The sequence below is a fragment of the Paenibacillus sp. FSL F4-0097 genome, from assembly GCF_038593125.1.
GTDB lineage: Bacteria > Bacillota > Bacilli > Paenibacillales > Paenibacillaceae > Paenibacillus_AQ > Paenibacillus_AQ odorifer.
The window spans coordinates 5,935,280-6,050,622 of record NZ_CP151965.1; the positions used below are offsets into that span (position 1 = coordinate 5,935,280).

At 41.4% G+C, this 115,343-nt stretch carries 96 protein-coding genes, 16 tRNA genes, 2 rRNA genes and 3 pseudogenes (2 of these 117 running past the window's edge); 26 read left to right on the top strand and 91 right to left on the bottom strand.

Annotated features, from left to right (window positions below):
- Both MHH86_RS26595 and MHH86_RS26600 read right to left on the bottom strand, forming a co-directional pair.
- Window positions 1–794: the 5' portion of an extracellular solute-binding protein gene (locus MHH86_RS26595; protein ID WP_036685421.1), read on the bottom strand. Its footprint begins 763 nt before the window's first position; 794 of the gene's 1,557 nt are visible here — the first part of the coding sequence; its start codon is at window positions 792–794; its stop codon lies beyond the left edge, outside the window.
- An 89-nt stretch (window positions 795–883) separates the two neighbouring features.
- Window positions 884–1,849 carry an ABC transporter permease subunit gene (locus MHH86_RS26600; protein WP_038573247.1) on the bottom strand — a complete coding sequence of 322 codons (966 nt, stop codon included), beginning with the start codon at window positions 1,847–1,849 and terminating at the stop codon, window positions 884–886.
- A gap of 275 nt (window positions 1,850–2,124) precedes the next feature.
- Here MHH86_RS26600 and MHH86_RS26605 point away from each other — a divergent pair, with 275 nt between their 5' ends.
- On the top strand, window positions 2,125–3,009 hold the full coding sequence (locus MHH86_RS26605) for a carbohydrate ABC transporter permease (protein ID WP_036685426.1): 885 nt from the start codon (window positions 2,125–2,127) through the stop codon (window positions 3,007–3,009).
- A gap of 65 nt (window positions 3,010–3,074) precedes the next feature.
- Here the strand turns inward: MHH86_RS26605 and MHH86_RS26610 are convergent, their stop codons facing one another.
- The 8 genes from MHH86_RS26610 to ascB form a co-directional block, all read right to left on the bottom strand.
- Window positions 3,075–5,321: a helix-turn-helix domain-containing protein gene (locus MHH86_RS26610; protein WP_038573249.1), complete on the bottom strand. Its 2,247-nt coding sequence runs from the start codon at window positions 5,319–5,321 to the stop codon at window positions 3,075–3,077.
- Window positions 5,322–5,519: 198 nt separating this feature from the next.
- A complete protein-coding gene (locus tag MHH86_RS26615; RefSeq protein WP_076223506.1) occupies window positions 5,520–8,189 on the bottom strand; it encodes a copper amine oxidase N-terminal domain-containing protein in 2,670 nt (889 codons plus the stop codon).
- A gap of 177 nt (window positions 8,190–8,366) precedes the next feature.
- Window positions 8,367–10,394, bottom strand: a complete 2,028-nt coding sequence (locus MHH86_RS26620; protein WP_256717046.1) for a penicillin-binding transpeptidase domain-containing protein — start codon at window positions 10,392–10,394, stop codon at window positions 8,367–8,369.
- A gap of 587 nt (window positions 10,395–10,981) precedes the next feature.
- Window positions 10,982–13,039 carry an iron ABC transporter permease gene (locus MHH86_RS26625; RefSeq protein ID WP_342479549.1) on the bottom strand — a complete coding sequence of 686 codons (2,058 nt, stop codon included), beginning with the start codon at window positions 13,037–13,039 and terminating at the stop codon, window positions 10,982–10,984.
- Window positions 13,040–13,047: 8 nt separating this feature from the next.
- Window positions 13,048–14,070, bottom strand: coding sequence for an iron-siderophore ABC transporter substrate-binding protein (locus MHH86_RS26630; RefSeq protein ID WP_076104875.1), 1,023 nt, complete (start codon window positions 14,068–14,070; stop codon window positions 13,048–13,050).
- 149 nt (window positions 14,071–14,219) lie between these two features.
- A complete protein-coding gene (locus MHH86_RS26635; RefSeq protein WP_076104874.1) occupies window positions 14,220–15,059 on the bottom strand; it encodes a PRD domain-containing protein in 840 nt (279 codons plus the stop codon).
- Between the two features lie 130 nt (window positions 15,060–15,189).
- Window positions 15,190–17,034: a beta-glucoside-specific PTS transporter subunit IIABC gene (locus MHH86_RS26640; protein WP_342479550.1), complete on the bottom strand. Its 1,845-nt coding sequence runs from the start codon at window positions 17,032–17,034 to the stop codon at window positions 15,190–15,192.
- A gap of 282 nt (window positions 17,035–17,316) precedes the next feature.
- Entirely contained in the window at window positions 17,317–18,729 is a 1,413-nt protein-coding gene (gene ascB, locus MHH86_RS26645; RefSeq protein WP_038573257.1) for a 6-phospho-beta-glucosidase, read from the bottom strand.
- Between the two features lie 112 nt (window positions 18,730–18,841).
- Here ascB and MHH86_RS26650 point away from each other — a divergent pair, with 112 nt between their 5' ends.
- On the top strand, window positions 18,842–19,810 hold the full coding sequence (locus tag MHH86_RS26650) for a LacI family DNA-binding transcriptional regulator (protein ID WP_340892898.1): 969 nt from the start codon (window positions 18,842–18,844) through the stop codon (window positions 19,808–19,810).
- A gap of 87 nt (window positions 19,811–19,897) precedes the next feature.
- Window positions 19,898–20,491: a YdeI family protein gene (locus MHH86_RS26655; protein ID WP_342479551.1), complete on the top strand. Its 594-nt coding sequence runs from the start codon at window positions 19,898–19,900 to the stop codon at window positions 20,489–20,491.
- A 20-nt stretch (window positions 20,492–20,511) separates the two neighbouring features.
- Here MHH86_RS26655 and MHH86_RS26660 read toward each other — a convergent pair whose 3' ends face one another.
- Complete coding sequence (locus MHH86_RS26660) at window positions 20,512–21,423, bottom strand: LysR family transcriptional regulator (protein ID WP_342479552.1); 912 nt, start codon at window positions 21,421–21,423, stop codon at window positions 20,512–20,514.
- Between the two features lie 135 nt (window positions 21,424–21,558).
- Between MHH86_RS26660 and MHH86_RS26665 the strand changes: the two genes are divergently transcribed.
- The 7 genes from MHH86_RS26665 (at window position 21,559) to MHH86_RS26695 (ending at window position 27,665) form a co-directional block, all read left to right on the top strand.
- The gene (locus MHH86_RS26665; protein WP_342479553.1) at window positions 21,559–23,172 is read left to right on the top strand and encodes a carboxylesterase family protein; all 1,614 of its coding nucleotides are present in this window, start codon (window positions 21,559–21,561) and stop codon (window positions 23,170–23,172) included.
- A 44-nt stretch (window positions 23,173–23,216) separates the two neighbouring features.
- Window positions 23,217–24,014, top strand: a complete 798-nt coding sequence (locus tag MHH86_RS26670; RefSeq protein WP_076098819.1) for a sulfite exporter TauE/SafE family protein — start codon at window positions 23,217–23,219, stop codon at window positions 24,012–24,014.
- A 196-nt stretch (window positions 24,015–24,210) separates the two neighbouring features.
- The gene (locus tag MHH86_RS26675) at window positions 24,211–24,708 is read left to right on the top strand and encodes a DedA family protein (protein WP_076098820.1); all 498 of its coding nucleotides are present in this window, start codon (window positions 24,211–24,213) and stop codon (window positions 24,706–24,708) included.
- Window positions 24,709–24,738: 30 nt separating this feature from the next.
- Entirely contained in the window at window positions 24,739–25,302 is a 564-nt protein-coding gene (locus MHH86_RS26680) for a methyltransferase domain-containing protein (protein WP_076098821.1), read from the top strand.
- Between the two features lie 31 nt (window positions 25,303–25,333).
- A complete protein-coding gene (locus MHH86_RS26685; RefSeq protein WP_036685458.1) occupies window positions 25,334–26,014 on the top strand; it encodes a response regulator transcription factor in 681 nt (226 codons plus the stop codon).
- 55 nt (window positions 26,015–26,069) lie between these two features.
- A complete protein-coding gene (locus tag MHH86_RS26690) occupies window positions 26,070–27,104 on the top strand; it encodes a HAMP domain-containing sensor histidine kinase (protein ID WP_141118554.1) in 1,035 nt (344 codons plus the stop codon).
- A 6-nt stretch (window positions 27,105–27,110) separates the two neighbouring features.
- Entirely contained in the window at window positions 27,111–27,665 is a 555-nt protein-coding gene (locus MHH86_RS26695) for a methyltransferase domain-containing protein (RefSeq protein ID WP_051491402.1), read from the top strand.
- A 604-nt stretch (window positions 27,666–28,269) separates the two neighbouring features.
- On the opposite strand, the pseudogene MHH86_RS26700 reads toward MHH86_RS26695, so the two are convergent.
- Window positions 28,270–29,074: pseudogene (locus tag MHH86_RS26700) on the bottom strand (helix-hairpin-helix domain-containing protein); the annotation flags it as partial.
- Window positions 29,075–29,884: 810 nt separating this feature from the next.
- Here MHH86_RS26700 and MHH86_RS26705 point away from each other — a divergent pair.
- The 4 genes from MHH86_RS26705 (at window position 29,885) to MHH86_RS26720 (ending at window position 34,120) form a co-directional block, all read left to right on the top strand.
- On the top strand, window positions 29,885–30,292 hold the full coding sequence (locus MHH86_RS26705) for a hypothetical protein (RefSeq protein WP_036685463.1): 408 nt from the start codon (window positions 29,885–29,887) through the stop codon (window positions 30,290–30,292).
- Window positions 30,285–30,758, top strand: coding sequence for a hypothetical protein (locus MHH86_RS26710; protein ID WP_036685465.1), 474 nt, complete (start codon window positions 30,285–30,287; stop codon window positions 30,756–30,758). Before MHH86_RS26705 ends, MHH86_RS26710 begins: the two co-directional genes overlap by 8 nt.
- Before the next feature lie 4 nt (window positions 30,759–30,762).
- Window positions 30,763–31,179 (top strand): hypothetical protein, encoded by a 417-nt coding sequence (locus MHH86_RS26715; protein WP_051491387.1) that lies wholly within the window; start codon window positions 30,763–30,765, stop codon window positions 31,177–31,179.
- Between the two features lie 1,315 nt (window positions 31,180–32,494).
- Window positions 32,495–34,120, top strand: coding sequence for a polysaccharide biosynthesis protein (locus MHH86_RS26720; protein WP_036685467.1), 1,626 nt, complete (start codon window positions 32,495–32,497; stop codon window positions 34,118–34,120).
- Window positions 34,121–36,069: 1,949 nt separating this feature from the next.
- On the opposite strand, the gene MHH86_RS26725 is transcribed toward MHH86_RS26720, so the two are convergent.
- The 5 genes from MHH86_RS26725 to MHH86_RS26745 form a co-directional block, all read right to left on the bottom strand.
- Entirely contained in the window at window positions 36,070–36,327 is a 258-nt protein-coding gene (locus MHH86_RS26725) for a hypothetical protein (RefSeq protein WP_051491388.1), read from the bottom strand.
- A gap of 261 nt (window positions 36,328–36,588) precedes the next feature.
- The gene (locus MHH86_RS26730; RefSeq protein WP_155986599.1) at window positions 36,589–36,735 is read right to left on the bottom strand and encodes a hypothetical protein; all 147 of its coding nucleotides are present in this window, start codon (window positions 36,733–36,735) and stop codon (window positions 36,589–36,591) included.
- An 87-nt stretch (window positions 36,736–36,822) separates the two neighbouring features.
- Complete coding sequence (locus tag MHH86_RS26735; protein WP_036685468.1) at window positions 36,823–38,646, bottom strand: ABC transporter ATP-binding protein; 1,824 nt, start codon at window positions 38,644–38,646, stop codon at window positions 36,823–36,825.
- Between the two features lie 417 nt (window positions 38,647–39,063).
- Complete coding sequence (locus tag MHH86_RS26740; protein WP_036685470.1) at window positions 39,064–39,471, bottom strand: hypothetical protein; 408 nt, start codon at window positions 39,469–39,471, stop codon at window positions 39,064–39,066.
- Between the two features lie 13 nt (window positions 39,472–39,484).
- Complete coding sequence (locus MHH86_RS26745; RefSeq protein ID WP_036685473.1) at window positions 39,485–40,645, bottom strand: cysteine desulfurase family protein; 1,161 nt, start codon at window positions 40,643–40,645, stop codon at window positions 39,485–39,487.
- Between the two features lie 421 nt (window positions 40,646–41,066).
- On the opposite strand from MHH86_RS26745, the gene MHH86_RS26750 reads away from it, so the two are divergent.
- The 4 genes and pseudogenes from MHH86_RS26750 (at window position 41,067) to MHH86_RS26765 (ending at window position 42,792) form a co-directional block, all read left to right on the top strand.
- Complete coding sequence (locus MHH86_RS26750; RefSeq protein ID WP_051491389.1) at window positions 41,067–41,426, top strand: helix-turn-helix domain-containing protein; 360 nt, start codon at window positions 41,067–41,069, stop codon at window positions 41,424–41,426.
- A 317-nt stretch (window positions 41,427–41,743) separates the two neighbouring features.
- Window positions 41,744–42,160 (top strand): hypothetical protein, encoded by a 417-nt coding sequence (locus MHH86_RS26755; RefSeq protein WP_036685477.1) that lies wholly within the window; start codon window positions 41,744–41,746, stop codon window positions 42,158–42,160.
- 417 nt (window positions 42,161–42,577) lie between these two features.
- Window positions 42,578–42,660: pseudogene (locus MHH86_RS26760) on the top strand (IS5/IS1182 family transposase); the annotation flags it as partial.
- The gene (locus MHH86_RS26765) at window positions 42,661–42,792 is read left to right on the top strand and encodes a hypothetical protein (protein WP_256715883.1); all 132 of its coding nucleotides are present in this window, start codon (window positions 42,661–42,663) and stop codon (window positions 42,790–42,792) included.
- A 322-nt stretch (window positions 42,793–43,114) separates the two neighbouring features.
- Here the strand turns inward: MHH86_RS26765 and MHH86_RS26770 are convergent, their stop codons facing one another.
- From MHH86_RS26770 to MHH86_RS26800, 7 genes are all read right to left on the bottom strand, one after another.
- Window positions 43,115–43,531 carry an IS3 family transposase gene (locus MHH86_RS26770; RefSeq protein WP_327196844.1) on the bottom strand — a complete coding sequence of 139 codons (417 nt, stop codon included), beginning with the start codon at window positions 43,529–43,531 and terminating at the stop codon, window positions 43,115–43,117.
- Window positions 43,532–44,143: 612 nt separating this feature from the next.
- Window positions 44,144–44,548 (bottom strand): transposase, encoded by a 405-nt coding sequence (locus MHH86_RS26775; RefSeq protein WP_249267742.1) that lies wholly within the window; start codon window positions 44,546–44,548, stop codon window positions 44,144–44,146.
- Window positions 44,512–44,805, bottom strand: coding sequence for a hypothetical protein (locus MHH86_RS26780; RefSeq protein ID WP_051491392.1), 294 nt, complete (start codon window positions 44,803–44,805; stop codon window positions 44,512–44,514). Before MHH86_RS26780 ends, MHH86_RS26775 begins: the two co-directional genes overlap by 37 nt.
- Window positions 44,806–45,679: 874 nt before the next feature.
- Window positions 45,680–46,135 carry a hypothetical protein gene (locus tag MHH86_RS26785; protein ID WP_141118548.1) on the bottom strand — a complete coding sequence of 152 codons (456 nt, stop codon included), beginning with the start codon at window positions 46,133–46,135 and terminating at the stop codon, window positions 45,680–45,682.
- 462 nt (window positions 46,136–46,597) lie between these two features.
- Window positions 46,598–47,050 (bottom strand): redoxin domain-containing protein, encoded by a 453-nt coding sequence (locus MHH86_RS26790; RefSeq protein WP_051491393.1) that lies wholly within the window; start codon window positions 47,048–47,050, stop codon window positions 46,598–46,600.
- Window positions 46,989–48,833 (bottom strand): ABC transporter ATP-binding protein, encoded by a 1,845-nt coding sequence (locus MHH86_RS26795; protein ID WP_036685482.1) that lies wholly within the window; start codon window positions 48,831–48,833, stop codon window positions 46,989–46,991. The genes MHH86_RS26790 and MHH86_RS26795 overlap by 62 nt, the downstream gene beginning before the upstream one ends.
- 677 nt (window positions 48,834–49,510) lie before the next feature.
- On the bottom strand, window positions 49,511–49,960 hold the full coding sequence (locus MHH86_RS26800; RefSeq protein WP_051491394.1) for a hypothetical protein: 450 nt from the start codon (window positions 49,958–49,960) through the stop codon (window positions 49,511–49,513).
- 848 nt (window positions 49,961–50,808) lie between these two features.
- On the opposite strand from MHH86_RS26800, the pseudogene MHH86_RS26805 reads away from it, so the two are divergent.
- Window positions 50,809–51,951, top strand: a pseudogene (locus MHH86_RS26805) (transposase).
- 916 nt (window positions 51,952–52,867) lie between these two features.
- On the opposite strand, the gene MHH86_RS26810 reads toward MHH86_RS26805, so the two are convergent.
- The 14 genes from MHH86_RS26810 to MHH86_RS26875 all read right to left on the bottom strand — a co-directional run bounded on the left by MHH86_RS26810 (window position 52,868) and on the right by MHH86_RS26875 (window position 66,891).
- Window positions 52,868–53,080: a hypothetical protein gene (locus tag MHH86_RS26810; RefSeq protein ID WP_036685490.1), complete on the bottom strand. Its 213-nt coding sequence runs from the start codon at window positions 53,078–53,080 to the stop codon at window positions 52,868–52,870.
- Window positions 53,081–53,926: 846 nt separating this feature from the next.
- On the bottom strand, window positions 53,927–55,666 hold the full coding sequence (locus MHH86_RS26815; RefSeq protein ID WP_036685493.1) for a DUF2326 domain-containing protein: 1,740 nt from the start codon (window positions 55,664–55,666) through the stop codon (window positions 53,927–53,929).
- Window positions 55,659–55,910: an ABC-three component system middle component 6 gene (locus MHH86_RS26820; protein ID WP_141118549.1), complete on the bottom strand. Its 252-nt coding sequence runs from the start codon at window positions 55,908–55,910 to the stop codon at window positions 55,659–55,661. Before MHH86_RS26820 ends, MHH86_RS26815 begins: the two co-directional genes overlap by 8 nt.
- Before the next feature lie 99 nt (window positions 55,911–56,009).
- Window positions 56,010–56,912 carry an ABC-three component system protein gene (locus MHH86_RS26825; protein WP_141118550.1) on the bottom strand — a complete coding sequence of 301 codons (903 nt, stop codon included), beginning with the start codon at window positions 56,910–56,912 and terminating at the stop codon, window positions 56,010–56,012.
- 552 nt (window positions 56,913–57,464) lie between these two features.
- Window positions 57,465–57,845 (bottom strand): hypothetical protein, encoded by a 381-nt coding sequence (locus MHH86_RS26830; protein WP_036685500.1) that lies wholly within the window; start codon window positions 57,843–57,845, stop codon window positions 57,465–57,467.
- Window positions 57,846–57,923: 78 nt separating this feature from the next.
- Entirely contained in the window at window positions 57,924–59,267 is a 1,344-nt protein-coding gene (locus tag MHH86_RS26835; protein WP_036685502.1) for a TniQ family protein, read from the bottom strand.
- A 96-nt stretch (window positions 59,268–59,363) separates the two neighbouring features.
- Window positions 59,364–59,576, bottom strand: coding sequence for a hypothetical protein (locus tag MHH86_RS26840; protein ID WP_076141813.1), 213 nt, complete (start codon window positions 59,574–59,576; stop codon window positions 59,364–59,366).
- On the bottom strand, window positions 59,573–61,381 hold the full coding sequence (locus MHH86_RS26845) for a TniQ family protein (RefSeq protein ID WP_036685506.1): 1,809 nt from the start codon (window positions 61,379–61,381) through the stop codon (window positions 59,573–59,575). Before MHH86_RS26845 ends, MHH86_RS26840 begins: the two co-directional genes overlap by 4 nt.
- A gap of 29 nt (window positions 61,382–61,410) precedes the next feature.
- Window positions 61,411–61,542, bottom strand: a complete 132-nt coding sequence (locus MHH86_RS26850; protein ID WP_256715882.1) for a hypothetical protein — start codon at window positions 61,540–61,542, stop codon at window positions 61,411–61,413.
- A 98-nt stretch (window positions 61,543–61,640) separates the two neighbouring features.
- Window positions 61,641–62,339, bottom strand: a complete 699-nt coding sequence (locus MHH86_RS26855; protein ID WP_036685508.1) for a TniB family NTP-binding protein — start codon at window positions 62,337–62,339, stop codon at window positions 61,641–61,643.
- 165 nt (window positions 62,340–62,504) lie between these two features.
- Window positions 62,505–64,427: a Mu transposase C-terminal domain-containing protein gene (locus MHH86_RS26860; RefSeq protein ID WP_036685509.1), complete on the bottom strand. Its 1,923-nt coding sequence runs from the start codon at window positions 64,425–64,427 to the stop codon at window positions 62,505–62,507.
- The gene (locus MHH86_RS26865; protein WP_036685511.1) at window positions 64,417–65,157 is read right to left on the bottom strand and encodes a hypothetical protein; all 741 of its coding nucleotides are present in this window, start codon (window positions 65,155–65,157) and stop codon (window positions 64,417–64,419) included. The genes MHH86_RS26860 and MHH86_RS26865 overlap by 11 nt, the downstream gene beginning before the upstream one ends.
- A 247-nt stretch (window positions 65,158–65,404) precedes the next feature.
- Window positions 65,405–66,190, bottom strand: a complete 786-nt coding sequence (locus MHH86_RS26870) for an RNA methyltransferase (protein ID WP_036685514.1) — start codon at window positions 66,188–66,190, stop codon at window positions 65,405–65,407.
- A gap of 41 nt (window positions 66,191–66,231) precedes the next feature.
- The gene (locus MHH86_RS26875; RefSeq protein WP_036685517.1) at window positions 66,232–66,891 is read right to left on the bottom strand and encodes a TrkA family potassium uptake protein; all 660 of its coding nucleotides are present in this window, start codon (window positions 66,889–66,891) and stop codon (window positions 66,232–66,234) included.
- A gap of 234 nt (window positions 66,892–67,125) precedes the next feature.
- Here MHH86_RS26875 and MHH86_RS26880 point away from each other — a divergent pair, with 234 nt between their 5' ends.
- Window positions 67,126–67,362 (top strand): small acid-soluble spore protein SspI, encoded by a 237-nt coding sequence (locus MHH86_RS26880; protein ID WP_076130310.1) that lies wholly within the window; start codon window positions 67,126–67,128, stop codon window positions 67,360–67,362.
- Window positions 67,363–67,462: 100 nt separating this feature from the next.
- On the opposite strand, the gene MHH86_RS26885 is transcribed toward MHH86_RS26880, so the two are convergent.
- The 10 genes from MHH86_RS26885 to MHH86_RS26930 all read right to left on the bottom strand — a co-directional run bounded on the left by MHH86_RS26885 (window position 67,463) and on the right by MHH86_RS26930 (window position 77,165).
- A complete protein-coding gene (locus MHH86_RS26885; protein WP_076130309.1) occupies window positions 67,463–69,061 on the bottom strand; it encodes a peptide chain release factor 3 in 1,599 nt (532 codons plus the stop codon).
- 556 nt (window positions 69,062–69,617) lie between these two features.
- Entirely contained in the window at window positions 69,618–71,168 is a 1,551-nt protein-coding gene (gene zwf, locus MHH86_RS26890; RefSeq protein ID WP_036685526.1) for a glucose-6-phosphate dehydrogenase, read from the bottom strand.
- Window positions 71,169–71,373: 205 nt separating this feature from the next.
- A complete protein-coding gene (locus MHH86_RS26895; protein WP_076144593.1) occupies window positions 71,374–72,189 on the bottom strand; it encodes a YwmB family TATA-box binding protein in 816 nt (271 codons plus the stop codon).
- 192 nt (window positions 72,190–72,381) lie between these two features.
- The gene (locus MHH86_RS26900) at window positions 72,382–73,035 is read right to left on the bottom strand and encodes a response regulator transcription factor (protein WP_036685532.1); all 654 of its coding nucleotides are present in this window, start codon (window positions 73,033–73,035) and stop codon (window positions 72,382–72,384) included.
- Between the two features lie 18 nt (window positions 73,036–73,053).
- Window positions 73,054–74,088 carry a sensor histidine kinase gene (locus tag MHH86_RS26905; RefSeq protein ID WP_038573283.1) on the bottom strand — a complete coding sequence of 345 codons (1,035 nt, stop codon included), beginning with the start codon at window positions 74,086–74,088 and terminating at the stop codon, window positions 73,054–73,056.
- Window positions 74,089–74,118: 30 nt separating this feature from the next.
- Window positions 74,119–74,766 (bottom strand): cell wall-active antibiotics response protein LiaF, encoded by a 648-nt coding sequence (gene liaF / locus MHH86_RS26910; protein ID WP_036685537.1) that lies wholly within the window; start codon window positions 74,764–74,766, stop codon window positions 74,119–74,121.
- Between the two features lie 191 nt (window positions 74,767–74,957).
- Window positions 74,958–75,662, bottom strand: a complete 705-nt coding sequence (locus MHH86_RS26915) for a PspA/IM30 family protein (protein ID WP_036685540.1) — start codon at window positions 75,660–75,662, stop codon at window positions 74,958–74,960.
- Window positions 75,663–75,665: 3 nt separating this feature from the next.
- On the bottom strand, window positions 75,666–76,133 hold the full coding sequence (locus tag MHH86_RS26920; RefSeq protein WP_036685653.1) for a PspC domain-containing protein: 468 nt from the start codon (window positions 76,131–76,133) through the stop codon (window positions 75,666–75,668).
- Window positions 76,134–76,137: 4 nt separating this feature from the next.
- Window positions 76,138–76,815 carry a PspA/IM30 family protein gene (locus MHH86_RS26925; protein ID WP_036685541.1) on the bottom strand — a complete coding sequence of 226 codons (678 nt, stop codon included), beginning with the start codon at window positions 76,813–76,815 and terminating at the stop codon, window positions 76,138–76,140.
- Window positions 76,816–76,859: 44 nt separating this feature from the next.
- Window positions 76,860–77,165, bottom strand: coding sequence for a hypothetical protein (locus tag MHH86_RS26930; RefSeq protein WP_036685544.1), 306 nt, complete (start codon window positions 77,163–77,165; stop codon window positions 76,860–76,862).
- Window positions 77,166–77,581: 416 nt separating this feature from the next.
- Between MHH86_RS26930 and MHH86_RS26935 the strand changes: the two genes are divergently transcribed.
- The 4 genes from MHH86_RS26935 (at window position 77,582) to MHH86_RS26950 (ending at window position 82,631) form a co-directional block, all read left to right on the top strand.
- Complete coding sequence (locus tag MHH86_RS26935) at window positions 77,582–78,265, top strand: response regulator transcription factor (protein WP_036685547.1); 684 nt, start codon at window positions 77,582–77,584, stop codon at window positions 78,263–78,265.
- A complete protein-coding gene (locus tag MHH86_RS26940; protein WP_051491395.1) occupies window positions 78,262–79,299 on the top strand; it encodes a HAMP domain-containing sensor histidine kinase in 1,038 nt (345 codons plus the stop codon). The genes MHH86_RS26935 and MHH86_RS26940 overlap by 4 nt, the downstream gene beginning before the upstream one ends.
- A gap of 102 nt (window positions 79,300–79,401) precedes the next feature.
- Window positions 79,402–80,100, top strand: a complete 699-nt coding sequence (locus tag MHH86_RS26945) for an ABC transporter ATP-binding protein (RefSeq protein WP_036685550.1) — start codon at window positions 79,402–79,404, stop codon at window positions 80,098–80,100.
- Complete coding sequence (locus MHH86_RS26950; RefSeq protein WP_036685553.1) at window positions 80,097–82,631, top strand: FtsX-like permease family protein; 2,535 nt, start codon at window positions 80,097–80,099, stop codon at window positions 82,629–82,631. The genes MHH86_RS26945 and MHH86_RS26950 overlap by 4 nt, the downstream gene beginning before the upstream one ends.
- An 89-nt stretch (window positions 82,632–82,720) precedes the next feature.
- Here MHH86_RS26950 and MHH86_RS26955 read toward each other — a convergent pair whose 3' ends face one another.
- From MHH86_RS26955 to MHH86_RS26995, 9 genes are all read right to left on the bottom strand, one after another.
- A complete protein-coding gene (locus tag MHH86_RS26955; RefSeq protein WP_036685556.1) occupies window positions 82,721–83,551 on the bottom strand; it encodes a MetQ/NlpA family ABC transporter substrate-binding protein in 831 nt (276 codons plus the stop codon).
- A gap of 42 nt (window positions 83,552–83,593) precedes the next feature.
- Window positions 83,594–84,256 carry a methionine ABC transporter permease gene (locus tag MHH86_RS26960; RefSeq protein WP_036685560.1) on the bottom strand — a complete coding sequence of 221 codons (663 nt, stop codon included), beginning with the start codon at window positions 84,254–84,256 and terminating at the stop codon, window positions 83,594–83,596.
- Window positions 84,249–85,010 (bottom strand): ATP-binding cassette domain-containing protein, encoded by a 762-nt coding sequence (locus MHH86_RS26965; RefSeq protein WP_081383537.1) that lies wholly within the window; start codon window positions 85,008–85,010, stop codon window positions 84,249–84,251. Before MHH86_RS26965 ends, MHH86_RS26960 begins: the two co-directional genes overlap by 8 nt.
- Before the next feature lie 485 nt (window positions 85,011–85,495).
- Entirely contained in the window at window positions 85,496–86,893 is a 1,398-nt protein-coding gene (locus MHH86_RS26970) for an ADP-ribosylglycohydrolase family protein (RefSeq protein WP_036685562.1), read from the bottom strand.
- A 3-nt stretch (window positions 86,894–86,896) separates the two neighbouring features.
- The gene (locus MHH86_RS26975) at window positions 86,897–87,853 is read right to left on the bottom strand and encodes a nucleoside hydrolase (protein WP_036685565.1); all 957 of its coding nucleotides are present in this window, start codon (window positions 87,851–87,853) and stop codon (window positions 86,897–86,899) included.
- 40 nt (window positions 87,854–87,893) lie between these two features.
- Window positions 87,894–88,832 (bottom strand): ABC transporter permease, encoded by a 939-nt coding sequence (locus MHH86_RS26980; RefSeq protein WP_036685567.1) that lies wholly within the window; start codon window positions 88,830–88,832, stop codon window positions 87,894–87,896.
- Complete coding sequence (locus tag MHH86_RS26985) at window positions 88,829–89,875, bottom strand: ABC transporter permease (RefSeq protein ID WP_036685569.1); 1,047 nt, start codon at window positions 89,873–89,875, stop codon at window positions 88,829–88,831. The genes MHH86_RS26980 and MHH86_RS26985 overlap by 4 nt, the downstream gene beginning before the upstream one ends.
- Window positions 89,868–91,430 (bottom strand): ABC transporter ATP-binding protein, encoded by a 1,563-nt coding sequence (locus MHH86_RS26990; RefSeq protein ID WP_076144595.1) that lies wholly within the window; start codon window positions 91,428–91,430, stop codon window positions 89,868–89,870. Before MHH86_RS26990 ends, MHH86_RS26985 begins: the two co-directional genes overlap by 8 nt.
- A 117-nt stretch (window positions 91,431–91,547) precedes the next feature.
- Window positions 91,548–92,687: a BMP family ABC transporter substrate-binding protein gene (locus tag MHH86_RS26995; protein WP_036685574.1), complete on the bottom strand. Its 1,140-nt coding sequence runs from the start codon at window positions 92,685–92,687 to the stop codon at window positions 91,548–91,550.
- A 329-nt stretch (window positions 92,688–93,016) separates the two neighbouring features.
- Between MHH86_RS26995 and MHH86_RS27000 the strand changes: the two genes are divergently transcribed.
- A complete protein-coding gene (locus MHH86_RS27000) occupies window positions 93,017–93,772 on the top strand; it encodes an AraC family transcriptional regulator (RefSeq protein ID WP_038573295.1) in 756 nt (251 codons plus the stop codon).
- Between the two features lie 137 nt (window positions 93,773–93,909).
- On the opposite strand, the gene MHH86_RS27005 is transcribed toward MHH86_RS27000, so the two are convergent.
- The 19 genes from MHH86_RS27005 to MHH86_RS27095 all read right to left on the bottom strand — a co-directional run bounded on the left by MHH86_RS27005 (window position 93,910) and on the right by MHH86_RS27095 (window position 101,546).
- Window positions 93,910–93,988, bottom strand: a tRNA-Leu gene (locus tag MHH86_RS27005).
- Window positions 93,989–94,002: 14 nt separating this feature from the next.
- Window positions 94,003–94,076, bottom strand: a tRNA-Cys gene (locus MHH86_RS27010).
- Window positions 94,077–94,086: 10 nt separating this feature from the next.
- Window positions 94,087–94,161, bottom strand: a tRNA-Gly gene (locus MHH86_RS27015).
- A 6-nt stretch (window positions 94,162–94,167) separates the two neighbouring features.
- A tRNA-Gln gene (locus tag MHH86_RS27020) sits at window positions 94,168–94,242 on the bottom strand.
- Between the two features lie 19 nt (window positions 94,243–94,261).
- Window positions 94,262–94,337: transfer RNA gene (locus MHH86_RS27025), tRNA-His, on the bottom strand.
- Window positions 94,338–94,380: 43 nt separating this feature from the next.
- Window positions 94,381–94,456: transfer RNA gene (locus tag MHH86_RS27030), tRNA-His, on the bottom strand.
- 23 nt (window positions 94,457–94,479) lie between these two features.
- Window positions 94,480–94,553, bottom strand: a tRNA-Trp gene (locus tag MHH86_RS27035).
- A 6-nt stretch (window positions 94,554–94,559) separates the two neighbouring features.
- Window positions 94,560–94,645: transfer RNA gene (locus MHH86_RS27040), tRNA-Tyr, on the bottom strand.
- 5 nt (window positions 94,646–94,650) lie between these two features.
- A tRNA-Thr gene (locus MHH86_RS27045) sits at window positions 94,651–94,726 on the bottom strand.
- A 28-nt stretch (window positions 94,727–94,754) separates the two neighbouring features.
- Window positions 94,755–94,830: transfer RNA gene (locus MHH86_RS27050), tRNA-Phe, on the bottom strand.
- A 10-nt stretch (window positions 94,831–94,840) separates the two neighbouring features.
- Window positions 94,841–94,918, bottom strand: a tRNA-Asp gene (locus MHH86_RS27055).
- A gap of 25 nt (window positions 94,919–94,943) precedes the next feature.
- A tRNA-Met gene (locus tag MHH86_RS27060) sits at window positions 94,944–95,020 on the bottom strand.
- A 17-nt stretch (window positions 95,021–95,037) separates the two neighbouring features.
- Window positions 95,038–95,113, bottom strand: a tRNA-Val gene (locus tag MHH86_RS27065).
- A 55-nt stretch (window positions 95,114–95,168) separates the two neighbouring features.
- Window positions 95,169–95,243, bottom strand: a tRNA-Glu gene (locus MHH86_RS27070).
- Window positions 95,244–95,261: 18 nt separating this feature from the next.
- Window positions 95,262–95,354 (bottom strand) — tRNA-Ser (locus tag MHH86_RS27075).
- Window positions 95,355–95,357: 3 nt separating this feature from the next.
- Window positions 95,358–95,433: transfer RNA gene (locus tag MHH86_RS27080), tRNA-Asn, on the bottom strand.
- Window positions 95,434–95,494: 61 nt separating this feature from the next.
- Window positions 95,495–98,421 (bottom strand): 23S ribosomal RNA (locus MHH86_RS27085).
- Window positions 98,422–98,683: 262 nt separating this feature from the next.
- Window positions 98,684–100,241: ribosomal RNA gene (locus tag MHH86_RS27090) — 16S ribosomal RNA — on the bottom strand.
- Together the 16S and 23S rRNA genes with 16 tRNA genes alongside form the textbook arrangement of a ribosomal RNA operon.
- 426 nt (window positions 100,242–100,667) lie before the next feature.
- Window positions 100,668–101,546, bottom strand: coding sequence for a nucleotidyltransferase-like protein (locus tag MHH86_RS27095; RefSeq protein WP_036680149.1), 879 nt, complete (start codon window positions 101,544–101,546; stop codon window positions 100,668–100,670).
- A 127-nt stretch (window positions 101,547–101,673) separates the two neighbouring features.
- Between MHH86_RS27095 and MHH86_RS27100 the strand changes: the two genes are divergently transcribed.
- Entirely contained in the window at window positions 101,674–102,039 is a 366-nt protein-coding gene (locus tag MHH86_RS27100) for a DUF2614 family zinc ribbon-containing protein (protein WP_036680151.1), read from the top strand.
- 117 nt (window positions 102,040–102,156) lie between these two features.
- Here the strand turns inward: MHH86_RS27100 and MHH86_RS27105 are convergent, their stop codons facing one another.
- From MHH86_RS27105 to MHH86_RS27175, 15 genes are all read right to left on the bottom strand, one after another.
- Window positions 102,157–103,878, bottom strand: coding sequence for a glycosyl hydrolase family 18 protein (locus MHH86_RS27105; protein WP_036680156.1), 1,722 nt, complete (start codon window positions 103,876–103,878; stop codon window positions 102,157–102,159).
- Window positions 103,879–104,088: 210 nt separating this feature from the next.
- Window positions 104,089–104,520, bottom strand: coding sequence for a peroxide-responsive transcriptional repressor PerR (gene perR, locus MHH86_RS27110; RefSeq protein WP_036680160.1), 432 nt, complete (start codon window positions 104,518–104,520; stop codon window positions 104,089–104,091).
- A 126-nt stretch (window positions 104,521–104,646) separates the two neighbouring features.
- Complete coding sequence (locus MHH86_RS27115) at window positions 104,647–106,548, bottom strand: DUF4097 family beta strand repeat-containing protein (RefSeq protein WP_235219439.1); 1,902 nt, start codon at window positions 106,546–106,548, stop codon at window positions 104,647–104,649.
- Between the two features lie 45 nt (window positions 106,549–106,593).
- The gene (locus MHH86_RS27120; RefSeq protein ID WP_076146333.1) at window positions 106,594–107,064 is read right to left on the bottom strand and encodes a GNAT family N-acetyltransferase; all 471 of its coding nucleotides are present in this window, start codon (window positions 107,062–107,064) and stop codon (window positions 106,594–106,596) included.
- Between the two features lie 122 nt (window positions 107,065–107,186).
- A complete protein-coding gene (gatB, locus tag MHH86_RS27125; RefSeq protein ID WP_179088423.1) occupies window positions 107,187–108,620 on the bottom strand; it encodes an Asp-tRNA(Asn)/Glu-tRNA(Gln) amidotransferase subunit GatB in 1,434 nt (477 codons plus the stop codon).
- Window positions 108,621–108,643: 23 nt separating this feature from the next.
- Window positions 108,644–110,101: an Asp-tRNA(Asn)/Glu-tRNA(Gln) amidotransferase subunit GatA gene (gene gatA, locus MHH86_RS27130; RefSeq protein ID WP_076100955.1), complete on the bottom strand. Its 1,458-nt coding sequence runs from the start codon at window positions 110,099–110,101 to the stop codon at window positions 108,644–108,646.
- 27 nt (window positions 110,102–110,128) lie between these two features.
- The gene (gene gatC, locus MHH86_RS27135) at window positions 110,129–110,416 is read right to left on the bottom strand and encodes an Asp-tRNA(Asn)/Glu-tRNA(Gln) amidotransferase subunit GatC (RefSeq protein WP_036680166.1); all 288 of its coding nucleotides are present in this window, start codon (window positions 110,414–110,416) and stop codon (window positions 110,129–110,131) included.
- Between the two features lie 156 nt (window positions 110,417–110,572).
- The gene (locus MHH86_RS27140; protein WP_076100954.1) at window positions 110,573–111,745 is read right to left on the bottom strand and encodes a DUF4179 domain-containing protein; all 1,173 of its coding nucleotides are present in this window, start codon (window positions 111,743–111,745) and stop codon (window positions 110,573–110,575) included.
- A gap of 24 nt (window positions 111,746–111,769) precedes the next feature.
- Entirely contained in the window at window positions 111,770–112,267 is a 498-nt protein-coding gene (locus MHH86_RS27145; protein WP_036680329.1) for a sigma-70 family RNA polymerase sigma factor, read from the bottom strand.
- Between the two features lie 256 nt (window positions 112,268–112,523).
- Window positions 112,524–112,907: a hypothetical protein gene (locus tag MHH86_RS27150; RefSeq protein WP_036680170.1), complete on the bottom strand. Its 384-nt coding sequence runs from the start codon at window positions 112,905–112,907 to the stop codon at window positions 112,524–112,526.
- Window positions 112,908–113,054: 147 nt separating this feature from the next.
- Window positions 113,055–113,825, bottom strand: a complete 771-nt coding sequence (locus tag MHH86_RS27155) for an ABC transporter permease subunit (protein WP_076100952.1) — start codon at window positions 113,823–113,825, stop codon at window positions 113,055–113,057.
- Complete coding sequence (locus tag MHH86_RS27160) at window positions 113,822–114,718, bottom strand: ABC transporter ATP-binding protein (protein WP_244886395.1); 897 nt, start codon at window positions 114,716–114,718, stop codon at window positions 113,822–113,824. The genes MHH86_RS27155 and MHH86_RS27160 overlap by 4 nt, the downstream gene beginning before the upstream one ends.
- Window positions 114,719–114,735: 17 nt before the next feature.
- Complete coding sequence (locus MHH86_RS27165) at window positions 114,736–114,927, bottom strand: PLDc N-terminal domain-containing protein (RefSeq protein WP_036680175.1); 192 nt, start codon at window positions 114,925–114,927, stop codon at window positions 114,736–114,738.
- Window positions 114,928–114,979: 52 nt separating this feature from the next.
- Entirely contained in the window at window positions 114,980–115,195 is a 216-nt protein-coding gene (locus MHH86_RS27170; RefSeq protein WP_036680176.1) for a hypothetical protein, read from the bottom strand.
- Window positions 115,192–115,343, bottom strand: the final stretch of a protein-coding gene (locus MHH86_RS27175) for a YxlC family protein (protein ID WP_036680177.1). It continues 178 nt past the right edge of the window; only the last 152 of its 330 coding nucleotides appear in the window; its start codon lies off the right edge, out of view; its stop codon occupies window positions 115,192–115,194. The genes MHH86_RS27170 and MHH86_RS27175 overlap by 4 nt, the downstream gene beginning before the upstream one ends.

Below are 115,343 nucleotides of genomic sequence, written 5' to 3' on the forward strand. Positions count from 1 at the left end.
ATGGTTTTAACATAAGCCTCTGTATCGAACTCAGGTGTCATTTTACCCGCATCGTCAACGCTCCAATAGTTCGGTGTTCCAAAGTATGAGCCCAATGTCTTAAATGCTCCATATACAAGATCGCTGCGGTCCATGAAGCCTGTGGTATCCTTCTTGCCATTACCATCAGGGTCTTTTTCGGTAAACGCTTTCGCAACTTCCATCAACTCATCTGTTGTTTTTGGAACCTGCAGTCCAAGCTTATCCAGCCAATCTTTACGGAGAACAACGCCGTTTCTAGCCAAGGACTTCTGGAAAGGAACCCCGTACAGCTTACCTGCAATCGATGCCGATGTACGTGTATCCTGTGAAATTTTAGCCAAATTCGGGAACTCATCAAGATAAGGACTTACTTCCCAGAACATACCAGCCTTCAGGGCATTACGTACAGAAGAGTTATCAAGAATAGTCAGGGTAACGATGTCTGCTAGGGAATTCGATGCTAATGAAGTATTAATACGTTCTTCTTTGGAAGGATCCGGAATCCATGAGAATTCAATCTCTGTATTCGTTAATTCTTCAATTTTTTCCAGAATAGGACCCGTTGGTGTTGTAGACGTTTGTAAAATGTTCAGCCAGCTAATCTTTGCTTTAGCATCTAGCACATCTGCAGGTGCAGCAGTTGTTTTAGCCGTTGAATTCGTTCCCCCATTTGAAGAATTTGACTCCTTCGCGTTATTGCCTCCTCCGCATGCAGTGAGTACTAACCCGCTACACAACATTAAGGCTGCAATTTTTTTGTAATTGCGATTCATCAACATTACCCCTTTTACTAATGTATTTGTTGTTGTATCTTCCACCTCTGCCCTTAAGGCAGAGGTAAGAATTCAGCATACTGTGAAGCCTAGTAAACACCATCTTCGCCGATTTTTTTAGCTAACTTGTTCGACAGCATTACGAGAATCAAGCCAACCACACCCTTGAACAGACCTACTGTGGTACTGAAACTCAATTGTCCGTTCTTTAAACCAGCTGTATAGATATAGGTATCGAAAATTTCTCCAACTTCGCGGTTCAAGGAATTGATCAGCAAGTACATATGCTCAAAGCCCAGATCCAGCGTGTGGCCAATCTTCAGAATAAGCAAGGTAATAATGATTGGACGAATCGCCGGCAGGGTGATATGCCATGTTTTGCGCAATCTTGCCGCTCCATCCATCTCAGCTGCTTCATATAACTGCGTATCCACTACGGTAATGGCTGCCAAATAAATAATGGTTGACCAACCAATTTCTTTCCAAATGATCTGTCCGATATACACGGTACGCAACCACTCGGGAGAAGTCAAAAAGCTGATCTTCTGCATCCCAAAGGCCGCTAACATCTCATTCAGCACCCCTCCATCCACATTCATAAATACATAGGAAATGGAGACGATGATAACCCATGACATGAAATGGGGGATATAAATAATCGTTTGAATGGTGCTCTTAAATAACTTGTGCTGAACTTCGTTAAGCATCAGCGCCACTATAATAGGTAGCGGGAAGAAAATAACAATGTTTAATGCAAACAAGATAAGTGTATTACTCAATAGCATAAAGAAGGTAGGTTCTGTAAACAATCGGACGAAATGCTTAAACCCAACCCACGGGCTATCCGCTATACCCAGAAACGGCTGATAGTCCTGAAATGCAATGATAAGACCGCCCATAGGCAGGTACTTAAAAATAACAAAATACAAAAATCCCGGGAGTATCATTAAATACAATAACTTGTTTCTTTTTAAACTCAGCCAGCTAGGCCCCGTTCGCTTTTTTCTTACTGGATTAACTTTCGTGTTCAGCATGGTGACGTTTGCCTCTTTCACCTGATCGGCCTCCTTGATCGCGTTTCTTTACGATTCCCAGATTACGATCATTCGTCCATTACGTATATAATCATCAGATACTGATACTCCAAGAACCCTACAGCTATAAGGTTTTCCAGACCCGTGCATCTTATAGTGATTACTACAATACATAAAGATCATCTATGCCTTATCACGCTTTTTCCTCCCAAAACAAAGCCCAAGCTAATGATTATATACGGAATAACAGACCCCTGTTAAAGTTTCAATGAAACGATTACAAGGAGGATATCTGCATGTCGCAATCATCTTTTAAAAAAGAAACTATGGGTAGCCGGCTGTTTACTATTGTAAATACCACACTGCTTACACTCATTGCCCTAGCCTGTCTTTTACCCTTTGTCAATGTGTTTGCCAGTTCCTTTGCTTCAACACAGGAGGTAGTAGAAAAAAGCTTCATCCTGTTCCCGACGACATTCTCTTTGGATGCTTACCGTTATATACTGTCAACGCCTACTATCTTTAAAGGGCTTGGCGTATCCATCGGTGTAACCTTAGTGGGTACAGTTGTTAGTATGGTTCTTACCTCTTTAATGGCTTATGGATTATCTAGAAAATATCTGTACGGAAGAGATTTTATCAATTTCGTAATCGTGTTCTCCATGCTCTTCAGCGGAGGGATGATCCCTACTTTCCTAGTAGTTAAATATTTCGGGTTAATCGATTCCTACTGGTCCATGATCATGCCTGTTGCGATCAATGCTTTTAACCTGATCATTATGCGCAACTTCTTCCAGGCGCTGCCGGAAGGGCTAGAGGAATCAGCCAAGATTGACGGCTCTAATGATTTTGGTGTATTTTTCAAAATCATGCTTCCGCTGGCGATGCCATCTATCGCGACCCTCTCCTTGTTCTACGGGGTAGCTTACTGGAATACTTATATGAGTGCAGTTTTATATATGACGGACTCCACAAAGTGGCCTATACAAGTCCTGCTGCGCCAAATTGTTATCGTCGCCAGCGGGATGCAGGGAGATAATGCTTCTGTTGATATTATCCCACCTGCTCAAACCATCAAGATGGCGGTTATCGTAGTCGCAACCGTTCCAATGCTGCTCGCCTATCCTTTCGTACAAAAACACTTCACCAAAGGAGCCCTGCTGGGTTCTGTAAAAGGCTAAAACATTGCAGCTATACAAAACAGCCAGCCCCGGTCTCCCGGGGCTGGCTGTTTGTGTTCAGCGCCTTACTTCTCCTGTTTCTGGGTTCGGTATGCACCTGGTGTTACATGTTCTTTTTTACGGAAGGATCGAATAAAGTTCTGCGGATTATGGTACTGCAGCCTTTCAGCAATTTCTTTAATGGTCATATCCGTTTCTACAAGCCACTTCTTAGCCATTTCCAGGCGATAGTTCATTAGATATTCGCTAAACGTCATCCCGTACTCTTTTTTGAAAATACTGCTTAAATAGTTCGGACTGTAATGAAGGCGATCACCGATTAATTCTAACGTTAAGTCCTGATCAAATTCTGAGCGGACAATCACCGCAATTTTATCAGATAAAAGGCGGAACTGACGGTCTGTCTTCTCCTTAACGCTGGTCACCATCGGATGAATAACTTCTTTGACCAAAATGCGTTCGATCTCTTCCGGATTACGGATGTCTAACAATCGGTGGTACAACGTAGAATTGTCCTCTGTCAGCAGAACCTCTACACCCAGCAGCTGCTCCAGCTGAATCAGATTGTTGACGAAACGTATTAATGTGACTTCGAAATTCAAAGGATTCTTACTGTGCTTCATCATTTCCCCGAGTAATGGATACAGAGAACAGGAGACTTGTTCTTCATCTCCAATCCGAATCGCGTCAAATAACTGGGACTCAAACTCAGACGGATAATGCAGTAGAACTGGACCCGAGATTACCTTCGATATATCCTCATAGAAAATGATGGACTCTTTGCCCAGATTTAAACGATGGTGCAGCGCCTGCTTACTCATCTCACAAGCTTCCTTACTAAATAATAAATTATCGTAAAAATTGCTTATTCCAACACTAACGGATAGTTTCAGGATTTCTCTAGCTGTTCGAATAATTGTCTTCGCATAGTCCAGTGCTATTCTCCGGTTCTCCTGTTCATTCGCTCCCTCAAAAATCAGGATGGTCGCTTGTGTACGGTCATTTAATAGGATAGGAATCATCCGCTTCTCCTGCGGAATCAGCTCTTCCACCAGTTTGTTGACCGCCACAAGCAGAAGGTCCTTGTCGCTAGCCTGCCGTTCCCCATAGTTATCCAGCTGTATCAGCAGCGTTGCATACACCGAATTCTGTGACAGCTCATAACCGAAACGAGGCAAACCTTGATTCAGCTCTTCTTGAGATATCCGGCTACGAAATAGATTTAGAATAAACTGAGTTTCCAACTTAGGCATCTCAGACTCAATGAGACCCTCTAGGCTTTCTTTCTCCGATAAGATGGTATCAATCGAATTAATAATCCAGTCTACCTCATTCTTGGGCTCTAGCTCTGCATTGGCAGGTAATAATCGGCGCTGAATCTGCCGGAATGGCTTGGTGAAATACAAAGAGATCACATAAGCGACTACCGCAATCAACAATGTAATAAGCAGTACCATCATCACAATCCCGAATCGGGTTGTCTTTAGTGCATCTGAAATTTCCGATTTATCCAAAAGAGTTACGTAAATCCAATTATTATAAGAAGATTTAGCATAAATAGCTTTTATCGATTGGTGATCAGCCCGCTCCATGGCAATCGTCCCCAATTGCCCCCCGCCTCCGGCAACATTAGTAATATGGCTAAGCTGATTACTAGTCAGCAGGGACTTCCCGGTTTCCGACTCATATAAAAGCTCACCCTCCCGGTTAAGAATAAACACCGGTGTGTTTCCTTCGGTCTGAAGGGTGCTCTGCAAGGTCTGAAGTGATATATCAGATAAGGCAATCGCCTGTTTGGTCTGTGAGAATACCGGCAGGGTATTTACAAAGCGGATGCCTTTATCCGTCTTAACCCAAAATAAACCCCGGCTACGGTTATTGATATAGCTCTCATAAAGTGTCCTGCTCTCTTCTTCCGTTAAATGTGAAAGCTTCCCATTAGAAATCTGCCATTTCTGCTCCAAACTGATTAGAGAATAATTAACAAAATCCATCCCCATACTGGCAATGTAGTTAAGCTGGGAATTAATCTCGCGATACTCCTCAAAATCCTGCTCCGTGATCGGATTCTGCACAACCTCTCTGAAGGAACTGGTGGTACTGTAAGTATTAAAAGCGTATTCGATGGTCTGAATTTTCTGTTCCAGAGTGTTTTTAATTTGGGTAATTAAACTCTGTTTATCATCCGCTACTCTCTCATTTACCGAATTAATCGTTGTCAGATAAATATAGCCACCGAAGCTAATAACCAGGCCAATCCCCAGCACTAGAATAGGAACAAAAATCTTGTAGAATATCCTGCCTTTTTTCATGATAGACTCCTTAAGCATGTAATTATTTTCAATTATAGCGCTTCCAATAGGTTAAACCAAATGTTTTAAATGTGTATAATCGCAACCCTATTTTTATTAAAAATAGAAAACAAAAAAACAAGGCAAAAAACGCTTCATCAAGCCCAGTGCTCAATGAAGGTTTTTTGCCTTATATTATAATGCCTTTATTCCCTATCCTTATATTTCAATCTCTTCCGTTGAATCCGAAAGACCACCACTCTGCACGCCATTGTTATTGGCTACCGCAAGAACATATACTTTATATTTAACACCCTTAACAATTAATGCACCATTAACATCTCTTCTCGAGGCTACAATTGTAGGATTCGTTCCGTTAGGCGTTATCGACGTATAATACGAGGATTTCACCTCAATTGCTTCCGCTGATCCAAAACCTTGTTTGGACGGAACCACCAGGATTCGATATTCCGAAATGTTAGACTCGTTAGAGGAACGGTTGAAACTTACTAGTATTTTACCCTCATCCACACTGTACGTTACATTAGTGACAGAGGTTACCGGCAGCTTAGTGGATAAAGTGATGGCATTCGACTCTGAGGACAACACATTAGTGCCTGAGTACTTGCCGCTGCCAATCGTTAACACATACACTCTGTAACTGATTCCACTCTTTATTAAATTTCCGTTTACGTCTCTGGCTGAAGAATCCAAGACTTGACTGGTGTTATTTCCTGAAGTGCCTACCGCAGTGTAATTGGAGCTCGAAACAGCATTCGCCTGGGTTAAACTAAAGCTGCTGTAATAGGAAGTAGGAACAATCAGGATTCGATACTGGCTGATGTACGTTTCATCCGTGGCATGGTTAAAGGATACTTTTAAATCCCGGCCGTCTTCGTAATCATTAACGTCCCTTACATCCAAGCTCGAAATAGGAGTCAATCTGTAATCTACATTCAACGTAATTAACTGTGAACCAGAAGAAAGAATATTGCTGCCCGAGTAATTCCCGCTTCCGACCGTTAACACGTACACTCTGTAATTGATTCCACTCTTTATCAGGTTACCGCGCACGTCCCTTGATGACGAGGTTAACACTTGATTGGTGCTGGATCCTGTTGTGCTCACTGCTGTGTAGTTGGAACTGTACACATTATTGGCGTCAGATAAACTGAAGCTGTTGTAATAGGAAGTAGGTACAACCAGGATTCGATACTGGCTAATATACGTTTCATTCGTAGCGTGGTCAAAGGATACTCTTAAATCCCGGCCATCATCATAGTCATTTACGTCGCTTACATCCAAATTGTAGACAGCACTCACATTGTAGTCCACAGCCAACGTAATTAATGTTGAATCCGTTGAGAGAATGTTGGTGCCCAAATTCTTCCCGCTTCCAATCGTTAACACATACACTCTGTAAGGTGTTCCATTCTTAATCAAATTACCACGCACGTCTCTTGCAGATGAGGCTAACACTTGACTGGTGCTAGATCCTGTTGTGCTCACCGTTGTGTAGTAAGAGCTGGAGACATTATTCGCCTCAGATAAACTAAAGTTGTTGGAATAAGCTGTAGGCACAACTAGAATCCGGTACTGGCTGATATACGTTTCATCTGTAGCGTGGTTAAAGGATACTTTTAAATCCCGGCCATCTCCAAAGTCACTAACGTCGCTTACACTTAAATTAGAAACATTGACCGAGGACAGCGTAATCGCAGATGAAGCAGCAGACAATAAATTATTGGCTGTATTACTGCCACTATCTACCCCCATAACAAACACACGGTAACCAACTCCCGTCTTAATGAGGGCACCATCCACATCCCTCGCTCCAGACGATAAGATCTGGGTAATATTGGAGCCTGTTTTGTTGACCTGTGTGTAATTTGAACTGCTAACAGCATTTGCTGCCGCCAAATTAAAAGAAGAATAATTAGTAGCTTTGACTACAAATATCCGGTAAGAACTCACCTTGGATTCATCCGATACCTTATTAAAACTTACGGCTAAATCGCGGCCATCACTATAATCGCTCACATCACTTACTTGTACATTACTTGGGGCAACGACTACGGTATTAGTATTAAGCGATATAGTCGCAGAACTATACGAAAGAGCGCTGGTATTATTGCCTTTGCCCACTGCAAAAACATAAGCTACATAGGTCTGATTACCTTTAATGAGGTCACCATCAACATCCCTTGAATTTGCAGTCATTCTAATCGTAGGATTAGTGCCTCTAGCTAAAACAGTAGAATAATTGGCGGATGTAACCTTTTGTGCAGATGAGATATTAAAAGTGCTCCAAGCCTTTACAATCATTACCCGGTAATGATCCACAAGAGCTTCATTAGAAGATTGGGTGAAGCTGACCTGAAGATCACGGCCGTCACCGTTATCACTTACATCCTTCAACTGTACATTCGATGCCGGATTTACAGTTCCAGTTTTACCGCCGGAAGTCGTTATGGTCACTACTTTGGTGCTTGGGTTCCAACCCACATCATGACCCAGTGCCTCACTGACAAACCGTGTAGGAACCATCGTTCTCCCTTTCAAATTCTGACCAGGCACATCTAGAGTTACAGCTTTATTGTTAATCGTGGCTGTCTTTGAGCCAATCTTTAACATAATCGTTGTATCATCTTTAGTTGCTGTTACAGTTTGTGTTTTCTGATTCCACTTGATAGAGGCATTAAAGGCTTCAAAAATTGCCCGTAAGGGTACCATTGTCCGTCCATTCACCATCACCGGTGCTTGATCTGTGGACAATCGAACCCCGTCAATAAAAATACTGATGGGCGCAGTAGCAGCTTTCACTGAAGATTGAAACATCATCGGCAAAACTAATAAGCCCACTAAAATAGAAATCCATAACTTCTTCACAGATTCACCCTCCTGGAATGACGAATACATTTTTTTCCTACCCCTTTGACGCTCATACTAGGATAAAAGTTTCACGCTTTATGGTTACAATATTTTAATCTGGAACCCGTTCCTTTCATCCGCCACAAACCTCTCTGTAAAAAGAAAAAGAAAGCGCAGTTCGCGCTCTCCTTTTGGTTATTCGTTGATACTTTTATCCACATTTTTCTTCGGAATTCCATCCAATCCGTACTCCCAATCATAAGCATCAAAAATTTTTCTCGCTACAGGTGCTGCACTACTAGATCCAAATCCGCCTTCAGGAATAACTACAGCTACAGCAAGTTTTGGATTTTCACGTGGTGCAAAAGCTATAAACACTCCGTTATCACGGTTTATGTTTTTACTATCCGTCTGTTGTGAAGTCCCTGTTTTACGTGCAAAATCATAGGGGAAATCACCGAAGGCACTTTTAACGTCACTGTTCATCCCTTTCTTTATCTCCCGCCAATAGGATTTATCGAAAGTAGTCACTTCATCAAGCACTTCCCGTTTGAATTTTTTGATAACTTTACCTTTGGAGTCCGTGATCTTGCTTACTAGCTGTGGTTTGATTCGTTGCCCTTCATTGGCTAGTGTAGCCGCATATTGCGCCAACTGTAGAACGGTATAACGCCCCTGCTGCCCAAAAGAAGCATACACAAGCGCAGACTGAACTGAACCCGCTTTAGCTTCAGCTTTATAATTTAAATCACCCAAGTATTCCCTTGGTAAACCTATCCCTGTTGGAACACCCAGACCAAATTCTTTCATATATGTGTCCCATACCCCAATGCCCTTAGACTTGTATTTTTCGTACAATTTTTTCCCGATCATATCAACCATATATACGTTTGAAGATTTTTCAATGGCTGTATAAGGGTACAAAGAGCCGTATACATGATTGGATGAGTTCCTTACATTAGTCTCATGTCCTTCTCTACCAAATGAGGTGATCCCCTTATCTTGATAAGTAGAAGAAGTACTTATAAAGCCCTCTTTTAAGCCAATTAACACACTCAATGGTTTTATGGTCGAACCGAGCAGCACGGTAGATTCAAAATTATGCCCTGATCTTCCCGATGAGTATGGAGTTATCGTTCCATTTTGGTAATGCTTTTCAATTTTTTTATACACCTCTGGAGAGATCGAACCCGTAGCCCAGTTGTTGGTATCATAGTCAGGTATGCTTGCCATAGCAATAACATTACCTGTATCCACTTCCATGGCTACAGCGTAACCTGTTAAAGCATCAGGATGTGTTTCTCCCTGAACGGTGTGTGAATGCAACCACTGAATCTGATCTTTAATGGCTTCTTCGGTCTTTAGCTGAATTTTTTTATTAAGGGTAGTCCAGATAGTGCTTCCTTTGACCGGGGGTTCAATACTGACAATTTTTTCTGCCATATTCTGCGGATCTACGGAAACTTCCTTATAACCATTCTGTCCCCGAAGCTCCTTCTGGTATTGCAGCTCCAAGCCATCAAAGCCTACTAGCTCATCCTCTTTATAGTTAAGTCCAGGGTTCTGGTTATTTTTCATCGCCTGAAGTACATCCTTATAAAGATCTAAACTAGTAGAGGATTTGAAAAATTTCACGTAGCCAACAGCTTGTACAGCCACCGTATCGGTATCATAATGCCTGCTGCTTTCCTCTATCACTTCAAGGTTTGGATATTCGTTTTTGTGTTCTAAAAAATAAGCGATTTCTTTCTTAGTTAAACCTGATTTAATTCTTCGCGCTACATAACCAGAGAGTTTTTTTGAATATAAATCCATAGACTCAAGGATCTCTTCTGTGGTTAGTTTTTTCTCATTAGGATCACCATAAGTTTCGAAGGCTTCTGCTAACTTGCTGGCGAGTGCCTTTGATTTATTATTTGCCTCAGCAGTTAAGGTAACTTTTTTCGTAGTTTTATCTGTTTTTGTTGCGGTATATTCCTTATCCAAAGTAAGGTACAAAGATTGAACGGGCGTTGAGTATGCCAATTTCTCACCATCAGCAGCGAGGATATTCCCTCTCAGTGCCGATAATGCCACTATTTTCGTATCCCGGTTAGCCTCAGCTTCAGATAACGTAGGTCCTTCGACAAATTGCAAGACCGCAAGGCGTAGGATAATCACACAAAAAATAATAAAAGTGCTAAAGAAAAAAATATTGATTCTTAATTCGCCAGAGTTGTTAATAGTTTTGCTTCCGTCTTGTACACTTTTTCTGTCGAAAAGCCTCACATAATCCCACTCCTTATTTCCAAAATTCTACAGTATAAGATTAAAGTATAAACTAGCAAACGGAAATATACAAAATTAAGAATAATAGTTAAATAATTGTTCACAAATCGATAATATCCAATTAAAAAAGCAGCTTTCCCCGGTATGGGAGAATCGCTGCTTTTTGTTTATGGGCGTTGGTGGCCTGCACCAATAAATTGTCATCATTCGCCGAGGCTTAAGGACTCAGATGACGTTATATGCGGATTTTTAGCCTTTGGAGCTTGGTTTCGGACTCCAGCGACGTTACTCCTTAGGAAGAGGGGCAAATTAAGCACTTTTCATGCCAATTGCGACTATGCGGTCCGTTATCACTTCAAATGCGAGATAAAGCTGCGTTTAAGGTCAGCTGTGTCCGATAGCTGTAGCGTAAGCGAAAATCTTAATCGAATGGAACGAAGTTTGAGGTGTTCTAGATGGAGTAAGCTCAAATTAATCAGGGGGTGCCCCAGCAGCTATTTTTACAGCTGATGGGACACCCCCTGATTTTTCCATAGCAAAATCTACACTTTTCTAACCTGTGACCGGTACATTAAAAACAAGAAATACGGAGCCCCAATCAGCATAATAATAAGGCCTGAAGGGATTTCTTTCGGCGCCATTATGGTTCTTCCGAGCGTATCGGCAATAACGAGCATCAAGCCGCCAAGTAATCCTGACAAAACAATGGATCGTCTCGTATGATGACCAATCATCATCCGCACCGCATGCGGCGCCATGAGTCCAAGGAACCCTATTGTTCCTACACTTGCAACGGCTCCCGCTGCAAGCAAAACACCGATAATCATAGCCCAAAGCCGCGTTCCTCGAACCGGCAAGCCCAATCCTGTTGAACTCTCGTCGCCAAATGCCAACAAATCGCATTTCCGCCCCAAATAGTATGCAATCGGTACAAGTACAAGCAGGAATACAAATAGGATGTAAAATTGATTCCAGCTTCGTCCATAAGTCGAACCGGTTAACCAAATTAAGGAGCTACTGCTCCATAAACTTCCTTTGACGATCATAACCTGGATTCCCGCAGAGGCAATAGCCGAGACTGCGATTCCAAGCAAGATCAGAACCGATGGATTCAAGGACCTGCGCCAGGCCATAAAAAAGACAAAAGCAGCAGCCAGTGCCCCACCCACGATTGCGGCAAGCGGAACTGCAAATACCGTCAATGCTGGCCAAATGGTCATTACGGCCAAAGCACCAAAGCCAGCCCCTGAGGTCACACCAATAATAGAAGCATCTGCCAGTGGATTTCGAACAGCACTCTGAATCAATACACCACTGATTGCAAGTGCGATCCCTCCTGCAGCCGCTACGAGTGTACGGGGAAGCCGTAAATTCAGCAGAACGGAATAGGATTGATCCCCCCTATGGAACAGACTGCTTAGCAATTCACTGATCGGTATTTTTGTTCCCCCAAACGATAAGCTTACGAGGATAATAACAATGAGCAGCACGGTCATAACTATAGCCGTCGGCACAAAGCGCAGACGCAGCCCCGCTCCACCGATGCTCATCGATGATTGGCCAGAGCCTGAGCCCGATATATTTTTCATCTTGGTGAGTACTAGCCAAATGAGCCACGGGGCTCCAATAATCGCCATAACTGCACCAACAGGCATTTCACCCACACTGCTTCGCACTACACGCGCAAGCGTATCCGCTGCCGTGATGAGCAGTGCTCCCCACAATGCGCTTGCAGGAATGAGCAGGCGATGTTTGCGGATCCCGCTAAGCCGGACAAGATGGGGAGCCACTAAGCCGACGAAGCCAATCGGTCCAACCACGCTGACTACAACCGCAGCCATTAATACCGATAGGCCAAGACCCGTCGCCCGAATTAGCCCTACTCGCTGTCCAAGTGAACGGGCAGTTGACTCATCGAGCTCCAGCGCATCAAATTGTCTGCCGGCAAATATCGCTGCCAATAGCAGCACTACGACAAAAGGCCAGGCATATATAACACCGTCCCAATCCAACTGAATTAGGGAACCAGAACCCCATAAAAACAGATTTTGTGTTTCAGTTCTTTTAAAAATATGTATGGCCGATGTAAACGCTCCGAGCACCATGGAGACGATCATACCTGATAAAGCCAGCCGAACAGGTGTGGCTGCCTTGCCTCCACTCAGTAAATAAGCGGCTAAAGCAGCAAGCAGTCCCCCTGCAACTGCCAGCAAAAATGGAAATTCATGCTGCAAAGCAGGAAAAGCTACCATACCAAGAACGACCATAAAGTATGCCCCGGCATTAATCCCAAGTGTATCTGAGGAAGCAAGCGGGTTTTTCGTTATAGTTTGCAATAATGCGCCAGCCACAGCCAGAGCAGCCCCGGCCAGCAGACCAATAACTGTACGTGGCATGCGGATACCCCAGAGCAGATTATGTTCCATTATATCTTGGCGATTCAGCAAGCCATCTATTACAGTAGCTGCAGGGATCTTGGCTTCCCCAAAGCCTAAACTTAAAACGAACAGAATGAAGAGGACGGCAAAGCCGCCCCCAAATATTCCAATGATCCGCCAGTTCATTCCGATAGAGGCTTCTTTGCTACTCTTTTCGTTCATAACCGCACTCATTTCGTTAATGTATTTACAACTTCATCCACGATAACTTTGGAGGAGATCGGACCGCCGAACACCCAAGTAGTACTGCTCAATCCGAAGGTGCGATTCTCTTTTACAAAGTTAAGGCCATTCCAAACGGAATTATCCTTCAGTTCTTTCGTGAAAATATTATCATCCTCTTGGACGATGTAGATCAGATTTGTATCCTGAACCGCAGGTAATGCTTCAACTGTAGAGGTGCTGAATCCGTAAACCTCGAAATTTTCGGGTTTCCAGTCGTTTTTCAGACCGATCCGATCCAAAGTTTGTACCGCAAGTGAATTATCTGTAAAAAGACGCATCGTTGCTGCATTCTGGTAGCTGTATGCTTGTGTCAGTACATAGTTCAAGCCTTCCTTACCTGCATCAGCCAGCTTTGCTTTTGCGTCTGTATAATGTGCATCCAAATCAGCAAGAACCTTATCGGCTTCTGCAGTTTTGCCTACTGCCGCTGCAATCGTTTTGAAAGTATCTTCCATCAGCGTGTACTGATTGCCTTCTCCTTCATTCGGATACAAGCCGAAAATCAGTGTTGGAGCGATACTTTTAAGTTGATCATAAATTCCTTCGTGCCCACCCGTATTGGCAATAATCAGATCAGGCTTTAATGAAGCAATCGTCTCCAGATCTGGCTCGTCACGGGAACCAACATCAGTCACATTTGCATCAAGCGGTGCTTCAGAAGTCACATACAGCTTATAGTTTTCGTTATCTGCATTACCTACTGGCTGCACTCCCAGTGCAATAACATCCTCCGTAAAGGTCCATTCCAATACCACAACTCTTTGCGCAGGTTTGTCCAGCGTAATCTCACCTTTAGAATCCTTTAATACAATAGGACCGCTTGTAGATTCACTGCCCGCGTTTTCAGCAGCTGGTTTATCAGTTGCTCCCGCGTTCGATGTTGAACTGTTCTTTTGGTTAGTACCACAACCTGATACGACCAATATAATAGCAATAACCATAAATAAACTAATTAACCTTTTGTGCATTTGCTTTATCCCCCTGGATTCAACGTTCGAAGTTGATTCCATGATAACTGTTATCAATCTATTGATAATGATTATCACAGAAAACATATTAGTAATCTTATACGCGATTCTCCCGAAAGTCAAAGTTAAAATTTAATGCTTAACCGTCCCTACTCCATGATCTGGTTTGTAATTCTTTCAATGTGTATGGTCAGATACAGCATTTCATCATTTGTTAACTCACGATTGTATGTTTTATCAATATAGATTTTAATTTTCTCAACGCTTGCGAAAGCTTCCTTATACTGCTCCTTTACCAAAATAAATAAGCCATTCTCATTATCAGGAGGTGGAGTACCGTTGATGAGACGTTGTGCAAAAAATTTCAAATGAGTGATAAAACGGTAATAAGCAAGGGACTCCTCATCGTACTCTAGCCTGAAATGGCGCTTCACGATATTTAGGATGTCGTTCATGATCTTGGTGATATTCACCATGTTAGGCATCTCTTCATTTAGTTCAGCATTCACCAGATGGAGAGCAATATGTCCAGCCTCATCTTCGGGAAGTCTGACTCCGAGCTTGGAATGTATAATTTGAAGCGCAGCTTTCCCAACCTCATATTCTTCTTTATAGAATCTTTTGATTTCCCAAAGCATGGCGTTTTTAATCTTCATCCCTTTTGAGAATCTCTCCAGCGCAAAACTGATATGATCTGTCAGACTAACATAAATACTGTCATCCAGCATTTTACCGAGCTGCAGTTTGGCGAAGTTGATAATCTCTTCTGAGAGCTCCATGTGCTCGATTGGAATCTCAGAAAGCAGCGTTTTTAGCTTATCTGAAAGTTTTTGATTGCTTAAAGTGAATATCTTTTCAATTTTATCTTCTTCTAAAAAGTCTCCACGTTTTTTCTTAAAGGCCAGTCCTCTTCCCATGACTACTAGTTCAAAATTTTGGTCATCTATGACAGTAACAACATTGTTGTTTAACACTTTTTCGATCCGCATATTACAGCTCCTTACCTTTTCATTTTACAAAGCTAGCTCTTTTTTTATAGTATTCTATAATAAAAAATCGATCTCTAAGTAGCAGTACTAAGAGATCGATTCCATTCATACCTTATGACTCTTCAATAGATCACACTACAACAGTCAGCAGATCTTCACCCGGTGTAATAGCTGTTTTATTGGTACCAATCACATCACTATAATTAGCCATATTGGTAATAATTATCGGCGTTGTGCATTGATAACCTTCATTTTTTATTTGTTCAAAATCAAATTCAATCAATAGGTCACCCTGTGTAACTGTTGCTCCTTCTTGCACCTTCACATCAAAGTATTTACCTTTTAGCTTCACGGTTTCTATACCGATATGAATCAGGACCTCAACACCCTCATCCGATACTACCGCAATACAATGACCTGTTCTGAAAATAGTGGATACAACTCCACTTACCGGTGAATAAAGCTTGCCTTCTGTGGGTTCAATCGCAATCCCCTTGCCCATTGCTTCAGAAGCAAAGGCAGCATCATCTACTGAGGTTAAAGGGATTACATTACCAGCCAGAGGGCTTACAACGGTTGAACTTTTCACGGCGCGAGAAAGGATAACCTCGCTTTTTTCAGTATTCGTTTTTTCTTCTACAATATTCACTTTCTTTTTATCTTCATAACCAAATACCATGGTAATTACCATAGCCAATACAATGGTCACACCTGCTATAATCGCTTGAACGGCCAGCGGAGAGAATGCGGGAAGACTTAATACGCTCACAAATGCGAATACTTCCATCTTCACTTTGAAAAGACCACTAAGTGCTCCACCTACACCGCCCGCAATAGTTACATAAATGAAAGTCCGTTTGTAACGAGTCAGCAATCCGTAAATAATAGGTTCTGTCACACCTGAAAGCGCGCCTGGTATAAATGTACTGCCGGCCAATGTTTTCAACTGTTTGTCTTTTGTTTTCAGGAAGATCCCCAACGCTACACCCAGCTGAGCGAAGATGGCCATGCCGGCCATTGCATATATCGGATCTCCACCCTTAGCAATGTTCTCAAGAATAATTGGCACAAGTCCCCAGTGCAATCCGAGGACAGTCAAATATGTCCAAGCTATTCCCACAATTGCCCCTGTAACAATACCGCTTTTCGTACTAAGGAACAAAATAGCGTCTCCAATTAAATTCCCTACATTCACGCCAAACGGTCCGAACGCTAAAATAGTTAACGGTACAATCACAATCAAACATATCATAGGGACTAAGAACATCTGCAAATCCTTGTGTATAAACTTTCTTAGCTGCTTATCCAATAAAGCATATATACAGATGGCAATAAAAATCGGAAACACGCTTGATGAATAGTCCGAAATTACTAAAGGAATACCTAAAAAATGTGGAGATTCAACACTTGCTAATCCCGTAATATTAGGCTCAAGTAAGGCCGCGCCGATACTACCACCCACATAAGCATTCACGCCCAGCCTAATCGATAACGTAATCCCTAAGAAAATGGGTAGAAAATAAAACACGGCATTACTAGCGCCCGCTAATACTTTATAAGTTTCGCTATCCGCACTTAGAACATGTAACGAAGCCAGTACAGTTAATAGCGCTTTCAACATACCCGCACCTGCTAAAGCACCAATCAGAGGCGAGAAGCTTCTGGAAATAACATCAAAAATCAGAGTCCCTATGGGTTTCTTTACCTTGTTCTCGCCAGAGTCACTGTTAGGGGTTATGGATTTGGCAATTTCTTTATACACATCAGCAACATGGGTACCCACTATAACTTGAAACTGTCCCCCTTTGCTAACTACCCCAATAATCCCTTTCATTTTCTCCAAATTTTCTTTATCAGCTTTTTGCTCATCGTTAAGTGTGAATCTTAGTCGCGTGGCACAATGAATCACATTGTTAATATTCTTCTCCCCACCGACAGATTGGATAATGTCTTTACTTAGCTGTTCATAACTCATTTTTATACACCCCTTTGTAACAGATCAATTAATCACGGATATCAGGGAACACAAAAAAACCTAAATCACATCTATGTACGAGAGAGATTATCCCCGTAAACATAAATGAAACTTAGGTTTTGCCTGCTATGCAGTAGCAATCCTGATATCCGATTAATTTATTATTTACAAATTAACATGTTCAATTAATGATGTCAACAATAAACCAGGGTCTGTATAATATTGGATAACAAAAAAAGCCCTGATAGATCAAGAATATCTTGATTACCAGGACTCTTTTTATTAGAACAGGCTTTGTCCATTCGATTCGATTACTTCTTTGTACCAGTGGAAGGACTTCTTACGGTATCTCTCCAGTGTACCTGAACCATCATCATGACGATCTACATAAATGAAGCCATAACGTTTCTTCAGCTCGGCGCTTGTTGCGCTAACCAAGTCGATGCAGCCCCAGCTCGTATACCCCATAACTTCCACGCCATCGGCAATAGCTTCTGCTACTTGAACCAAATGATCTCGCAAATAATTGATCCGGTAATCGTCGTTTACTATCTTCTCACCGTTCCCGTCTACAACCAGCTGATCGACGGCGCCAAGGCCATTTTCCACGATAAATAGCGGTTTTTGGTATCGGTCATAGAACATATTCATCACATAACGCAAGCCCTGCGGATCGATCTGCCAACCCCATTCGCTCGCTTCCAGATATGGATTCGCTACCCCGCCCAGCAGATTTCCTTCTCCTCTGATCTGTTTCTCCGGATCGGCCGTTTCACATGTGCTCATATAGTAACTGAAAGATATGAAATCCACGGTATGCTTCAGAATTTCTTCGTCCCCTGGCTCAAAATGAATGTGGATTCCATTTTCCTTAAAGAACCGTTTCATATATCCTGGATAGTAACCTCTGCTATGAACATCCGCGAAAAACATATTTTTGTGATCGCTTTGCATCGCCTTGATCAAATCGTCCGGATGCGGAGTGAGCGGATAAATTGGCATGCTCAGCACCATACAGCCTATTTTGAAATCAGGATTGATCTCATGACCGATCTTCACCGCCAAAGCACTTGCAATGAACTCATGGTGAATGGCCTGATACAGATCCTGCTTACTCAATTTCTCCAATGGAGTATTGATTCCGCCGCTCATAAATGGGAACTCTAGGATAGAATTGATCTCGTTGAAGGTCAGCCAGTATTTAACCTTATTCTTGTAACGATTAAAGATCGTTCTCACATATCGCTCGTAAAAATCCACCATCTTACGGTTAACCCATCCATCATACTCTCGTGCCAAATGCAGCGGCGTCTCATAATGGGAGATAGTAACTAGCGGCTCAATGCCGTATTTATGACACTCATCAAATAGATCATCGTAGAACTGCAAGCCTTGTTCATTCGGCTCCGGCTCGTCCCCTTTCGGAAAAATCCGTGACCAGGCAATAGACGTCCGGAATACTTTAAAGCCCATTTCCGCAAACAGCTTAATATCTTCTTTATATCGGTGATAGAAGTCGATGCCAATCAACTTCATGTTATCGTCGGTAGGAACTTCTGTAGGCGCAGACTTAATGCCATGTGGCATGACATCTTGGGTAGACCAGCCTTTGCCATCATCCTGATATGCCCCTTCAAGCTGGTTAGCGGCTACAGCCCCACCCCATAGGAATCCTTCTGGAAATTGTAAGTTCATATTTCTTCCCGCCTTTGCTATTGTGATAGTATAGGTTTACTGCTCTAATCCGAATCCTAAACCTTGGAACGCGTTACATGTCAAGGATTAATCTTGCAAAGGAGATAAGCCGATGTCCACACTTGACGAAATTGCTAAGCTGTCGGGCTTTTCCAAAGCTACGGTATCCCGAGTCCTGAACGATTCTCCCCATGTCAGCAAGGAAACTAGGGAGAAAATTCTCGCCATTATGAAAGAGACGGACTATGTTCCCAATCGGAATGCCATATCTTTATCCAAAGGCCAAACCCAGCAAATCGGCATGATTACCTTAGACCTAAACGAGCTTATTTTGTGCTTCATGAACAGCTTCGTCGAAATCTCCGGCCGTTACGGGTATCAGACGATTATTTATACCACCGGCGGAGATAAGCAAAAGGAACTTCAGGCTTTCGAGGATCTCAAACAGAAAAGAGTCGACGCCCTGCTTATTCTGACCGCTGTTAACGATAAAAATGTCATAACTTCCTACTGCAAATACGGCCCGATTGTGTCCTGGCAACGCATGGACCATCCTGAAATACCGTCAGTTGCCATGAACCAATATGACGGATATGCACTCGCTCTAGAGCATTTGATAGAGCGGGGTTATACGCGTATCGCTAATGCTTTTGGCCGCCCAAGCAGCATAAATACCCAGAGTAGACGACTAGCTTATGAGCAAATCATGGCCAAATATAATCTTCCCATCGTTGAGAAATGGTATTACTCCACGATTTATGGAATCCCTGACGGAGAGCAATTGGTGCGAACCCTAATAGGACAACCAGATCAGCCGGATGCCATTCTGTGCTCCAATGATTTGGTGGCGGTGGGCGTTCTGAGCGAAGCACGTAGACAGCAGCTGGATGTGCCCCGTGATCTAGCCATCGTTGGTTTTGATAATTCGGAGCTGTCGCAGACGCTCGGAATTACCACTGTTCGAAATCCGATTGCGGGACAGGCGGAGAACGCCTTTCTTCTGCTGGCTCCAACCCTGCTTGGATTAGATATGGAGCTGCAGCCCCTATCGTTCCAACTGATCGAACGGGAGACAACATAGGTTGCCCATTCCCAGAAGATTACGACTGTACATTCCATAAAAAAAGTAAAATTGTATTGAAAATTATGATGAAGATGGGTGTTTTTTATGACAAATAATAAATTGAATCCTAGGGTTGATAAATTCTTAAGTAAACCGAAACAATGGAGGGAAGAATATGAGCAGTTGAGAACGATCGTGCTTGATTGCGGGCTGACCGAAGATTATAAGTGGATGCATCCATGTTACACATTTCATGATAAAAACATAGTATTAATTCATGGATTTAAAGAATATTGTGCACTTCTCTTTCACAAAGGTGCCTTGTTACAGGATCCCAATGGGATTCTAATTCAACAAACAGAAAATGTGCAGGCAGCGCGCCAAATTCGGTTTACGAATGTGCAACAAATCGTTGAAATGGAAGCTGTTCTAAAAGCCTACATTCAAAATGCCATAGAAGTTGAAAAAGCGGGTTTGGAAGTCGAATTAAAAAAGAAAGAGGATTACCTCATTCCTGAAGAGCTTCAGACTAAATTCGCTGAACTTCCTGGCTTGAAAACTGCTTTTAAAGCCCTAACGCCTGGACGGCAAAACGCATATATTTATCATTTTTCTCAAGCCAAACAATCCAAAACCCGCGTATCACGAATTGAAAAATTCATCCCGCAAATCCTTGAGGGTAAGGGATTAAATGATTAGCGTTGCTGACAATGAGTCAATTAAGCCTTAAGGTTTATTGGCTCTTTTTTTATTTTGTCTTCTTTTAACTGCTTGTAATAATCCTCAACAAAGGCCTTGAACTTTTTAGCGACATTAGTCATGTATCGGTTGGTATACCATGAGATTTCAATGGTGCGGGTACTTATGGGTTCTTCAATGGGAAGAAGTACCACTGAGGATCCTTGAGAACCACCCCAAGTTACAGCGGGGATAAAAGAAACCCCTAGTCCCGAACGGACTAGACTGCGTACCATCGAAGGCTCATCGCATTCATAAATGATACGCGGAGCAAATCCGGCGGCGTGACATAGAGAATCCGTCGTTTCGCGCAGCTGCTTGCCTATTTTCAAACTAATAAAGCCGTCTTCCGCGAGTTCATTCAGATGTATACTTTTTCGGGTTGCGAGCCTGTGCTCATTAGGAACCGCCAGCATGATTTCTTCCGTTAATACCGGTGTGGACGCTGTTCCTGGAATCTTGAGCGGAGTAGAAGAAATACACAAATCAAAAGCCGGATAACGTGAGATCTCCTGATCCTGCTGCAATAGCTTGAATTGAGCTTCCGGGTACTTCTGACGAAATAATGTGATCATATCCGGAAGCAAATAGGAACCCGCTTGGATAAAAATCACTACAGTTCCTGTCGGTCGCTCAGACAAGTCCAATAGCTCTGTTTTCCCCTCCTCTAACGTTTGTAGGGCTAAATCAACTTTCACAAGAAACCGCTTCCCATATTCATTTAATCGAATGTATTTTCCTGTGCGATCAAACAATTTGACGTTTAATTCGTCCTCAAGATTTTTGATCATTTTACTTATAGCAGGCTGTGAGATTTGGAGTATTTCGGCTGCCCGGGTCATATTCTCAAGCTTTGCAACCGTTTGAAAGTACCGAAGCGAAAGTAAATCCAACGAAACCACCCTCTTCTATAACCTTAGAGTTATGTATTTTATATATAATAATATATTTTTCATCATCATAGCAGAACACTATAATAAAGAGAATTAAAAATACATAAGAATCTGCAGGAGAAAGGGGAACTATAAATGAGCACACGAGAACCCATGGAAGAAATTATTACAGTCTCCAGCGGTCAGCTTAAGGGCATACGTCTGCCAGAACTTGGGGCGATCGCATGGTTAGGGATTCCTTATGCGGAACCCCCCATACATAAGCTCAGATGGAAGGCACCACGTGAGATAGAAGCTTGGACAGGTGTATTTCCTGCAAGCGATTTCAAGAATAACAGTGTCCAATTCATTCAAGGGGAACCTGGCGGCAGTGAAGATTGCCTCTTTTTGAATATTTGGCGACCGGATCATGCCGAGGCAGGCTTACCCGTATTCGTCTTCCTCCACGGCGGCGGAAATATTGGGGGTTCGGGACGGGATTTTCAAGGTGGAGAATTGGCGTGTAAGACAAATAGTATAGTGGTTACAGTGAACTACCGTTTAGGAGCAATGGGATTTTTCCGGCATCCCTCACTCCGAACCGGGGACCCCTTGGATGACTCAGGAAATTACGGTCTCCTCGATGTTCTTCATGCGCTAAAGTGGCTGCACAAAAACATTGTTTGCTTTGGGGGGAATCCAGGGAATATAACATTAGGGGGCCAGTCTGCAGGTGCAAGAAATGCATTAGCTGCTTACCTTTCACCGCTGGGCAGAGGGCTCTTTCATAAGCTTTTTATTATGAGTGGGGGTTTAACAACGGCTGTTACGGAGCAAAGCGAAGAAAAAGCAAATGACATTTTAACAGAGTTATTAATAAAAACAGGAATGGTCAGCAATCAGGATGAGGCACGAGTCTGGATTTCCACACAATCTGCGGATAAGATTTCCGACTTCCTATATCGTCAGAATGCCTTTCACTTTGTCGAAATCATTCGTGAGACGGGGCTTCAGATGGCTGCTTTTCCTCATTTGATCGAAGACGGCACGGTCATTCCTATTGGTGGCTTCGACAATCTAAATAACCGCGAGCACCCTTGCCTGCCGATCATCCTAGGCAGCACTGCCAGCGAATTCTCCGAGTTCACTTTATGGGATACTCATTTCTTCTCCCTAGTGCAAAATGAAGAGTTAGCCGGAAATGTGGAAGAAAAGAAGCTCTATGAAGCATCAGTCCAATATGGGAGCGATCTGTATGCAGAATTTAATGTAGAGCAGACTACAGAGATATTATTAAGTGCGATTCCGGAGATGCCCATCTATGCTTACCGCTTCGCCTGGGGGTTAAGAGACGGAGTGATCGATCCTTACATCCGTTTTCTTATGGGTGCCCCGCATGGTGCAGACATCCCCTTCTATACAGGTGACTTTTCCGGTGTCCAGGAAAGATTTCCTGCGGATGTAATTTCCGAGCATAACGAGCCTGGGCGTAACATGCTCTCTTCCCTAATGAGGGACTATTTACGGCATTTCCTATATACCGGTAATCCTAATGCTGAGGGACAACCTGCTTGGCAACGATACACCCCTAATCCCCGGTCTGCGGAAATTCTCTGGTTAGATGCTAGCCAGGATCAAACTATTGTTCAATCCGTCTGCAAACTTGTAAAAAAAGATATCCTGTCCCAAATGGACAATGATCCCCGTTTAGCAGCAGAACAGCGCAATTGGCTAAAAAACAATTTATTTGCGGGACGTTTTTTCTGGTAAGATAAATGATTGTAGAATTCACGTAGAGGAAGGAACATGCTGTTGTGCTAACTTACTTACTGCTCTTAGTCATCGGGCTAGCAGCTGGCATTTCCGGTTCATTGGTCGGACTTGGCGGCGGGTTCATCGTTGTGCCTGCGTTGGCTTTCCTTTTTCCTGATATGGAGCCTTCACATCTGGCTGGAACATCAATGGCAATGCTGCTTTTCAACTCCATTTCAAGTACTTATGTGTACGCAAAGCAGAAGAGAATCGATTATCAAGCAGCGCTCACCTTTGCCGCCGTTTCGATTCCGGGTTCAGTAATAGGTGCACTCTTTACCAAGCAAATGGGCGGGAGAATGTTTTTCGTAAGCTTCGGGATTTTTTTAATCCTTGTCGCTTTATTGCTCTTGTTCAAGCCGAACAAACCCATCCATTGGCCTTTCAAACCAACGGTGAAGCGAAGCTTTTCCGATAATAGCGGTGCTCATTTCGAATATGCTTATCATATGCCTACCGGCATAATCATCAGTTTTCTTGTTGGCTTTGTAGCAAGCCTATTTGGGATTGGCGGCGGGAGTCTTATGGTTCCGACAATGACCTTACTTCTCGGCTTTGCCCCCCATATCGCTGTTGCAACTTCTATGCTTCAAATTTTCCTGTCAGCTATCGTAAGCACCACAACACATGCCTTTTTATTGAATGTTGAATGGTTTATGGTGTTAGCCCTAGCACCTGGCGCAATTATCGGCGGTCAAATTGGCGCACGCCTGGCAAAACGCCTTCCTGCCAAGCTGCTTTTAAAGCTATTAGCCGTTTTTCTCATCATCGTTTCGCTTCGTTTGATGATGAAAGGGTAGGTCATTATGTAAAAAGTCCTGATGGATCAAGAGTTTCTTGATCCTCAGGACTTTTTTATTGTGACTGTGGGACTGATACTTGGCCAATCCTATCGAATTTTAAGTCTCTTCAGGATTTCTTTAGAATTCCCCCACCTAATTCCTCAGTTTTTTTAGTTAAGATTTCTGTATTGAAGTAAGCGAAGGAGGTGGCATATTGGCCAGTAATACCGTCTTAGAGCTAATCAATCAGTATGGATATCTGATTTTTTATCTTGCTTTCACGTTAGGCCCTTTTGGAATTCCAATCCCTAATGAAATTACAATCCTCACTGGAGCTACCCTAAGCCACATGGGGATTATCAATTCCTGGATGACTTATTTCTGCATTTTATCAGGGCTATTAACGGCCTTTACGGTTGCCTACTTTGCAGGTAAATTCTTTGGGCAAAAGCTGAAGTGCAAATTTGAAGCTAATAGACATTTTAAAAAAGCAGAGCAGATTCTAAAAAAACGTGGGCGTACAGCTACGTATATCGGCATGTTTATTCCAGTTGTACGTTACATCATTCCCATGTTGATCGGGCTCAGCGGTACAAGCTATAAACGATTTGCCCTTATTTCATATCCCAGTGCTTTAAGTTGGACCTTACTGTTCTTTTTTGTAGGAACGTACTTTGGAGATCACATCCTATCAAAATTAATAAACATCTAAATCAATTCTAAAATTATGGAGGAATTCCGAATGAGCTTCAATGAAAAACTCTTATTTTTAAAAAGTTTTATTCATGATCCAAAACAGGTAGGCAGTGTTACCCCGAGTTCCCGGTTTCTGGCACACAGCATGGTTAACCAAGCCCCTTGGCATGAAGTTAAAGCAGTCGCTGAACTTGGATCAGGTACAGGTGCAATCACCCGTGTAATCAATACTAAGGTAACTAGTACAACGAAAGTGTTACTATTTGAGATGGATAAAACCATGAGGCATAACCTGAAGACAAGCTATCCGGACTTTTCCTGTTATCAAAATGCTGCTAGTTTAGTAGAAACAATTAAAAGTTCACATATTCATCAGTTGGATTGTATTTTTAGTGGGCTGCCCTTTTTCAATTTTGATCCCCAATTAAGAAATACATTGGTTGAACAGATCTACCAATCCCTTAAACCTGAGGGATTATTTATCGCCTTTCAGTATTCACTTCAAATGAAGAAGCAACTCTCCGAATATTTTAATATTGATACAATAAAATATGTGCCATTTAATTTCCCTCCCGCTTTCGTCTACGTCTGTCGTAAAAGGGAAACATAATAAAATAAATATAGAAGAGGGGCAGCGTCCATTGAATACAATTCTTGTTGCAGATGATGATTCTGAAATTCGAGATGTGATTCATGTTTATTTAAGAAATGAAGGTTACCAAGTGCTTGAAGCTGCAGATGGTCAAGAGGCGTTGAGTACAATACAAACAACATCCATTCAACTGGTTATCCTGGATGTGATGATGCCTCAAATGGACGGTATCACAGCCTGTCTCAAAATTAGGGAAATATCAAATATCCCAATTATTATGCTCTCAGCCAAGCAAGAGGACATTGATAAAATCACAGGTCTAACTACCGGGGCAGATGATTACATGATCAAACCGTTTAATCCACTGGAACTACTGGCCCGTGTAAAAGCTCAGTTACGGCGTCAGTCCTTAATTGGAAAGGAAGAATTCAACTCTCTGCTTATAATTAAAAACCTGATCATAGATAAAAATAAACATTCCGTAAAGTTAAATGGAATTGAAGTTTCATTAACTCCACTAGAGTTTGCGATTTTAACCCTGCTTGCAAGCCGGCCTGGGCAAGTTTATAGTTCGGAGCAAATTTACGAGAGTGTATGGAAAGAGCCTTACGGATATTCTGACAATACCGTAATGGTTCATATTCGTAACTTAAGAGAAAAATTAGAGGAAAATCCAAGAGAACCTCTGTATATTAAGACAGTCTGGGGAGTTGGTTACAAAGTTGATTAAAATCATACGAAATCTACAAATAAATAAACGCATTCAATCCAATATCTTAATCAGGATGGTGTTGAGTTTCATAATTACCATTGCGATAAATACCTCACTTAGCATCTTGTTATTTCATTTTGGAAATGCAACAAAATTGGATTGGGTGTTCAATTTTCTTGCCTACCTTCTTACTCCGATGTTTTTCATTATTTTCGTTATTACATTTTTTACATTGACCCGGCGAATCGTCAAAGATTTAATTGCGCTGGAACAAGGACTTCAGATTATATCCGAAGGTAATTTGAGTTATCGGGTAAATGTTGTGCGCCAAGATGAACTAGGACTGGTGGCTTTGAACATCAACCGGATGGCAGAGCGCTTAGAGCAACAGATCATCAAGGAACGCGAAATAGAAAAATCCAAGATGGAGATGATCACGGGGATTTCACACGACTTACGTACCCCTCTTACAAGTATTATCGGGTATATTGAGCTTTTACGTACAGAATCGTACCAAGATAAAAAAGAATACACACGTTTTATTCAAAACACCTATAACAAGGCGCTTCATTTGAAGAAACTCCTTGATGATTTGTTTGAATATACCCGACTTAATTCGGTGGATTCCCGTTTAAATCTGGAGAGAATCGATTTGTCACAGCTTTTGAATCAATTATTGTTCGAATTCGAACCAATCGCTCAAGAAAACAATGTGCATCTTATAAAAGATATAGATAAGAGTCCAATCATCACCTTAATCGACAGTGAGAAAATAGCCAGAGCCATAGATAATCTACTTATGAACGCCTTAAAATATTCCATCAGCCCGGGAAGCATTAGCATACGAATTACAACCGATTCTGAACACTGTACCATTGAGATTGAAAATAAAGGAACTCCCCTCTCACAGGATCAAGAAAACCGTCTATTTGACCGATTTTATAAGGTTGACCACTCAAGAAAAAGCCAGGGAATTCAAACCGGGGCAGGACTTGGTCTTTCGATAGCTAGGAATATTGCTGAGTTGCACAAGGGTACTTTAACGCTTAAACACACTCATGACGTCTTCACATTCCAACTGAGATTGCCTTTCGGAGAGGATTGCTAATTGATTATGTCTGAATACTTACTTTTCTTACAAGGCTTCCTCAAAGATCCAAATCGGGTAGGAAATATTCTACCCAGTTCGCAATTATTAGCCAATAAAATAATCCAGTCTGTACAATGGCATAATGTAAATGCCGTTGCAGAGCTTGGAGCTGGTACAGGTGCTATTACACATCTCATGACATCACAATTAACGAATTCTACAAAAGTGCTTTTGTTTGAGCGGAATAAAAAAATGAGAGAACACTTAAAATCAATTTATCCGGAATGCATTTTCCATTCCAACGCCAGCTACTTACTCAAGAAATTGAATCAGGAAGGCATCCGTGAGTTAGATTGCATAATTTGCGGATTACCATTTTTTAATTTTTCAATTGAAATGCGTGACAAAATCCTACATCAGATTGTTAAGTCACTTAAACCAGGCGGAATTTTAGTTGCATATCAGCACTCGCTGCACATGAAAAAAAAATGGGCTAAACAACTACTTATTGAGAAAATTGAATTTATGCCTTACACTTTCCCTCCAACATTCGTATATATTTGTCGTAAAAAAGAATGACAGATGAATACTCGGAAAACAGTAATTTCTAAAGAATGTATAAGTATTGAGAATGGAAATGACCAGCCCAATATGCAGCCAATACTGTTGCAGGACTGGATTTAGTGTGAGAAAACTATGTGAGTAACGGTTATAATTGAGACTGAAAAGCAGCCAAAAGGTTGCTTTTTTCAATATATGCATGAGATATCTAACAAGTACAATTGAGATAAGTTGTTTTTCTAACGAAAATAACTGATACAATTCAAACCACCTTTGTCATTATCGTGATCTTTTAGCACTACCTTGCCTGAAATGTACTTAATCCAGAGCAACCAGTTTTATTCTACTCGTATCAACCGTTTGTCTTGGGTACAGTAGAATCAGCGGAAGAACTATTTGAGTCATCGTTAATACCTTGACTTAACCGAAGGCTCGTGTACATCCATTTGGTATACGCTAGGGAATAGCGGTCGCCTGCACAATCCGCTATATATAAAATGCTTCAATGATTATGCAATCCTGTCGATGTACCAAGACGATTTGGTACAGCAAAATCTTAATTACGTTTCAGTACATCGGAGGCTGTCATGAATAGCGTAACTTCTGCAGTGAACCGGTTAGCTACCGTTTTGCCGCTGAAGAAGGAGTTGGTATTCACCTGGCGTGGGGCCTCGGGTGCCTTTGCCTGCACACCCAATGCAAGCACACTGTTAATGCTGGTTACCACAACAGGATCGGCTAAGAAGCTTACGATGCTCTCAACTACAATGCCCCCGATGTCCGGCAGACCGGCTAATTTCTCGGCGTTTGCGTTCATCGCGGCTTCCAGACTGAAGTAGTGATCTGCCAGCATTTTGGTTGTCGCTTTGCCAGTGTTCGGAATACCAAGGGCAAACAAGAAGGAAGCAAGGTCTCTTCCTTTGCTCTCTTCCAGGACCTTGAGCAGATTATCCGCCTTTTCTCCCCGAAACGCTCCAGCTTCACAAGCTGCTCAAAGCTCAGCTCATATAAATATCTGCCGGTTCCCGTACATTCAGTTCCTCATGCAGCTGCCCTGCCGTCTTGTCGCTAAAGGTTTCGATATCCATAGCATCACGGGAAGCAAAGTGAGTAATCCGCCCTATAATCTGCGGCTTGCAATCCAGTTTATTGTTGCAGAAGAGATGCGCACCTCGCGTTTCTAATGGAGAACCACAGTCTGGACAATCCTCAGGGAAAATAATCTCCCCGCCATCACTCTCCTCGGTCACCTTGCCGAGAATTTCCGGAATCACATCATTCGAGCGGCGGATAAACACCCGCGTACCCAGGGCGTGCTTGAGATTCCTGCGTTCAATATCTCCAACGTTATTCAGCGTACAGTTCTGGACGGTAACTCCGGCCAGCTCAACCGCCTCCACACGTGCCAGAGGAGTAACTTTACCTGATAAGCATATTATTCAAAATTGACTTATGTTTATAAAACCATATTGTGTTAAGCACTATTTTCCGTTCCGTTATACATCTATAAGATTATTATTTTGAATACTTCGGAGTATTTTGAGCCACCGTTCAGTGAGAAACTCACTTACAATAACAAACCAATAGTTAATTATAAGCTACATAGAAAAAGTGTTTTAGAAGTAACTCCTCACAATAAAAATGAAAAATTGAAGCTTATAAAAGGCGAACTACATCAACGTAATTAAATAAAGTGACTTGAAGTGAATCAACAGCCAGTAACACAAAATTGCATGTTCTCTTTTTAAAGACTTATGAAGTACTAGAGTTCATCAGTAAAACCACAGCATGGATTTGGAATAATTAATAACTCAATAAATATTTTGTCGAATACCTTGCTCAAAAAAAAGGTTTTCGACAGAAAAAAAGCTTTATATTATCAATATAAGTAATAGATTGTAATAAGGTATTTAAGGGGGAGTGTGATGGGGAGCCACCTTAATTGATTAGAACAATTAATTCGGTATTGGAGTATCCCTCAAAAATCGATTTAAAATAAACTATTGAAAAGTAAGTTCTTCAGCAAATCTAGGTATTTAATCATGGGAGAATATTATTAATGAATCCTATTGAATTATTCAACATTAAAGGAATCATTATTTATTCTGGTCATATTAACATTAATAATAAAAAATAATTACTTGGAAAATTGAAATATGTTATGAAGGATCAAACAAAAAGAATTATTCGAATTTCGAACATTAAAGTCGTTATAACAAAAATGAAGAGGTGTGAATTTGAAAGGTATAATTGTAGTTTGTGAACAAATTCAGTTATTGGATCAAAACCTATTAAATTTAATTAGTATTCAGAAAATCATCAATATAAAAGCAACTCCTGCTATTTTTAATGCCAGTTTATTCGTGAAACTATTTGAACTTCCAAAAGTTCAGAGTATCGACTGTTGGATAGAAGTTTATGATGATATTAATGATATTTTACTAAGACAAACAGAACCTATTGTACTTAGAAATCAATTTAATATTTCTGAAAAGGTTTCTGGTGCGGATATTGGAGTAAGTATTCCAATACCAGTAGTCGAAGAAGAAGGAATGTTTCGATTCGATTTAATTGTTGAAAATGATGTTGTTTCTCAATATTATTTACCATTTAAGACCTATGGGGGCAAAGTGGCGAATGGATAATATTAAGCCGATTCCGGATTTCCTGAAAAGTACAGTTAAAAAGCGATTCGTAGGCACATATATTCCAAATAAAATAGTGTTGTTAGATAAAGAACAATTAGAGGTTGATTTAACTTGGATTACGCATACAGATATTGGTACGATTATCTTTTTACTTTCTCCAACTTGTACTGCCTGTGATCCGAAAATAATTAATGAATTTATAAGGCTAAACCCCTTAATGAATTATGCGATTTTCTTTCATCTCGATGACGGTCAAACTGCTGAGGACTTTTTCCAGGAAGATCACAATGTCAAATTGTACAACTGTGATATTCGCATAATTGATGATCAGATTGATTGTGGTTCAATTGTTCCGTTCATGTTAGTGGTAAATAAAATCGGCCAAATTTTTAGCGGTAATATTTATAACCATATTAAAGATGTAGAGATGTTTGCAAGGCCACTACTAAATAAAGTGATGTGATTAAATGAACTTTATCTCCACCAAAAATACAGGTTTGCAAGTCGGATCTGAGATACCTAATTTGATTCAAAGTCCTGAGCTTAAGGAAATACATATATATCAATCATTAATATTCTTTATCTCAGTGGATTGTGCTCGCTGTATAGAATTACTTCCATTTATCTCTTTAATAAGTCAGAACTATAATGACTATCATCTTTATATTTTTTCAACCGGAGATGAGGAGATCAATAAGGAAATCAGAGACTACTTTGAGTGGAAGTTCCCAGTTATAACATTATCTTCTAAAGAAATGGATGATGTTTACAAGGTGAAAATACATCCATTTGTAATTATTTCGAACAACACTGGGAAAGTAGTTAATAAAGGGGTAGTTTATAACTCTAATGATATGATGATGTTAATTAATGAAGGGAGGTGAATGAGAATGTGTATGACTTCAGCTGATTGTGCGATAACTGGTCTTATGTTTAATTCACGTACTACTACTTACTGTGAACTTAGAGGTCCATGTATTTTGGGACGCAAAATGACCAGATATGAAACTGCTTGTCAGTCATTTGTATCCCAACTTATTAACGGTTGGATTTTTGAGACATGCAGTACTTCAGACACTGGAACTTGTTGTACTTAGCAACTTAATCTTAAGAGAACTATGCGTTATATTTTCTTTTTAAAAAAATCCATAAAATAATATTTTATGGATTTTTTATTAATTTCATTTTATGTTTATGTTTAGTAGAACCTTTAAGGTTATTCAAAAGCACAATTAAGTTTATAATTTAACAAATAGGCGATCTATCGTTTCCAGCGGTAGTTATTTATTCGCTACATAAATTGATTCACATGAAGTCTAATCTTATTAATTTTTAAGAAGATGTTGTTCAACATGTCTGCTTTGAGCCACACCCATACTCTTTAACCATATTCGGGTTTGGACTATAAAGCGGAAGAGAAACCCACGTCAAGCGTGGGTTTCCTTTTTTAAAAGGCTGTAACTCTGAGCATGATGTTACTGCTGTCGTCAAAATCATGGCCATTTTCTTCAATTGGTTAGACATCCGCCTTCCTCTCGGTGATGAACCTAACCGACCACATAGTTAATCGCACCAAATAATTTTGTCACTTCATGTTTGCTTTATTTGAGTTTTTGGATTTCTTCGTTACTTGTTTCCAACGGACCTAAGATTTATTTAAATCATATTACCCTACTTGGAAATTTGAGAGGCTTTATTTATTTGGTAATTGTCCTTAAAAGATTTAAGTCAACCTTGTTCACTCTTTAGTTAGTAAACAATAGCCCTTTTTCAACCTTTACAAAAAGTCAGTAGTTTATTCATTATAAGAATATGTTACTACTAAAATGATTGATGTAATCTCTCTACTGTGTTGATAGACATAAATAATTTTAAAGATAATACTATCGTGTTACTCCCAAAAGCATATATAAGGAAATTTATGATTTTAAGACTTTTTCAATTATCTTAAATTAACTATTTACTTATTGGGTTTACACAATTACTATTTATTTCTAGGAGGAGTATAGTTGTTTATATGAACGGAATATAAAAATTCGTTTTGATCACAGGTTTATGAGGCATTCATATGAAAACTTATACAACTAAAGCAGATGTTTAGATCATGTATAATAGCATACAACGCTTAATTACTTAAAAAGGGGTTTATTGTATTTTTTTCATAATGCACAATATTAATTGTAAGGAAGGCGAAATGATTTGTCTGACAAGAAAGAATCCTTTATAAAAGGTACTTTGATTTTGGCTGCGGCCGCCCTAATAGCGCGTATACTCGGCATATTTCAGCGAGTACCATTGGAACATATGTTTGATAAAATAGGTAACGCCTCGTTCGTTCAGGCCAATAATGTCTACTTGTTGCTACTAACTCTGGCGACAGCTGGTATTCCCAGCACACTTAGCAAAAAAGTCTCCGAGCTCTATGCACTAGGTCGGCCTAATGAAGCGAAACAGGTATATAGAGCTGCACTATACTTCGCAGCGGTTGTTGGTGTCGTAATGAGTACAGCTTTATACATAGTAGCTCCAGTATATGCGCGGTCTACTGGAGTGCCGGATAGTGTTTTAGCAATAAGAGCCATTGCACCTGCACTCCTATTATTTCCATCAATTGCAATGATGCGGGGATATTTTCAAGGGCGCGGTAATATGACCTCTGGTGGCATATCACAGATTGTTGAGCAGTTCGCCCGTGTTATGACTGCAATTTTACTTGCATTCATTCTTTTACGTCAAGGCTATAGTAATGCAATTATGGCTGCTGGCGCCTCATTTGGAAGCGTGCTAGGCAGCGTTGCTGCCTTTTGCGTAATGATTTATTTTGCTATTAAGTATAGTAATGAGGATACAGCACAGGTACGGGGTCACAATGAAACAGAATTAAAACTCTCACTATGGAGAATATATAAAGATATATTTAGATTATCTATCCCAATTGTATTGGCTTCTATGACTATACAGGCGGTTTATCTGATTGATTCGTCTCTTATTGTACCTCTTTTGGCGGGTCAAATCGGCGAGGGAGAAGCAATACACCTTATAGATATTTTAGGCCAAAAAGCTCAAAGTATCGCCGGTATTCCACCGGTACTTGCCATCGCTCTTAGCACATCGCTGATTCCAGTCATTTCAGCTGCTTATGCCCGACATGACGAACTCTATTTAAAGAATCAGATTATACTGGCGCTTCGTATCGCTATTCTAACAGGTACACCGATTGTACTAACACTTGTGGTCGCGGCATATCCAGTCAATGGCTTACTTTTTAAGACTCCGTCAGGTAGTGAGATGATTGCACTGCTGACTCTAGGAACAATATTTCAAATTACAATGACAACATCAAATTCGATTTTACTTGGGATGGGTAAATCCCGAACTTCAATGTTTTATGTGATGATTGGCATTTTGGTTAAGCTCATCGCTAGCGTTATTCTTAGTCAGTTTTTGGGGATATACGGTATAATCATTGCCACAGGACTCTGCTTCATCATTATTACGATACTCAATTTACGGCTATTGAAGTCGGTTGTACCATTTCAAATACTGGGTGCTAGCTGGGGTTCCTATTTGATATCTGTACTCGTAGCTGGATGTATTGGTCTTGCGCTTAATATATTGGGGCTCATGCTCACTGACATCATGACAACTAGGGTCGCGTATCTACTTACTTGCTTAATAGTCGCAGGCGGTATAATTCTCGTTTATCTACTCCTACTTATTATACTTAGAGTACTAAATCTTAAAGAATTGGAAAGCTACCCACTTGGAGTTCAGCAACTTCTAAAACCTCTCATGAAGCTGCAATTCGGTAGGAGTAAAAGATAGTTGATATAGAGGAAAGCTAACTATGGTCTTTTCCTAATCCAACACCATAATAGTATGAGAGAACTTAACTTGTTATCTTTTCTATGCCACTATAGGTGGATATAGTAGAGAAGGATTATGATGTAAAAGTTAATGGTAGATACTATTTTATCTTGTTCATCTATAGGCTTCTTATATAATTTTTAATGATTCAGCTTTCGCACCTAGAAATTGAGCCTAAATAATTGAGCTCATAAGTGGAACTCAATTATTTACTGATATTACAAATAACATCTCGTTTATCTGGTATCATGGAAGTGTCGAGCAACCTTACCAATAAAAAAAGGGGCCTGACTCTATGTTATTAGCGTCCACTGTCTAAACAGTACTGCTTTTCTAGATCCATTGCCAATCTGCATAACGGAAAAACGTAGCGAGAAAGGTCATTTCTAAATCACACGTTCTTTCAAGTCTAGCAATTCCCCAAATTCTTTTCCTTTGTTCTTCTAAGGAAAGGACTGGTTCGACTCCTGGAAAGTGACAACGGGGCAATTTCTCCTTGCAAAGGTATTATCTTTTAAATCCAGTTCCTTTTGCTTGGCGATGCTATACTTGCCTTAAATCTTCACATCATACGCGTTTTAAATCGCTCAACGCAGAAGCACGGGTGCTCATCATCGATTATTCTGTTTTGAGACCGGAGCAAATCGTGGAACTGTTGACACGTGTATTTGAGCACTTCACAGGTAAATTCAATAGATCGTACCGTTGCTAAATATCTTTGACAATCGCGGCATCTACCGAATTGTAGGGCTGGATTCTCTTCTCTAGTAAACAAATCCCTCGTAATTCTCTTTAATCCCCCCTTTAGCTTCCGGTCCAAATCCATGACTGGCTTTGCAATATCTCTAGTCAGATGTTCCGTACCGGTACTGATACGAACATCTGACTAGAGATATTACATGGATAGTCGGATACAATGCTGCCCATCAATAAGCAGTCCAATCTGATCGAAAAGTTATGTTGTTTAATGGGCTCTATCAGACCGTTCAGTTTCACGGCACTTCTGCTTTGAGATTCTATACTGCAAGAATTCTGTCGCAAAATTCTTAACACAACATTCTACTGGGTTTAACTTTTTTCGGGTAGAACTCCATCCAGGAAAGCTGCAGCCATCCATGCTGCTGAGCCAATTCCACTTAGATTTCGCGCGAAGATGGCTAAATCGCGAAGGCGTGTCAAATGTCAAATATTATTCATACAGCCGTTCACAGATTCTTTCCAATGCGTCTACGAGATTCATTTCATCATGAAGTTCGTAAGGGTGTAGTGGTTTTTTGAACAGAGTTCACCTACGAGAGAAATACGTCGAATCCATAGGATGTATGTTTCATGACAAGTGCGTCATCTTTGGCAGAAGGTAGTAGGATTTAGGATATGGATAATTTGGATGAGGACAAGCATAAGCCATATTCCCAAATATCGGAATCTTTAAACTTAAAGCACTGTCGTTATTCTCTAAGTGGGTTATGCAACTCGCAGACCGAAGTCCATTTCACCGAAGACTGTGAAAAAAACGTAAATCTACTAGAACACCAATGTGACTAGGGCATACTCCTAAATTAGCGGGTCTAACTGCTACGAAGAGTTCAAAACAGTAAGTGGAATATGCAAGAAGTGCTTTTCTCCAAAGGCTTTGAAGTGAGGATTTTTTGCGGTGTTTAACGGTTATCCCACTTCTCTCTCTCTACCACACTTTTGAATAGAATATCGGACAGAACTGTTTGTAGTTCAGCGATAAGTCTCAAGATAATTATACTTTCCCAAATAAAAATACAGAGCCGATTTTAGCGGCTCCGTACTTAAAGTAATACAGGAGTAAAACTATCATCTTCCTTTTACAACATAGTTGACTGTAGATAATTCAGTGAATAACTAAACAGTAAAAGGGACTAACTATATAGGTTGAACTAAAGAATTCCCACTACCTTATCTGACTTCACGCCGCGATGATTGCCTGTTGTCCAAATAACACGTTGCTTACCTTTTTCAAACCATGTTCGTTGCAGGGCCTGATAATCACAGATCATGCTTTCATCTTCAAACAAAAAATGATCAGTTTCGCTATTTCCAACCATTTTTAAAGCTGGGAACATTTCTTCGACAAACTGTTTCTGTTTGTCAGGGTCTGCAGCAGCAAGGGTATATGTGAGCTTCGTATAGCTCATATTCATATGTCCCATGAGCTTAGGACGCCGCGCAACGAGTATTGGCAGCCGTACGTCCGCTCGATGTAGTCTGCAATGAGTTGTAATGTCCAATTGAATCTGGCAGTGAAGACGTCTGCCAGTACTTGGCTGACGATAACGCGCTTTAACTCGTCGCGTTGATCTTTTGTCAATCGCGGGGATCGCCCCGGCGATAACCGCATGATGAGGCCGAGAATTCCTGCCTTTTCATAAGCATGAATGTAGTTGCGAATTGTTTTCTCAGAATGACACGTAATCGTAGCGATTTAGCTTATAGACATTCCCATTAATCGCTAAACGAATAGTCTGAAGTCGCTCGTATGTTCGACGATCCTTTGTTGACTTCAGTCGTTCTTCAATGGCTGACAGGGCTTCGTGTTTTTCCATCCCATTCACCGCCTCATCAAGGATCTTTCTAAGTTCGACAGTGATTGGGTGAGAGCCTGCCGGATACTCGAAAATCACTGATTCAATCTATATAGATCCAACACTCAGAGGCAAGCTACGAAACTCCTCATCGTTGTTATCTTTATACATCGACAACTGTGAGTTAAACATTTCTGCATATTTACCATTCTTTCTTAAAAGTGAATCATGATCTCCTTGTTCAATCAACTTACCATTCTCTAATACAATTATTTCATCAACGAAGCGACAACATGCTAATCTATGAGTAACAATTATAGCAGTTTTACTATCTGTAATAGAAAGGATATCTTTTATTATTTCCATCTCCATTATTGGATCAATCGCGGACGTGGGCTCATCTAATATTAATAAATTGGCTTCACTAATTAGACATCTTCCAAGTGCTACTTTTTGCCACTGCCCACCTGATAAATCTCTTCCTTTTTCAAAATATGCTCCTAACATAGCATCTAAATGAAGATCCATCTGTTTATCAGATTTGTTTAACCTTAATCTATTTAATGTTTTCTCTAAAAATAAGTCATCATCTATTTTTGATATATTTCCAAAACTTAAGTTTTCCCTTAAAGTCATATTATATTTAATGAAATCTTGAAATAATGTGGTAATATTGCTCCGAAGTGAGTATTTGTCTATTTCGTTTATGCTAATATTATTATAGTTAATGTCACCTTCAGGTATTTCGTAAAGACCTGCAAGACATTTAGCCAAAGTACTTTTCCCAGCACCATTCTCCCCTACAATAGCGATTTTTTTACCCCCATAAATATTAAAGCAGATATTTTGCAACGTATAGTTTTCATTATTCGGATACTTGAAATTCAAATTTTTCACTTCAATACATGATATAGGTTCATTCAATTGAACATCACTAGCTCTTGTCTCTTCTTTGAGATTTAGAAAAGAATAATAGTCCATCGCATATCTTGCAGTTTGAGAAATTTTTGAAATGGAAGTAGCAAGTTCTCTTACTTGATTACTTGAGGATGTTACCGCTTGAGAAACTGCTACAAATCCTCCAATTGTTAAACGACCCAAAATACTACTAAAAACTGTAATCGACAGTATTAGAAGATTGATAACAATATTCATTCCATATAATAATAAATTAATAAATTCTGTTTTTATCTGCAAATTATATTTCTGATTTGAAAACACCCAAAATAACTTCTCCCATTTATCAATCAAATACCTACTTTGATTAAATATCTTAATTTCTTTAATTACTGGTTTATCCTTAAGAATTGAATAAAAGTATTCCATTTTTCTTTCTGTTGGTATTAGACTCATTGACAAGTTATATTCTCTCTTGCCAATTTTTAAATTTTGTATAAGTACTGGTATAAATATAAGTACTAAAGTAAATATAAGAATAAAATGAATTTTCATCAGTACAAATATTAGCAATGTTAAAGTAATACTATTCTTTATTATTAAAAGTATTAGATCAATAACCTCAAACGCTTTCTTTCCCGCGCCATTACTAATTCTTTCAAAGTCATTAAAAAACTCAGGGTCTTCAAAATTACTGAATGATAATTTCTGCACTTTTTCGATGAATGCACTATCAACTAAAAACGAGACTTTGTTATCAATTTTAGTTCTTACTAAATTAGATAAAGATGAAATAATAGTAATAATAAGAGAAAATAAAACTTGTAAGGCCAAAATTGTTAGTAGTGGTTTTATAATGTTTTTGTTTGTCAAAACTTCTGAAACAGAGTTAATCATTTTGGTAGTAATTGATAATTGAATTAATGGAGTAACTCCATCTACTAGGTAGAAAATTAACTTCATCAAAAAAAGTATAGGGAAGTTTTTTAGAATAGTTGGATATGTATTTTTCACAATATATAAAACTGTCTTCAAGCAAAACAACTCCAGTAGATGATCTTAGATTATGTTAAAAATAATTACCAATGTAAGTTATTTGAAATAATACAGGGCACTTCCAGAGTATATTACGTAAAATTCACTTTGAGAAAACATCATAGAGATTAACGAAATTATTTCAAATTAATTAATGTTATGAAATTTGTCTTTTTTCTAGAGAAACTGTATCAAATTTTGTATAATTCCTCCAATGATTAACTTAATATGTCTAATTTCAATTCTACCAGTACATCAATTAGCATTTGATATTTAAACATGAAAAATATACACAACAATATCCTATGTCTTTTTTAAATTTAATTCTTACAGTAACAATCAACGCTCTCGCCTTTAGTTAAATAGCCTTTCGTGTCTAAAATTGTAAGATCATTGGATATCTTGACCATCTATATGCTATTTTAATATCTCTGTTAATGTTGATATGTCATAACATATCTCACTCATTAAAATTTCCTTTTCTTGATTAACTTTATAAATATAAGGTGTCACTGGAATAGGTAAACTCTCTTTTAACTTTGAATAATCTGCTCGATAAACTTTTTTGAAACAACTCCTTAATTCAGCTATGAATTCTAACTCACCTTCTATTAGAATAAGCACATCAAAGTATCCATTAATTTTTAGATAATCCAAAACTTCTATACAAGTTTCACACGAACTAGATAAAATAAAAATTATTTCCGAGTCTTCCATTACCTCATATAGAGAATTCAGATCGTCAATAAAAGCATCTGGAAGTATATCCCCTACACCCAAAGGGTTGCTTTTACTCATTATTTTTTCTAATAGTTTATTTTTCATTAAATTCTCCCGATCATAAAATCCTATTTTCAAAATGTATTACACTTAAATTCCCAATTAATAGTTCTAAACATTCGATGAACTGTAATATGTCGCTTTCTTGCGTATTGGTACCAAAACTAACTCTTACACTACTTGAGGCAACTCTATCATTTTTACCCATTGAGGATAATACTCGACTTTTACTAGAAGTCGACGAACATGCTGATTGAGAAGATATAGTTATCCCATGTTTATCAAAAAAATTTAGTATTACAGGAGATGTTAATTCAGGAAATGAAAAATTGATAATGTGAGGGACTGAAAGCGGGATAGGAGGACTATTGATAAAAAGCCCTTGCATCTTACTGATTCGAGAGTAAAGATACTGATTAAATGCTGTAACTTTTTTATTTTCAGCTTCAAAATTATCTATAGTCTCCTTAATTGCCTCGGTGAACGCAGCTATTAAAGGAACGTTTAGGGTTCCAGGTCTGTTCCCAAACTCTTGATCTCCCCCAAACATTAAAGGTGCCAAATCAATATCTGACTTTTTAATTAGTAAACCAATACCCTTTGGTCCACCTATTTTATGTGCAGATATTGTATACAAGTCTATACCTTCAAATGAAATTTTGGTTTTGCCAACTGCCTGGGCTCCATCAACATGAAAACATACACTAGGATATTCACTAATTAACTTTGCAATTTCAGAAACCGGCTGTATTACCCCTGTCTCATTATTAACATGCATCACACTCAGCAATACAGTATCTTTAGTTATTTCTGTTTTTAACATTTCCATATCAATAATTCCGTATTCATCAACTGGTAAATAAGAAACTTTAACTCCTTGCAACTCCATTTTTTTGTAGACATTCAAAACAGATGAATGTTCTGTAGTAGGCACAATAATATGAAGAGTATTTTTACTTTTTTCAATATTATTAACTATACCTGTTATTGCTAAATTATTTGATTCTGTTGCACCTGATGTAAAAATAATATTATCGCTATTTACTCCTAAGTAACCTGCAATAATACCTCTAGAATTTTCCACTAAATCATTAGCATCAAATCCCATCCGATGTAATGATGAGGGATTTGCGTAAATATCTCCTGAAACTTCTATTAATGTATTTAAAACTTTTTTATGCATAGGAGTTGAAGCACTGTAATCAAGATAAACCCCCATGATAATCCCTCCTTAAATTCCTTTTTTTTCACACCACTGCTTATATTGTCAGAATATCATTTTTCACTTGTCGAAAACCTTATTTTAATACAAGGTATTCGACAAAATGTTTATTGTTGTTGGAGAAAATTGCTCAGGCAACTAGAACAAAGTAATTAATCATTTAATATACAGATACGATGCTAGTTTGCTAACTAGCTTAGACAATTTAATTACTGCTTTGATCAGTCGGAGTCTTCTTCAGCTGAAGAATACAGTCTATTATTTAAATTAATCAATGATTTTATTATTATGATTGTAAAAATTTACCTAAAATAGGTGTGTAATATGCATTTGACACATTAAAAGAATTATGATAATTTTTTCTACATCCTAAAATTTAGAATAAATGGATTACATTAATGAAAAGAGGTGACGTTTTTTGTTGAAAAATCTTTTTCGAATTAATGAAAATGTACTAATCGATTTTGATGACTCGTCATTACTTAAAGATGGGTTGAAAATGGCTTTATCAAGATTAGAATTAAGACTTCTAATTTTACTCACAAACTCTATAGGTGAGACTCTGGATAAGAAAAAAATAATAAAATATGTGTGGACATCAGAAGAATATTCAAAAAATCAAGATACTGAACTATATGTATTAGTACATAGGCTACGCAAAAAAATAGAAGATAATTGTAATGAACCACGATTTTTAATCAAAGTCTGTGGACAGGGCTACTTATTAAAAGCAGACAATCTAAACGCATATGTAAGTAATAATTCTAATAGATTTTAAATAAACTCGCATAAATGGTATTAAAGAATAGAAAGTTCACAATTTAAAAGTAATGACAATGACTAAATAGATTGAACTTGAAAATTAAAATTATAAGAAGATAGGCGGAGGGCAATTTTGGAACTATAAGAGTGGTAGTTTTCTTCCGCCTTTGTTTGCGGATTTCAAACCCAAACAGCAATATTATTCAAGAAATCTGAAGGGCCGACCGGAGGTCCAAATAGTCAAGCTCAATTCTTAATTGGGAGAATCAAAGTTCAATCTATAAGCTAATAGGTAGTTGGTTACTTGTTATTTAACAATGAGGAGGAAAAAAAATGAACAATGACCGTTTATTCAAAAAAACATCTATTGAGAGCTTGTTCACTAATGATCAACCCACTAATGTATTTGAAGAATTTAAATACATAATTTATCTATCAATACACTGCATAAGATGTATTAATATACTTGGAGAATTTGAGAACCATCAAGACTTAGAATTCGATAGTAATATGTGTATTTTGATTGATTGCGATGAATCAGAAATATTACTAATAGAGAAACTTTACAAAATACCAATACCCATTTTCTGCTTAGCATACCACAAAAAATATGTTAAATACTTACAAAATTTCACCCCCCCCCATCTAATTGACACATCAAATTTTCCGAATTTAGCAGGAAATAAAATAAATAGTTTCAAAGAAATCAACTGTATAATTTTGAATTCTCGCATTTTACCTTTGTCATAAATATTTTCTTATTACATTATTTAGAGCGTGTCTTCAAAATATAAATTAGTCCTAAATCAGGGTAAAATACATCTATGAAAAGACGATACGAAAAACGTAACGAACAATGGGAACGAATCAAAGATTTGCTTCCACCCGAATAAATAAGACAGGGTGGATAAATTGAAAAAAACAATAAACCGATGTTGAATTCTATTTTTTGGGGTAGATCGTTTCGGTAGGCCTTGGCGGGTTTGCCGGACTACTATCCATCTTGAAAAACGGTGGATACCTGGTTTCGTTGCTGGCAGATGGCCGGCGTATGAGGTGTTTTAACTTGTATCGCACTCCATCAATTTGAAAATATTATGATTGATACCACCGTCGTCTGTGCTCACCAGCACTGACGATGGAGGCAAAAGGGGGCAGCAATTTTAGGCTATTGGCCGCTCCAGAGGTGGACTAATCACTAAAATTCATGCGATTGTCGACGCTTTGCCCACTCATTGCGTGTTGAACTTATGTCTGGAAATCGACATGATTGCGTCAAAGGCTATGAAATGCTGCAAAACATGGATCTATCCGGAAAAACCGATTTAGCCGAACGTGGTTATGACTTAAATAACTTTTTGAATCTGATTCAAGAGCAGTAAGCCAGCGCTGTCATTCCCAACCATAACATCGTAAAGTTCAATGCAAATGTGATTGGTGACTTTATATAGGACATCATTTGGTGGAATTCTTCTCTGTTTTGAGATGCGAAAAGAAGGAATCAATGCATGCTTTATCTAGGTAGACTGCTTTGCAAGAGCTGCTACATTTGACGCCGTATGCCTCTAATCGTGTGTTGTACGCCTGAGACTTTTATTGGAGCCCTTGGTCGAATGGAGTACGGCTTCCGAGAAGTCTCCTTTTCGTGTCCACTGTTCTACCTACCGTATCTTGGACCAGTTTCACATCGTTACGGTTGGAAATTTACCAAGCGACAAACTCATTGTTAAATAGATCTTGAATCTCGGACAGGTAATAAAAATGGGTGCCATCCGAGATATATGTAGTATCGGTGATGAGCTTCTGTTGAGGAAAGGTAGCATGAAACTTACGCTTCAATCGGTTAGGATACACCACGGATGGGGTAGAGTTGGAGCGAGTTCGTTTCTTTCGGATCACCGATTGGATCGATAATCCTTTCATGATCCGCCTAATTTTTTTGATATTGACGAGATAGCCTGCTTCACATAGAGTTGTCTGCATTCGGGGGTATCCTAAGTAGGGATTTACAATGTGAATGGCTACCATGTGAACTTTAATTTCATGATCTCGAGCGTGTATATCGCCCTGCCGTGACCCCGTGGCTCGCCACTTGTAATAACTGGCCCGATGCCCTGCAATAGCTAATAAGCGTGTAGGTCACGCAGTTCCTCTATGGCTGGTAATTGTCCTGTGGTCTCAATTTCTCTCCCACTATAAATTAATATTTCCTCTTGTTTACTCACTCGTTCTTAGGTTTTCAACCGTGGACTTTTTGAGAGTTGGAGAAGTCACGTAAGGATGACATTATTTTCTGGCGAAGTCGGTAGCAGGAATAGAGCTTGGGGATTCATCCCCAACCCACAAACTGGTTGTTATGATCGCACCTTGGATATTCACACCTGACTCTTAATGGCTTACCCTCCCATGTCACGCGGGGTCTTTGCCCTTTCATTCCTTCGTTCGACCTCTCAAGATGTGGACGCCGTATCTTACTCCTTTACAGGGTCGTTTCTCTTATGGAAATGATTCCTGCGACTGCTCCGTGCTTCCTTTGTCCTGGTTCTTTTCTTCCGGTGAGAAACGTGATTTCCGTTTTACTTAAGCTGCCATCTGAATCTGGGACTGACGTACCGGCCCTAAAACGTCGTTTGCATCGTATGGAATGTGCAGAGTCCCGAGCATATGCAGGTCAAGTATGAGTTTCCCGCACAAGGCCACAAGGGATTGCCTTTTCTTCAGTGGATTTTGGCTTCACTTCGTGAAGTACTGTTGCATTACCTTGAACTTCGCGTTCTTTGCTACCATAGCATCACCGCCCGAAACAGCAGGGCCCGAAGCCTTGCTGTTTCGGGCGGTGATGCTCGACTTGCCCTTTATCTTTCCAAAACTGTACTCTTTTAGATTCAGTTCGGCCAGCCTGATAATCTGCTGTCCATGCTCGTAACCGCTCAGATCTCCGACTTTCGCTAGAAACCCTGCCAAGGTGACCACAGCCACGCTCGGTACGGTGAGCATTGCCTTCGTTCTTGTTATTTGCACAAGTAGACGTTCCATCTCGGCCATAACCTCTTCGAGTTGTCTGGCGAACATGTCGCACTGCCCCGAAAGCGCTTTAATCTCTATCTTTGCTGCGGTAAGCCCTTTGGTAAGCCACATGAAACTTCTACGGTTTCGACCAGTTGTTTAGTTCTTTTTGTCCCTACAGCGCGTTTCACGTCTTTCTTCCAGCGTTCCACAATGCCTTCTGTTCCTAGCTCCACGATTTCACCTAGAGCCGGAAACTCGCCTAGCGTAATGAATGAGGCTTTACCTTTCCAATCCTTAAATACCTGCGGATACTCTGGGAAGAAGCGATCCTGCCAGTTCTGCACCCCCTTTTCACCTTCTTTTTTTGTTCCCTCGAAATAATTCATTACAGGATTGGGTACTTCTTGATGCTATATGGTGAAAATAATTTCTCTTAAAAAAACAATAGCCTAATCCTTCAATTTTGTTTGAAAGGATCGGCTATTGTAATTACACCTTACAAATACATAAATATAAAAGAAACCTATTCTAATCCTAAAAAAATCTCATCACGGAGTTGGCGGAAGTGGACCAAATCCATCACTGCAACACTCTCCAGTCCCTACTTCATTACAAGTAATCGTTTGATAATCATATGACCCGAGGTAGAAACAATGTGCCCATTCATATCGAACTTTATAATACTCAGATTTACAAACTTTACTACCATACCTACATGCATACCCTACACCATTATTCTGTGTAACTGACGTCCAACTGCACGAACAAGCCATTTCACACACTCCCAACATTAGTTTTATTTATATAGAAGTTCGGAATCGAACTATCTACCAACTTAACTATTACTATATGCCCTTAAAGTAAAGTGGTATAATCTTGAAAACAAAGTAAAGCAATAGACTCATACTGATTTCATGTAAAATCAAAGTTAACAAAATACTAATTGCCGAAAGAAGTTCGCAAGCACTCGATATTCGGTCATCAGAAACTCGATATCTTTGTATCTACCCGAAGCAATGTAAATGTGTCAGTTCCGAATGTTTCCACAAAAGGACATGACTTCACTTCAGTTACTGAAAAAGAACTTGCCAAACAATATGTTAAATTACCAAACGCCCTCGCTAATCTCTTGTATAGAAGTGCGCTCACGAAGTCCTCATGGAAGAACTGTCAATTTCAGCTTGATCATTCGTTAGTAAATATTTCAAAATAATATTTTAGAGAGTTTCATATTATTTTATTATTCCTTACACTTACATCTTAATTCTCCCTATCTATCCTATTTGATACTAAAGGTTTTATTTGTATTTCTAATCCGTCATAATTTGGATATACACCTGCCGAAACAATTCCCCCAAATTTATCAACCATAAAAACCCAAGGTGCTAGAGCCCCATAATTTAAGCTCTCATCTACAGCACCAATTTCACACAGCTCTATAGGAAAATGCAACTTGTATTTTTCAACTATTTTCTTAAGTCCTTCTTCATTTGATTGCAAAAGCATATAATGGTTAAATTCTTTATAATTATGACTAAACTCTTGAACAATTTCAAAATTGCATGCTGTACACGAATCACTCATAATGTAAATTACAGTTCCATTAATTGTTTTATGTATCCATTCAAAATTCAGTTGTTCATCTAGTTGATTTCGTTTTATAGTAGATGGAAAAAACTTGCCGAGTTCATAAGAGAATCCTTTGCTCTTTTTCAAAAACTTCCTATGTTCATACATTTGCAAACACCCACTTTGAGGTTTTCTCCTGTTGTCATTAATAAACAACCAGGGAATAAAAAGATATTATCAGAATATACGAAATTACATGCTTATTCGGTAAAAATCCCAGAAACCATATTTACTTATTTGCTCTTGATAAAAAAGTGGAATCTAAGATACAAAACAATTCATCTGTTACTGAATAAATTTAATAGGTACATGACTATTAAACTCCATACAAATCACCTCCTTTCAAAGCACTAAGCTTTACAAAATAAATTACACTTCGAACCTTTCCAGATGAATTATTGAGGACATCTTCACTACTAAAATTATTTTTAAACTAACTGATTTAATAGATATAGAAAAAATGCACTTCGAAATCGTTTGATAGCTAACGACTAGGTCTTCAACTTGTTATTTTGAATCTCACCCATTCATAAAAGCAACCTTTTTATATCATTTCCTCTCTATATCAAAGCAATTATTCAATAAATATTGTTTAAAATCATTAAGATTATGAATAACTCCTCCACCAATTACCTTATTCGTGTCATCAGCAAAGATCATATATGGAAATTTTTTTGCTGAGAAGGTCATTTCCATTTCATTTTCTTTCATTGCAATGACTGGGAACTCCCAATTAAAATAATCGGCAATTTCTTTGTGATCAATCTCATCTCCAGTTGAAAAAAACACAATAGTTGCAGAGTATATTTCTTGAATTCGATTTATATGCGGCATTAAATCGATACAAGCTAGGCAATGCAAAGAAGTGAAAATCAGTATTTTTTTTCCTGAAAGATTATATAATTTAAACGACTCCCCGTTCCAGTTTGCAAGTTGAATATTAGGAAGTAATAGCCCTGCCTTTAGTTCCTGATTCATATACCTCTTCGCCATTTCCGACATTGTCAATGTCTCCTCTATTAGATTTTAGATACCAATCACTCTGCTGACTCCACATTTGACTATAAGTACCTTTTTTTTCCATCAACTGATAATGTGTTCCTCTTTCAACTATTTCCCCTTCTTTCATCACCCATATTTGATCAGCTTTACGTGCCATTCCTATACGGTGTGAAATAATGAACATAGTTTTATCCCATTTAAATTCCATAATTTTATTATAAATGTCTATTTCACTTAAAGGATCAAGCGATGCAGTCGGCTCATCTAATACAAGCACATCATCATCCCGCAATAATATCCGTGCCAGAGCAAGTCGCTGCCACTGCCCACCTGATAGATTAATTGCATTATCAGAAAGATAGCCAAGCTGTGTATCAAGCCCATTTGGGAAGTCACTTTCTTTAAACCCTAATAAATTTAAAATATCAAGAATTTGAACATCATCGTTCACTTCTTCTCTTCTACCAATAGTAACGTTTTCTCGTATCGAACCCATGTAACGAATAAAATCTTGAAATACAGCCCCAGTTCTATCCCATAATTTATTCGTATCCATCTTATTAATACCTACATTATCATAATAAATATCACCTTTTTGAAGACGATATAATCCTAGTATCAGTTTTACAAGAGTAGATTTACCTGCTGCATTATCTCCTAAAATAACAACTTTTTCGCCTTTATAAACAGTTCCGCTAATCCCTTGAAGAGCAGGTTTTTCACGATTAGGATAACAGAAAGTTATATTTTCGAGTCGTAGTTCATGGTCAAGTCGAAAGGTTCGTAATTCTTCCATACATTTTTGTTTAGGTACTATACTCATTGATTCAATATTTTCTATATACTTAGTATTTTCAATCAGCGCAGCTAAACGTTGAATCGTTAATTGGAGACTTACGTCTGCTGCTCCGACAGACATTGTCAAAGAAATATAGTCACCAGTCGAAAGCGCTCCATGCGAAATAAGATATACAATAATAAAACTAGCAATAGCAGTACTTATACTTGATAATGCATACTCAGTGGCATTCAACTTATTCTCCATTTTTTCAAGTACCAGTTGTTTATCTAAGGCATTGTTTTTTTTTAGAAACCACTGATCTTTAAAATAATTTACTGACTTGAATAGAGAAAGCTCTTTTTGATTTTCACTACCTAACAGCAAATGATATAAATATTCGTACTCTCTTGAATTTCGTTCAATTCCACTTCTTATTTCTACACGAAATCTAATAATACGATATTGTATTATTCCTTTAATGAAACTGACAAGTAACACAATCAAAGCCAATATCCAGTAAGAAAAAAATAAATACGATAAATTTATTCCCATTGAAAGTACGTTTTGAACCAATATAATTAAAGTTTGATAAGTATCATAAAATTTTCCTATTCCATAAGTCCAAAGCTGCAAGTTACCTTTAAATCGCGGATCTTCCTTTCTAAGGATATCCATAGAAGCAACAGACTCAATTAGTTCTTTTTGCGTATTAATGGTGAATCGATGTGAAAGTATATTATTTAAATGAGATTTAAATATATTCAATAATGAGCTGCCAAATTGTATTAATAGCAGAATAGATATAAATAAAATAACTGTGTAAAAATTCATGTGAGAAATACTATTTACTATTTTCCCCATTAGAATAGCATTTAGATTTGATTGAGAAGCTAAAATTATACTTATAAGTGCACTTATAACTACCTTTCCTTTTGAAAATTTATAAACTTTCGCAAACGAAGAAAAAGATAAGAATACAGTTTGTATAATTTTATTATTCATTTATTTGCCTTTCTACTTTAGATTACTTATCCTTCACCTATTGGACTACGTTATAATATTTAAAATTATTTTGTAAAAATTTCAATAGATTGTATAACATCAATAATTTTTTAGAGGACCGATTATCTAGCTTTTCTATGAAGGCCTCGTGAGCGAATAACTACCAGTGCGCTTCATTTTTTCACATTAAAATCCAAGCCATTCATGGAGATGATATTGCATAATAATCTTAGAAACTTGTGTTAAAACATTTTATCCATAAGGAGTTGAACCGCTTTAATCATCATTACCATGAAATTTCCTCCTTTGTTCTTTACTTTTTTCAATTAATTACAACATTATCATTTTTACGCTGTCGAAAACCTTGTTTTCAGTCAAGTTAATCGACAATTTAGGACGGACTCCCTCTCGTTCCCTTTATTAGGCGAATCGGTTAAGTTTCGTTTTTATTTGAGCCCCTCTTTAACCGCAGGGTAAGCTCCTTGAACTTTTACCTTCCTAAAATTCAATAATAAAATGCTGATATTCTCTTTTTCATATCCCATACGCATCTGGCAGCCACACTAAAGAAAACACCTTGACAGGCATAAAGCCAACCAAGGTGTTGTAAAAACATTTAAGCCTAGATTACCGGAAAATTATACCTGGTTAGGAACATTCACCCCAGGTTCATATAGTTATCCTTTTTTTTTGGTAACCTCGCCAAGCCGGCGCTGGCGCCTTGGTTGTTCAAAACATTCGATGATATCTAACTCGTCTAAAACTTCCTGTATGGTATAGTTTTTGAATAAGTTTTGATAAGTTTGGTCAGACATTGATTTTTTTATGTACGAAAGGTAGATGAGTGCAACAAATTGGACAATACCTCCCAGATTCTCTTCTGAGGATACAAAGGGTGCGCGCATATTCAAGCGTTCTTTTAAATTACCAAAGACTTTCTCAATGACATCTTTGGAACGATAAATTTCAAGGGCTTCGAGCGGATCCTTTACGCCATTGGATATCATGGCAAAATAACCGTAGTTCTTTTCAGCGGCGTCAATAGCTTCTTGTTTTGGGGTGAGCGAAACGCCCCTGACCGGTGTTTCGTTTACCTCGTAATACTTGGTATATAGTTTCTCATGCAAACAATTTACTCTTTTAATGGATCAAGTATTTCAAAAAATTTGAATTTTGAGGATCGGATCAAGGCGCGCTCCTGTTCCGTTCTTCCATCTTTATCATAGGTCAGAAACTACCGTTCAACCGATAACATTATTAAGGTCGCTAATCGCATAATGCAGAATACCGCAAATAGGAACGAGCTGATTGTCAAGTTACATAATGAAGGCGATAAAGTTACCTTGGTTCATGCCACTTCAATGCAACTTGCAGCCGACTATATTGCTACCAAAGTACTCATTATCCCTGAAACAGAGAATATTAAGCCTCATGAAGTTTGTATCCTTGTTAGGAAAGATACCGAATTTTCGCCTCAGGGATTAATCGTATTGGAAGCTTTGAAAATACTGGGCCTAAACGTTAGTTAAATCAGGTTTAACAAGACGTTGGACGAGGGCACCTTCTGAGGGATCAATAAAAAGAAGGCTTCTTACTTCAATCGCAAACTTTTCTTTAGGGGTTTGATTAAGAAGAAATAAGTAATTCAAAAACAAAATCTCCATCCGTTTTGGAGATTAAATTTGCAATCCATACTTCCCACAATTGATCTTGCTCTCCCTGCAATACCATTTGATTCTCAGCAGGATAGAGCGAGACGGCCTTAATGCTTGGGTGCTCAGACAATAGCCACTTTTATCTGACCATTTTGCATTAATCTAAGCCCTTGCTACACAAAGAAATTTTTGATATAAAAAAGGACTTCACCCCAACTTGGAGAAGTTTTTTTGGTGACGAAACCAAAAAACTCAAGAGGAGGAAGCCCCCTTTGAATATTCTCCAAGAAAGTCTATTTTCCTTTGAGGAACTTTAAAAAATTGAATCCAAAGAACGACCGCCTATCTTCTTCAGCGGTCTAACTTACGACTATATGCGAGACGATTGAGAAATCCCTCACCCCGAGGAGCGAATGGACACTGTCGCCAAGGCATTCCTCGTGCTTTACTCGCGGCTCCTCTGGAGAACATTGATACGTTTACAGGCTTGCAGTGCAGACAGGAGTTTGACCTTCGTTTTCGTTACCAATGTGGGATTCGACTGGATATCTCCGCCCCTTCGATTTCCATGTTAAACCGAGTCTTTGCCAAGCTGAATCACAAGGCCTTGCCCAGCAGTTGTTTGAGGATCTTGTGGCTCAGTGCCAAGCAATTGGAATCATCGACGGAACTCATATCGCCATCGATAGCGCAGCCATACATGCCTACGAAAAAAAAGAACCCAAGCGAAAAGCGAACTCACCGGCAATGCCAACTGGGGCGCAAAGTTTGATACCTTTGGCAACAAAGTCAAGTGGTTTGGCTATAAGCTGCATCTTGCCGTCGATGCAAAGAGTGAACTTCCGATAGCGCTTAAGGTGACACCTGCTCATGTGAACGATGGAGACGAAGGGCCTGTGCTCATGATGCTTGTCGCTAAGAAATCCAAAACACAAAATTCTTCATGCTGGGTGCGGGCTATGACCAAATGAAAAATTACGAGGCAGCCCGGAACGTCAAGGCACAAGCCATTATTCCGCTGAATGCTCGAAATGAAAAGAAGCCACCAACAGGGATTACTCGCAAAGGCACTCCTGTTGCTCAATGAGCTTTTCCATAACGTATTGGGGACAAGAGAAGAACTATTTCAAATTCCGTTGTCCGCATGCTATAGATCAAGTGAATTGCCCTTTAGGTATTGCTGCTTGTTCGTCCTCCAATTATGGAATGGTAGTCAAAATTAACAGTCAAACGGATCTTCGGCGCTTGCCCTACCGCATCGATAAAGTCGAGGTTGGAAGGAACTTTACAATAAACGAACCAGTGTGGAACGTTGCAATTCTCGAATCAAAACCTATTTGACCGCAGACCAGCTCCATATTTGGGGGATTCAAAAAGTGAAAACTCACCAATATTTGAATGCCATTGTGTTACTTGCTTCTGCTCTTGCTGTAGCGATGCAACGAGTCCAAAACGCCGCTTAAAAAATTCCAATTTTATAAAAATTCTGCCTGTCTGCCCATTTATAGCTCAACTCTCACAAAACAGAGATTTCGCTTCGTCCTGACCATGACTCTGAATTGAAAATTGAATTATGCAAAATACTCATCTATAAAAAAGAAATATTTAAATCCCTCATTTTCATATACTTCTTTTCTCTTCTTAATAAATGAATTGTAAGCCTCAACTTGTTTCTTCCCTGTTATATAATCAACAACCCAGATATCCCCGTTAGGAAAATAAATTAATAAGTCGGGGATAATCTTTAATGACTTACGATAACTGTAACCTTCTTGGAGCTCTACATGATGAATTTTAAGTTGTCCTTCTAAATAAGTCCTGAGTATTGTTTTGCCTAAGCGGTGAGGATGCTCATCCTCTTCTTCTTTAATTTGCTTAGTATATCGTCCATAATTTTCTGAACTGGGACATCCTTCTCCCAGATGCTAGAAATGAAATTTATCCTGTCGTAAAACCATACTGACTGGCTGTTCACAACAGATACATGTAAATGTCTTCTTATCAGAATGTATTCGATATTTTGATTCCAGTGTTTTGACAATTTGGTTATATACAACTTGTTGCTCTTCGAACGAGCGTCTTTCTTCTTCCAAATAGATTGAATCATTTATAAGATAGGCGACTTCCATATCCCCCACTCCTTTCTACATATTTTAACAGTCATACAAAATAAAAAACTATATAAAATAGCGCGCATCCCTAAACTCTGGAATACGCGCCAGTATAATTTTATTATTACTAAAGTTAATCTCATGGACCATAGAAAGATAGTCTGTTTAAAGATACTTTTCAAAATACAGAGATAGTGAATATCAACCTTAACTTCGTGCTATTCTTCTAACGTTCTTTCATCAATGAGGTTATTTTACAAAACGCAGATTACTTGATTTTATTTATTGTTAGCTTCACCTGCCGCCATACACTTGAAAATGGAATGATTTTACCTTTTGCATATGTGAAACTCAGAAACATCATTACAGTAAAAAATGTGTACCCGTACATTTCAAAATACTTGTGAACTGACACTGTAAGACCTACGTAGACCATCAGTATGACAGTATGTCGAATAAACTCCTCCATCTTCTCATCCATTAAAAATCGCTCCTTCAAACATATAGATTCCGAATAAAAAAAGCACTTCAATGTGGCATATTCCATGCCTACATTGAAGTGCTTCTCCAATTGTTATATTCGGTTATTATTATATTAGTCAAAAATATCATAGTTGTCTACTCTTATGGCATTAACAAATAGTTGGGCGGGTTTTGAAGAAAACTGATCTGAAGACTATGCTATGCCCCCAATCACCCTTTTACTCGAAAGAGTGTTGAAGCTATACAGGAATATTGTATTATTCGCAGCTGCTAATGGTGGTGGTGACCAACGCACTGACATTCGTTGTAGGCTCGACCATGGTCCAGGAAAAAGCTTCCGGATTACAAACGGAAATCCTATGTTCATAAATTGGAGCAGTAAGCATTGAAGAACAGATTGTAGGATACAGCAGTCAAGGCCATCCTACTTTAGATCCCCATAAACTCAACTTTTGTTCAATAGCATGTTTTACAGGATCTCATCAAAGTGATTCGGGTACTTCGGCAGCAACACCTATTGTCGCTGGAACAATCGCCTTACTCAAGCTTTCCTTACAACAGAAGACATCAAAACACTCATTAGAAATACAGCAAAGATATTGACGGACAAGGTTGGAACACTGCAACAAGATAGGTGTGTCCCACCTCTCAAAGCATATAAAACCTTTCAGTCCCATTTGGTGTTCACTAAATATCTAAAAACAACAGGTCGCTAAAAAACAGCGGTCTGTACTTTTATATCTTATAGTGAGAAGAAATGATGAATAAATTATTGTGTGTATCAGGCTGGTTTGATGGCAGGATATATGTTGTGTCATCGGGAATATGAAGAGCTATTATGGATTTAATAATAAACTCCAAATAAACATCCTGATTCATCTGTATCTGTTAATAGCACAGGAACTATGGAGTCTGACACTTCCTCTCTCACGCTCTCAGGTAAAGCGTCAGAATTCAAAGTAACTATATATTGGAAACCATCCTCAATAGATTTATCTTTACCAAACCTCAACGCTTCAGCTATTTGTCTTTCATCCACCGGATCAAAAAGAGTACTATCATGTATTAAAATATCCATTTTTCTTCCTAAATACTTTGACATTTGAATTAACATCATATCAAAACAATAAATTAACATACTATTAATCCCGGTACTATTTTGATTTCTGGATACCATCTCAATATCGTATCGACCATTTGTTGTTTGTCCTATATGTAATTGAGCTATAGAGTTATATAAAGAACTAGAAACCTCTTCGACTAATAAAATCGCATGGCGTTTAGTGTTAAAATGCTCTTCTAAAGATTGATTAATCTCAATAATTAGCCTTTGTTCTTCTATTTTCAGCTTTGCTGCTTCCTCACGCATATTATTCATGAAATTTTGTTGTTTTTGGTACATATCTAGTTTATTTACAAGTTCATTCATTTCTGATTGTAATAGCGAATATTGTTCAAGAGCTCCGTGTGTATTTAAAATCATCATCTTTTTAGATTGCTCCAAAGAAAGCTCATGGATTAATTTATCTCTACTTTTTACAGCTTCTTCATAATGCTCTAATTCTTCATGCAAATATTTTTTCCTATTTGAAACTAATTGCTTATGAAATATTTTAGCTTCATCAAATTTCTTTATTAGAATATCAGGCATTTGAATTTTAACTTCATCGTATAATTCTGTTATATTTAAATCTGTAATATTTTTTTCACTTTCTGACGCATTAATTAATTCAGTTATAATCTGTCTGTCAACAAAATTTTGATTACTTAGCTCTGCTATTTTTTTAGCATAACTATTAGCATCAATTTCGATTTCTTTGTACTGAGGGTGGATCTGGAAATTTTCAAGATCCTTCTTGCACTTTGATATTCTAACAGTCAGAATTGTAATTTCAGTATCTAAATTTATCCCATCATTCATAATCTTATTATAAGAATCTGTTTTAATAGCTTTTTTTAGATCAATCATTTCTTTTTTCTTTTCCTCAAGTTGCTTATAACTGATTGCTAAGCTTGTGTCTAATCCAAGTAAATATGACAGTGCAATTTGAGTGAGATGCACATTCTGTGATTTGAAATATTTTGTCGCTTCTAAAAATCCACCGTCTCTAGTTAACCTAGAAAAGTATGGAAATAATGATCGGAATTTTAAATGAGCTTCCAATATTGCATCTCTATGATTTAAATTAAATAAATATTCGCCTAAAAATTCATTCCATTCAGTAATTTTCAGTTTAATATTCACATCGCCGAATTTCTTTTCAAAAAAGCTTCCCTTCTCACACTGTATATACAAAAAATTCGATTCAGATCCACGTCGTTTCACTATATATAGCTTATCTTTTAAGTCTATATCCATAATGAAAAATTCATCTTTAAATTGATCCATTTTAAAGATACTATTCTTTGTACAACTACTACCATATAAAAAATGAATAATCTCAATAAACGTAGTTTTCCCCAGCCCGTTTCGAGTGTCTTTTACAGTTGACCTTTGAGTTATATCAGCTAATAAAATATTTAGTCCTTCATGAAGCTCTATTGTATTAAACGTGCTTAATGTGCTATATATCTTCCTAATCATTTCTTGCCCTCCACATTAAATCATCCTCATATTCAATTGCACCAATAATGTATAAAAAGTCTATTGCTAAAATGAAAGTATCAAACTGAATTCTGATCTTTCCATTTGTGTCAGATTCCTGAATTTGAATATATGATTTCCATGCTGTACTAATCGTACGAGGAGAATTTAATATGGAAAGTATTCTAGCCCCAATTTTTATAATTGATTTATCTTCATGCAAATTTTTAGTGGGTGTCAACACGATCCCAACCCCCTCCTTATTAACCAACTGAATGTCACTCTTATATCTGCTTTTTTTCATTATAACTTGTTCTAGCTCTATGTAACATTCATTGTACATTTATGCACTCACGCTTTCAAAAATTGTACATTGCTCAAAAAAATAAGCAAGAACAGTATGAACAGCTGCCATATATACCTGATTATCTTTCTTATTTGGATCTGTTATAAATTTAGCCAATTCACTATATATCTCGTCAGGATCTAATTTTGTATTATCTCTTAGATCCTCATAATGCCTACGTAGAGTATCCGCAATTTGATCTCCTAAATTCAATTCTGTTTGAAGGTCTAGATATTGTCGTACTAAAGGAGCACGTATTAATCCTGCCTTTATTAGTCCAATTATTGGATCACTTAGGCCATTAATTAAAAGTTTATTTTCTGGTACAGGTTCCAAATCCTCTTTCCTTGGATTAGATCTTTTAGAGATCGATTTTATTACAGGTTGTATGTCTTCAAATTTTAATGTAGCATAGTTAATTTTTGAAGGTACTGGACCTAAAATATCTCTAATATAAGCTTCTTCTAGTGAAAAAATAATATCTCTTAATGTACTTGGACCCCAAAACGTAAATTTAATGGCAGTATATTTAGTACCTAGCTTCAACAACTCTTTATTAATCTTTGGAGGTAAAGAATCTTGATTATGTACAAAAGACCATTTATCAAAAAACTCTTCCCAATAATCTATTGCACCAGAAAAATCACTATTTATCTTCTTTATCATCCTAGGTTGGTTAAGACTATGAGGACCATTGACAGCAAATAAGTGACGTTCGCTAATTAAATAGCCATCGTTTTTCTTGTCACCCTCTTGTCCCCATGGACGACATGGCATAAAATCATCTTTGTATTTTGTCTGCATTACCTTAGAAAAAAATTTTTCAAACTCAGTTTCGGTCTTTTCTCGAATAATCTCTTTATACTTAACATCATAAAAATACATAGATAAATCATCCATAATTTCAATCCTTTCTGACTTTATTAATCAAAAAATCGCCCTGTAAGCCTAAGCCAACAGGGCGATTTTGCCGATTCTTTCGGACTACACGCCGGTGCTTCCAATCAGTGTAGTTTCACATTAGCATGATTGTAACAATCTGTAAATCGATAATTCAAAGTCATAAAACGACCACTAGCAATCCTAAAGTAAGAAACGGTGCCAGGGGTACGGAACGCTGGACCTCCAAAGACAGCAGCTTTCTTCCTCCATGGTACAGAAACACAAAATGCATCTCAACAACAGATCTAGCCCCACTTGTTCCAGGCCGATGTCTAATCCAAGCAACGCAACCAACTTTACATCACCGGACCCCAGAGATCAGGGGCAGATCATGAAGATCAGAAAATACACTATTTTTGGGACAAGTCCCCATAATATTCCGGACTACGTTTGGGGTTGGGATTTATCTTAGTTTGTCCGGGATACGCCTTATACATCATTTCAGCAAGAATTCTCAGATTTATGGACGTTAGGCTTGATGATAATTAGATGAGACGTACTGCTCATACATCACATGTGTAATCTCGCTTGTTTATTCCAGTTAACTCTTTTTTGATCAACCTCTTTACAAAAATCAGGGTCAACTCTTCTAATTGTGTTACGACACACTTCAAATTGATCAAACAAATCTTTTGATTGTATAATTTCTCCTTCATGTCTAGTAAAATAATTGTTAGCACTCTCTTGAAGCCTAGTGATTAGATTCTGCCCATATTTCAACTGCTGTTGCTGTCTATATGTATTTATGATACTTGTGCAACCTTTGTTTCGAATGGTTGTTGCACTATACCCGACTAACTTAGCAACAACCTCAACCTTTATTTCTTGATCCTTTATAATTAATCGGTCGCAAATATCCCTAATATTTACATATAACGCCTTATCATACATAAATTTTGGATATAAAGATGTTTTTTTTGAAACTAGAATTTTGATTACTTTAGGGTGGTATCTATGAAGTAAATAGTGCTAATCATTGTACCAGTAGTTCAAGCGTTGAATATCATAAATATTTATACCTGCTTGTATGCTTTCAATTACTTTTAACAGCAATGTATCATCTACATCTTTTTCGGAGTATCTATAATTCCCCTTCACTATACCTCTTGAGGAAAAATAAGCAATAATTCTCAGAATCCTATTTCGCTTTAATCCAAATATTTTTTCTTTTTCTGGCCAAGTTAAATTATCCATATTTCTATTTGAAAGAATCTCAAAAGCCCTTATAAAATAAGTTCTCTCTATTAATTCTTTGCTTGAATTCAAGCCATATTCACAACCGCAATCAGGACAAAGAAAATATTGTTTTAGAGTTTGACCATGATGTTGAATATTTTTTGATGCGGTGGCAAACAACCTTCCTTTTAATTCATAGTATTTACACCAAGGAGCTTTACACGTTAAACTATGTTTCTCTTTAACATCATGGTTTAAAAGAGCTGACTTAAATTCATCTGGAGTCTCCATTGTTAAAAAATTTTCTACATTTATATCTCGGGCCTTTAAAATGCTGAGAATGGTCCTTATATGGATTGTATTCTTTTTAGTTGTTCCTCTAGCACACTGTAAAAAATGCACCAAGGTTGTTTCTTTTAAATTACCGCTAATCGCTTTCCTATTAAAGTCGCTTTTACAACCATTAAGTACATACAAGAGCTTTAATGCTAGTTCGCTAGAATCAAAAAGAATCCCTGAAGAATCATTCAAAAGCAAATCAAAGGCTGTTCTATACCATCGATGTTCCAATATAAGTTGGTTTGTAATAACTTCTATAACCTCACTACGCTGCTCACTTAATTCTTTTAAACAATGTGGGCAAATTCCTACTTCTTTTATATCTTTATATTTAATCTTACTTTTACAATAGTGACAATGCTCTAATAGAATTCTATGATGCTTTTCGCAAATCACGATGGGTTCTAATTTCCATAAAAGCCGAATAATACGTTTTTCTTTAAGACAATCCGGGCAATAATGAAATTCATTTCGAAGATACCCCTTTAGAAACATACTATTATAATCCTTACTGTTACCCTTGAATTTTAGAATTATATTAAAACAAGTAGATGATTTCAGTTTTTCTATTAAAGTGCTACTAACAAAACTTAGTCTTCTTAAATCAATCATACTTCCAGGAATAATATCTAATTTATGATAATCACCCGAATGAAGTCTATACTTGCCAACTTTTAACCAGTTAATAACATCGCAAAGAGCTATTCCATTAGCACATGCACAACGTAACAAGAAGCCAAATAGTGACTCCTCTTTTTGTAACATTGGTCTTACTGTAAATCTAACTCTATCATCCATTGAACCCACTCCAAGAGTTTTTAACTATTATTCCCTTGAAATGAGTGTCCTAGACGCACAAACCCTAACGTTAAAAAATTCTCTGTATTAAATGACTTATCTTCCTGTCTCTAATGTTCTAATTGTTTCTTTTACATGTTGTAACACAGGACGATATTTAGTATAGAACTTGTCATAAATCTTTAACTTAATTCCAATTTGACGTACTGAAGGTATCTTATTTTCACTTTCATATTCCGCTAGTATCATTTCATCTGCTATAGTCATAAAACCTTTCATTTTATAAATTCTCATCTTCTCTTTACTCAAAGCAGACTGCTCGGTAATATAATTCGCCAAAGCAGGCATGGATTTCTTAATATCATTTGAGCTTTTCCCGATGTAATTATAAACACTGATAATCTTACTTGATCCATCGTTTTAACATATTCCTGTACCTTATCAAAAAGTTCTGACTCAGTAGCTTGCTTTTGCATTTGTCTTTTTATTTCTTGGACTTTTTTAGAAAAACCATATTTTTGAAAATTAATAAATTCTATATCAAGGGAAGCCGCAATTTCTTTTGTAGTAAGTTCTTCTTCTAAATAAAGAATATCATTTAATGTCTTTTCTATATGGGGTTGGACTTTTAATACTTTTTGCTTATTAATAAATTTATTCTTTTGAGTATACTCAATCCAACGGTATTGTTGGACTACAGGATTATAAAAATGATAAAAAAACTCTATTCCATGCCATCCATACCATTTTTGTGCCTTATAAGTTATTGTCGTAGCTTCTGAATACAACTCTTTGAAACATTCGATTATGTCTAAATCTGATTGCGAATACTTCATATATATTTCTCTCTTATTATCAGGTAATAAATTATACCTCAAAGCATATCCGAGAGCCTGATATAGTTTTCTATATGTAATATCTAATGATATTCGTATTTCTTTCTCACTCTTATCAAACCACAACATGAGAACCACGTTATTTATCAAATCTATATTAGTATCTATTTCTAACCATTGTTTGGTATTCATATTTAATCCATATCTAATTCCACAATTGACACAAATACTAGTGTTCGAAAATTTTTGGTTTTTGAAACTTGAAAAGTGAGTATATGGAATCTCTTTTAATGCGTCCGATTTCTCAAACGTAATGCACCAAGGTGATAGACATTTACGAATCACGCTTTCTTGGACTTTTAATGATTTTATTGAGTTGACATAACTGGCTGGCACTTTCATTTCCACAAAATCTATCATTCTTATTTTCGCTTTATTTAAAATTTTCATTAATTGAGGGAAGGTTACTTTCTGGGGGGATGTTTGATCATTAATAAAACGAAGAATAGAATGTAAAAAGTCGTGTCGTAGAAGTCTTGAAACAAGATTATAGCGATATTGGGTGGGCGATTCCTCTAGTTGTAGTTGTAGAATATAAATTAGAGTGATGCATATCGTTTTCTGCAAGTCTAATCCATCTACTAATCCAGGAAATAATCGTTTTTTTGAATCCAATATATATTTCCATTCATCATACCTTTGATGCATATATTCTTCATTGGCTTCATGAAATTGCTGATTTTCACTAAACAAATAATTTTCACAATGATAACAACGATATGCGCCCAAGTTATTATGTATATATGATTGATCGTGATTACAAATCGGGCAGCTGGTTCTCAACTTAACATTATGTTTAAAGCAAACATCGATATCTCTTACTTGCCACAACATTTGAAAACCAAGGTTTTCCTCAAGACAATGGGTACAAAATTTCCGCTTATTCGATTCTAATAATACTGGCATCAAGGTCAGAAAACTTTCATCAAAGTAAAGACCATAATGATTAAATTTTAATCTTAATGAATCATAAGTCATTTCAAATAAACTTTTCTCTGTTTGCCCAATCAACATAGCTAATCTTTTCATGTCGTGTTTTTGCTGAGGCATAATATCAATTCGAATGGATCGTCTATAGAAAACGTCCATAGATCTTATAGGCTGTACATGTCTTAACAAATCCAAATATAGCACCATATTTGCTCGGCAAGCTCGCATTAGGTAACTACTTAAGGATTCCCCATCTTTGATTTCGGGACGAATTGTAAGACGACTCAATTGTATCATCTCCTTGTAATATGGCCTTTTTATTCCGCATTTTCCGGTCTGATTAAATGGTCGCTTTCACGAAACAGATTAAACTTAGCTTGTTTCAATATATCTACTGTTAATCGAATATTCGAATAATCAACATACTTCTGATCAAATACATTAAGCAATCTGAATGCTTCCTTAATAATCAAATGTAAATATCCAATGCGACCTTGGCAATAGAAATGCAATAAACGAGGAAGACCTGTCGCTTCATCATATAATCCTATGGGAACCGGCGGTTGAATGGCCTCTTCAATTTTTTTAGTAACTCACAGAATTTCTCGTTACAATTATCAAAACGATTAATATGGTCTCTTCCAAATCGTCGGACATATTCGTCCTCCATGATGTGAAGTTTTTCAATTTGAGGGGTTCCTAAACAAACGATACTCACCTGGTGCTCATTTGTTAAATCTTTAAGCATCTCCATTGCTGTTTGGTTATCAAAATTCTTCGTACGCATAATGAAGTTCATCTCGTCAAAAATGATCATTTGAACTTTTTGTTTTTTCAACAATAATAGTACTCGATCTTTTATCATATTAATCCGAGCATCTCGGCGGAAGTTTTCAGTTCCGAGTGCTTTAAGAATCTTTTTATAGAAATCAAGCTGTGTAAATGGATATGGAAGTTTTACATAAAGAACAGGAATGATGTCGATCTCCTCATCATCAACTTTTTTGGTGTATCGAGAAACACTTTTGGCATACCTTTTTCCAATCTGTGGTTTTCCAACGCCTGATAATCCCGTAATAAACAGGTGCCTCGGATCCTTTTCTTCATCATCCTCGTCATCAAACTCATCACGTTCAATATACACTCTCATTGAATCAAGCCGATTCCAAATACGCTTTACTTCGTCATGTTCAATAAATAGTTTATTTATACGACGAGCTAAAACTTTTACTTCTTCACTGCTCATTTTGGTATCCACCTCCACTAGATTGTTCCGCCTTTTTCGCAATCAAATATAACTCTTCTTCGATATTCTGAGCCTTCTTAGCTTGTTGGGTTTGAACTGTTTGATGAGCTTGATATGCGGTAGAGACAACTACCTTTACCCCCTCCATTCTTGCGACAGTTTGTCTTACCTTTTTTTTTCTCTCATCCCTTCACTAATAAATTGAGCCAACCTCTCCCAAGCCCTATGCATATGAGCTTTACCTGGTAGAAGCTTTAATTTGCCTTCCCCTTCATTTCGTAAAAACTGCAGTAATTTTTTGTAAGTATATTGATTTACCCCAACTACAGTTTCGTAAGGAGGGGTTTCACAATAAAGCTCTATGAACTCTTTAGTTTTCGGATGCAGTAAGTATATTTTCGAAATGTCATCAATGTCGTATTTCACTGTATACTTTGTTTTTCTAGTTCCAACAAGGTCATTACACTTATCAGATTTATAGATTTTGTTATCCCAGCGTACCCCATCCCGCGTATATGGTTTTTGGTCCGTTAATAAAAAATCAATTTTATATTTTTCTTCGTCACTTTTATCAATCCACTCAGGATAGCCCACTTCACTAACACTTTCTCTAAATTTCGCCATTGGTGACATGTTATTACCTAGGCCTTTATGTGGACGCAAAGGATAAATATCAACAAAATAATGGACAAGAATTTTACGAAGTTGACTTAAAGTTAAAAATGCATCCTTTTCAGGATTTAGGTCCCCTCTATCTACAATATTGCTTTTCGTTGTACCCATGATGTTGTGTATCAGTTCACTGTTAAGCGTGCCAAACAATCTTTCAATAACTGCCCCGTAATGAGGTATTTTAACCGGCCTATGCATAATCTCAGATTGAAGAGTTTCATTCACTAATCGTTTGATCTCGTTACTTTTAAAATCCATTCCGTTATCAACATAAATGATATTCGGAATACCAAAAAACTCCCATTCCAACTCTGTTCCATATTCATGTTTTGTGTTTTTAGCAAAAACCCCATGTTGAATGGCTTTTCTGACCACATTAATTGACGGATCTTCATGAGATAAATAAAGACACCATGGGCCACGTGAATATACATCGATTCCCAATGTTATCCATGGTCGGTCAATTACAAGACCAGTTGCGTCATCAATGACCTGCATATCTAGTCGAGTATGATCAATCTGTATCATATCCAAACGACATGTGGCCTCTCTGTCTGCGTAACCACGAGCTACTTCGTCATATACTGCTCTGGCTCTCTTCATATTTCGAAGTCGCTCAACAGCCCGTTTTTCAATACGGTCTATAATGTCAGAAATAGTACTATATTTTATATCAGGCTCATTCACTCTTGCACATCGTCGTTCTACAAGTCTGTGAATGGTCGCTTTTGAAACTCGATACTTATTTAAATAATCTTTTTCAATGGTTTCTTTCAGAATCTCGATTTGCTTTACTGTTAGTCGAACAAAGATAGTATCGAGAATGATCTCCGGATGTTCAGGATGACAGATCGTTACCATTTTGTTATCTTTTCTACCGGTATAACCCTTTCCTTTATTCGAAATGAGTCCTGCTAAACCTCGTGATTCTCTTTCTGATTCTGCACGTCGATAATCCGATAAGTAGCGCATAATGCTTGCTCTTGATCCGCCACGTTTTTCTAAGATTCTATTAATTAATTCTTCCTGTTTCAGTACAATAATTTCTTCATTCTCAAGTAAAATATCCTTACATTTGTCGCGAAATTGCGCTATCGCTTGAACATTTCCGGCTTTAATCTTCTCTAGAATAAGAAGTGGTTGTATTAATTCAAACCGCTTACTTACTTCACTTCTTTTGTTGTCATCCAGCTTCGCAATTATATTTCCGTATGTTATTTTTTCTTCTTTCCTCTCAAATTTCATAGTGGATTCAGGTACGAAGGTAGGATGATTCACAAGATCAGTATAAGCTATTTGAAGATCTTCCCCATCTGGCCTTCTTAACCAAAGATTTGGTGGATCTACCCTTACGACCTTGTATATTTTTCCATATAGGCAGCATTCCGAATATAGTCTTAGTTGGTTAAACGCCATACAATGCTCCTCCAGGTATACTGGTAAAAGGAGTATTAGTTTGAGAATTAAATGTGATTTTGCTTTGGGAAGTAATTCTCTCGTTTACATCAGCCATAAATGTTCCTTTGGCAATGAGGTGATATATCAAAGGTTTAATTAAAAGAGGATCACTAATATCAGTGAATGTGGAGGCAAGATATTCTATGGAGCACGATTCAATACAACGCAGTCTATAAGTTACTGATTCATACCAACTCGGGTAGTATTTTCTTTCCTTCAAAAAGCCTTTAAGCAGCTTGAGGTTGTATGATACAGCTTGAGGTAGTTGTTTTGGATATATAACTTGGTATTCCCAACCCTTTTCCAATACGTATGCTCTGCAATACCTATTGCACAGTTCTACATGCTCATCTAGTGTTGCCTCCGGTTCGAGTTTCACTTGATAAAGCAACGGATTTAACCTCTGCTTGAAAACTAGGACATCCGGGACATGAACCCATTCTTCTTTCCCATCGTAAACAGGCACTTCTATTGGCTGAACATAATAACGTATTACTTTGGTATCTAATTCGAGGTAGTAGTAAAAAAGCCGTTCAGATAAAGATTCATATTCAACTGTTCTTCCGTTCTTTACGCTAAAAAAACTCCCTATGATATGGGGGTGAAAGTGACTTCTCCGATTATTCACTTTGCGTTTAGGACTGTACAACATGTCTTCATTGTTCCATACATGATTTTCCCATTCCACAAGCACACCTCATTTCAGAAAGTATCAATTATAAGCGTAATATCCAATTTATATTTCTACTATATCTATTACCCACTAATTCCAGTGTTATACCCACAACAAAATAAAAAAAACAGTAGCAGCAAGGTTTTGCTACTACTGTTTTTTTTATTAGTCTCAAACATATCACCAAAAAAGTCTCAGTTATCGATCCAATTAGTCTCAAGTATAGCCGTTACTCACAAACTACGTTACAAACGGTGACAATTTATCCCCGCTGTCTCATTCCCTCAAACAGCAAAATCGTCGCCGCCATTGCGGCGTTCAGCGATTCCGCGCGGCCTGCCATCGGGATGATGATACTCTTGTCCACGAGTCGCGCCGTTTCCGGCGAGATGCCTTTTCCTTCGCTGCCAATCAGCAGCCACTGGCTGCCCTGGAAATCGTGCTCATAGCACGATTCTTCGCCCTGCAGCGAAGTGCTCACCAGCAGCGCCCCATTTTCCCGGGCCTGTGGCAAAATCTCACTTAACTCTCCCTCCACCACCGGAAGATGGAACATCGAGCCCATCGTGGAACGGATGGTCTTCGGATTATAGAGGTCAGCACAGCCTTGTCCGAGGATCACTCCGTCTGCTCCCGCTGCATCCGCACTGCGGATGATGGTGCCGACATTGCCCGGATCCTGCACGCCGTCCAGCACAACCACAAGGCTATCCTTCTTCGCTAGGATAGCTTCTACAGCCTGCTGTTCCTTCCGCACGATGGCGAACACCGGCTGCGGCGTATTGGTGCTGCTGCATTTTGAGATGATCGCCGCCGAAACGCCAATCACTTCCATTCCCTGAACGGCCTGAAGCAGCCCCTTAAGTTCAGCAGGCATTCCTTTGTCGAGGTCATAAGCAAGGCATTCCACATCTGCTTCAGCCAGCAGTGCTTCCTGAACCAGATGAACGCCCTCTACGATATATTTACGAGCCTTGTCACGATGCTTTTTCTCCTGTAACCCGGCCCACTCTTTAACCCGCGTATTTTGCGGAGACATGATTTCCATAAAGTCTTCCTTTCTTCTGCCTTGCCATTTATTCTTTGTTCCTACTGATACGCCATCTCCAGCTTCGTCAAATTATCCTTATGCCCAACAATAACAAGGATATCGCCATCGATCAGGCGATCCTCTGCACGGGGAGAGATGTTCATTTCTTCACCTTGGCGGATGGCCATTACGTTGCAGCCAAATCTTGCGCGGATGTCGAGCTCCTGTAGATTTTTTCCGAGCATCGGTCCGGATACCTTCATATCCAGAATACTGTAGTCCGGCGACAGCTCAATATAATCCAATATATTAGGCGAAGCAAGATGATGCGCAACCCGCATTCCCATATCCCGTTCAGGATAAATCACCTTGTCCGCACCAATTTTGCTTAATACTTTGCCGTGCAGTTCACCTTTGGCTTTTGCCAGAATTGCAGGCACACCCAGGTCTTTTAGGATAAGTGTTGTCAGGATGCTAGCTTGAATGTCCTCGCCAATGGCTACAACCACCACATCAAAATTGCGAATACCAAGGGCACGCAGCGCCTCCTCATCCGTGGAATCTGCAGATACGGCATGAGTTACAATACTTGAAATTTCCTGTGTTCGCTGCTCGTCAGCATCAATCGCAAGTACATCAAACCCCATGCCGCTGAGCGCCTTAGCAACACTAGATCCGAAACGCCCCATACCGATGACGGCATATTGTTTTTTGGCCATGTCTATGTACCTCCCGTAGCATTCTATATCTCAAACAGTATAGCATAAGCCAAGAAGAAACGTCATTGCCGTCCTTACGGATGACAACCGTTTCTCGTAGAAATATAAGGATGATATATATGTGTCAAACTTATACTATCTTATATTTGGACAAAAACTTGAATTTCCAGCACCTTTGCAGGGCACATTATAACGAGGTCAATATCACTATATTTTCAAAAAAGGAGGTACATTATGCCCGTTACCATTGACTTGCGCCAGGCGATTATTCATAAAGTGCACGGTCAATCTGAAGAGGATTTACGTCATATGATTGAAGGCTCTGTGGATGGTCCGGAGGCAGCACTCCCGGGACTTGGCGCCGTGTTCGAAATGATCTGGAAGGATTTAGATCCCGCTAAGCAAGATAGGTTGGTTACCATGCTACATGATCACCTGGAGACTATTACCCCTGGGGATATCACATCGTAAACTGACCGCAACTAGTCAAAAACCTCCGCTCACCATGGTGTAACTTCACCTATGGAGGCGGAGGTTTTATTATTACATTCAGAAAGTTATAGCGTCCTAATTATAGTAATGCTTTTGGAGCCATTTCCAGGAATTTAGCTGTCGGGTTCTTATCCATCGCTGTCCGCATAGCATATTCGTTCTCGAACAACACGACAAAATTGCCCTTCTTATCCGTCACCAACGTTGAGTTGATTCTGAATTTGCTCGCATCCGGCTTAGTATCATCTACGATCCAACGTGCAAACTGGTATGGCATTCTCTGCAACTGAACATCCACACCATATTCACCCTTCATGCGGTACTCAAACACTTCAAACTGCAGTTGTCCAACTACACCGAGCAAAATATCGTCAAAGTTGACCGTGCGGAACACCTGAATCATGCCCTCTTCAGTCAGCTGATCGACACCCTTCTGGAACTGCTTCGATTTCAATGCATTTTTAATACTCACTTTAGCAAAAATCTCTGGTGAGAACGTTGGCAGCTCATCGAATTCCATATCTCCTGCTTGGCTCAAGGTATCACCAATTCTAAAAATACCTGGATCAAACAGACCGATGATATCTCCCGGATAAGCTTCCTCTACGATATCGCGGTCCTGCGCCAAAAATTGCTGTGGTTGCGCCAGCTTGATATCTTTACCGGCACGTACATGCTTCACGCTCATACCCCGTTCGAATTTCCCGGACACAATACGCAGGAAAGCAATCCGGTCACGGTGAGCCGGGTTCATGTTCGCTTGAATTTTGAACACATAACCAGTGAATTTCTCATTCGTTGGTTCTACTACCCCTATAGTACTGCGGCGTGGTTCAGGCTTCGGTGCCAGATCCAAGAAATTATCGAGGAAAGTCTGTACACCAAAATTGTTGATCGCACTGCCAAAGAACACAGGTGTGAGTTCACCACTTAATACTTTTTCATAGTCAAAAGCATCGCCTGCTACATCCAGCAGCTCCAGATCCTGACACAGTTGATCATGCAGATACTCTCCAGCCATTTCACGAATGATTGGATCACGGTATCCGTCAACCTTTTGAACCTTGATTACGGAGTGATCGTCACCTTGGAACAGCTCTACCTGATTTTTCATCCGGTCATATACGCCGCATAGCTCACGTCCACTACCGATCGGCCAGTTCATTGGCACAGAACGAATACCAAGAACCTGCTCCAGCTCTTCCATCAGATCAAACGGGCTACGTCCTTCACGGTCCAGCTTGTTAATAAAGGTGAAAATCGGAATGCCCCGTTTAGCACATACCTGAAACAGTTTGGTAGTTTGGGCTTCCACACCTTTTGCCACGTCAATAAGCATGACCGCACTATCCGCTGCAGTTAGGGTACGATAGGTGTCCTCACTGAAGTCTTGGTGACCCGGTGTATCCAAAATGTTCACGCGATGATTCAAATAATCAAACTGCATTACGGAAGACGTTACAGAAATCCCCCGCTGCTTCTCAATTTCCATCCAGTCACTCGTCGCATGTTTATTCGCTTTACGGGCCTTAACCGTTCCCGCCAGACGGATCGCGCCACCGAATAACAGCAGTTTCTCCGTTAAAGTTGTTTTACCCGCATCCGGGTGGGAAATGATCGCAAAGGTTCTGCGTCTATCCACTTCCTTTTGCAGCTTCTGATCTATTGCTTTGTTCATTACACATATCCCTTCATATATAAAATTCCTGCTTCTGCTTCAATTACACTGGGGTTCATCAAATCGGTGCTCTGCTCATTGTTCATACCCCTTCATTTCTGAATGAATAGCTCTTAGGTCTAGCTCCAGTCCGCTTCAAGTGAAAGCATCCTCTAAAGTATATCAAAATCCGGCAGACATTATCTACTAAAAAGCGCGTGCCGCAAAATATCTCCCGAATGGTCTGGATTATGATCCCCACATATCATTGCTCAAAAAAATAGATGTATTTCCTACAGTTACTTGAAGTATTAGCATTTTCATTAGCCTTTAGTTGCATTTGATGCAATTAAAATTAAGTTGTGCACGCTTTTCCGCCTTATCCGGTGATTATAGTTGCAGAAAATACATCTAAAAGACTAATCATAACGAGATAAGCGATTTTAATTGTACAAAGTGCAGTTATTAGAAAAGTGCCCAGATCCCCCAAACACCGTCTGAAGTCCAATCTTTTAGATCTTAGCATTACAAAAAATCTCCCTGCATCCTCTGCAGGGAGATAGCATTAACTCAAGGTTTAGTTATTCTTCAGCCAAACCACATTATCTTCATCTTGGCCGTTTACAGGCCACCAATGGAAACCTTCTTTAGCAAGCAGTTCATCTGCTTCCACTGGACCCCAAGAGCCAGCAGGATAAGAAGATAAGTCGCTAGACTCTTCGCTCCATGCTTTTGCAATACGATCCACGAACGACCATGCCGAGGATACCTCATCCCAACGAGTGAAATAAGTTGAATCTCCGCGTGCCGCATCATGTAGCAAGCGCTCATATGCTTCCGGAGAATTGATTCCAACCAGGCAGCTCTGACAGAAGTCCATAGCCAGCGGTTGAATCTCAGACTCGGAACCCGGTTTCTTGGCATTAATCTTTACGTAAATGCCTTCCATTGGGTTCACACGGATTACAAGGAGGTTAGGCTCAAGTTTATGCTTTTGTCCCAAATAAACGTTGGTTGGCATCCCTTTGAACTCAACTACCACTTCCGTCGTCTTCACCGGGAGACGTTTACCTGTACGGATGTAGAAAGGAACTCCAGCCCAGCGGAAGTTATCTACAAATACACGGGCAGCAAAATACGTCTCTGTATTCGACTCAGGGTCAACCTTATCTTCCTGACGGTAAGCAGGAAGGGTTTTGCCTTGGTGTAGGCCTTGAATATATTGAGCTCTTACGACATTCTCACGCACCTCATCAGATGTCGCATAAGGACGAAGGGAACGAAGTACCTTCACTTTCTCATCACGAATATCTTCTGCGAGCAGACGGCTTGGTGGTTCCATAGCAATCATAGTCAGCAGTTGCAGTATATGATTCTGGCCCATGTCCCGTAAGGCTCCCGCATGGTCATAGTAACCACCGCGTTCTTCTACACCTACGGTTTCGCCAAGTGTAATTTGAATATTGGCAATATGTTTATTATTCCAGAGCGGTTCGAAAAAAGCATTAGCAAAACGAATCACTTCGATATTCTGTACCATTTCTTTACCAAGATAGTGGTCAATCCGGTAAATTTCCTCTTCTTTGAAGACCTGACGAATCTGTTCGTTCAGCTGTTCAGCCGACTCCAGATTATAGCCAAAAGGCTTCTCAATTACGAGGCGATTCCAACCCGTACTATCCAGCATCCCGCCAGCTTTAAGATTGAAGGAGACACTGCCGAACAATTCAGGCGCCAGCGCAAGATAGAACATCCGATTGCCCGGAATACTGAATTTCTCTTCAAGAACTTCAGTTTGTGCTCTTAACTCGCGGAAACCATCAATATTGTTAATGTCCAGAGATTTGTATTCGAAATGCTGTACAAACTCATTCCATTCACTTTCTTCTCCCGCTTTGTAACGGCAGAATTCAAGGATGGATTCCTTCACATCACTTCTAAATTCTTCCTGAGTACGCGGGCGCCGCGCCACGCCAATTACCGCAAAATCTTGTGCCAGCTTACCTTCACGGTACAAGCTGTAAATCGCCGGGAAAAGCTTACGCCGGGCTAAGTCTCCGGTTGCCCCAAAGATAAAAAAGACAGCACCGGGTGTGTGCAGTGCATCAAGGGTTTGATTTTCAGCCATGGCTCCTCATCTTTCTGTATGTAATATAGTTTATTGACATGCTCAGCGTCGATACTAACATAAGGTGAATAACGACGTTATGTCATTTTAGCATATTCCTAAAAAGGATGCTATCACATTCCTGACAAATACTCTCGGGATTTCGCAAATTTCAATTAATATTTCTTATTATTAACTATATCTGCGCTTATATAAGAGAAAAATGTCAATATTCGATGGTTATTAAAGGAAAGCCTATAGTTACGCGGTTTGTCCCCTTCTGATCTTCATGATGCACTGCGATTTGGGCAGAAACTGACTGATTTCCACTCATCACAGAGCGATTCAAATTAGGAATCGAGTACGTACGGCTAACCGTTGAGATATCCTTGTAGCTTTCTCCTCCGGTCACAGCTTCAAACCGGTCATGCATCAATGACTCCGTCTGTGCTAGAACTATTTCAGGTGCTCCCTGTTCTTGCGCGCTTCCTTGAAGGGATACATTCCATTCGGCCTTAATTTTATTCTGTTCAAGAATCATACTTACTTCACGAGCAGCCGCTTGAAAGCCAGCTTCATTTTGCAGATCAGCCGTATCTAACGTTACAATCACATAACTGTTTCCTGCACTAAGCTCACTCCAAAATAAGGAGAGCCGCGATTCATATGGTTTTACAGCTTCTGTACGATAAGTCATATGTCCATCTTCCTCAGTACCTGACGGTACATTCAATCCGAGACTTGTGCTTAACTTAGCAACTTCGGCAGACAGATCCGCGTAATTGCTGCTTTCTCCCTGCCACTTTAACACTAGACGCAGCGGTGAACCAGAAACCGTCGTTTCTTTTCCAAGATCTATTAAACTCCCAAGAGCATGATTTAGTTCGGCTCCTGTTGAAGCTTGGTTAACGCCCTCATCAAGAACGGTTGAATTCGCTTTAACACTTTGCAGATTAACTAGCAGAGCCGCAGCGCAGCACACGATTATCATTATAAAAAAAGTCCCTTTTTTTGTTCCGTTGTTCAGCTTCATCTTCCGCATATGTCATTCTCCCTTCGAACCTCTCTAGCAATCTACTAGACAGTATGTTCGAATTAGGAGATTCTATACCTGAAATATTCCCACAAAGAGAGGGATTTGTTTCAATGCGTACTCAGATACTTTGCGGAGGCCCCAAAACTACTTTCTTATATTATAAAAAAAGACTGAAGCAGAGGCTTCAGTCCTTTGTTGTTATTCAGCTAGTCCATTTTTATATGCATAAATTGCTGCTTGGGTCCGGTCTTCCACGCCCAGCTTCGCGAGAATATTCGTCACATGAAATTTCACAGTTTTGATTCCAATAATTAGTTGATCGGCAATATCCTGATTGGATTTACCTTGCGCCAACAGACGTAATACTTCCATCTCGCGCTCCGTAAGCTCTTTATAAGCAGGTGATTCTCCTTTTGCATTGTTTCGAAAACGGTTCATCATTTTAGAGGCCACCTGTGACTCAAGCACGGACTGTCCTCTTGCCGCAGCGCGGATCGCATCCGCCACTTCACTAGCCCGCGAAGTCTTCAGCAGATAACTAAAGGCGCCCGCTTCAATAACAGGATACATCTTTTCATCGTCCAAATAGCTTGTAAGAACAATAACTTTGATTTCTGGGTACTGCTTCATCAGCTGTTTAGTCGTTTCTATGCCATCCATCCCATCCATTACGAGATCCATTAAGACCACATCGGGATTGTACTCTTGAGCCAGCCGAATGCCTTCTTCTCCACTTCCAGCTTCACCTACGACCTCAATTCCATCCTCGGTACCTAAAACTGCTGCTAGCCCGATCCGTACCATTTCATGATCATCTACGAGTAGTACTTTAATTGCTTCCTCCATCTCCATGGTTACTCTTTCCTCCTATTATTCATTGACTAACGGAACGGTAATTTCAATACGCATCCCTTTACCCGGAGCGGTAATGAACTGAATGGAGCCTCCGATTTCATTAATCCGCTCCTGCATGTTCGACAAACCATAGGAAGCTTGTTTGGTGTCGTCCATCTCAAAGCCGATCCCATCATCACGCAACGTCAAGCGAACTGTATCTCCCCGTCTATGCAGCCGAATTTCCATTTTTTCTGCTTTCGCATGGCGAAGTGTATTAGAAATCGCCTCTTGGACGATACGGAACAAGTGATTCTCTACCCCTTTTAACAGCTGCACATCAGGGTCCATCTCAAATACAATTTCGATCGGTACCTTGACCTTAAGCTCCTTGATCAATTCCTGCAGACCTTGTTCGAGGCCCTTTCCTTCCAAATAAACAGGTCTCAAATGCAGCAGCAATGCCCTCATCTCCGATTGGGCTACGGCAGACATTTCTTCTATAAGCGCAATTTGCCGCTGGGCTTTATCGAAATCCTTCTCCAACGTCCGGCCTACCGCCGTGGCAGTCATGGAGATTGCAAATAGCTGCTGGGAAACAGCGTCGTGTAGTTCACGCGCAAGCCGCTGCCGTTCCTCCATAATAGCAGATACCCGCGCCTGCTCCGCAAGCTTCGCGTTATTCGTGGACAACCGCTGCAGCGTCGTCACTTGATTCTCCCATTTGCCGCTAATCCGGCCAAGCTGTTCTCCGAGCCTTCCCAGCTCATCATCACCTAGATCCGGCATGGACAGCGTCAAATTTCCCTTTTCCCATAATACGAGGGTCTGCCTAAGACGTTCCAACTGCCGCTTCACACGAAAGCTCTGATAAAAGCCATAACCAATCCCAAAGCCCATAGGCAGAAGAATTAGGGTAACGGCTGTCCGCACGCCAAATTTCCAGCTTTCAAAAGGCTTCAAATAGCCATATGTATACATGACATACATTATCACAAGCAGCATGACAAAAGAGAACAGAGCCCCCTCACCCATGCTGCGTGATATCATGTTTTTGTTCTTTTTTTCCATACGGGGACTCTCCCTTCTCTATCAAGCTTATCAGGATAAACGTACATCTAGATCTCCCATTAAATAAGAAACACTAAATTTCACTTTGTATTCACTGCTGTCATAATTGGCTGATTTCCAATTCAGACGGTTTAACATTCCTGTATCCCGCTGGTTGCCGAATTCAATGGACCCAAAGAGCACAAAAGCTTCAATTTCCACGCCGTAATCATCGGACAGGTTAATGTCCATATCGCCAAAAATCCCCTGAAACAGCATGACCGTTTCCTTATGATCCGCCATAGCTAATGAAAGATCCACATCGGCCTCACCCAGTACATGCCAAGAGCTAAGGCTGTGCATCACCCAAGGTGAGCGGTCCCAGTCAAATCTGGATGAAAAGTTCTGCTTCTGCATAAACCCTTCCTTGCGCTGCACTCTTTTGGATTTGGTGAAAAACATCCCAAGTGAGATTAAGCAAATCCCCAGCACGAGCACCAAATGGTCCAGCAAAAGCAATACAGCACCTATCCCGAGCAGTTTATAGCCCTGCTTTACTTTGCCTGATGTCGTACGGTAGACGCCCAGCAGCAGGAACAGAAGCGCGACAATGGAGAAAAAGCCGAGCCATCTACCAAAAATCATCATGCAGCCAACAGCAATCAGTCCGATGGCAATCAAACGGTTTCGTTTATCCATTTCGCACCTCCTAAAAGTTTTGCGAAGCAAAACTCATTTTATATCGGATAGATATCCGTCACTATGAGGAATATTATCACCGTTAAATATTATAGCTAGCCGCTATAAAAGCCATATCGGTATGGAGATCCATACCGTATGGCTTCTTCTTGTCCAGCATATCATATCCGTCCAAGTTTTAGGAACAGGATTTATTGTTCTTTTTTGTTTAGAGAAGGAGCCGCAGGTGTATCATTCAGCTTGTTTTTCAGTAGCGCCAATTGCTCATCCACTTTCAGTTGCTTCTCAACATCAACGGGTTTGCTATAAGCAGCGGATGGGCTGTAAGGTGCACGCATTACATCTGCTTCAGCCTCAAGCTGCATAATTTTCTCTTCCATCCGGTGGAATCCGAGTGATGCACTGCCACTTTCAATGGAATGTACACTGCTGATTTGCGACATTTGTTTTTTGGCTTTAGCCATTTGAGCACGGGATACAAGCTCATTACGTTTGTTGCGCAGCTTGTAGAACTCATCCTTCATGTCATGCAGTTGTTGCACCAATTCCTTAGCGTGTACTTCAGCTTGTGCGTGAAGATCACTGTATTCCACTTGCTTTTGGTCAAAGTAGATTTTTTCTTCCAACAGCTTGCGAGTTACTTCTTCTTGGCCATTTTTCAGTGCCAGTTCAGCTTGTGATCCACGTTGTGCAGACATTTTTGCTGCTTCTTCCACACGTTGCTTCATACGGCGTTCGTTAGCCATTTGTTTAGCAACTGTTACTTCCGCTTCGTGAATCTCAGCCTCCATATCGCGCAGATATTGGTTAAGCATTACAATTGGGTCCTCTACCTTATCCAACAAGTCATTTACCGACGCTTTTGTCATATCTTTAATTCTTTGAAATACTCCCATGATTTACAATTCCCCTTTCTCATATTTAGACAGTTTTTGTTTGAGTTCTTCTACTTCTTTTTGCAAAGCCTTCTTCTCAATATCCTTCATCATCGCATCCAAACCGGAGTCCGGTGCGGAATAAGCGTTGTTCTTCTCAAAATTAGGATTGTAATTTGGCTGGCGTCCATAAGGTCCATATCCGCCAGTAGCTTGTGGTCCGTGTCCATGTTCCGGTCTGCCTGAGTAGGGTCCGCCGTATGGGCCACCCGGTGCCCCAGGCCCTGGTCCAAAAGGATTATAATGCGTCGGTTCCTTAGGAATGACCATTGCTGCAATGAAGTATACCGGAATCACCGCACCACCTGTGAACGGAATGCTGACCAGTAATAGAATCCGGAATAACGTGGAATCAATACCGAGTGTCTCAGATAATCCACCTGCAAGACCCGTCATCACTTTATCTCTAGTTGAACGATACAATCGACTCATAGCGTTACTCCTTTCCACCATTGTTCAGTTTCTCCTTTAGGCGAGCCATTTCTCTTTCGAGTACGGTCGCTACGGTCTCACCCGCTTGCACCGCATATTCCTGTCCCATGCGCCGCAAATCACGCAAGCTCTTTGCTTCTAATTCCCAATCCGACATCTGATCCTCCAGACGACCGAACATTTTGGGAACATCACCACCATTGCCATAAGCACTGGCTCTTTGATTCATGCGTTGCTGCAATCGCAGCGACTCCATTCGTGCCGAATAATACTGACGTTTGCTGTACACCGTTTGATACTCTATTTTCAGCTCATTCAGCTGTGCTTCAAGTTCAAACAAGGATTGCTTGCTCTGTTCTAACAGCCCGCTGTATTGCTCCAGTTTTTCCTCGTGAATGATCTTTTCTTGTAAAGCCAGCTTCGCGAGATGATCCTCGCCTGCTTTCAGTGCCAACAACGCCTGTTCTTCACGTTTGTTTCTCATGGCAGTTGCTTGGTTCACTTGCTGCTGCAATTGCTTCGTGTGGGAAGCATATTGCTGGTACAGCCTTTCAGCTTCACTGATTTCCTCACGGGTTGAATGTAGAAATTGATCAATTAGTTTCACGGGATCTTGGCTTTGCTCCAGACGTTCATTTAGATTAGCTACAGTAATATCCCTCATGCGACGAAAAACACTCATGATCTCCTGCTCCCTCCCTGCTTCTTGTTTAAGTACATTGCTTCTTAATAAGTACCATTATTACTTCTGCCTTTTAATGCTGATACGCCCCAGACGATCAACGCCACTCCTAGAAGTGGTCCAATGATCCAGGAAAGCTTCGCGATCAGGGACATCACACCAATGAACATCAGTACCCAACCGATAATCTTGCGTCCGCTCTTAATCCCGTAGTACCCGAGAACAACCAGCAATACCGGGAAAAGTAATCTGAACATTCCGTGGATCAGAGGAAGCGCAATGCCGAGCAGCATAACCGCACCAATCACAATCAGTACAACCGCTAATCCGTTTCCTTGTCTTCTTTGCATTTTTTCTCACCGCCTTTCGTTGTCCTTAACCTTATAGCCTTATTCTAGGGTAAATCGCAGACTTTCAAAACAGACCAACGACGGTTTTTCGTACTGGACCTTAGTCGAGGTAGCTGTACGACTACAGACCACTGTTGGGCTAGTTGTAGGTCATAACCAACCTTTTCACATATAAAAAGGGGATGCGCCCCCATCGAAAATTGAAAGGACACCACCCTATATAGGTGATGCCCTTTTGAGCTTTCCTTTAGGGTTAACTATGTGGCTCTTTATCAAAAAACCTCGCTCCGTAATCTTTCAATAATAGTATTCTTAGATATGAAGTCCACTTTCAACTGTCTACTAAATAAAAATCTCGCTTTCGAATAAATCCCGAGAATGTATAATGATCAAATAAGAAACAAAGGAGAATTACTATGAACATACTGATCGTTGAGGACGACCGTAGTTTAAATAAAGGGATCGCTCTCACTCTTTCTCAAAACAATGTTGTGATCCATCAAGCCTACGATATTGCCGCGGCGGAGCATATCTTCGCAGTTAACCCTATTGATCTCATCATTCTGGACATCAATCTGCCAGACGGCAGTGGGCTCGATTATTGCGAGCAACTTCGCAAGTCCTCACGCGTACCCATTATTTTCCTCACCGCCAATGATATGGAGTCCGACATTATCACCGGTTTTGCATTGGGGGGCGATGACTATATCACCAAACCATTCAGCCTAATGGTGCTTCGCGCCAGAGTAATGGCAGTACTCAGAAGAACGGAATCGCAAGGGACTGGAAAAATAACATTGGGTCCGTTAGAACTCGATTTTGAGAAACTGGAGTACAGCAAAAACAAACAATCGCTCCAGCTGAGCAAAACTGAGCAAAAGCTGCTGCGGCTGCTGGTGACGAATACGGGCAATATTTTGACCCGAGAACAGCTGATAGACAAGATCTGGAGCAAGGATGCCGAATTTGTGGATGAAAACGCATTGACAGTAGCCATCAAACGGCTGCGTGCTAAACTTGAGGATGACCCGGCAGCGCCTAAATATATCAAGACCATTTACGGACTTGGATACATGTGGACTGAAGGGCAAAAACCATGAAAACCAATAGCCCACCTGCTAATTTCAAGCAAATTCATAGGCTCTTTTTACTGATCATCCTTATACTAGTGGCCTGTTTTATCGGCAGTATAATGTTTCTGTACGGGTTCGACCCCACTCTGCTCCAACTGACTTCTCTATTCATCATCTGTATATTAGCGACAGGAGCCGTATGGGTCTGGTTATGGAACCGTCAGATCACAATCTATATACAGACCTTGGATACAGCGATTGAGCGGGCTATACATGACCAGCCGCCACTCACTAACTATGAAGAAACCGCTCTGTCTTCGATGGAACATAAACTAAAGCGGTATATAGGGATGGCTAAGGCGAATGAACGAAATATTCAAACAGAGAAAAACAAAATAAAAGAGCTGATCTCGGATATCTCCCATCAAACCAAGACCCCCCTCTCTAATATCATGGTATTCAGTCAGTTGCTGGAAGAGATGCCCGGACTAAATGAGAATGTCCGGCACTACATACAGCATATTAAAGCGCAGTCAGATAAGTTGGATTGGCTGATCCAGTCTCTAATCAAATTATCACGTTTGGAAACAGGAATGATCTCCCTACAGCAGATTGAGGCGAAACCGCTCATACAAACTCTGATGCAGGCTTTATCCCAGATTTATGCACAAGCGGAAAACAAACAAATTACGATCAATATTGACTGCGGGACACACATCTTAGCCTGCCACGATGTCAAATGGACAAGTGAAGCGCTATTCAACCTGCTCGAGAATGCTGTGAAGTACACGCCGCATAGCGGACAAATCTCCGTTCTTGCTGAAAGCAATGAGATGTTCACCTGTATTCACCTTACCGATACTGGGCTTGGAATCCCCAGCGAAGAAATCCCTCACATCTTTAAGCGGTTTTACCGAGGGAAGCAAGCGCGTGAATTCGAGGGGGTCGGCATCGGGTTGTTTTTGTCCAGAGAGATTATCACGGCGCAAGGCGGCCATATCAACGTCATTTCTGAAACTGGAAAAGGTACAACTTTCTCTGTTTACCTGCCCCAGCGCTGAAATAGAATGTGTCATTATGGTCAGAATTCAGACACTCTCCTGTCAGATTGATTTGCTACCCTTAAATTATGGACAAACAGATCTCATTGGAGGGGAAGAGTTATGCCGATTCTACAGACTGAAAATTTAAAAAAACACTATGGAAAGGTGGGCTCAAGCGTTAAGGCTTTGGACGGCATATCACTGTCAGTGGAAAAAGGGGAGTTTGTCGCCATTGTCGGCACTAGCGGCAGCGGCAAAAGCACCCTTCTTCATATGCTTGGCGGATTAGATCGGGCAACAGAGGGCAAGGTTTACGTGGACGGGAATGATATTTTTGCGATGAGTGATGAGAAGCTGACCATTTTTCGGCGCAGATCGGTTGGGTTTGTTTTTCAGAACTATAATTTGGTACCCATACTAAATGTGCGGGAGAATATTGTGCTGCCTATTGAACTGGACGGTGGCAAAGTTGACGAAACTTATCTTGATCTGATCATCCGCACTTTAGGCTTGCAGGAAAAGATGAATACTCTACCTTCTAATCTGTCTGGCGGACAGCAGCAACGGGTGGCAATAGCCAGAGCATTGGCGACCAAACCTTCAATCATCTTAGCAGATGAACCTACAGGTAATCTGGACAGCAAAACAAGCCAAGAAGTGCTGATTTTACTTAAACAGATGAGCGAAAAATTCAACCAAACCATTGTGATGATCACACACAATGAACAAATCGCTCAAACTGCTGACCGTATTATCCGTATTGAAGATGGCATCATTTTCACTGGACAACCCCGTAGCTCCGGAGTGAGCCAGCCATGATCAGCACGAATAACCATAAGACTATTGCTACTTTAGCCAAAAAAAGCCTCAAAGCCAACCGTGCTCGCAATTTCACTATCATCTGTGCCATCGTACTGACTACGCTTTTGATCACCACCGTGTTTACCTTGGCGCTCAGTATTAACAAATCGATGCAACGCGCACAAATGCAGACTACTGGCAGCGATTATCATGGAAGCTTCAAATATCTGAATCCTGCCGAGTTGGAGAAGCTGAAGAATCACCCATCCATCAAAGAGTATGGCGTTTTTCTTAAGGTTGGCGATATAAGCACCAGTCTGTTCAAGAATAACCGGGTAGAGGTCCTTCGAATTGACGAGAATTATGCCAAACACGGATTTATCAACTTTATAGCTGGCGGACTGCCCTCCCAAGAGAATGAAATCGTCCTAAATACTTGGGCGCTTGACTTGCTTGGAGCAAAACATGAGTTAGGCCAGACTGTGAAGCTGGATATAGACATTGGTGAAAAAGTCATAAGCCAAGACTTTAAGCTCTCCGGGTATTACGAAACCGATCAAAATTTGGCGATGTCAGGATTAGCTTTTGTATCCGAAGCATTTACACAGAAGAACATTTCCCATATTGACCCGGATATCTCTGAGGCAACGGGTTCTTATGTAAACACCGCAGGTCTAGGGGTGATGTTTAACAATTCTTATAATATTGAACAGAAGGTACAAAAGATTTTGACGGACACCGGCCTGGATGTACCTTATGGTGTCAATCCGGCTTATACAAGTGTGTCTCTCTCCGATAATCTAATGAATATCATTCCTTATGCAGTTGTCATTCTTATCACCATGCTGAGCGGCTATTTACTAATCTACAATATCTTTTTTATTTCCGTCGTGCGGGATGTCAAATTTTATGGCCTGCTAAAGACCATCGGTACCACACCCCGACAACTAAAAAAGATCATCTCCATTCAGGCCCGCTCACTTTATCTAGTCGCATTGCCTTTTGGATTGGGGTTGGGATATCTGCTAGGTCTGCTGATTCTCCCTATGACCTCCTCATTTTTAATCGGTTCTACTGATAATGTCTATTCTGCTAGCCCGTGGATATTTATTGGTGCAGCAGCATTCTCGTTTATGACCGTATGGATCGCCGCAAGCAAACCGGGCCGGATGGCTTCGCGAACCTCGCCGGTAGAGGCTGTAAAATTTGCAGGAGTCAGCAGCGGCGGAAAACGGAACGCCAAAAAATCAAAACATGGCGCAAAACTTCACAACATGGCGTTCTCCAACCTGTTCAGAAGCAAAAAGAAGCTGATCCTGATGCTCTCTTCACTCTCCTTGAGTATCATCTTGTTCAGTACCATTTTCACAGTAATTTCCTCACTGGATGTGAACAAATATCTGGCTTCCTTTATCTCCGGTGATTTTTTGGTTCAGAATGAAGTGTTAGTCAGTATTACAGGGCCTCGAGACGGTGATCCATACAAGCTTTCAGAGGATTTCGCCAACAATCTAAGTAAAATTGACGGTGTAGAAAGTGTTGATAAGGTTTACCACAGATATGTTCCATCTCCTATCGATGATGCTGTCCGGGCTATTTTGGAGCCAATGGCAGCTGCTGATCCACATCCCTATCTTCTCTCCACTTTAGATAAGAGGGGGGTGATCTACAATAATTTATATGGATTAGATCCGGGCTGGTTTGATCTTGTGGACAAGGATATTATTGAAGGGGAGTTTAACAGGCAGAAGTTTGCTTCAGGAAAATATGCGGTCATAGCTGAGGCCATGTTTATAGAAGAAGATAGCTACCGCGCCTATTATCATCCTGGAGATACAGTCACTTTCGAGAAGTCGGGTAAATCTTATGAAGTGATGGCAGTAGTAAAAAATGATGCAGTATATGCTGCCACAACAAAATCTTTCTCTTTGTTAGGGTACAACGTCTTCCTCCCTGCTTCGGAGCTGCAGATGGAAATGCCGCAAGGTACAGATCCAGCCAATATTGTTTCAGCCACACTACATGTCGATCCAGCTAAAATGGATTTAGTAGAACAAGCAGCCAAGGCTCTAACAGATTCGACAAATGAATTATCCTTGAAATCCAGGGAGGATTATAAAGATGAGCTCGGTGGATTCATTCGCATTTTTCAAACCGTGGGGTATGGGCTTAGCCTGGTCATTGCTCTAATCGGGGTGCTGAATTATATCAACACTGTACTCACCGGGGTAGTCTCACGCCGCAATGAATTTGCCATGCTGGAGAGTATTGGCATGACCAAAAAGCAGCTAAAACGTATGCTGATCCTTGAAGGATTATACACCGTTTTGCTAACCGTCCTCATAACCTCAACATTAGGTGTATTGCTGACCTATAACCTTTCCAAAAGCATCACGGAAAATATGGCCTTTATGGTATTTCAGATGAGTTGGCTGCCGTTTATCCTCACCGTTCCTATTTTGTTAATTCTCGCTTACACAGTGACACTGAGAGCCTATAAAACGTTATCCCAAGCATCCATAGTGGAACGGCTGAGAGAAGCCGAGTAATGTAAGACACACCTAAATACTCCTATTACAAAAAGGGCAGCCCGGTAAATATCGCCGGGCTGCCCTTTTTTTATAGATCCATATTCAGCTTATTTAAACGCAGGCAACGCAATATCCGCGTAATTATCCTCAAGGAACTTCTTCACTTCAGGACCGCTGATCCGTTTAGCCAGCTTTTGAATGGCGTCAGAATCCTTGTTGTCTTCACGTGCCACCAAAGTAATTGTGAATTCGGAATCTTCGCCTTCCGTAATCAGCGCATCTTTCTTCGGTGTCAATCCTAGTGGGCTCGCATAAGCCGGAGTCATGGCTACTAAATCGCCATCATCAAGCATACGGGCCAGCATTAGGAGATCGACTTCTTCAAACTTGAATTTTTTTGGATTCTCAGTAATGTCTGCTTGTGTGGCTTGAATGCCTACGCCTTCTTTTAGCTTAATAAGATCAGCTGCAGCGAACATTTGCAATGAACGACCGATGTTAGATGGATCATTAGCCATTACAAGCGTAGCCCCTTCAGGAAGATCAGCTATAGTCTTGTAACGTTTGGAGTATCCGCCATAAATAGCGTCATAGACAGGCTGTACCTCTACCAGATTAGAGCCTTTGCTTTCATTATATTGCTTCATATAAGGAACGTGTTGGAAAAAGTTAGCGTCTACCTCTTTATTAGCTAAAGCCTCATTAGGCTGCACATTGTCAGAGAGAACAACGATCTCCAGATCAATGCCATCTTCCTTAAGGAGCGGCTTCACAATATCCAGAATTTCTGTCATAGGTGGGATCAGTGTAGCGATCTTTAATTTGGTTAACTCATCATTACTACCTTTTGCAGCATTATTCTCGGCTGCTTTATTAGAGCCACAACCCGCTACGACCAATACCATTAATGTAAGCACAAGTATCATTGATTTTTTCATTAGTACTACTAACCCCCAGTTTATATATTGAACTATTTTGTATTAACGCTTATCCAACAGCCTTGCGATAGTCCCCCCGGTGAACTGAACCAATTGGACCAATACAATCATCACAAGAATGGCATAGATCATCACTTCCGTCTCAAAACGCTGATAACCATAACGGATAGCGAAATCACCAACCCCTCCCCCACCAACAACTCCCATCACGGTCGAGAAGGAGATAAAGCTAATTGTAGAAGTAGTAAGTCCAAGGACTAGACCCGAACGAGCTTCCACGTAAAGAAATTTAAAGATCAAGCCCAGCTTCGAGGCTCCCATCGATAATGCTGCTTCAATGACCCCTTTTGGAACCTCCAGCAACGACTGCTCCACTAACCGAGCATAATAGGCAATAGCGATTATAGATAATGGAACCGCTGCTGCAATCGTCCCAATGGCGGTCCCGACCAGGAAACGAGTGACTGGAATTAGCGCAACGACCAGCAGCAGGAACGGAAACGAGCGGATAATATTAACGATACTGTTGAGCACCAGAGACAACGTTGTATTCTCATAAAGCTGCCCTTTTCGGAAAAAAAACAACAAGGTGCCCAGTGGAAGCCCCAGCAGCACTGCCGCTCCAACAGAAATACCAACCATCACAAAGGTTTCACCGATCGAATCCCACATCTGTGCCTGATATTGAAGTACACTATCAAACATGATCTTCCCCCGCTTTACCAAGAATCTGATCGCGGTATGTCCCGGTGCTGGCTGCTGCTGGACGGAATTCACCGTCTTCACGAGAGAATGAATCTACAATGCGCCCTTTTTCCATCACCGATACATGAGTACATATGCTTTTGACAACATCCATCTCATGCGTAACAATCACAACCGTTACTCCAAGACTTGAATTCACATGCTTCAGCACGTTCAAGATATCAGTAGTGGTTCCTGGGTCCAGAGAGGACGTTGGCTCGTCACATAGCAATATTCCCGGACTGTTCACTAGCGCGCGGGCAATCGCAACACGCTGACGTTGTCCTCCGCTGAGCTGTGCCGGATATTGTTTTGCCTTATCTGCCAGTCCAACAAAATCCAGACACTCCTTCACACGTTTCATTCGTTCATGCTTTGGGACATCTGCCAGCTCCAGCGGGATCGAAACATTCCGCTCTACTGTGACGTTATAAACAAGATTAAATTGTTGAAAGATCATTCCAATCTTTTGCCTTGCTTTACGCAGTGCTTTACTAGGCATTTCGGTCAGGTTGTGGCCATCTACAGTAACCGTTCCCTGATCCGGCTGTTCCAGAAGATTCATCAGTCGCAGCAGCGTAGATTTCCCCGCACCACTCTCACCAATGATCCCGTGAATGGATCCCTGCTTTACCTCCAGCGATACCTCATCCACAGCCTGATAGATGCCTTCCTTCAGCTTGAACCCTTTACTTACCCGACTCAGCGACAGTATTAGAAGCTCCCCCTTCCTTTCCCTTATATAATGAACCTCCATCAAGTGAGACATTGTATTACAATTTTCTAAAATCTGTTTTATTAAAAATCTCCTTAAATAATAAGACATTTCTTCTGCTGTGTCATCATTTTTCTTTAAATGATATACCAGGAAGATTGATGAAAATCTAAAAACCCTTTATACCGGGCTCTTTTTACACATTTATTAATAAAATAAAAAAGGGTAGCAAAGATAATCCTGCCCTCTTGAAATCATGATTCTCCTATTGCCCCACCACTAAACGCTCCACTGTTAATATAGCCATATTTGGTTTTTTTAAGTGTATGAAATGCAGTTAAAGCTACATTTGGTTGCTTGGAGTGTGATTAAAGACCTGCTGTTACGCAAAAAAGGATGTCTAAGCCAATAGCTTAAGACATCCCATAATTCATATAGTAATCCCTGAATCCCTGATCTATCGAGTCCCATACTCGCTAAATCTTTTATGCCTTTTCGCCAAGCTCTCTGCGAATCTTCAAGAACACTTGGTAGCTGCGTTCCGCACATTCCGAAATCGCAATCGGATGAAATCCGGGCAGATCCGCATATAACGTATCGTGAAGCGGTTCAATCCATGAAGCCGGCAACTTACTTGCTCCAAGCTTCGCTCCCATAATTGAGCCCACAGTTGCCCCGTTACAGTCTGTATCCATTCCACCGTATACGGAAGTGACGACTGTTTTTTCAAAATCATTCCCGCCATAAACAAGCGACGCGGCTACAAGAGCAGCATTATTATTTGTATGGACCGCATCATAGTGGCTAAAAGTATCCCAAATGTTACGAACCAAGTCCCGCTCGCTTTTGGCCTTCTGCGCAATATCTATCCCCCGCAAAACATCACTGGCAAGACGACTGGTACGCGGAATCTCACTAAGGCCAATCTCTAGGATCCGTTCATTATCCTTCTCTGCAAAAGCTGCCGATATCATCGCCGCATTAAACATCTCACCGTAGATGCCATTTTTCACATGTGAAAATGAAGCATCACGCCAGCCTAATTCTGCCGCAAGCTCAGGATAACCTGCTGCACCATAAGCCAGTCCATCTGCGCGTATAGCGGCACCAATCCACTCGCGGTAAGGGTTTAAGTGCATCCGCACTCTTTCCTGCCGCACCAGCCAATCCGCAGGCTTCTCGCCATGCAGATGAGAGGTCTCCTGCGCAAAATTCATATATGACTGTGTCTCCGCCGTGCACACCTGACTATATGTTAAATGTGTATGCCACAGCTTTCCGATATCCCAAGAATCCCAGTTCAGACCTTTCTGTTCCAGCAGCATAAGACCCAGGACAGTGTAACGAATATCGTCATCGCTTTCCATATACTTGATCGTCTCGCGGGTACTGGCATGTGTCCATTCGCTTAAGCCAAGACCATATTCAGCCTCTGCCCGTGAATGCCCAGGCGTATAGCCAGTAATTGGCCAGGCGTCCGCACCCTGAAACCATAGCTCAATATTCTCCCAGCCCGGACGGCCATCTTTCCCATAGAGATAGTCCCAATACTCCAGCGGTTTCCCGAGTGCGCAGCCGACACTTCTACCGAGCCAGGCTCCATAGAACTTATCTCTCCATTCCGCTTCGCTCCAGTCCGCCTCAAGCTTACGTGGGCCTTCTGGACGTAGTTGACGAATCTCCTCCAGAGAGGATGGCTCTTGATACGGAAAATCCTCACTGATCGTAAGCTCCATTAGCTCATTGTATACCTGCATCAGCTTGAGCTCATCGGCACCAGCAGCCGCTAGCTTATCCGCGAACCCATCAATCTCGCAACCTTCTTCTCCACGCTGAGCAATTTCAAACTGCACGGTCTCTTGAAGTCTCTCCCATCCTGCCATAGGCTACTTCCCTTCAGCCGCTAGCAGCAGCTCTTGATCAAGCTTTTCCAGTGAATCAAAGATCAGCCTCATAAATGCTTCCCGGTCAACTCCCACCAATACTTGCACATTCGCTGGACGATCCGTCTTCTTCCGTCTGTCTGCAACTGTCATTCCCCGCGTCAGCTTGCCTTCTGTCTCCACCGTTACATATAGATGCTCAAATTCAAATAGTTCCGGATGCAGCAGCCAGGCAACAGCACATGGATCATGCAGCGCACTGCCGACATAGCCCATTTTTTTACCGTAAATCGAATAGAAATCCAGCAATTCTCCGACCATTGTAGACACTGGTCCCCGCTCTTTCAATGCTAGGATCTCATCTTCAAAAATAGCAGCCTTATCGGTCACATCCAGACCACTCATTGTGATCGGAATCCCCGACTCAAACACAATACGGGCTGCTTCAGGATCTACATAGATATTAAACTCCGCAGTAGAGGTGACATTCCCATAAGAGATACCTCCGCCCATCAGTGAGATTTTTTCAATTCTGTCTTTAATCTCTGGATAAGCCGTGATTAGCAGTGCGATATTTGTTAAAGGAGCCATCGGCACGAGCGTAATCTTCTCCTCTGAAGAACGGATGATATTCAGCATAAACTCCACAGCACCCTGCTCTACAGGGCGGAATTTACTTGGGGGCAAAAGCGGCCCATCCATGCCCGATTCACCATGCGCTTCCTCACCTGTAACAAGCTTGCCGAACAGTGGGCCAGCAGCCCCTTTAGCTACAGGAATGTCAGCATTCACGAAGCTGATCACCTTCAGGGCGTTTTCCGTGATTTTATCTAAAATTTGGTTTCCACCAACCGTTGTAATCCCGCGCAGATCTAACTTCTCCGAATTTGCTATGGCAAGCAGTATCGCTATTGCGTCATCATGCCCTGGATCGCAGTCAATAATAATAGGTGTTGGCATAGTTACTCACTCCTTGTCTGTGTATCAATCATTTCAATCGCTATTTAACTAGCGGGCTTTTAAGTTTTTTATTCTTTTTTCGTGTCTCAGATACTGCGTAGATCACAAGTCCAATTACTGTGGCTACATAAGGAAGAGTAGCGATTAGCTCCGCAGGAATCTTCAACACCTGTAGAGCATTCGACAATGCATCTGCAGTACCAAATAATAAAGAGGTCAGCGCCGTGCCTACGGTCGTACTTCTTCCCATCGACTCAGCGGCAATGGCAATCCAGCCTCGGCCAGCGATCATATCGCGGGTAAACAGTGACAAATACCCCATCGACATATAAGCACCGCCTAAACCGGCAAAAAATCCGCTAAGCAGCAAAGCCATATACTGTATTTTCACAACACTTACACCCACGGATTGAGCCGCATGTGGATTTTCGCCCACTGAACGAATGCGCAGTCCAAGCGGTGTACGATTTAATAGATAGTAGACAACAAACACAGCCAATATAGAAACATACGTCAGAATGTGATGCCCCGATAAAATAGGTCCAAGCACCGGGATATCCTTCAACAAAGGAATCTGGACACTAGGCAAAACTTTACTCGCCAGAGAAGTGGAAGAACCCTTGTCGCCACTAAGCAGATAGAGGATAAACACAGTTCCTCCCGAAGCGAACATATTAATGGCCACACCCCCGAGAATGATATGTGTTTTGAATTTCAGGGTGAAAAAAGCTAATATTCCAGCGATCAATGTTCCAGACAGCACCGCCCCAAGCAGACCTACCCACGCGCTATGCGTATAGCTGCTTATGATGACACCCGCTAAAGCGGCAACAAGCATGATGCCCTCCATCCCAATGTTAATGATCCCTGCACGGTTGGAGATGAGTGCGCCGAGCGCGGCGAACAGAATCGGAGTCGTCACGCGAAGGACAGAGAACGCAAAGTCAGTTGTAAAAATTACATCAAACAAACTATTCACGCTTCCTTCGCCTCCTTCAAGAGCATCCGATTTTTCCAGAACTTCAGAAATTGCTCAGCCGAAATCAGAAGAATGATAATTGCCTGTATAATTGAGATCATCTCTGAAGGTACATCAGACAGACGCGCCATCATGTCAGCCCCAATTCGAATGTACGCTAGGAACAATGCAGAGCCGATTACGGACAGCGGATTATTTTTGGCTAACATCGCTACAAGGGCACCATCCAAACCATAACCAGGCAGTGACGTCCATTGGAAACGGTTATACATCCCCAGCACTTCTACGGAACCCCCCATACCTGCGATAAAACCTGCAATCAAGTGAACGAGAATAATAACCTTGGCTGTCTTCATACCGGAATAACGGGCAAAGTCCCGGTTGATGCCTGTCATGCGCAGCTCATATCCCCATTTCGTTTTGTATAGGAATAGATGAGCTGCAATAATAAGCACGATAACGATAATAAGACCGGTATGAATACGGGTGCCGGAGACCATTTTACTCAGCAGTGCCGTTTTCTCGAATTTGTAGGATACATTGGCAAAAGCTTTAGCATCACGTAGATGATAGTTCAGTAGGTATAACCCTACTCCGAACAAAATATTATTGAACATTAAGGATGTAACCAACTCATTAGCATTCCATTTTGCCTTCAGAATACCAGGTATTGCCGAGAGCAAGGCTCCTACAATTGAACCTGCAGCAATAGCTACCATCGGATGCAGCCAGCCGTCCAACGTTAAATGAATAGCCAATACGGAAGTTACAACACCGGAGAAATAAAAAATCCCCTCAGCTCCCAGGTTGAACATATTGGCTCGAAACAACAAGGATACTGCCAACCCAGTGAACATGAGCGGAATCGCCATCTCAATCACATTACCAATATGACCTTTACTGGATAACGGCTCTAATAGGAATATACCAATCGTCTTCACAGGCTGATTACTGACCAAAGAGATGATCAGAAAGGCAATAGCGAGTGCAATAACGATTACCGCCGATGTTCGAATGTACTCAAAATATTTAACTTTAAACATGATTTACGGCCCTCCCGATGTGCTCCTCGTCCTGTCGATGAATCCCCAGCATATAAAGACCTAATTCTTCCTCACTAACCTTAGATGGCTCCTCGAAAAAGGCAACAATCTTACCCTCGTACATTACTAACAGACTATCGCTGATCTCCAAGATCTCATTCAAATCTGCCGACACTAGCAAAATCGCGCAATCGTCTGAACGTAATTCCAACAACTTTTGATGTATGAACTGGGCTGCGCCTATATCCACACCCCGTGTCGGCTGTTCTGCAATAAGCAGCTGCGGTTCAGTCGAACACTCTCTAGCTACGACTACCTTCTGCATGTTACCACCTGACAACATTCCTATGGGCTGAGAAGGTCCTGAACAGCGGACTTTAAATTCCTCTACAAGGGATACTGCTAGCTTGGCAATTCGTGAGCCATTCAAAAAAAGACCTTTATTCATTGCTTTTGTACGATACTGAGTAGATAGCAGATTATCAGCTATACTTGCCTCACTAGCGATCCCTTGCCGCATCCGATCCTCCGGTATATAGGAAACGCCTAGCTTACGAATATCCAAAATATCCGATTCACGGATATCCTTTCCCTTCACTAGTACAGAGCCCTGACTTGAGACACCTTTCAAGCTACCTGTAAGAGCTTCAATGAGCTGTGTCTGCCCGTTGCCTTCTACACCAGCAATCCCAACGATCTGCCCACCACGTACCGCAAAATTGATATCCGACAATAATGCTTTGCCATCTGCATCATTCACACTGAGTCCCTGCACCGTTAGTACTGGCTCACTAACAGCCAGAATCTCTTTGTCATATTTCAGCACGACGTCTCTGCCGACCATTAGTCGCGAGATTTCCTGTTCTGTCACATCCTGTGTTTGAAAAACACCTTCACTACGGCCGCTGCGCATAATCGTAATTCTGTCGCAAATCGCTTTGACTTCCTTTAATTTGTGCGAAATAAAAACTATCGTATGACCCTGTTCCCTTAATTGCTTAAGCTCGCGGAACAATTCCTCTGTTTCCTGTGGAGTCAACACCGCAGTCGGCTCATCAAGCACCAGAATTTTCGCACCACGCAGCAGCGCCTTAAGAATCTCAACCTTTTGCTTCATCCCAACTGTAAGATCCTCTACTTTTGCTTTAGGATCCACGGCCAGATTGTATTTCCTTGCGGTCTCTTCCGTCATGCGCACAGCCTCGGCATAATTAATGCCAACTCCTCTGCGCGGCTCCATACCCAGCACCATATTCTCTGCCACCGTAAAAGAAGGTACCAACATGAAATGCTGATGGACCATGCCGATGCCTCTATCAATGGCGTCCTGAGCGGATTGCAGCTTTACTTTTTCACCCTTGATATAGATCTCGCCTTCACTTGGCTCTTCCATGCCGAACATAATCTTCATTAAAGTCGATTTACCAGCACCGTTCTCACCTGCAATCGCATGTATTTCTCCCTCACGTAAAGAAAAATGCACGTCTTTATTTGCAACGACGCCATTGGGATATACCTTGGTAATTCCCCGCATTTCCAGCAGAGCTTTGTACATAGGTCTCAACGCCTTTCAACTTGGAGGTCTGCAAAAATATACAGCTGGAATTCCCCTGACTAGAAGAATCTCCAACTGTAGGTTTAACTCTATAGAGCTGATCTTAAGATTTAAAGCTTAAGGCTTAACTGCGTTACGAATAGCTTCTACCTCTGCGGTTTCCATCCCCATCGCATTATCCACTTTAATTTCTTTATTGATCAGCTTTTGCTTCACTTCTTCAACCTTGGCCTGAAGATCAGCCGGGAATACATTTTTATAAATATCATTCTCAGCAATACCTACACCATCATCTACAAAGCTCAACACATCACGTTTGCCCATTTCTAGCGTTCCCTCTTGCAATCTCTTCACTGCACCTAGAATAGCCGTATCAATCTTTTTAATAGATGAAGTAACGATTAGATTTGCTTTTTCACTATCCGTATCGTTAATCAACATTGCCTGATCGGAGTCTACACCGATTGCATATTTTTTCTTTTCTTTAGCTGCGTCAAAGATCCCAAGACCTGTACCCCCAGCCACGTTAAAAATAACATCCACGCCGGAGTTATATTGAATTAGAGACAGCTCCTTACCTTTTGCCGGGTTAACAAAATCACCAGCGTACGACACAGCCACTTTTACATCAGGATCAACATACTGAGCACCTTGAATGTAACCGACCAAGAAAGCATTAATCCCCGGAATATCCATACCGCCCACAAACCCAATCACATTCTCAGGGGTAGCATTCGGCATATCCGATTGTGTAGCTAATGCTGCTACGGCACCTGCCAAGAAAGATACTTCATTTGTCGCATAAGACATGTTGTACATGTTATCTGGTGCTTCATCGATGTCGGTATCATAATTAATGAATTTTTTGTCTGGATACAATTCTGCCGTTGCATTAAACATCTCAGTAATTTCAGAACCGCCAGAAATAATTACATCCCAATCCTCGGAAGCGATATCGTTAAATGTTGGCTCCCATTTCGTTTTATCAACGCCCATTTCAACAACCTTTGTTACTGCACCTAGTTCATCCTTAACCTTTTGCAAGCCGTTATTAGCGGAATCAAAAAATGATTTATCCCCAAGTGTCCCCGGAATCAGCAATACAACCTTGAGTTTATCCCCTGAACCTGTTTCTCCACCCTCAGCAGCGTTTGATCCAGTATTCGCAGAAGAACCGTTATTGGACGTGTTATTCCCACATGCTGTGACCAGAACCATCACCATTAATAACAACAAAGAAAGAACTTTTTTATTCATTACTCTATTCCACCCCTAATTTTAGTTGGTTAGTAATCCGGCAGAATCCCCATCTTCACCCATTGTATAATTCACGGTTCAAATGGAAATTCTCTTTTTTCCAAATAAAGTATCATTAAAAGTAATAAATTTAACGTTTAGGCTCAAAAATAGCAATAAAAATACCATTATTATTAATAATCCGCTTTATTTCCGAACGAGATGGCCAGTCAGGTTGCGAACTTTCGGATTTATTGATACGATCATAACAAATATTATTAAAAATAATTATATGATTTCGGTCATAGTTTTGTACGATTCGGCTAAAACATAAGTATTGGAGGATCATCATGGATCGTGTTCTATATATTGTAAGTGCCACACATGAGCTAAATACTTATATCCCTCCACACCAGCATGAATGCTACGAACTGGTCTATTATTTACAGGGGGTAGGGACAACCAATGTTGGCCCACGAAGTTACCATTTTCGCTCCTCTTCTTTCGCGCTTGTGCCACCCAATCATAAACATGACGAGCACCACCGTGAGGATGCAAATGTATTATTTGTAGGCTTCCACTCGGAACACCCTAATATGAGTAATCTGCTCGGCGTATATGAAGATGATAAAGATCAGACCGTTCTTCAAATCCTGCTGCGAATGAAAGCAGAGTTTACACGCAAGCAAGACGGATTCTCTGAGCTTCTAAACCTACAAATGAGCGAGATTACCGTCCATCTTATGAGGCTTCTTAGTGCCTCTGGATATCAATCCCCATCAGAAGATCGAGTACAATATGTCCTTAATTATATGAATGAGCATTATCGCCATAAATTGTCCGTCGAAACACTATCAGAAATGTCCGGATATAGCTACGATCGTTTTCGCCATCTATTTAAAGAACGTTTCGGGTCTTCACCCCTGCGGTATTTGCTGTTAAAACGCCTGGATTATGCAAAATCTCTATTACGTCATACTCAGATGCAAATCTCTGAAGTATCTGCTGCTGCAGGTTTTGTGAACGATGCCCAATTCTGCAATATGTTTAAACGAGAAATAGGTCATACCCCGCGAGCATTCCGCATTAATAATCAATCAGGTTAATCACTAATCAGATTAAAAAAAGCCGTTGAAATAGAGAAACTCCTCTATTCAACGGCTTAATCCTGTAAAACTAAGAACATAAAGAAAAAAGGTTAGTAAGATTGCTTATAAAAGCATTCTTACTAACCTTTTTAAGATACCGGCGAGAGGACTCGAACCTCCACGGTTTCCCACTCGATTTTGAGTCGAGCGCGTCTGCCATTCCGCCACGCCGGCACATATGAACTAAATGGAGGCGCCACCCAGATTTGAACTGGGGATAAAGCTTTTGCAGAGCTTTGCCTTACCACTTGGCTATGGCGCCATGTAAATTTTGGAGCGGACGACGGGAATCGAACCCGCGACCCTCGCCTTGGCAAGGCGATGCTCTACCGCTGAGCCACGTCCGCATAAAATGGCTGGGGATATAGGATTCGAACCTATGAGTGACGGAGTCAAAGTCCGTTGCCTTACCGCTTGGCTAATCCCCAATAACATTTTAAAGTAAAATGGGGCGACTGATGGGTCTCGAACCCACGAATGCCGGAACCACAATCCGGTGCGTTAACCCCTTCGCCACAGTCGCCATATTAAGTTGATATTGTTGCCATTATTCATTTTAAAGAAAATGGGGCGGCCGATGGGTCTCGAACCCACGAATGCCGGAACCACAATCCGGTGCGTTAACCCCTTCGCCACGGCCGCCATATTAAACTTTAGAAAGAACTTGGCAGGGGCAGCAGGAATTGAACCCACACCAACGGTTTTGGAGACCGTTGTTCTACCTTTAAACTATGCCCCTAAAAACTGGTGGAGGATGATGGATTCGAACCACCGAACACTTACGTGAGCAGATTTACAGTCTGATGCGTTTGGCCACTTCGCTAATCCTCCAAGGATGGTGCCGGCGAGAGGACTTGAACCCCCAACCTACTGATTACAAGTCAGTTGCTCTACCAATTGAGCTACACCGGCATGGCACTCATTCTTTTGTGATGATAAATGGTGGCTCGGGACGGAATCGAACCGCCGACACGAGGATTTTCAGTCCTCTGCTCTACCGACTGAGCTACCGAGCCATGATGAAAATGGCGGAACCGACGGGATTCGAACCCGCGATCTCCTGCGTGACAGGCAGGCATGTTAGGCCAACTACACCACGGTTCCAAAAGATATAATTGCTTAAGTTAATTGGTTGCGGGGGCAGGATTTGAACCTGCGGCCTTCGGGTTATGAGCCCGACGAGCTACCGGGCTGCTCCACCCCGCGTCAGTAAAAATATGTTATGGTGGAGGCTGAGGGGATCGAACCCCCGACCCTCTGCTTGTAAGGCAGATGCTCTCCCAGCTGAGCTAAGCCTCCATAAACAACAATTGTTATTGTACCAAAGTCCACTAGGATAAATCAAGTGAAAATTTGGTGACCCGTATGGGATTCGAACCCATGTTACCTCCGTGAAAGGGAGGTGTCTTAACCCCTTGACCAACGGGCCATACTAATTAAAAATTTGTGGCGGAGAGAGAGGGATTCGAACCCTCGAGACGCTTGTGGCGCCTACACGATTTCCAATCGTGCTCCTTCGGCCAAACTCGGACACCTCTCCATATGGCTCCCCGAACAGGACTCGAACCTGTGACAACTCGATTAACAGTCGAGTGCTCTACCAACTGAGCTATCAGGGAATATTCATACCAGGCTTAATCGCCTGAAAACTGAATCCGAAACGAATCTGCATTCTAAGTATAGGATAAGCCCTCGACCGATTAGTATTGGTCAGCTCCATGCATTACTGCACTTCCACCTCCAACCTATCTACCTCGTCGTCTTCAAGGGGTCTTACTAATTGGGAAATCTCATCTTGAGGGGGGCTTCACGCTTAGATGCTTTCAGCGCTTATCCCGTCCGTACGTAGCTACCCAGCCATGCTCCTGGCGGAACAACTGGTGCACCAGCGGTACGTCCATCCCGGTCCTCTCGTACTAAGGACAGCTCCTCTCAAATTTCCTGCGCCCACGACAGATAGGGACCGAACTGTCTCACGACGTTCTGAACCCAGCTCGCGTACCGCTTTAATGGGCGAACAGCCCAACCCTTGGGACCTACTTCAGCCCCAGGATGCGATGAGCCGACATCGAGGTGCCAAACCTCCCCGTCGATGTGGACTCTTGGGGGAGATAAGCCTGTTATCCCCAGGGTAGCTTTTATCCGTTGAGCGATGGCCCTTCCATGCGGTACCACCGGATCACTAAGTCCGACTTTCGTCCCTGCTCGACTTGTAGGTCTCGCAGTCAAGCTCCCTTATGCCTTTGCACTCTGCGAATGATTTCCAACCATTCTGAGGGAACCTTGGAACGCCTCCGTTACTCTTTAGGAGGCGACCGCCCCAGTCAAACTGCCCACCTGACACGGTCCCCGTACCCGATTAGGGCACTAGGTTAGAACCTAGATACGATCAGGGTGGTATCCCAACGGCGCCTCCACCGAAGCTTGCGCTCCGATTTCTACGGCTCCCACCTATCCTGTACAGATCGTACCCAAATTCAATATCAAGCTGCAGTAAAGCTCCATGGGGTCTTTCCGTCTTGTCGCGGGTAACCTGCATCTTCACAGGTATTAAAATTTCACCGGATCTCTCGTTGAGACAGCGCCCAAGTCGTTACGCCATTCGTGCGGGTCAGAATTTACCTGACAAGGAATTTCGCTACCTTAGGACCGTTATAGTTACGGCCGCCGTTTACTGGGGCTTCGGTTCATAGCTTCGGGTTACCCCTAACCACTCCCCTTAACCTTCCAGCACCGGGCAGGCGTCAGCCCGTATACTTCGCCTTGCGGCTTCGCACAGACCTGTGTTTTTGCTAAACAGTCGCTTGGGCCTTTTCACTGCGGCCCCCTCGTGCTATTCACACTACCGGGGCACCCCTTCTCCCGAAGTTACGGGGTCATTTTGCCGAGTTCCTTAACGAGAGTTCTTCCGCGCGCCTTAGAATTCTCTTCTCGCCTACCTGTGTCGGTTTGCGGTACGGGCACCTTCTCCTGGCTAGAGGCTTTTCTTGGCAGTGTGAGATCATGACCTTCGCTACTATAATTTTCGCTCCCCATCACAGCCCAGCCTTAATGATGTGCGGATTTGCCTACACATCAGCCTCACTGCTTAGACGGACATCCATCAGTCCGCGTCACTACCCTCCTGCGTCACCCCATCGCTCATAGCGGATTACGGTGGTACAGTAATTTCAAACTGTTGTCCTTCGACTACGCCTTTCGGCCTCGCCTTAGGTCCCGACTTACCCTGAGCGGACGAGCCTTCCTCAGGAAACCTTGGGCTTTCGGCGGATCAGATTCTCACTGATCTTTTCGTTACTCATACCGGCATTCTCACTTGTGTAGTGTCCAGCGCTCTTTTCAGTACACCTTCAACCCCTACACAACGCTCCCCTACCCCAGATACATACGTATCTAGCCATAGCTTCGGTGGTGTGTTTAGCCCCGTTACATTTTCGGCGCAGAGTCACTCGACCAGTGAGCTATTACGCACTCTTTCAATGGTGGCTGCTTCTAAGCCAACATCCTGGTTGTCTGTGCAACTCCACATCCTTTCCCACTTAACACACACTTGGGGACCTTAGCTGATGGTCTGGGCTGTTTCCCTTTTGACAATGGATCTTAGCACTCACTGTCTGACTCCCGGCAATAAGTATATGGCATTCGGAGTTTGACTGAGCTTGGTAATCCTTGCGGACCCCGCACCCAATCAGTGCTCTACCTCCACTACTCTTATACCGAGGCTAGCCCTAAAGCTATTTCGGGGAGAACCAGCTATCTCCGAGTTCGATTGGAATTTCTCCGCTACCCCCACCTCATCCCCGCACTTTTCAACGTACGTGGGTTCGGGCCTCCAGTGCGTGTTACCGCACCTTCACCCTGGACAGGGGTAGATCACACGGTTTCGGGTCTACGTCCACATACTCATTCGCCCTATTCAGACTCGCTTTCGCTGCGGCTCCACCTTCTCGGCTTAACCTTGCATGTTAAACGTAACTCGCCGGTTCATTCTACAAAAGGCACGCCATCACCCATTAATAGGGCTCTGACTTTTTGTAAGCACACGGTTTCAGGTTCTATTTCACTCCCCTTCCGGGGTGCTTTTCACCTTTCCCTCACGGTACTGTTTCACTATCGGTCGCCAGGTAGTATTTAGCCTTAGCAGATGGTCCTGCTGGATTCATACGGGGTTTCACGTGCCCCGCACTACTCGGGATCCGTCTCGGAGAGAACGCAGTTTAGGTTACAGGGCTTTTACCTCTATCGCGGGCCTTTCCAGACCTCTTCACCTACCATATTCCTTTGTAACTCCATGTGAGACGTCCCACAACCCCTAAGAGCAAGCTCTTAGGTTTAGGCTGTTCCGCGTTCGCTCGCCGCTACTGACGGAATCACTATTGTTTTCTCTTCCTCAGGGTACTTAGATGTTTCAGTTCCCCTGGTCTGCCTCTACATTTCCTATGTATTCAGAAATGAGTAACTGCGAATTACCACAGCTGGGTTTCCCCATTCGGACACCCCCGGATCAAAGCTTGCTTACAGCTCCCCGAGGCAGTTTCGTTGTTCGCCACGTCCTTCGTCGGCTCCTGGCGCCTAGGCATCCTCCGTGTGCTCTTATTAGCTTAACCTTGATTTTTCCGTAGAAAAATATCATACGATGACATTCCTCTTTGGAATCATCTCACTAATAACATTTACTTGTTTGCACAAGTTGCTAAAAGATGTTCTAAAACGCAAATTCGTTTCGGTATCCAGTTTTCAAGGATCAAGTCTTACTGAGAGCTTAAACTCTCAAAACTGAGCAACGAGTGAGTAACAGGCCTAAACCTGAGTTTTGGAAGCTTAGCTTCCGATTTGAATGTTCTCATTGCAGAGAACGATTCTCCATAGAAAGGAGGTGATCCAGCCGCACCTTCCGATACGGCTACCTTGTTACGACTTCACCCCAATCATCTACCCCACCTTCGGCGGCTGGCTCCCTTGCGGGTTACCCCACCGACTTCGGGTGTTGTAAACTCTCGTGGTGTGACGGGCGGTGTGTACAAGACCCGGGAACGTATTCACCGCGGCATGCTGATCCGCGATTACTAGCAATTCCGACTTCATGCAGGCGAGTTGCAGCCTGCAATCCGAACTGAGACCGGCTTTGATGGGATTGGCTCCACCTCGCGGCTTCGCTTCCCGTTGTACCGGCCATTGTAGTACGTGTGTAGCCCAGGTCATAAGGGGCATGATGATTTGACGTCATCCCCACCTTCCTCCGGTTTGTCACCGGCAGTCACTCTAGAGTGCCCAGCATTACCTGCTGGCAACTAAAGTTAAGGGTTGCGCTCGTTGCGGGACTTAACCCAACATCTCACGACACGAGCTGACGACAACCATGCACCACCTGTCTCCTCTGTCCCGAAGGCCGCCACTATCTCTAGTGGATTCAGAGGGATGTCAAGACCTGGTAAGGTTCTTCGCGTTGCTTCGAATTAAACCACATACTCCACTGCTTGTGCGGGTCCCCGTCAATTCCTTTGAGTTTCAGTCTTGCGACCGTACTCCCCAGGCGGAGTGCTTACTGTGTTAACTTCGGCACCAAGGGTATCGAAACCCCTAACACCTAGCACTCATCGTTTACGGCGTGGACTACCAGGGTATCTAATCCTGTTTGCTCCCCACGCTTTCGCGCCTCAGCGTCAGTTACAGCCCAGAAAGTCGCCTTCGCCACTGGTGTTCCTCCACATATCTACGCATTTCACCGCTACACGTGGAATTCCACTTTCCTCTTCTGTACTCAAGCCACCCAGTTTCCAGTGCGACCTCAGGTTGAGCCCAAGGTTTAAACACCAGACTTAAATAGCCGCCTGCGCGCGCTTTACGCCCAATAATTCCGGACAACGCTTGCCCCCTACGTATTACCGCGGCTGCTGGCACGTAGTTAGCCGGGGCTTTCTTCTCAGGTACCGTCACTCCGGTAGCAGTTACTCTACCGGACGTTCTTCCCTGGCAACAGAGCTTTACGATCCGAAAACCTTCATCACTCACGCGGCGTTGCTCCGTCAGGCTTTCGCCCATTGCGGAAGATTCCCTACTGCTGCCTCCCGTAGGAGTCTGGGCCGTGTCTCAGTCCCAGTGTGGCCGTTCACCCTCTCAGGTCGGCTACGCATCGTCGCCTTGGTGGGCCGTTACCCCACCAACTAGCTAATGCGCCGCAGGCCCATCCCTCAGTGACAGATTGCTCCGTCTTTCATTCTTCTCTCAGGAGAAAAAAGAAATTATCCGGTATTAGCTACCGTTTCCGGTAGTTATCCCAGTCTGAAGGGCAGGTTGCCTACGTGTTACTCACCCGTCCGCCGCTAAGTTATTTTGAAAGCAAGCTTTCAAAATAACTCCGCTCGACTTGCATGTATTAGGCACGCCGCCAGCGTTCGTCCTGAGCCAGGATCAAACTCTCCAATTAGTATTGAAAAGAGCGATATGCTCATTTTGAAACATCTGACGAGAAAATTAATTCTCTAATTTTGGATTTCACTTACGTGATTTCCTACTCACTCGTTGTTCAGTTTTCAAAGATCAAGCCGTTTATTTCGTCGATGTGTTGTTCAGCAGCGACCTTTATAATATATCACAGCACCCTCGTTTTAGTCAACCTTTTTTTTAATTTCTTTTTTCGGTTGTCTTTCGAATGTTTTCGAAAGCACATCTCTGTGTCAGAGGGACGAGTTATAATTTAACACATGAACAAGGAAAGAGTCAACCATTAATTTTCCTGAATAAATATGAGCGTTTCATATTAGTAAACAAATAAAAAAGAGAGTGCTCAGCCTCTCCCTATCCTTGCTCATCTCTCTATAATTAAACATCTTCTACTGTATCTAATTCATCTCTATAATGTATAGCGGATCGCATGCCCTTCTCCCTCGTGAACATCAGCCCAAGATGTAATCTCTCGGATTAGCGAACGAGAAACCAGCTTTCGTAAAACAAGGGGTAGTTCAGACTCTAATTGACTCAGACCTGAATGCTGCAGTAATTCTTTAATGCTCCATGCTTCCTTACGGCTATTCAAAATATTAAAGAGCAATAGACAACAGTCCGTCATTTTGGACATAATCCCAAATTCACATGCAAGAAGCACAAGCTCCACACGTTGCTCTAAGGTCTCAGTACTGACCGTTAACTCCTCATAAAGTTTATGAACAGAGGTATTCATGCTTTTAACCTGTTCCCAAATAGCTGGCTCGGGGAAAGCACCCACTTCACTCACTTCTATTCTTGCCCAATGATATAAGGCTATCAATACACAGTTGTAAGCATCCATAATAAAGCCAGCCTCTATATAGCGCTTGGATTTCACATACATATGCAAAAAGCGGGCAAACTCCATAAATGCGACCCGTTCCTTGATCGGTCCTTCAAATTGCAATATCTCGCTGCGCATTTCCTCGAGTATTCCCTTGGGGTCCCAGATCACTTCCCCCCTCATCAAACTGATAAGAAGTTCGTTATTATCCCCTGCCATAACAGCCTGCTCCAAAGCAAATAGGCCGATATGGACTGACTGGGTCCGTTGGTCACCGGCAATGGTATGGCGAACAATATGCTCTCTATCCTGTTCTTCATGCAATACTAACACTATCATATCAAAATCTTGAAGAAGTGCGCTTTGAAACGGAATATCCCCATTCTGCCGCAAAACGACCGCTCCTAAAACATTCTCATCAAACGTTTCTCCACTCAACAAAGTTACATTGGACAGTTCCATGCTTCCCTCCATTAAATTTGGCGATTTTGCGTCCAGTCAGTTATAATTCAGTTATAATTATTATTCTACATATGAAAGACAGTTCCTTCTGGACAACCCAACTATATTTAGTTAGGAGCAAACACTCATGAAGTTTAAAACGGCTAAGATCAACGCTTTTCGCACATGGGGATTACTGCTCACAATGCTCGGAATGGGACTTATGGTTTTGGGTACAGCGGGCATCGTGTTTTGGGGCTCAACTGGAAAAGTATTCGCTGGAATCGGTCTTGTAATCGGTTTAATCTCAATGATGGCAAGTCTTGCAATCTATTTCTGGGCTGGGATGCTGTCAACTAGCGCAGTCCAACTGGAATGCCCTGAATGTCACAAGCTGACCAAAATGCTGGGCAAAACAGACCGCTGTATGTTCTGCCATACCATCCTTACTATGGATCCAGCTGAGGCCAATATTACTGCGGAACAACTTAAGAGTCAGCAGCTTAATCAATAAAACACATCTTACAGAAGCTTATTACTAGCGATTTATAATGCAATCAAACATTTGCTTAATACAACAAAGGGGCCCCCGTATTGGGAGCCCCTTTGTTTATTATGAATGAAATAATAATTACTTATGAATTCCTTGTAATGCCTCCCATGCAGACAGATTACTAAAGCTGCGATTCCATGAACCGATGCCACCAAGCCCTAAAGACTTAGCAAGCTCAACTCTAGCTTTTAAGGAAACTTTGTCTTCGATCCATATTTTTTTAAGAGCGCCATCTTCCTTATACTCAACGTAATTCTGCCCAGCTGCCTTATCAAAGGTTGGGGTTAGCTTCTTCTCTTTAATAATTTTTTCAACGGCATTCATACTAACCGATTTAGAGCTTACTTTGGTCTTGCCATCTACCTGGGCCTCAGTCCAGATTCTAGTATACAGTGGAATCCCCAGAATCAGCTTCTCAGGCGGTACATCGTCTTCCTCTATGATCCGGCTTAACGAGCTTTCTACCCACGGTAGAGACGCAACAGAGCCCGCGATAGGACTAGCCGCCCAGTGCTCGTCATAAGCCATAACAATAAGATAATCAACTACGGAATTAAGAGCCTTACGATCAAGGAAAGCTGACCACATCTCACTGTTGGATTTAGGGGTTACGTCTATGGAGACGATTAAGTTTTTGGCTTGAGCCATAGGTTTTAGCTCTCGCATAAATTGTGTAACATTCTCCCCGTCTTTCGTATATACATTCTCAAAGTCAATATTAATTCCATCCAGCTTGTATAAATCTGAATACTCGAGGATCTGTACGATCGCGTTCATCCGCTTCTCATAGCTCGACAATGCCTCAGTGGTTATGTCCGGATCAAAGCTATTGCTGAGCAGCCCCCACACTTCCAACCCGCGCTCATGCGCCCATTGCACATACGCACTGTCAGCCTGACTGCGCACATTTCCATCACCATCTATGATACTGAACCAAGTCGGGCTAGCCACGTTAACCCCTGGAAGCTCACCGAATGTACTTGGATCAGGTTTACGTTGATAAACTGCTTCCCAATACAAATTCACTGACTTCCCTTTCCAGCTTCGTTCTGCCCGTGAGGGAGTGGTGCTTTTGGGTTCCACTGTTTTTTGACCGTCCGAGATAATATCACTGGCCTTGGCATAACCCGCATAACCGCTGCTTAACTGCACATACAGCCAGTCCTCATTTTCCTTATTCCAAATACTCACACTGGCTCCCGGGGACATATTCGCCACGATGGGTGCGTGAATCGATGCTTCGTTGCGAAGAGCGACTGTCTTATCTCCCGCTTCACCTTTCACTTTCCCCAGAGGTACAGTCTCCCCTGCTGTCATTAACAGCACAGCCCCGGTGGTCGTATCCTCTTCAATTTCAAATCCATAAAGGTCCTCTAATACATCTGCAGGAAGATAGGTTATCTTCTCCTTAACTTCAGGTGCCAGCCGCAGCTGCAGCGGACGATTGTTCAGACTAGCATCGGTTTTATCCTCTTGCATATATAGAAGTTCACTTTCCGTTGATAGGATGACCGATTTAGTCTTTTCTTCATAACGAATAGAGGAGTCCACATGTTCCTGCAGTAATGGTAAAGGCAAGAGCATGCTATCACCGGTCCCTGATGCGGAATATCCTGTTAGCTCTCCTTTTACGAAGATAGGATGTTCTAGGCCTTTCCAGTCTGGATCGATGTGCTGGCGATTTGGCAATACAAAAAACACAACCCAATAAGCTGCTGCCGCAATGAGCAAAAGTCCAAAAAAGCGTCGGAAAAGACCTCCGCGCTTTTTAACGCGTTTTTGTCTATATCTTCTGTCCAAAATATATCCTCCAAATATTAGATGATTTTAAGTTAAGTCTAACAATACGATTATAACATCCACTTGGTTCCGGATAACCAGTATAAGTTAGTCATTTTCACTATATTTTGTTATTTCTAAAAAAATAAAAACGTGAGTCCTCCGCTTTCGGATTTCACACGTTTATTGTGTAGCTTGGCTATACGCCCTTGAGTACTGTAGTATTCTGTCTTATTGTTGCTTCTCTCTGCAACATTTGCAAACTCCATGCAATTCCATACGCAAACCCGTAATTTTGAAGCCCGTTTCCTGCTCCGCATGTATCTCTACATCATGAAGCGATGGATAACTAAAATCTTCAATCTTACCGCATAGCTGACAGATGACATGATAATGATCAGATACATTGGCATCAAAACGACTGGAACTATCCCCGTAGGTCAACTCGCGAACCATGCCGGCTTCCATAAACATCTTGAGATTATTATATACAGTTGCAACGCTCATGCTCGGAAATTTCGGCTCTAGCGCCCGGTATATATCGTCAGCTGTAGGATGATTCATTGCTTCCATCAAATACGTAAGAATCGCATGACGCTGGGGCGTTATACGGACACCTGTTGTCTTTAATTGTTCCAGTGCATGTTGTACTCCACTCCCCATTACTGTCACCGCCTTTTGAATTTAAAAATAAAAGAAGTACTTCTTAAGATTGTAAGACTGGTTTTTCAATGTTGTCAACGAAGTCTATACATTATATTTATTATTATATAAGAAAAATTACTTTTTTCAATATTTCCTAACATTTAGATTGCTATTTCCTTCAACATGAAGCTTGAACTCACCGGTCCCCACTTCACCTGATACTTTTTTCTTATCAATTGTAAGTTCAGGCAAATCTGAAGTAATATCACCATATCCACTGGAACCATTCACTGTATAGTTGCTTAACACTGGCAAATACAATTGAATATCACCAACTGCGCTATAAATATCCCAGTCTCCAGCGACATCTGAAGAGCGAACATCAATGGTACCATTTAGAGATTCCGCATGTAGCTTGGATCTGGCTCCATCAACCTCTAAATTACCGTTTTTGGTAGTAATATCGATATCATTGCTATTTCCGATCGCACTAATATTGCCGACAGCCGTCGATAATTTCAAAGCACCGGTAACATCCCAAGCATTCATATTGCCACCGCTCGTCGTTAAATCAACGCTGCCTTGAACAGATCTGGCACGGACAGCTCCATTCAGTGTTTTTCCCTTAACATTACCAAAGATACGATGAAGGATCAGCTCTCCATTCCCCGTTTCCAGAGAAATGTCTTCAATGGCTTCTACATTCTGCAATGTGATCCCGCCATTCATGGTGCGAACATCGAGGTTAAAGCGGCGATCCTCCGGCAAGTAAATGTCTAAATCCATGCGTGGCTGGCGTTTGCCGGATTCTCCATAAGCCTTGCTATTTGAGGTTATTTTTATGTTGGGCCCTTCAACAACGTCCACAAAGGACTGTTCTGATATAGCTTCAGCCATCGGCCCATCCAACTGATCTACCCAAACTGTCGTCGTAATTTGAATATCATCCACCGGAGCACGGTGTAATAAAATATCACCATTAATACTATCAATAGATATTTTGGCTGTATTTAATTCCACCGGAACAATTAGCGGGGCTTTCTGATATTTGCTGCCTTTAGCCTCACCATAATCCACTGCTGCTGCCGTCAGATTAAGACTGACATTTTTCCATAGATATAAATAATGTTCTTGCTCTGCAACAATAAATACACTCGCAGCTAGCAATATAGCGGATAAAAGCCCACGTAAATCCAATCTGATTCTGGTTCCCTTGGCTGAACGGTTAGAGAAGATAAACATCAGCAGGAACTCAATCCCCCATAACACCGGGATGACTGGCCACCACTTCAAGAGCAGGAGCATATAGTCAGTTCCCTCTCTCCAATCCAAAAACAAAGGAACAGAAATAGCTATCAGCAATACAGAAGCCGTATATCTTCCTACGCGCCGCTTGCGAGGTTCATTGTCTTTACGCTGCACAACTGCTCTGGCAATTTCTCTAGCTCCTATAAATAAGCCACCGCATACTATAATGACAGATACAGCCATTTCAGCATAATGTTCAATAAAGAACTGGAGCCATGTTGGTTTTTGCCGGAACAGAATAAGCAGGGCGCCCCCTAATAGCAGTAAGAGCCCAAAGGATATCCCAGGCTCGCTGACGATACTACGACGCTTAGGAGCCACGTTTGCTTTGGTCACAGGGATATCAAGCTCATGATCCTCTGGGAAGCGAAGAAGCCTATCCGCTGATTGCAATACGTCATACACGTTATAAAAATAGATCGCCGGAATAATGAGCGCAAGTAAAATAAGTAGTGGAACATTAATCTGCATCCCGATGGATGAGAAATACAATAAAGCTGAGATATCCAAAAGAATTAGAAAGATGAAGGTGATCCCTTTTCGGAGAAGCCCAAAATACAAATGCCCCGTCCCAGGGATGAGAGCTGCCAGCAGTCCAGCGATAAATTTACGTTTGCGGTGGCGCCGCTTCGGACGCGGAGGAATAATCCTCTTCTGTATCTCACTCTCCTTAGTCTCTATATCAACAGAATCTTGCAGTTCTTCCTGCTCTGGGAGCATTGCAGAGTCATGTTTCATTTTGGACTCCTCCTTTCGTAAATAGTTGTCTATGAATATCTTTTTTCAAAGAGAACCACTCCGATGAAATTCAATCAATTCAACTCCTGGAGCGACTTCCTCCACACCGGTAGGCAGAAAACCATGTTTACTGTACAACGAAACGGCAGGTGTATTCTTTTTGCCTGTCGACACAATGAATTGCTCCATCCCTGCAAAATGCTCAAATACATATTCCAAAAGATGGCTAGCGATACCTCTACGAAAAAAGTCCGGCCCCACCATCATTCGTGTAATCGTCAATTTTCCAGGAGATTCTTCCTCTACAGCAACAGCACCCATTAGTTCCTCATCTTTATCGAAGCAGCCATAAAAACCTTCTTTAGAGCTGCTGAGCATTTCTCTCGTCTCCATCAGAGGTGGTATTTCACGAAAGCCTATAAGTTCAGCTTCCAGTCTATAGGCCTTATGCTGAAGACTCCATAATTCATTAACGGTGCTTTCATCCTGCAGATTTAGCTTGTTAATTGTATTCATCCTAACCAGTCCCCTTATATGCCGCTAAGGGCCTGCCGTTGCCGACAAGCCCTTAGCTTATTACATAAGTATATTACCCCAATTATAAACGCCGCTGGCGTCCTTTTACAGACGACAAGCGTTTAGTTGCTCAATACCTCGATGAGAAGTTTATTAGCAAGACCCGGATTCGCCTTACCTTTACTTTCTTTCATGACTTGTCCGACCAGGAAGCCGATTGCTTTCTGTTTACCTGCTTTATAATCTTCCACAGATTGCGGATTGGCGGCTACGACTGCTTCCACAATCCCTTTAATAGCACCTTCATCGCTGATCTGCACCAGACCTTTTTCCTCAACGATAACAGCTGGCAGTTTACCGCTCTCTAGCATTTCTTTAAATACTGTTTTAGCGATTTTGCTGCTGATGGTTCCGGCTGCAATCAGTCCGATCATCTCGCCTAGCCCTTGTGGTGTAATTTGTACCTGCGACAACTCCAGATTATTACCATTCAAATAGGCAAGCAAGTCACCCATAATCCAGTTAGCTACAGTCTTGGCATCCTGCGTATAGGCAAGACATCCTTCGAAAAAGTCCGCTAACAGTTTAGAGGATGTAATAACGCCTGCATCATAAGCTGTCAGGCCCAGTTCCTCGCTATAACGAGCTTTCCGTGCATCCGGAAGTTCTGGAATCGTTGAACGAATGGATTCTTTCCAAGCATCATCAATATGCAGAACGATCAAGTCCGGGTCCGGGAAGTAACGATAATCATGCGCTTCTTCTTTCCCGCGCATCGATAATGTTTTCCCTTGTGCTTCATCCCAGCGGCGAGTCTCTTGCACAACAACTCCACCATCATCCAGGATCTCAGCCTGACGATATTGCTCATACTCCAGTCCACGCAATACACCGCGGAAGGAGTTCATGTTCTTAAGCTCTGCTCTAATGCCGAATTCCTCTTGTCCTTCTGGGCGTAGACTGATGTTCGCGTCACAGCGCATCGATCCTTCTTCCATCTTGACATCGGATACGTCACAATACTGCATAATCGCACGGATTTTCTCCAGATAAGCACGAGCTTCCTCAGGAGAGCGCAGATCAGGCTCGGATACGATTTCGATAAGCGGTGTTCCCACCCGGTTAAAATCGACAAGCGAGGCAAAACCGCCATCTACGTGCGTAAGCTTACCTGCATCCTCTTCCAAATGGAGACGAGTAATGCCGATCCGTTTGGTCTCTCCATTAACTTCAATGTCGATCCAACCGTTCAGCCCGATAGGCTGATCAAATTGTGAAATCTGATAAGCTTTTGGTGAATCCGGGTAAAAATAGTTCTTGCGGTCGAATTTGCTAACATCACCAATGGTGCAATTTAGCGCCATCGCTGCTTTCATAGCGTATTCTACCGCTTGTTTGTTGAGCACTGGCAATACGCCGGGGTGACCCAAGCAGACAGGACAGGTATGAGTGTTAGGTGGGGCTCCAAATTCAGTGGAGCATCCGCAAAAGATTTTGGAGTTGGTATGAAGCTCTACGTGAACTTCCAAGCCGATGACCGTTTCGTATTTAGACATAAGTAATCCCATTCCCTCCTTTACTACAGCTGTGGACGCTGCTTGTGATGATCTGTATTTTGTTCAAAGGCATGAGCGACACGCAGAATCGTGCTCTCGTCAAATTCCTTACCGATAATTTGCAGACCTACAGGCATGCCTTCCGCAAAACCACACGGAACGCTCACGGCAGGAATACCCGCCAAGCTTACAGGAATCGTGAGAATATCGTTCAGATACATGGTCAGCGGATCTTCAGTCTGTGAGCCCAATTTGAATGCTGTCGTTGGCGCTGTTGGCCCGATGACCACATCATATTTTTTAAAGATGTCATCAAAGTCCTGTTTAATCAAAGTGCGTACCTTTTGTGCTTTTAAATAGTAAGCATCGTAATACCCGGAGCTGAGTGCATAAGTACCCAACATAATACGGCGTTTGACCTCAGGGCCAAAGCCGCGGCTGCGGGAATTAAGATATAGATCAAGCAATCCTCCGCCTTCATCTACACGTGCGCCATAACGCACACCGTCAAAACGCGCAAGGTTAGATGAAGCTTCCGAAGAGGACAGCAAATAATAAGCTGCTACTGCGTATTCCGTATGCGGTAATGATACTTCCTCCCAGACAGCACCCATTCCTTCCAGCACTTTAAGTGCAGACAAGACTGTCTCACGCACAGAAGCATCGACACCTGCTCCCAAATATTCCTTAGGTACAGCAATGCGAAGTCCGGAAACATCACCAGTCAGTGAACTCAAATAATCAGGAATTTCTACTTTAGCAGAAGTAGAGTCTTGGGCATCATAACCAGCAATCGCTTGAAGCACATAGGCAGTATCCTCTACATTACGTGTTAATGGTCCTATCTGATCGAGTGAGGAAGCAAAGGCTACCAGCCCGTAACGTGATACAAGACCGTAAGTAGGTTTGAGACCTACAACACCACAATAGGAAGCTGGCTGGCGGATGGAACCCCCAGTATCCGAACCTAGTGAGAAGAACACTTCGCCCGCAGCTACTGCTGCAGCAGATCCGCCACTGGAACCGCCCGGCACACGTTCTAAATCCCAAGGATTGCGTACAGGACCAAAGCTTGAATTCTCATTAGATCCGCCCATTGCGAATTCATCCATATTTAATTTACCGATTGTTACGGCATCTGCCTGCTGCAATTTAGAAGCTACAGTAGCGTTATAAATCGGCTGGAAATCGCTCAAAAATTGGCTGGCACAAGTTGTGCGCAGACCTTTAGTTACAATATTATCCTTGATTCCGGCAGGAAGACCAAACAGCAATCCACGTGCTGCTCCGGATGCCAGTTTATCGTCCAAAGCGCGTGCTGTCGCACGTGCGCCCTCCTCGTTCAAGGTCAAAAATGCATTTACGTTCTTATCCCGCTCAGCGATAATCGCCAGCGATTCTTCAGTCAGTTCACTGACCGATACCTCTTTAGCAGTTAACATGCGGTGTACTTCAGGCAATCGATTTTGAAACAGGCTCAAGATTCTTCCCCCTTTCTAATTATGTAGTTATTCCAAAACAGCTGGAACCTTGAAATGTCCGTCTTCATCATCTGGAGCGTTAAGAAGTGCTTCCTCTTGCGTAAGGCTATCCTTCACAACATCCTCCCGCATTACATTGCTGACTTGCAGCACATGCGTGGTCGGCTTTACATTCTCCGTATCTAGCTCATTTAATTTCTCGGCATATTGTAAAATAGCATTCATTTGTTCTGTAAAGGTTGCCTCTTCTTCCGGGCTCAGCTGCAGACGAGCCAGCTTGGCCACATGCTGCACATCTTTAACGGTAATGCTCATAAGAAAAATCCCTCCTGTTTAAAGGGCTAAAGCGCCCGGATAACGTTTTTAATTATATTGTAGAAGCTTGGACAATTCAATGATGGGCTGTAAAACAAACGCTCCTTTATCAAAGTGAAGGGGATTCCTACACATTTTAAAGGAGCGTATCGTTCATCAATATATAAGGATTGTCATTTCCAGCTGCGGAATATATTCGACTGCCGGGTATCCATTATTGTCTAGCAAATTTCGTTTTCCACTACCCTCTCCAGTATATTTGTAGAAAAAGGTTTTGATTGTCAGTGCTTTTACATCCTTGGGCAGCGGTACAATATTAACATCCTCTTTAAGACTATAATGGATTGTGTCATCTATCTTTTTCGAATCCGACCAACCATTGCTGCCATTTACATATTGCAACAAGTTACCTTTATCATCATAGACTTCATAATTTAATGCCAGGTTATTGGTATCTGTCAGATAAGTATAAGGAATACCCTCGAGGGCTACAGCACTCATCCGTATTTGTGTAGTTGCCGGAGTCTGTGTAATCTTCTCCACTGTGGTCGTTACATCATTGTAAGTTTGACTGATTCCGGGTTGCTGAACAATATTATGACTCGTATCCTTTTTTACAGGAATTTCAATTTGAAAATCATCATCGATTCCGGACAGACGACCTTTTACTGTCATTTGGAACTGCTCTGGTAAAGTAATGCCTCCCTCATCATAGGATTTCTCTGAAAATTGCAAAATCAACGATTGTTCATCTACTCCCGGAGAAAGGATAAGGCCAATATTGTGTTTAAAAGAATCCTCTTCTTCCTCCCCAGCAGCGTTTAAAGGCTGTCCATCAATAAATACCTGCAAATCCTGAATGTCTCCACTGAATATTCCCTCTTCATCTTCACCTTCAAGTTTCAATGCTACAGAAAGCCGTGTGCCGTCATATATAACTTCATTAGCACGGATAATAACATCTTGAACCTGATCACTGGTATCAACTGCAGTCGTTAAGCCTTGGCGACTCGCCGCTTGAAGTCCCATATCACCTGCGAGCTCAAAAATACTATTGACTAACGGAATACGTTCCAGCGACCTAGCCAATGCGGGAGAAGTAAAGCCGCTTCCAAGCACGATAACCCCCAAAACAAGAGCTGCCCCGAAGCCAAGCGCTGTCCTCTTAACATTACGAAATTTGTGCGTGGATCTCTTTATCTTCACATGATCCAGCATTGTATACGTATCCTCTTGACGTTGGCGAATCATAGAGGGAAGCTCATTTGCCGGGAGGATGTCCATATCTTTCAAAAGCAATTCAAGCTCTTGCGCTGTTCTCTTCTTCATCTGTTCCATCCTTTCTAAATATCATTAGAATCCATTCAATAAGTTTTTTCTTGCTCTGTAGAGGCGCGATTTGACTGCCGTTTCGGAAATATTCAGAAGATCGGCAATTTGCTTAACGGGCATGTCCTGAAAATAATGCAGCGATATCACGGTCTGGAGCGAAGTATCCAATCGTTCCACTGCTTCCCGCAGCTCAATTTTCTCATATTCTGCACCGGAGGAATGGCATTCCAAAGCAGTAAGGGGATCTCCAAACTCCACAATATTTGTCCGCTTGCGTTGGAGCTTATGACATTCGTTTATAAGGATGCGAAGCATCCATGTCTTGAAAAATTCTGGTTGCCGCAATCCATGGATAGACCGGTAAGCCTTTAGGGTGGCTTCCTGCATGGCATCTGCACATTCCTCGTCCCTGCCCAAAATAGATCGGGCCATGCCGTACATTTCAGGTTCAATCTGCCGGCATAGCTGGATAAACGCTTCTTTATCGCCATTTCTCGCTTTTTGAACAGCGGTTATCATCTTCACTTGAGGTTCTCCTTTATTTAAGTTAAAACGCCTATACCGCAGATCTGCATTCTCGTATTCGGCTCTCAATAATTTAGATACATAAAACAGGAGATTGGTTGTATACCAAAAAAATAAAAAACAAACTTTCGAAAACTATAAAGAAGGAATAAAAGAAAAGATTTTGAAAATGATGTGTAAATTCAGAGGATTAATGTGGGGGAAATACTTTTTATGACAAAACAAAAAAGCCGGCTTGCGCCGGCCTTCCTTAAATCCAAGCTCGAAGATTCACTTGTTTGATGAAATCCGCTTGGGACATGCTTTCGCTTGACGTTGATTCCGTCTCTTCTATATCCATATCTTCACCGTTCATCAAATGATGGAACAGCTTCTCATTGTACGTGGACAAAGCGTAATCAATCAACGCTTCATGCGTTGCTCTTTCAGCCTCAGCTACTAATAAATGTTCTTCCGCCTCAATGTCCTCAGCCGGAACATAAAAGTTCCTATTCGCCTCTGGTACACGAATAACATAGTCAAACGCATTATCGGGATTGCGGTCGTAAGCAATTAGGTAGCCGTATTCCCCGATAGGAAGACTCTGCTCGAAAGCGTCCGCAACAATGACAATCTTCTCTCCTAAACGCAGCATCGCCCTACCTCCTAACCCCAAAATCTTTCAAGATTTTGCTTGTTTCAACAGTCTACTAAAAAAAGATAGAACTGTCTAGTTGAAGGCTGGCCGATCCTACAAATTCTATGAAAATATACTATATTTAATAAAAACATAACTTAAGTTTCAAGCGGTTAAGTTATTCTTCCTTGTCAAAAGTGCAGCACCCACTAAACAAATCAAGATCAAAATAGCTGCTGAAAGATAGGGTCCAACCCTGAATCCTTCTCCAGCCATAAGGATTTCAGCCGACAACCCGGCAAGCCCCGCAGGTGCCCATTCAAACCATGAAGGCAATAAGTTTTGGCCTAATGATAATGCTGCCATTAGCACCAATGCTAAAAAAGCGGCAACTGGGGATTTTAAAAACCCACTAAACAACAACGTAGCTGAGACAGCACATAACAGCCACAATCCATATACTCCAGCAGCTGCGATGACATCTCCCCAAGATAGTGAACCAATCAACTGCTCCGTGTAGTAAGCAGCCCCCGCTGCACCTAATCCTAGAGCAACGATCAACAGGGTCAGCTGTGCTGCCCATTTAGCGAACACTATTGCGGCTGGAGAAACCGGCCTTACCAGAATTAATTCCATAGTTCCGCTATAGCGCTCACCAGCTAAAACATTCATCGCGCCAAGCGCCAATACTAACATTCCGATCGTTCCGTACTGTCCCAAAGATTGCGCCATCACAGCTGCGGCACTCGGTATTTCATACCCCTCTAGGAGACCTGGAGGAACATCACCTGAAGCTTTTAATATTTCCGGCAAATAATAAGTAGTTAACGGCTGCATAATGCCTAATAGGATAAAAACGACAGGTATCCAGATTAACTTATAACTGCGAGCCATTTCGAGCATTTCTTTGCGATAAAGGACCCAGGCGCTTCTCATACTCCCACCACCTTCATAAATAAATCCTCTAACGTGGAAGAACCCGCTTCAAATTGCAGTAATGGAATTTCGAGCTGCGCCGCTTCTTGCAGAATCGTCCAACGGGCCATGTCTACATCGTTGACATTAAAAATGGCATGATCTCCGAACAACTGAGTCTCCAGTACAAACGGTTTGGCAGCAAGAGACTCCAGCCACTGAATAGCTTTTTCTTGCTTCTCCGTACGTAAACGAATAACAGGAAGGCTGTATTGTGAACGAAGCTGTGATAAAGATCCCTTCTCAGCAATCAAGCCTTGATTCATTAAAATAATATCATCGCAAATTTCTTCTGCATCATGCAGCACATGTGTAGAGAAAACTACAGTTGTCTCCTCACGTATTTCCCGCACCAGTCCCATTACTTCTCTGCGGCCAATCGGATCAAGTGCAGATACAGGCTCATCAAGCAATAACAGACGAGGCCGATGCACAAGCGCCTGAGCCAGACCCAGCCGCTGTTTCATCCCGCCGGAGTATCCACCAATCCGGCGACGAGCATCACCTTTAAGCCCTACACGCTCGAGCGATTCCAATGCCCTGCTGGTTGCGTCTTTAGTTCCCATTCCACTAAGCTTTGCAGCGAAAACAACATACTCATGTCCAGTCATCCACCCATAAAAAGCTGGAGACTGTGGCACATATCCTAATCCTCTGCGATATTCGGCTCCAGGACGGCTCCCCTCAAATGAAATCATGCCAGAGGTGGGTTCTAGCAGCCCTGCCAGCATACGAAGTGTGGTCGTTTTCCCAGCACCGTTAGGCCCCAATAAAGCGACGCACCGTCCTTTCTCAATTTCAAAGCTTATATCATTTACGGAAATATGCGCCCCATAGCTTTTACGCAAATTCATAACTTGAAGGAGTGACATCAGACATCTTTCCTTCCTATTGTAAAATAAGCTACGCTACCTAATATATTTCCGCAAATAATGATAATAATCCACATCCATTTTGGGCCACGAACGTTATCCGCTTTGGCCAGTGATATCAGTCCAATAATTGCAAGCAAAGCCTGAAGAATAATTAACGGCATGATTAAACCCCATTTTACCTCTTCCATGAAGTACCACTCCTTGTAATAGGATGAAAGGAACGAGCTTCTTACTAAAGCTTTACAACTGCTTCTTCCTTCTACGTCGGTCAGGAAGTATGACAACGAGTAAGTAGACTAATGCTGGGGACGGAACTGTAGTAATCGCCCACAATCCCCAGAACCAAGCTTTTTTTCCGCGCCGTCTTGCATCCCGGAACAGTAAGGTCCCTTGCAGCATTAATGCTACTGCTATGCCAAACCACAACCAAAGAGGCACATCCTGTAGCTCATTCATTCTTGTACACCTTCTCTATTTCTTCTGATCCTGGCGATCCCTAAGCCACCCAGTCCTACAACAGGAATGATCGCCTGGATAATCCAATAGATCATGGGTGCAGAAGTGAGAATGGATAGAAATGCGCAGATCAGGATCAATGAGACCC

Coding starts and splice junctions, on each gene's coding strand:
- MHH86_RS26605 (WP_036685426.1), top strand. CDS start 2,125: ATGTCGCAATCATCTTTTAAAAAAGAAACTATGGGTAGCCGGCTGTTT.
- MHH86_RS26610 (WP_038573249.1), bottom strand. CDS start 5,321: ATGAAAAAAGGCAGGATATTCTACAAGATTTTTGTTCCTATTCTAGTG.
- MHH86_RS26625 (WP_342479549.1), bottom strand. CDS start 13,039: ATGAACGAAAAGAGTAGCAAAGAAGCCTCTATCGGAATGAACTGGCGG.
- MHH86_RS26630 (WP_076104875.1), bottom strand. CDS start 14,070: ATGCACAAAAGGTTAATTAGTTTATTTATGGTTATTGCTATTATATTG.
- MHH86_RS26635 (WP_076104874.1), bottom strand. CDS start 15,059: ATGCGGATCGAAAAAGTGTTAAACAACAATGTTGTTACTGTCATAGAT.
- MHH86_RS26640 (WP_342479550.1), bottom strand. CDS start 17,034: ATGAGTTATGAACAGCTAAGTAAAGACATTATCCAATCTGTCGGTGGG.
- ascB (WP_038573257.1), bottom strand. CDS start 18,729: ATGAACTTACAATTTCCAGAAGGATTCCTATGGGGTGGGGCTGTAGCC.
- MHH86_RS26650 (WP_340892898.1), top strand. CDS start 18,842: ATGTCCACACTTGACGAAATTGCTAAGCTGTCGGGCTTTTCCAAAGCT.
- MHH86_RS26655 (WP_342479551.1), top strand. CDS start 19,898: ATGACAAATAATAAATTGAATCCTAGGGTTGATAAATTCTTAAGTAAA.
- MHH86_RS26665 (WP_342479553.1), top strand. CDS start 21,559: ATGAGCACACGAGAACCCATGGAAGAAATTATTACAGTCTCCAGCGGT.
- MHH86_RS26680 (WP_076098821.1), top strand. CDS start 24,739: ATGAGCTTCAATGAAAAACTCTTATTTTTAAAAAGTTTTATTCATGAT.
- MHH86_RS26690 (WP_141118554.1), top strand. CDS start 26,070: ATGGTGTTGAGTTTCATAATTACCATTGCGATAAATACCTCACTTAGC.
- MHH86_RS26695 (WP_051491402.1), top strand. CDS start 27,111: ATGTCTGAATACTTACTTTTCTTACAAGGCTTCCTCAAAGATCCAAAT.
- MHH86_RS26710 (WP_036685465.1), top strand. CDS start 30,285: ATGGATAATATTAAGCCGATTCCGGATTTCCTGAAAAGTACAGTTAAA.
- MHH86_RS26715 (WP_051491387.1), top strand. CDS start 30,763: ATGAACTTTATCTCCACCAAAAATACAGGTTTGCAAGTCGGATCTGAG.
- MHH86_RS26725 (WP_051491388.1), bottom strand. CDS start 36,327: ATGAGCTATACGAAGCTCACATATACCCTTGCTGCTGCAGACCCTGAC.
- MHH86_RS26730 (WP_155986599.1), bottom strand. CDS start 36,735: ATGGAAAAACACGAAGCCCTGTCAGCCATTGAAGAACGACTGAAGTCA.
- MHH86_RS26740 (WP_036685470.1), bottom strand. CDS start 39,471: ATGAAAAATAAACTATTAGAAAAAATAATGAGTAAAAGCAACCCTTTG.
- MHH86_RS26745 (WP_036685473.1), bottom strand. CDS start 40,645: ATGGGGGTTTATCTTGATTACAGTGCTTCAACTCCTATGCATAAAAAA.
- MHH86_RS26755 (WP_036685477.1), top strand. CDS start 41,744: ATGAACAATGACCGTTTATTCAAAAAAACATCTATTGAGAGCTTGTTC.
- MHH86_RS26765 (WP_256715883.1), top strand. CDS start 42,661: ATGTCTGGAAATCGACATGATTGCGTCAAAGGCTATGAAATGCTGCAA.
- MHH86_RS26775 (WP_249267742.1), bottom strand. CDS start 44,548: ATGTGGCTTACCAAAGGGCTTACCGCAGCAAAGATAGAGATTAAAGCG.
- MHH86_RS26780 (WP_051491392.1), bottom strand. CDS start 44,805: ATGAATTATTTCGAGGGAACAAAAAAAGAAGGTGAAAAGGGGGTGCAG.
- MHH86_RS26790 (WP_051491393.1), bottom strand. CDS start 47,050: ATGTCGGAAATGGCGAAGAGGTATATGAATCAGGAACTAAAGGCAGGG.
- MHH86_RS26795 (WP_036685482.1), bottom strand. CDS start 48,833: ATGAATAATAAAATTATACAAACTGTATTCTTATCTTTTTCTTCGTTT.
- MHH86_RS26810 (WP_036685490.1), bottom strand. CDS start 53,080: ATGGATGAGAAGATGGAGGAGTTTATTCGACATACTGTCATACTGATG.
- MHH86_RS26815 (WP_036685493.1), bottom strand. CDS start 55,666: ATGATTAGGAAGATATATAGCACATTAAGCACGTTTAATACAATAGAG.
- MHH86_RS26825 (WP_141118550.1), bottom strand. CDS start 56,912: ATGGATGATTTATCTATGTATTTTTATGATGTTAAGTATAAAGAGATT.
- MHH86_RS26830 (WP_036685500.1), bottom strand. CDS start 57,845: ATGTATGATAAGGCGTTATATGTAAATATTAGGGATATTTGCGACCGA.
- MHH86_RS26835 (WP_036685502.1), bottom strand. CDS start 59,267: ATGGATGATAGAGTTAGATTTACAGTAAGACCAATGTTACAAAAAGAG.
- MHH86_RS26855 (WP_036685508.1), bottom strand. CDS start 62,339: ATGAGCAGTGAAGAAGTAAAAGTTTTAGCTCGTCGTATAAATAAACTA.
- MHH86_RS26860 (WP_036685509.1), bottom strand. CDS start 64,427: ATGGCGTTTAACCAACTAAGACTATATTCGGAATGCTGCCTATATGGA.
- MHH86_RS26870 (WP_036685514.1), bottom strand. CDS start 66,190: ATGGAAATCATGTCTCCGCAAAATACGCGGGTTAAAGAGTGGGCCGGG.
- MHH86_RS26875 (WP_036685517.1), bottom strand. CDS start 66,891: ATGGCCAAAAAACAATATGCCGTCATCGGTATGGGGCGTTTCGGATCT.
- MHH86_RS26880 (WP_076130310.1), top strand. CDS start 67,126: ATGCCCGTTACCATTGACTTGCGCCAGGCGATTATTCATAAAGTGCAC.
- MHH86_RS26885 (WP_076130309.1), bottom strand. CDS start 69,061: ATGAACAAAGCAATAGATCAGAAGCTGCAAAAGGAAGTGGATAGACGC.
- zwf (WP_036685526.1), bottom strand. CDS start 71,168: ATGGCTGAAAATCAAACCCTTGATGCACTGCACACACCCGGTGCTGTC.
- MHH86_RS26895 (WP_076144593.1), bottom strand. CDS start 72,189: ATGCGGAAGATGAAGCTGAACAACGGAACAAAAAAAGGGACTTTTTTT.
- MHH86_RS26900 (WP_036685532.1), bottom strand. CDS start 73,035: ATGGAGATGGAGGAAGCAATTAAAGTACTACTCGTAGATGATCATGAA.
- MHH86_RS26905 (WP_038573283.1), bottom strand. CDS start 74,088: ATGGAAAAAAAGAACAAAAACATGATATCACGCAGCATGGGTGAGGGG.
- liaF (WP_036685537.1), bottom strand. CDS start 74,766: ATGGATAAACGAAACCGTTTGATTGCCATCGGACTGATTGCTGTTGGC.
- MHH86_RS26915 (WP_036685540.1), bottom strand. CDS start 75,662: ATGGGAGTATTTCAAAGAATTAAAGATATGACAAAAGCGTCGGTAAAT.
- MHH86_RS26920 (WP_036685653.1), bottom strand. CDS start 76,133: ATGAGTCGATTGTATCGTTCAACTAGAGATAAAGTGATGACGGGTCTT.
- MHH86_RS26925 (WP_036685541.1), bottom strand. CDS start 76,815: ATGAGTGTTTTTCGTCGCATGAGGGATATTACTGTAGCTAATCTAAAT.
- MHH86_RS26930 (WP_036685544.1), bottom strand. CDS start 77,165: ATGCAAAGAAGACAAGGAAACGGATTAGCGGTTGTACTGATTGTGATT.
- MHH86_RS26935 (WP_036685547.1), top strand. CDS start 77,582: ATGAACATACTGATCGTTGAGGACGACCGTAGTTTAAATAAAGGGATC.
- MHH86_RS26940 (WP_051491395.1), top strand. CDS start 78,262: ATGAAAACCAATAGCCCACCTGCTAATTTCAAGCAAATTCATAGGCTC.
- MHH86_RS26945 (WP_036685550.1), top strand. CDS start 79,402: ATGCCGATTCTACAGACTGAAAATTTAAAAAAACACTATGGAAAGGTG.
- MHH86_RS26950 (WP_036685553.1), top strand. CDS start 80,097: ATGATCAGCACGAATAACCATAAGACTATTGCTACTTTAGCCAAAAAA.
- MHH86_RS26955 (WP_036685556.1), bottom strand. CDS start 83,551: ATGAAAAAATCAATGATACTTGTGCTTACATTAATGGTATTGGTCGTA.
- MHH86_RS26960 (WP_036685560.1), bottom strand. CDS start 84,256: ATGTTTGATAGTGTACTTCAATATCAGGCACAGATGTGGGATTCGATC.
- MHH86_RS26970 (WP_036685562.1), bottom strand. CDS start 86,893: ATGGCAGGATGGGAGAGACTTCAAGAGACCGTGCAGTTTGAAATTGCT.
- MHH86_RS26975 (WP_036685565.1), bottom strand. CDS start 87,853: ATGCCAACACCTATTATTATTGACTGCGATCCAGGGCATGATGACGCA.
- MHH86_RS26985 (WP_036685569.1), bottom strand. CDS start 89,875: ATGTTTAAAGTTAAATATTTTGAGTACATTCGAACATCGGCGGTAATC.
- MHH86_RS26990 (WP_076144595.1), bottom strand. CDS start 91,430: ATGTACAAAGCTCTGCTGGAAATGCGGGGAATTACCAAGGTATATCCC.
- MHH86_RS26995 (WP_036685574.1), bottom strand. CDS start 92,687: ATGAATAAAAAAGTTCTTTCTTTGTTGTTATTAATGGTGATGGTTCTG.
- MHH86_RS27000 (WP_038573295.1), top strand. CDS start 93,017: ATGGATCGTGTTCTATATATTGTAAGTGCCACACATGAGCTAAATACT.
- MHH86_RS27095 (WP_036680149.1), bottom strand. CDS start 101,546: ATGGAACTGTCCAATGTAACTTTGTTGAGTGGAGAAACGTTTGATGAG.
- MHH86_RS27100 (WP_036680151.1), top strand. CDS start 101,674: ATGAAGTTTAAAACGGCTAAGATCAACGCTTTTCGCACATGGGGATTA.
- perR (WP_036680160.1), bottom strand. CDS start 104,520: ATGGGGAGTGGAGTACAACATGCACTGGAACAATTAAAGACAACAGGT.
- MHH86_RS27115 (WP_235219439.1), bottom strand. CDS start 106,548: ATGAAACATGACTCTGCAATGCTCCCAGAGCAGGAAGAACTGCAAGAT.
- MHH86_RS27120 (WP_076146333.1), bottom strand. CDS start 107,064: ATGAATACAATTAACAAGCTAAATCTGCAGGATGAAAGCACCGTTAAT.
- gatB (WP_179088423.1), bottom strand. CDS start 108,620: ATGTCTAAATACGAAACGGTCATCGGCTTGGAAGTTCACGTAGAGCTT.
- gatC (WP_036680166.1), bottom strand. CDS start 110,416: ATGAGCATTACCGTTAAAGATGTGCAGCATGTGGCCAAGCTGGCTCGT.
- MHH86_RS27140 (WP_076100954.1), bottom strand. CDS start 111,745: ATGAAGAAGAGAACAGCGCAAGAGCTTGAATTGCTTTTGAAAGATATG.
- MHH86_RS27145 (WP_036680329.1), bottom strand. CDS start 112,267: ATGATAACCGCTGTTCAAAAAGCGAGAAATGGCGATAAAGAAGCGTTT.
- MHH86_RS27150 (WP_036680170.1), bottom strand. CDS start 112,907: ATGCTGCGTTTAGGAGAGAAGATTGTCATTGTTGCGGACGCTTTCGAG.
- MHH86_RS27155 (WP_076100952.1), bottom strand. CDS start 113,825: ATGAGAAGCGCCTGGGTCCTTTATCGCAAAGAAATGCTCGAAATGGCT.
- MHH86_RS27160 (WP_244886395.1), bottom strand. CDS start 114,718: ATGAATTTGCGTAAAAGCTATGGGGCGCATATTTCCGTAAATGATATA.
- MHH86_RS27165 (WP_036680175.1), bottom strand. CDS start 114,927: ATGGAAGAGGTAAAATGGGGTTTAATCATGCCGTTAATTATTCTTCAG.
- MHH86_RS27170 (WP_036680176.1), bottom strand. CDS start 115,195: ATGAATGAGCTACAGGATGTGCCTCTTTGGTTGTGGTTTGGCATAGCA.